The following is a 115,343-nucleotide window of genomic DNA, read 5'->3' on the forward strand; positions in this document are numbered from 1 at the left end:
AAACAAGAACAATTAAGACTAATTAGAGAAATATCTCTAAACAAAGACACAATAAAAAATACAGCTTTTTTTTAGGGTTTAGCATTAGACACACTAGAAGAAAGTTAAATGAATATAAAAACATAGGAGCAAAAGCTTTTATTCATAAAAATTCTTACAAAATACCAGCTAATAAAATTAAGCGAGACTTTAAAGATGAAATTATAGAACTATTTAAAAAGTTTTATTATGACTACAGTATCAAACATTATTGAGAAATAGTTTAAAAAGACAAAATTAGTTATTCTTCAATAAGAAAAATATTGGTGAATCAAAAAATTATGATTAAACATTGCATAGAAAAACAAAAAAAGACATCCGTAGAAGTTTAATAGAACCACAACAATTAAATTTCTTAGAAGATATTCTTTCAAAATCAATTATAACAAGCAATTCCCATCCAAGTCAAAGGCAAATAACAAAGTTTGGTAAAATTTTTGAAACTGATGCTTCAAACCATCAATGAATTAAAGGTTTGAGGTGTCATTTACACATTGTAATAGATAAAGCTAGCAAAAGAATTCTATAAGGTTATTTTAATGAAATATAAACTATTTAGAGTTATTACAATATTTATAAATTAGCATTTAAAAAGTATGGTTTGCCTGAATTAAATGTCAGTGATAATAGAAATGTTTTTAGCAGTAAAAACAACAGAGTTTATAAGGAAACAGTGTTTCAAAAACTCAATTACAGTCTTTTTTTCACTCACTAGGCATTAGAACAAAAACTACTTCTATCCCTCAAGAAAAAACATTAGTGGAAAGAAAATTCAAAACTTTACAAAATAGATGACCACAAATTATAAGAACAATGGGCTTAAAAACAATTGAGCAATTAAATGAATTTTTGCCTAAGTTAATTGACGATTATAATGAGATGTTCTCAATACCAATGACTAGTTTAGTTAATGTAACAAAGGTCTTTGAAAAAGATGAAAACATTGTATTTTCTTACAAACTGAAAGAATCATAGATAATTGTCATAGTATCAATTTTCAAAACAAAAAATGATTTGTTTGCATTGGTTTTGAACCAATCTATTTAAAACCAAAATTAAAAGTAATGGTGATGCAAACTAGTGATGGTAAGCTTTATGCAACTTATGGAAATGATGTATATAACTTTTTTTGAAGTTGAAGATTACAGATTACATGAAAATAAATATACTCTACCAAAAGAAAATCCTTGAAGGTATAATAACTGATTTTTTTTTAAAAAGAAAAGAAAAATACAAGATCTATTTATTAAATCTTGCATTTTGGGACATGATCGCTTATTATTGACATAAATTTTCCATTATATCTAATAAATTTTTATAACATAAGTCAAACTTTTTTAGATTTTCTTTTAATATAATTTCTTCAGGATCATAATAATTTAAACATTCTGTGGTTATTTCAGTTTCCGAAGCTTTATTAGATATAAAATCAATAATCAGTTCAATAAAACTAATTATTTTATTTAAAATATTAAAATATATAAATACTAATTCACAATCTATAATTCAATTCTTTCACAAAGGGTTATTTTTAATTTTCTCTTCTTTATCTTTGTATATATTTAGATAATGTATTAAATAATCGGCTATGTTATTAACAAACTTTTGTTGATCCGCTATTAAATTATCATCAAATAATTTTTGAGAATTTAAAGTATTTTCGTTATGATGTTCAATATTTTTAAATTCCTTTTCTAAAACTTGAGTTGTCGTTCTAATATCATAAATAATCAATGTTATATCATCACATCATTTAAATTCATTAAAATAATATAAAAACTTTATTTTTTTTTATTATTTTCATTTACTATGTCACTTAAACAAAAATTAATTACACATTCTAGGTTGTATCTACAATTAATTATTGTTTCTATAACATGATATTTATATTTATATTTAAATAACTCTTTTTTAATAAAATTATTGTAACTATCATCTTTTATAAAATCTATTAATTTATTAATAATTTCTAGTTTTAACTCAACACACCTAGATTTAACATTTTTCAACAAATAATACATTTTTATAAATTTATCGTATTTAAATAACATATAAATAATTTCCTTTTTTAAAATTATACCAGATTATCAAAAACCTATAGATAACTATATAAATAAATTAAAACTCCCTAATAATATTAATCGTGGTTTAATAATGAAATTTATATTTCTTTTATTTAAAGGGTCATCCCAAACTACAATTATTTTAACAAATTACTCTTGTACATTTCTATAGGAGTAATTTTTAATTTATTTATTATTCTATTGTTTGAATAATTTCAGATACAATTTTTCATTCAAGATAGAAATTCTGTTTTGTTTAAAAATTTGTATCCTTTAAAATAATTTTGTTTAATATTATTAAAAAAAGTTTCTACCATTGCTTTTTGTCATGAAGCATAAGCATCTGTCATACTTTGTTGTATTTTATTTGCTTTACAAAAGCCCATCATATTAATACTTCTAAATTGGGTACCTCTATCTGTACGGATAATTGAATTACTTATATTGTAGTTATTTTTTAATATATATAACGATTTTATTAATTCTTTTGAAGTTTTATTACTTGAAAAATAAGTTTTTAAGGTAATCTAGAATAAACATTAATATATACAAACATTTATAATTTAGAATTTTTAAGCTTAAATTCTGATATATCTAAACATATTTTTTCCAATGGTCTTGAAGAAAAAAATTCTACTTTACCAGTAATTGGATTTTTCAATAAATTTGGAGTATTATTTACATGTTCTTTTTTTGCCACTAACATAATATTTTCACTTTCTTCTTTTTTCACAATTATCGGGAAAAAGTCCTTGACTTTTCATTGAACTTAAAACTGTTTTTCTACCATTACCGAATTTTAAAGCTGTTTTTTTATGACCTCATTTACGGTGTGTACCATATTTGAAGTCATAATCATTAAATACTAGCTTTATGAATAGATCATAAGAATTAATTCTTTTTGTTTTATAATCTTTTGAACCATTATTAACTCAATTTTTATAAGTTTTAAAGTTAATGTTTAATAAATTTAATAGTCATGAAAGTCTTACATTTTTTTGCAAGTATTTACTTATTATTTTATAAAATTCAATGTTTATTTTTTGTATTTTAAATCCTTTACCAAAGATGCTGTTAACTTTTCCATAATTTCGACCTTATTAATTAACTCTCTATTTTCCTTATTTTTATTTTGCATCTCTTTTCTTAAAAAATTTAACTCTTGTTTGATGTTTTCAAAGTTATTTTGTTTATCAATATTGGATTTTCTACCTCTTTTTTGATCAAATAAACCAGAGATCCCGCTTGTTATAAACCTATTCTGTCATTGATAAATAATACATGGTTGTTTAATATTATATTTTTCTGCTATTTTTTTTTGCACTTATGTCGGATGATAAAAATTCATTTACTATTTTCATTTTTTCATCTGCAGTAAATAGTTTTGTTTTAGCCATAAAAAAGACACCCTCCTATAAAATTTAGATACATAATTTTTGTGTAGTTTGGGGTGACCCTTTATAAAAAACAACCTTTCTTTTGAATATATTAGTACTTAAAGTATCACTAATATGGTCTCTTTAAGGTTGTTTATTCTGTTATTTCAATTAAGTTTTTAATAACTTTAACACTTTAATATATTATAACTACTAAAATTGTTACAATGCATTTAAAATAATGTTAAATAATTTAAAATGAAATATTATTGAGATAAATTATAGAATAACTTAAAATTTAATTATTAATTTAACAATAATAAATTAATCATTTAAGTTTTGTTATAATTCTAGTAAATATAAGGAGTGCATTATGAAAAAATTTATAGTTGATAAAAGTGTATTTGAATCTATTGAAAATTTAAGTATTTTCATTTTAGTAGTTAAAAATGTAAAAAATAAATACGATGAAAAAAATAAATATAGGAAACTTATAAACGAATCAATAATAAACGCTAGAAAGTACATAACTAATGAAGTTTTTAGCGAAAATAAAATTATAAAAAAATGAAGAAATATTTTATCTTGCATAAAAACTAAAAAAGGTTCAAGATCATCAATTGAATCATTGCTAAAAAGAGTTAAAAATAATAATGAAATAAATAATATAAATCCACTAGTAGACTTATACAACTCTGTTTCACTATTATATGGTGTTCCATTAGGTGGAGAAGATTTAGATAAGATTAAAGGTGATATATATTTAACAAAAGCACATGGAGGAGAATACTTTATAACTTTAGGGTGTGAAAAAAATGAACCACCATTAGTAGATGAAGTCATTTATAAGGATAAAGAAGGTGCAATTTGTAGATCATTAAATTGAAGAGAAGCAACAAGAACAATGCTATCTGAAGAAACAATTAATGCTATATTTTTTCTAGAAGAAACAACTGATATTGAAAATGCAAAAAAAGCAATCAATCAATTAAATAAGCTAATAAAAATTTATTTGAGTGTAGAAGGTGAAATTTATTGTGTTAATAAAAACAATGTTATTGCAACTATTACTTAATCTTTAAAAAAATATAATCTTTTAAAGGGTCACCCCAAACTACAATTATTTTAACAAATTACTCTTGTACATTTCTATGGGAGTAATTTTTTAATTATTTATTATTCTATTGTTTGAATAATTTCAGATACAATTTTCCATTAAAGATAGAAATTCTGTTATGTTTGAAAATTTATATCCTTTAAAATTTTGTTTAATAATATTAAAAAAGTTTCTACTATTGTGGTTTGTTATGAAGCATAACCATCCATACTTTGTTGTATTTTATTTTGCTTTACAAAAGTCCATCATACTAATACTTCTAAATTTGGCTCCTCTATCTGTATAAAAAATTGAATTACATATATTGTAGTTATTTTTTAATATATATAACGATTTTATTAATTCTTTTGTAGTTTGATTACTTGAAAAATAAGTTTTTAAAGATAATCTAGAATAAACATCAATATATGCAAACATATATAATTTAGAGTTATTAAGCTTAAATTCTGATATATCTAAACATATTTTTTCCAATGGTCTTGAAGCAAAAAATTCTACTTTACCAGTAATTGGATTTTTCAAGAAATTTGGAGCAGTATTTACAGGTTCTTTTTTGCCACTAACATAAGATTTTCACTTTCTTCTTTTTTCACAATTATCAGGAAAAAGTCCTTGACTTTTCATTGAACTTAAAACTGTTTTCCTACAAATGCCAAATTTTAAAGATATTTTTTTATGACCTCATTTACGGTGTGTAACATATTTTAAGTCGCAATCATTAAATACTAACTTTATGAATAGATCATAAGAAGTATTTCTTTTTGTTTTATAATCTTTTGAACCATTATTAACTCAATTTTTATAAGTTTTAAAGTTAATGTTTAATAAATTTAATAGTCATGAAAGTTTTATATTTTTTGCAAGTATTTACTTATTATTTTATAAATTCAATGTTTATTTTTTGTTTTTTTAAATCCTTTACCAGAGATGCTGTAAACTTTTCCATAATTTCGACCTTATTAATTAACTCTCTATTTTCCTTATTTTTATTTTGCATCTCTTTTCTTAAAAAATTTAACTCTTGTTTGATGTTTTCAAAGTTATTTTGTTTATCAATATTGAATTTTCTACCTCTTTTTTGATCAAATAAACCAGAGATCCCGCTAGTTATATACCTATTCTGTCATTGATAAATAGTACATGTTTGTTTAATATTATATTTTTCTGCTAATTTTTTTGCACTTATGTCAGATGATAAAAATTCATTTACTATTTTCATTTTTTCATCTGCAGTAAATAGTTTTGTTTTAGCCATAAAAAAGACACCCTCCTATAAAAATTATATACATAATTTTTGTGTAGTTTGGGTGACCCTTTACATAGATATATATTAATTATAAATATGAAATTAAGAATAAATTTACTATTTTTGTGATATGTAATTCTTAAATCAATAATAACTATCTTTTAAGAATCTTTTATTAGTTCCATTTCCTAAATCATCTAAGTCCACATAAATTAAACCATATCTTTTTGACATTTCATTTGTTACACTTGAAACAGAATCGATTGGAGATCAAAGTAAATATCCAAAAACATTTACTCCATCTTTAATTGATTCTAATAATTGTTCTATATGATCTTTTAAATAAGATATTCTATAATTATCATTTACTTTATGATCTTTAGTTAAGTCATCTTTGAAACCAACACCATTTTCTGCTATTAATAATGGTAAATTATATCTATCTCATAGATCATTTAATATATATCTCAAACCTAATGGATCAATTTGTCAACCTCAATCATTTTCAGTTAAAAATGGGTTTTTGCTTAATGTAATAAGATTTGCTTCAACTTCCTCAGTTTTTTCAACTGAGTTAATACTTGTCATATAGTAACTAAAAGATATGAAATCAACATTGTTATTTGAAATTATTTTTAATTCATCATCTTTAATATCAATACTAATATTATTATCTTTTCAATATTTTAATATATAGTTTGGATAAATACCTTTACACATTACATCTAAATATAAATACATTTTTAATTGTTGATCTTTTTGATTTAATATAACATTATCAGGTTTAGAATTTATTGGATAACTTGGAAATGACGCTATCATGCATCCAATTTTAAAGTTACTATTTATAATTTTTGCAATTTTAATTGCTTTAGAATTTGCAATAAATAAGTTATGAAGAGATATATATGAAGATTGTAAGATATTGTCTTCATTATCAATTATTAAACCTGCACCAACTCATGGTGAAAACAATGCTGCGTTTATTTCATTAAAAGGTATTCAATAAGTTATTTCATTTTTAAATTCTTTAAATACAACTTTAGCATATTCAATAAATAAATCTATAACTTTTTTGTTTTTTCATCCGCCATACTTTTCAACTATTTTAAAAGGCAAATCAAAATGAGATAATGTAATAATAGGTTCTATTTTATATTTTTTAAATTCCATTATTACATTGCGATAAAATTCTAATCCTTTTTGATTTACTACTCCATCATCACAATTTGGTATAATTCTTGCTCATGAAATAGATATTCTAAAAGAGTTTATTCCTAGCTCAGACAAAAGTTTAATATCTTCTTTATAAGTATTATAAAAGTTAATACCCAATCTCTTTGGAAAATATAATTCATTAAAATTTTCTAAAGCGTTTCTAAGCTTAGAGTTTGTCATTTTCTTTATTTCACTAATCGTCTTTTTTTTATCTAAAACTAATTCATAATATTTTAAATCAGCAACTGTTAATGACTTGCCATCAATATTATATGCACCTTCTGTTTGCGGTGCAGATGAGGAACCACCCCACAAAAAATATTTTGTAAATTTCATATTAAACCTGCTTCCTACTTAGATTTAATAATTTATCTTTTTTTTCAGTATATTGAAATATTATGTCTAGCTCATGAATAGAATTAAAATAATTATTTTTTATAAGTTCTATTTTTTCATTTTTTTGTTTATCTTTTAGATCATTAATTAAATCATTTACATTATTCATAAATTTATCTTGAAATTTAATAAAAGACTCTTTAGAGAATTTATAGTCTAAATTAATATTATTTATTTTTTCTTCATAATATTTTTCTTTATTTTTATTTTGAATATTAGTTAACAAATTGGTCAATTTAACAACTTTAATATTTTTCGCTTTTGATTTTAATTGGTCAATTTCTATATTTAACTTTATTATCTTTTCATTATCAATATCATTTTTATGATTCAATTTTGTTTCTAATCTTGACAATTTAGTAAAATAAATTTTACAATTTTTAATAAGCTTTTTATTATCTTTTGTTACTAAGATTTTTTCAGATAAACTTTTTAATAATTTATTTGCATCTTCTTTATTTAAATTATTAAATTTAACTAAGTACTTTACCAATAATTTATTGTTACTTTTTATTAAAGAAATTTCATCTCTTTTTTCTTTAAATAATATAAATGTTAATAAGTATGAACAACAAATTGATATAACTGTTCCTAAGAAAAATAAACTAATTTGATATGCACCACCAGGAATAAATCTTGTAATGCCTAAAAGTCCCATACCACCTGGTACTAAACCTTGGATTTTAAGTAATCCAGTTACTAAACCTGCAATTCCAGCACCAAGACACCCTATTAAAAATGGTACTAAACGTGGTAAAGTAATTCCATAAATGATAGGTTCAGTTATACCGACAACTGCAGCAGGCATAGATGAATAGGCAACTTCTTTAACTTTATAATTATTTGTTGTCATACCTACACATAATGCAGCACCAAGTTGTCCAAATATACCAAATGCTGAAGCAGCATATAATGAATTAGGCAAATTTTGTATAACAGCCATTATAACAGGTACATGCATACCTGTAAGAACTAAAGGTTGTCATAAAATTGCAAATAACATTGTGCCAATTCCAAATGGAGCATCACTAATAAAGATAACGCCTTTACCAATTAAACCTTCAAGAACTCCAAGTATAGGACCCAATATAAACATAACTGAAATCATTGTTATGATAAATGACAATGCTGTTCTAAAACAAATATCTACCGCAGTGGGCATTCAAGATTTTACCCATTTATCTGCATAAACATATATGGCACCAGCAACAACTTGTGGAATTATAGAATTATAATAACCTCCTAATTTTATTTTTATAAAGCCTCAATCAAATAGAGTATAACTAATACCTCAAAATAAATATGGACTTGCTATTGCTATACCAACCATAGCACCAACAACTATATTTCCCTTTAAATACTTAACTGTACTAATGCAAAAAAATATACCCAACATACCTATGCCAAGTTCAGCAGTTATATACATAAATGCAGAAAATACTGATGCTGTTTTCATTTGCTCATAATTTTTTATATCTTGAATTAATTTTGTTTCAATAAATATAGACTTTATAGCCATTAATATACCTGCGGCCAGTATAATTGGAAGAGTTGGTGTAACAACACCGCTTAAGAATGCCAAAATTTTGTCTTTAACTTTTTTATTTTTTGATAATGTTTCAAATTTAACTTTATTATCTATTTTTATTTTTTTGTCAAAAACTTCTTTAACCTTTAGAACGTTGCCACCAATAATAATTTGTAACTCATGTCCACTTCAATTTATTCCTTTAACTATAGGAATTTTTTTTAATTCTTGTTCATTAACTAAACTTTTATCTATAATATCGAATCTTAATCTAGTCATACAATTGTAATAATTAGAATAGTTAAATTCTTTGCCTACTAATTCATTTATTGATAGAGCAGCTTCTTCAAATTTACTTACAAGTTTATCATTTGAAAAGTTTTGCTTCTTAAGCTTTTCAAAATATCCAATTTCTTCACCTATTTTTACTTTACCGGTTTTTGTTAAATTAAACTTATAATTTATATTTTCATTTAAATCAAATACAATTGGTGTTTGTAATGATAAGTTATTGGACTTAATTAATTCTAAATCTACTTCTAATATTAAATCACTTTTATTTACTAACTGGCCTACATTTTTTATGTATTTAAATGGCTTACCTTTAAGTTTTACTGTATCTAACCCTACATGATACATAACTTTTGGACCGTTTAAACTTTCTAGAAAAAAAGCATGTTTTGTCTCAAAAATCATTAATATATTAGCTTTATCAAATATGCTTCCAAAGTTTCCATTATCGGGTATTACATAAAAACCATCACCAAGTAATTTATCTGAAAATGCTTTATCATCACATTTAGTTATTGAGTCAATAACCCCATCAACAGGTGAATATACTTTTATATATTCCATAAATATACCTCCTTAATATGATGATTACAAATTAAGGATCAAATTACTATAAAAATGTTCAACTCAATAATTACTTTCCAAAAAAGAAATTAGGTTATTTTATTTATTAATTGAGAAACTAAGTACCCTACTATAGTACTTCTATGAAATATGTTTGTAGAGTTTTTATCCTTATCAAAAATAATTTTTACATCATATTTATCAATTCTTGATGATAAAGCATATGATGTGAAAAAAACTATTTTATTATTTGATTTAACTTTATTATATAAATTAAAAATACCTTCAACTTCCATTCCGCCTGTAAAAAATAAAAATGTACAATCCTTAGTATTTACATCTACATTATAATTAGGAAATAATTGATCAGAAAGTTCAACCTCATTATTATTATTTCTTAAATAATAATATAATAATTTTGACTTTTCAAACAATTGATTTGAAGAAACAATTATAGTTTTATTATTTAACAAACTTCTAACATTGTCTAAGTCTTTTTCATATCTATCAAAAAAATTTATATAATCTATAAAATAATTTTTTAGTTCAGCAAATGATTTACTTTGTAAATTTTGACTCATAATTTCACTATAATTTTCTCTTTCAAACTTCAATCTATTTATTAACTCTCTATATCCACTAAAACCAAACTTTAAGGAGAATTTAGAAATTGCAGACTTGCTTAAATAACAAGTTTTAGAAAAGTCCTCTATATTTAAAAAAACATTATTATTAAAACTATTAAGTAAATTATCAACTATTATTTTTTTTGTTTCATTTTGGGTTGATATAGAAATATTTACTAATTTTTCTCTTAGATTCATTTTTTTCCTTTATTTACTAACTTTAAATAATACTTATATTAATTTACACTAAGTTAATATCTAGAAATATTATACATAAAATTATATTAGTATAAATTATATAAATATATTAAAAATGATTATAGGAAGTTTAAGATTTTTTACAATGTAAATATAGCTAACCATAATTAACTAATAACTATTTAATTATATAAAGTATTTTTAAAATAGAATAGTTATATATTAGTACATTTTTTTTATATGCTATCCATTGTACTTTTAAAAATTTATCATATAAATATATTATTTGTTAAGTAAGATTCTAAAAAGTATTAAAATAATATAATTTATATATTAAATTTACTTTTTTAAAAAAAAATAATATATTTCTATATTATTTCATTATTACATTTATTTGATTTAATAAAATTATTTAGATTATCAAAACTTATTTTTACCATATCATATACTGCTTGATCTGTGTAACTTCCTAAATGAGGTGTGAATAATACTCTTGGTTTTAATTCATATAGTTTTTGATATATTTCGTTTGGTAAATTTTCATTATGTTTTTTAAAAAATATTTCTGATTCGTTTTCTAATGTATCAAGTGCAACTTGTTTGATTTTTTTATTAATTAAATAATCATATAAATCATTATAATTAATTAATTCCCCTCTTGCTGCATTGACTATTATTGTTTGATTTTTAATTTTTTTAAATAGATCTTTATTTATAAAATAATCATTTTGACCTTTAATATATGGGCAATGGATTGAAATTAAATCACAAGATTCAAATATTTCTTCAATTGTTTTATATTCAAGTAAATCATTTAAATCATCACGTTTATATAAATCATAACCATAAATTTTTGCACCCATACCTTTTCAAGATTTAGCACATTCTATTCCAATTCTTCCAACTCCAACTATTCCAATTGTAGAGTTTCTGACTTCTTTAGAAAACATATGAGAATCCACGGTGAAATCTTTTTTTTGCATTTTATCATACATGTATAATATATTTCTAAACATAGCTAGACCTGTAGAAAAAGCAAGTTCACTTACAGAGTTTGGAGAATAAAATGGAACATAAGCCATTTTGATTCCTAATTGTTTTGCATAATCTAAATCAATATGATTTGTTCCAACTGTTCTTGTTAATAAATATTTAACATTAAAGTTCTTAATGGTATCTAAATTGTTTTTATCTGCTACGCAGTTTGCTCTTAATAAAACTGCATCATGTCCTTTAATTAACTCGACATTATCATGATTTAATAGTTCTTTTGTTAAAGTTAATTCATAATTATAATTCTTGTTAACATTTAAAAATATATTCTCTTCAACTTCTCTTACTCCAAAACATATTACTTTCATTTTCTACTCCTTTTATTGAACAAACATTGGTAAAGCACCAACAACAGTTGAAATAACTACTCATATTGGTAAAGTAATTATTGATAATAAAGTTGATAATGTTGTTAAATTACTTGCCATTTCTGGTGATTTATTATAAGAAATGGCATATGCAACAACTACATTTGCTGGTGGAGCTGCTGTCATAATAACCATAGCAGCTAAACTTTTTGAATTAAATGAAAAACTATTTGTATAGTGACCAAGACTTGCAACAGATATAATTAAAATTAAAATTATTGTTGGAGCAATTATTACTTTTATAAATGAAGCATATCAAAGTAATTTATCCTTCATAGCTAATTTTAAATTACCTTTGTTCATTGTCATACCAATTGCAAGTCAAGCTAGTGGTGTACAAATTGCTTGTAATGTTGTTAATATTTTATTCATTGGTGGGAATAATTTATCAACCCTTAATGGAGAGAAGTAATCTTTACCATCATAAGAAACAGCGTTAATACCTGGTATTAGTTGTGTAACTCAAATTACAAAACCTAAGAATGTTGCAATTAATATTGGATTAACGAAAATATTTTTTAAGGTTTGTTTTTTTACTTTTTTAGATTCAATCAATTCAACTTCAGTCATATCACTTTTTTTCTTTTTAACAGATATGGTCATATTTTTTTTACTCATAATTATAAAAGCTAATGAGTATAAAAATATTCTATACGGGATATTAAAAATATTTGCAGTCATGTTTGTAAACTCATCATTATAAATAGATGTTACAATTGGTATACCAAAAAAAGTTGTTGAAGCTAATGCAATACACATAGCTAAAGTATCTTGAATATCTTTTTCTTTTTTTAAAAAAAAGTATTTAGATATAAACAACATAATTGTATAAAAAGCAAATCCTATTAATAAAACTGATAGTTGCTCTTTTAATGATTCAATACTTGCATTTGTTAAAAAACCTTTTAAAGCAAGTGCGGGCAATCCAACAACCATAACAATTTTAATCATAACTTTTTCTCATTCTTGTTTAAATATTTTTTTATAAGCAAGTAAGTAACCAAGAAGAATTACACTGATTGTTGCAATAATTGCAGATCAGATATTTCATGATGATAATGTATTAACTAATGCATCAGTAACACTTGTAAGCATAAATTTTCCTTTTCTATATGAATATATAAATATAAAAACTAACAAATATATATTTATATATTGCATTCTAAAATTATTTTACCATATTATTTATGTACATTTATATATTTACATAATCTTCATTGTATTAAATTTTATAAAGCATTTAATAAATTTTTATTTATCAATTTTTAAAAAAATTATTTAATTCTTCGATACTTATATTTTCAACAATATTGTCGCTATTAGTTAAAAACATATATATTCTTTGTAATAATTCTTTTTTATTTTCAAATGAGTAATTTTGTTTTAAGTCTTCTTTATTAAATTTATTAACAACTTTCTCATTTAAATTAAACAAATAAGATAATCCAATTTTATTTATATTTAATTTATTTGAACTATTTGGTGAGTTATTTATATAATTTTTGAGTTGAGCGTATAGATGTTTATATTTTTTATCAAAATCTTTTATATTAAGTTCATCAAAAGAAGACCATTGTTTTAATTCTAGAAACAATAAATTGTACTGACTACTTGTTTTAGTCAATAATATTAAATCAGGTCTATATGGTCTTGGTTTAAAAGCACTATTTTTTATTTCTTTCTCAAATATTAATCAGGTATTTTTTAAAAAAGTTTTATTACTTTCATGAAAAAATAAAGTGACTAATGGTCCATAATTTGCAAATCAAGATTTTTTTTCAGCTGAGCTAACATTTTTTAATTTACAACAAGCTATTAAACACATTATTATTATTCAACCAGTGTTAGAGAGAAACTCACTTAAAGTCATTATAAATTTGGAGTTGTTGTTTTCTCCTAACTCAATTTTAGTTGAACACCATTTTATAAGCTTATTAAAGTTTTTATTTTTTCAAAGTGTTTTTCTTAACTCTTCTAAAATATAATTTGTTTGAGTAGATTTATAAATTTCAATATCATATTCAAGTTTGTTTAAGAAAAATTCTTTAAAAGTGCTATCAGACTTATAACTTTCATCTATAAATTTATTATTATTGCTTTTATCAATTTCTTTAAATAGATTTTTTAAATTATTATATTTGTCTCATAATTTTTTATTTTTTAAAAATTGAAATATTAATAATGTTAGTAATATTATAATAAATATGGAAATAAAAATTATTATAATTAAATAAATATTCATATAACTACCTCAATTTACAGTAATATAAATTATATAATTAGACATGCTTAAATTATTTTATACTTATATTTTATACTTTAAATATAAGTATATTATGAATTTTTGTGATGTATTAATAATAATTTAAAATAGAATTTTATGAATATTACAATGTTATATAAAACTAATTTTTTTAATATAACACACTTAACGTTAAAGATTATTAGGAGATTAGCTTTATAATATTAAACTTTTTTATTAATATCTTTGTATTTATTAATAATTTATAAACCTTAATATTAAAAAAAATAGAATTTTAAATATTTATAATGAGAACTTTTAAAAATTTATTCAGTTTAAACTTTTTAAATTTTAAAAATAAATAAAGTCTACAGTAAAATTAAATATTAAAATTTTATTTTGAATAATTAGTTTTATTTAAAATTAAACAACATATTACTATATTGATTTATTATTCTTAACAAATAATTTAATATATGTATAGAGTCCATAAACAAATGCAAATAAATTTAAAGTAAATAGTTCTAAAAAAACTAAAATTAATATTCATTTTATATTTTTGTCATTATTATAATTACCATATATATCTATTTTAACTTTTATATATCAAACATATATTATTGTTAGTGTTAATTGAATAGATATAATAATTGGAAAAATGTATCAAAAACTAAATCTTTTATAAATTCCTATATATATACAACTAATCACAAACAATAATGTAGTTACAATAAAAACTGCACAGCTAGAGTTTATTACAAACTTAGAGTTTTCTCTTTCATTTAATTTCATTTTAAAATCTTTCTAAAACTAACAATTGATAAGGTAATAAATGTTTGAAATTTATATTTTGATAATTATTAATAATTATTTTGTAGTTGTTAATGTTTAAAGTCAAAGGTTTGTTTTTTGATGTTCAATTAGTAATAACTAAAATTTCTCTGTTGTCAATTATTCTTTTATAACAATAGTCTAAATTATCATCAAACTCTACTTTACCCTTTGTAAATATTTCATCAGAAACTCTCAATGTTATAAGTTTTTTATAGAAATTAAATACTGAACTTTCATCATTAATTTGGTTATTTACATTTATTATTTTATAATTTTTATTTATTAATAAATCAATTTTTTCAGCATTTGAAAAACCTGCATTTAACGAATTATCTCATTGCATTACACTACGAGCATTATCACGAGATTTAGAACTTAATATTTTTAATACAGTTTCTTCATTATGGTCTAATAATAATTCTTTTGAATTACCTAATGTTTCAATATCTTTAAAATCACTTATGCTATTAAAACTCATATTAGTCATACCTATCTCTTCACCTTGGTATATAAAAGGAACACCTTTTAATAATGATGTAAACCCAAAAATAGAGGTTGCACTTTGGTATCAATAATTTTTATCATCTCCAAATCTTGAAATTGATCTTGGCTGGTCATGATTATTCATAAAGAGAGCTAATGTGGAATCATTATTTTGGAAATATAATTGTCATTCTTTCAATGTATTTCAATAAGAGGTTAAATTGGGTTTCGTATAAGTTCACTTATTATTATTTATGTAATCGACTTTTAAGTGCAAAAATGTAAATACACAATCAAGTTCATTATTATTTACTTTAGCATAATTCACTGACTTCTCTTTTGTAGTTGATGATATTTCTCCTACTGTAAAAAAGTTAGTTTCATTATTAAAAGAGTTTTTATTCATAAATTTCAAATAATTTTCTAAGCGAGCTCCGTCGGTATAAAATCTTCGACCATCACCCTCTAAGTCATCTTCAAATATATGAGGTTTATCATATAAATTACATACATCAAATCTAAAACCTTTTACTCCTTTACTTTTCCAAAAATTAAGTATTTTTAAAATTTCTAATCTTACTTCTTCGTTTTCTCAATTTAGATCTGGTTGTTCTTTTGAAAATAAATGTAAATAATACTTGTTTAATTTTGGAACAAATTCTCAAGATGAACCACCCATTTTACTTTTTCAATTTGTTGGTGGACCATCATTAACAGGATCTTTAAAATGATAATAATTTATATATTTTTTATCACCTTCTAATGCTTTTTTAAATCATATATGTTTATTTGAAGTATGATTTACAACAATATCAATAATTATTTTTAGATTTAAATCATTAGCCTTTTTTATTAATAAATCAAAATCTTTCATATCTCCAAAAACAGGATTTATTTCATAATAATCTTCTACATCATATCCACTATCTTTGAAAGGTGATTTAGTTAAAGGTGATATCCAAATACTTGTTATTCCTAATGATTTAATATAATTCAATTTAGAAATAATTCCTTTAATATTACCTATCCCATTTTTATTATCTTTTTCACAAAATGTTTGAGGAAATATTTGATAAATAAATTCATTTTTCATTTTTTATACCTACTTTATTTTAAAAGTTCAGCTGCTTTTACCTCTATATTAAATTTTTTAAAGTATTTAATTTTTGAAAGAACTATAGTTAGTCCAATAGAAGCACCAGCTGTTACTAGCATTGAAATCATAAATCATAAATAACCAGTTCCTGGTCATGTTGTAACACCATTTATTTTTGATTGCACTTGTACATTTAATATACCTAGTCAAGCACCATTACCTGAATTAGTTGCACTAACTCCAGAAATTACGGCAATTTCTAATCCTATACCAGTTGCTATACATGCTGCTATAAATGGATACATATGTTTTAGATTTATACCATACATTGCAGGTTCTGTAACACCTAAATATGCAGAAACTACTGAAGGGATACCAACATCTTTTGATCTTGGATCTTTTCTATTCATTATAATATAACCTAATACTGCACTACCTTGAGCAATTGCTTGCGCACAAGTTCCAATAAATAAGAAATTACCACCATTTTGAATAGTATCTTGTACAAATACAGCATTAAATAAATGATGAACACCTGTTAAAACAATTGGAGCATAAATAATACCTATTATAAAACCAAATATGTATTTGGCAATTGCGTTAGTAAATGCTCAAGATATACCAAAGCTAATTACTGATGCTACTATGAAACCAAATGGACCAATTACAAACATTGCTAATGTAAATGTTGGTAAAATAGTAACTAAAGGGACTAAAATTTGACTAACAACTGCAGGAGATTTTCTTTTAATTCATTTATTAATATATGCACCAACAATCCCAATTGCAAAAGCTGGAATAACTTGTGCTGTATATTGAATTTTCCATGGATACTTCATAAACCCTCAATCAAATGATCCATTTTCTAATTTACCCATTATATCTCATATTCACTCAAATTTACCTTCTGATCCTGCTGCCCCTGATACTTCATATACATTTAATAATGGAGGCACTAATAAACAAAGACCTACGACTATACCTAAAACTTGATCTGCTTCAAGTTTCTTAAAAATACTTCAACAAATATGTACAGGTAACCACCAAAAACAAACCTGAGCTGGTATTCATAAAAAATCATTTAGTCCTTTCCAAAACTGACCAGATTCAACAATTTTAAATCCATCAAAATCTGCTTCAAGAATATTTCTAAATCCTAAAATTATCCCACCTGCAACTAGTACTGGCACAATTGGAATAAATATCTCACCTAAAAAATTTAAACTTTTTAAAAACCAATTACCATGTTGTTGATTTGCAATTTTTTTATTTTCTTCTTTTGAAACACCTTCTACTCCAGAAACAATTACAAATTCTTTAAAATAAGTTTCTACAGTTGTACCAATTACTATTTGAAATTGACCTGAAGCTCTAAAAGTACCCTTAACACCTTTCATATTTTCTATTTCAGTTTTATTTATAATATTTTCATCTTTTAGAACTAATCTTAATCTTGTTAAACAATGAGATGCTGATAAAATATTGTCTTTACCACCTAAATAATTAACAAGATTTTCTGACCACTCTTTAAGATTAAAATCAATCTTCTCGTCTTTTTTCTTTTTCATAAAAAAATATAACCTTTCTATTGGAAACGTTTCCAATAATTTGATTATATACCTTTTTATAAAATTTTAAATAATTTTTCCATTTTTATAGATTTATTTAGTAATTTATTTCCAAGTCTATATCCTAATGAATAATAATCTATCACGATGTTTATATCAAAATTTTTAATAAATTGTGTTTTATTTAATCTTGTAATATCAGTTAATATAAATTTATTTCTTAAGTTTTTTTCAGTTAAATAATTATGTACAGATAAAGCAATTGTATGTGTTGCACTAACAATAATATCGGGTTTATCTATATTTATTATACTTTTAATAACTTTCATAACATCATCATATGAGTTGCTTTTTAATTGATAAGATACGACTTTGTTATTTACAATATTATTAATAAAGTTAGATTTTCTAATTTTTCCTGTGGTTAAATCATCATCAGTTATACCTATAAATACAATTTTTTTGTTATTGTATGTATGATCTATTTTAAAAGCTAATTCCGTGAAAATTTGGTTATCTTCTATACCTTCTGATAAAACATTATCAATTTGTCTATTATAAACTATTACTTTTGTTGTTCTAATTTTTTTAATTTGATCATATAATTCAGTTGTAGTTTGTTTTGGTAGTAATAATATTAATCCGTAAGAATTTCTATACTCTAAAGTTTTTAAATCTTTTTGATAATTGTTAGAGTCACCTGATGAAATGAATACAAAAAAATTGTAATTCTCTTCTGATAAAGATTTTTTTACACCATTTACTATTTCCATATTCGCTTTTTCTTCACTATTAAATGGTAGTATTAAGTATACATCTTTGTTTGGTTTTTTAATAGATGAAGCTGCATAATTAGGTACATATTCGACTTCATCTAATATATTTTTAATTTTTTTTCTTGATTCTTCAGATATATTATAATTATTAAAATATCTTGAAACAGTTCCTACACCTACACCAGCTTTTTTTGCAATAGTATGGTATGTAAATTTTTCTTTTTTCATATAGATATTTTACACTTATAAATATTAAATATAAACTAAATTATTAATGCATGCTGTATTAAACTTTTTAAAAATATTGTAAGTTTATACATAGAGCTTAATTTTAATTAAATAAATTTATTGTTTCCTTTCTAACACAAAAAACCAGTATTTTTATACTGGTCTACTAAGCTTACTTTTTGCTTGCTATATTTAATATATTTAACTTATTATTATTTTTTTAATTAAAAATAATATTTAACTTATTTTAATTGTTTTATAAAATAAGTGATCTACACTTAATAAATCCATTTTTTGTTCATCATAATTTATATTAACTTTTATATAAAAACAATTTAATTTAAATTCAGTATCTCCTTTATTACCTTTAATTGTAAAAGTGTTTCAACCATTTAAATGTTCATCATTTCCATCAACTTCTTTTAAGTCCTTTGTTTGTTCGAAAAATGGTGCTTGATTATCAAATTTAGACATTGCAGTACCTTCTAAACTAAATAAATCTCCAAGCTTAAATTCAAATAAATTATTTTTTGTATCGCCATAATCATCACCTAAACCTTTATTATCTTCACTCAACTTGAAATTTCTATATGTATTTGTATCACCACCATTTGATAATTGTAAATTATTATCGTTTTTTAATAAATTAACAAATTCTGAATCAGTTTTTCCATCAACATAGGTTAATTCTGTTGCTTGTTTTTTTTCTTCTCCATTTGTAGAGCAAGATGTTACTGTAAATGTTGTTGATATTGAATAAACTGATATCCCTAATAACGAAGTTATGCTCATTAATTTTTTCATTTTATAATCCTCTTTTCATTAAAATTATACAATATTAATATATTTTTTAAAAATTAATTGTAATAAGCTTAAATATTCAAGAATAAAAAACTATTAAAAACCAGAATAAACAACCTTAAAGAGACCTAAAAATTTTATATTATTTGGCTTCTTTTTTTATTGTATATGTAAGTTTGTAAAGAGTTTCTTTTAATAATAAATTCATCAAATTTATTTAAAAATTCTTGGATAATAAGAAATATATTTCCATATTCTGCAAAAAAACATTCCTTAAATCAACCATTTAATGCTTCTGTCGGAGCATTATGTTTAAAACCAGCTTCTGACATTGATAAAACAAAATTTGGGTAACGTTCAATTATGTTTTTAACCATATTAGAAGTGTTTGCTGTACCTCTATCCATTTGGATAATTGAATAATCAACTTTATAATTACTTACTACTTGCGAATTCTCACTGAAATCAAAATTGTAAGCAATCATATCTCGATTGTATCAATTGTATGCAAATTCTCATAATATTTTTGTTTTGTTCCCATTTATTATAAGATCTAGATAAGAACCATCCAAACCAATTTTATGAAAATTATATTGTGATTTAAAATCTTTTTTTAATTAAGTCTGGCACATTGCCCCTTTCACTAGTATATTTTTTTGCAACTCTATTAATTTTTGGTAATTTTGCAAGCGATGTTTATTTCTTAGTTCGTTTACTATTTTATAACTAATGTTAACTGCATGATTGTCCGTAATTCAAGAACTTACATTGCGAGCGCCTGAAGCACCATTTAATTTAGTGAACTTATTAATTAATTCAATTGCACGTTTATTATACTTTCGTTTTAACTTAGTTGTCTTACCTCTTGATAAAATATCATGATATTTTATTTAACACTTAGCATAATTTGAGTAATATACAAAAAAGTGCTTTACATTTATCCTTTAAACTAAGCTCAACTGAGTTATCATAAAAAATAATATTATAGGCATCATTTTTTCAAACCTTCTTACTTGTCTGTATCTTCATCTGTTCTTTTGATAAATTCATGCAAGAAGGCATGCACTTTTCGAAGAATTCTATTTTAGTCCTGTCATTCAATTTTTCTTTTTTTTTAAGTTTTTAATCTCTTTTTCAAGTTTTTGATTTTTTTTTAATTAATTTATTTTCTATATCTTTCTGCATATAAATATTAACCTCACAAGGCGAATAATCTAATTCACTTTCTAATTCATTAATATTATATCTTTTTACTCATTGATATATTTGAGCAACTCCACTTTTTAAATTTAAATCTTTTTTTATTAACTTTGGTTTTTCACCATTTAAAAATTTTTTTATAGCTATTAATTTTATCTTTTTATCTATTATTTTTGGCATAAAAAACAACCTTTCTTTTGAATATAATAGTATTTAAAGTATCACTAATATGGTCTCTTTAAGGTTGTTTATTCTATATATCATTATATTTTGAATAAAGATAATCCATCTTTTTATTTATTTCTTTACTTTATTAGAATCTTTATTATATTGTTCACCATTTTTTTCCTGGTTACTTATATTTAGAGAAGTATCACTTATTATTTTCCCATTAGTATTAAATGTATCATTAATTGAAGAAGTTATCTTTTTTCAATATTACTTTGATTAAAACTAGAATAAATTGTAACAGAATGAATTATTGGTTCATCTTTTACATCAATACCATTAGTTCCAGGAGTGTGTTTTACATAACCCCAAGCATGTCCTTCTACATACCCTTGTATAGAATTACCCGATATTCTTAACTTATATTTACTTCTACTATTTGTTGAATGATAATTTTCTTTATATACTTGATCTCTTTCATACATTATTCCACCAGAACCTGCATCACGTAAAGTTTTTAAGTTGTAATTTTTATTATATTTATCTCTAAATCAACCTCAACTACTATATCCATAAGCGTCATGATAATAACTTGCATCAAATTGATAACTAATACTACTATAATTATTTAAAAACTCTCCAACACTTCTTGCATAATCCAACATATTTATTATGCTAATTCAACCTGATTCTTTAACGTCTCCATGATCACCACCAGAAGTTGAAAATATATGAGCATTTGCAGTTATATTCAAGTTACTTTTACTTATAGTTGGGAATGTGGGATTATAACTATCACCTCTTGTACTAATCTCATTTATATCATTTTTAATACTTTCAAAATTTCCAACTTTATTAACATAATATTTAGGATTTAAAATTAAAAACCCATTTAAATTAAATAAAGCTATTAAACTTAATACTAATTTTTTCATCTATGTACCTCAATTCTATAACAAATAAAAAACTAGTGGAAGCTAGTATATGTTATTAAAGGGAATAAAAAAATAGAGTACTAGTTCCACTAGTGCTCTATTTGCTACTTATATAATAACATAAAGTTACATTTCAAAATCAATATTATTCTTTTTTAGAACATTAACTATTTTTTGCATTTCTTCATCACGTTTTTGCATTTCTCTTTCATTATTTTCCTTAAGTTCCTTAATTTCTTGATCACGTTTTTGCATTTCTCTTTCATTATTTTCCTTAAGTTCCTTAATTTCTTGATCACGTTTTTGCATTTCTTGATCAAATTTTTCTTGTCATTCATTATTTAAGGCTTCAATTTGTTTCGCACATTTAGTCATATTAATTTTATACTCCTTTATAGCTTTATTTATAGACTCATTATATTGGTTTTTTTGACTAAAATTAAGTTCGTCTATATTAATTTTATTAAAAAATTCAATTGGTTTATTACTTTGATTTGATAAAACTATTATAGGATTATTATTTTCATCATTTGATAATTCTAAAATTATTTTTAAGTTATTTGATTCCATCATTAATATCCTCCAATTCAGCAAGAGCTTCATATATTAATTTAAAATACTCATTTACCACTTCTTTTGATAAAGTACCATTATTTGAACATTCTATAAAATAATTTCTGTCTTCTTCGTTGCCTAAATTAATTGTTTTTTCACCTATTTTTAAATAAATATTTATTTTAAAATCGCCTTTTATTAATTCTTCTTTTTCCATCTAATTCCTCTTTTCATTTATTTCCCCGGGGAAAATCACAAATAAAAAACTAGCAGAAGCTAGTATGTGTATTAAATGAAAATAAAAAAAATAGAGTACTAGTTCCACTAGTGCTCTATTTGCTACTTATATAATAACATAATTATTCAATTTTAAAATTTTCATTTTCAAAATCATATAATTTATTTATCTCTTTTATTCTTATTTCTATTTCTTTATTTTTATAGTTATTTTCAATTTCATAAATGATCATATTTTCATTTTTCATTTTATCACCTGTTAATATTATATAACAATTTCCTTATCTATATAAAAATTATTTGGAACTTGTAAAAAACACTTGCAGAAAACTTTTGGTAAATTTGCATTTTTGAAATATATAATAAAGTTTTTATTTATTTTTTTAGCTAATGCCACGTCTCTTGTAAATAAGTATTTAACTTTATATTCGTATGCCACAAATATAATATGTGGATCACCTTTTAGCCTTTTTGTATAAACCTGATCTTTTCTTACTTTTCAATTATTTACAATAAAACTCTCGATTTTATTATTTAAGTTATCATTGTTGATATCAATAACCAAATTAATTGAATCACTACTATAAGTTTTATATTTTAATAAATTAATAAAATTAATTTTTGATGCATCATTATACAACTCATTATCAAAACCAGTCATTTCATTAAACATCTTTTTACCTGCTATAATTAAGTTGAAATTTTTACCTTTATTAATTAACTTTAATAAACTTTCTTTTGTAATTTCAGATATACATTTTCTCTTATTTTTTAAATCGAATATATCTAGAATTATATTCAGATCTATTATTATATTTTCCATAATTATATTTCTAAATTATTTATACTTTCATCTATAAAAAATTTAAAAAAGTTTTCCATATTACCATTAAATTTACCAGAAGAATTAATTGAAATTGTATTTACAATCACTTCATTTACTTTATTTTCTAAATAAAATATTGAAACTCCTACATCTTCTTTATGTTCTTTTTCATTTAATTTTTTTTTAATTAAGAATCTTAAACGATCTAATATATGCAAAGAATGTGTTTCTATAAATAGTTGATCTCTCAATAAGTATTTTTTTAAATTATTTTTAAATAAGTAATTTGCAAAAATTTCACCAAGCTCAGCCTGAGCTTTTGGGTGAAGATGTACTTCAGGTTGTTCTATAAATATTTTATCATTATGAGCATTATACAATTCATATAAAATAGGTATAATTTGAGACACCCCTGTACCCGATATAGAGATTTTCAAACCTTTTTTCAAAATATTTTCATACTGTAAAGATATTAGTTCAGAAATTAATCTACTACTTTCATGTTCAAGTTTAATTTCCTTAAGCATACCTGTTTTACTAAAAAAACTATTAATCTCATTTAAAATATTTTTTTTCTTTCTTAACTGTAGCAAAAATAATAGGTCTTTATTGTTTTGCAATTCCTTTAATGAATAATAATCTTTAAATATAGGTCTTAAAGGGGCAAGATATTTAGTATGAATATTTCTTGGAAAACTTCTCTGAGTATGTAATCTTTCTACTAAATCTCCAACTTTTTCATCCTTTTTATTTATATTTAAACTATATAAATTTATTAATATATCAAAACTTAAAGAAAGATTTGAAAAATTTAGAAAAAATAAGGTAATGTCTTCATAATTTTTTCTAATAGTTTTATCATTATGATCATGTTTATAATTAACTTCTTTATCAAATAAAATAATATGGTCTTCACTATTTAGTATTTTAGTTAATGATGCAATATCATTATAAATGTTTTTATTACTTAAAAAGTTTGGTTTTATAAATTCTTTAATTTTTATGTATTTAATTTTTAAACTGTCTTCATAGTAAATGTAGTCTATTTCAAATAATACAATATTTTCATGATCTAATGACACTGTTGCAAATTTAGTAATTAAAGGATATATATATTTATCTATATTTTTTAACTCAATATACTCAAAAAAATTTTTTTCCTTTCCTTTATCAATAGGTCTTGTAAAGTAATAAAGAAATTCTACCGGTTTACTTATATCGTATTGTAAATCTTCTAAAGAATAATCAGATAAATAAGTATCTTTAAAATTTAAATACTTATTTTTGTATAAAGAATCTAATAATTTTAGTAAAGAGCTTTTACCTGTATTGTTTTCCCCTATAAAAAAATTTTCCACACCAAAATCAAGAGTAACACTTTTAAAACATCTATAATTTTTAATCTCAATTCTTTTCAAATTTATCATTCCTATCTTTGTCTTTTAATATAATTTTCTTTAATTCTAATGCATTTTGTAATTTTAAAGTCTCAATTCTATAAAATTTATACCTTAAAATTACCATATGAATATAATAAACATTATTTTTTATATAATTTTGCAATTTTTGTTAATGTTCTGAATTATTTTCTATACCTTTTTTAAACTATTAAATTATTTGCCTAATAATATAAGATGTTTTATTCTATTGTTCAATTTAAGTTTTTAGCGTCTTTATACAATTGTGTGTAATCCTTATTGCCTTTTTTTCAATTACATTCATAATGAACTGCACATAAATTTTTCGAAATATCATTACTTTCATTAACGTCAATATGATCTATGTTTCAACCATTATGTTGATTTAAATCACTATTTCACTTGGTGCCATGATTCATCTCAGTTTTACATATATAACACAATCTAAATTGATTCTTATTTTTATTATTTATTATAATTGCATTTTCTCATGCAACAATTTCTTTACTCATTCTTTTACCCCTATTTTTCCCTGTCTATATCTTTTTCTCCAAGTTTTGCTTTTAATTCTAATATCTCTTTCTGCAGTTTTAATATCTCAATTTCTTTATCAAGATTATTATTATTTTGATTTACCATTTGAGTTTTAATAGCTTTTTGTTTATCAAATTCTTCTTCCCTTTCAATTGTTTCGATTAATTTTTCTAAATCTTCAATTGATTTTTTTTGTTTTCAAATTCCTCTTAAATGTTTTTTATCAATTTCATCTTTTGAATCTTCATCTTTAGCAACTTCATATTCTTCAATAAAATCATATAAATAATGATTAATAACTTTATCTAAATAAATACTATTATATTATACAAATTCCTTAGGAAAACTATCAAGCAAAGAAGCTCCTCCACCCAACATTTCGTCTGGAAATATCGATTCTAACATATTATTTATATAATCCACTTTTTTGTTTCATATTTTACTACATTGTTGATTAAAATTTCTTCTAGTTTCTCTATCTTCTGCACTTGGAACTCCTAATAACCAACCTGCTGCTCTAAATATACCCATCTTTTTATCTCCTTTATTTCTTTCTATTATTATAATAAAAAAATGTGATTTTAAACACATTTTCCTTATTTATTCATTTTTTTATTATGTTTTCCTAATCTTTTTTCGTTTTTAATTCGTTTTTTTCTTAGTCTTTCCATTTGTGCTTCTTGGAATTTTAAGTTTTCTTTTGCACTTTCAGCAAACATACTTCCTTTTTGTTTTGCTTTTATAACTTGTTTTTTAGAATTTTTAATTGTATTTTTTAAATCTTTATAATTATCACTATATTTTTTACTATTTCTTTTTAATGTTTCTCCATAAGTCTCATTTGAAGCATCTCTTTTTTGTTTAAATACTCCTGCTGTATTTCCAACAATTGCTGCACCAACTCCTGCTGCTGCACCTCCAAGTGCTGCTCCTAAATTACTTCAACCTTGTCCACTAAACATACTTTTTACATTATGTGCCCCACTCATTGTTGCTCTTGCCATTTTTCCAAAAAACCCTGGTATTCCACTAGCTCTTTGTTTTTGCATCATATCTTGACCTTTTTTTAAATTATCTAATCCACTTTTTGCGGCACTTAATCCTTCTTTACCTTTTTTACCCTTTAATAAACCTAATACAGCACTTCCACCAGCTGCTCACCCTAATGCTTTAGCACCTGTTTTAAAAATATTACCACCATGCATTGCACTTAAAATACTATTTCTACCTTCTTCATGACTTATACCTTCTCCACCTGTAAATGAAGCAACCAACTGTGGTGCTACAAGTGAGAAAGTACATGTACCTAATATTACTACAACATATACAAAACTTCTTTCTATAAAACTAAAATCTTTAAAAGTAGTCCCTTGACTTATATTAGTTATAAATAATGTTAAAAAATTTATCATTATCATATAACTTAATATGTTACCAATACTAATAAGACTTTTAGCCATTGTCATATCTTTTCATTGTTTTAGTCTTGCTCCATGATCATTGACCATTCATGCTGCAACCAATGGACCAATTATAAATAATAAAAATAACTCTATTAATTTTTGCACAACTCCCATACACAGCATAATTAATAATAAAGTAAAAATCATACACCAAGAATTTCAACTATCATATTATAGTCTTTGATATTATCTGGTGAACCATAATCATTTGGAACAACTACATTGCTTCCATCTCAATTTTTATCACCAAGTTTATATAAAATATCAGCTAAATTTCTACTATTTGTACCAAAACTTAATTGAAAAGATTTATTTAAAAACTCAATTAAAAATAATATACCATAGAAACCAATTGGTATAAAAAACACAAATACTATAGCTAATCCTGTAGATTTTAAAGACTTAGCAATTCTTTCTTTTAATTGTAAATCTTCGTTAAATGTATATGTAAAATATTGAATTGTAAATATTAAAACTGATAAAAACAAACCTAGAATACAAAACGCTCAAAAACTAGTTGGAATATTTTTAATGTCAAAGTCTTTTTTTCCATTAAAAATAATGTCATATACTATTCCTGTTGTTAAATATACAAAAACTTTGTGAACTGCAGAAATTAATGATAAGGGACCTTGAATAAAAATTAATCAAATGATATTCAAAATTCCCGTCATAATTAAATCCGGTATTCAATCAAACATTTCTTATCCTCCTTTTTATTATTATGAAAAAAATATAGCTGCAAAAACACCAGCAGTTGATCCAGCAATGAAAACCAATCCTGCACCTATTAAAGCTCATATTATATCTTTTAATGCAGCACTTCTTTCTTCAATTTCTCTATTTGCTGATGCTTTACTCATTCTTAAGCCAATTTTATTAATATAAAAGTTAAATAAATTGTAGCTATAGTACAAATTGCAGTAACAAATGCTAAACCATATCCAGTTATATAATCAACTAAAGGTTTAAAATCTTTTGGCTGATTATCATCTGAATTTTAAAATAATCTATAATTCATAAAATTATCAACTTTATTATAATTTTTCAACATCTCTATAACTCTTTTCATTTATTTTCCATTAGGAAAACACAAATAAAATACTAGCTATAGCTAGTATTTGAATTTAATAAAAAAAAGGAGTACTAGTGCTTTATTTGTTGCTTATAAATTAACATAATTATTAACATAGTTTTATTTTTTACAAATAATTTTAATAAATAATTAAGATATATTATTAATAAAATATTTCAAAAATATAACTAATTAAATAAAGATTCGATATCAACAAAAAATTCCTTACCTTCGATTCAAAATACACCAAATTTAAAACTAGTTTCATTTTTTATATCATTTTGATTATCTTTTGCTTTAATTATTAAATTATATAATCCTTCTGCATTCCCACTAGAGTTTTTGTTAACAGCTGAACCTTTCTTAATCTCTACATTTTTAATGTTCATTGGATTTAAATCTTTATTTAAACTTATAAAATATTGCAAAATGCTATTACTTACTTTGTTCTTATCAGATAGTTCATTTGATTTTAAATCTGTTATATTTGAACCAACAGTTTTTATTTGGTTTTCCTTGTCTGATAAATCTAAAGGGCTGGCTCTAAAAAATACATCTACTAATTTTCCTTTAACTAATTTAGATCCTGATTTTGAAGATAAGTTAAATTTTCTATTTATTTTTTGACCTTGAATTGTGTGAAAGTTATTTAGAATTAAGTCATTTTTATATTTTTTATATTCATTATTTACATAACCATTTAATTTAAAAAGTTCTGAAATCAAAAGTTCTTTGTCTTTATCATTTAAATCTTGATCTTTTGTTTTTTCTTCAAAACCTTGTACGTAATCCATTATTATTTCAAATTTAGATATATCAAATAAATCAACAACTGTTACTTTAAAATATCTATTTGTTGCATTTTTGTATTTCAAAGTAATATTAGTTGACCCAATTTCTAAAGGTTTTATAGTCAAGACACTTTTATTATCATCATAAGTTACTTCCGCTATATTTGATGATTTATTATTGATATCTAATTTTTCTCCTTCGATTTTATTTTTTATCTGTACTGTTTTATTGATTGGATCATCTTTAATTGATAACTCTATATCACTAACTTCATCAATTATTGGGGTATTTATTTCATTAACATTTACTTTTAGAAATTCTGATTCTATAGCATTATCTGCATAAAACTCTAAATTACTGAATCCCTCGCTTAAAGCTTCAACTATAATAATTGATGATTCAATTGTGACTTTTAAGAAATCAGGACTTTGTTTTAATTTTAAATTATTAATTTTACTATTATAAGATATAGTTTCTTTTGGTCTGACTCCATCAATTATATCTAATGTTAATTCTTTCTTATCTAAATTTATTTTTTCTTTTGATTCATCATTATAGACAATTACTATAATGCTTTCTTTTAATGCATTAGTAGCACTAAAAGTTATTGTAGTTTCTCCAATATCTAATCCATTTAAAATCACTTTAAAGTTATTTGTATTTATTGAAGCATTTACAATACCCAGCTTAGAGTAAGATACAATTTGAAGTTCATCTACCTGCTTGTTATAATTTATTTCTAAACTAGTATTTACAGTAACTCTTATTGGAGATATATCTTTATCAAATATATTTACTGGTTCTTTAACATTTATCTTTATCTGTTCTTCTAAATTAAACTCAACTGTTTTAAATTTTAAATTATAATTACCAATTAAAGTTTCTTCTTTAACTTCAATATTAATTAAATTATTTGTTGTATCAAATGTAACAATAAACTCGTCTTCATAATTTTTATCAACAACTTCTAGATCTTTTATTTGTTCATCATATGAGATTGATTTAACATAATCTATTTTTTTTATAAAATCAATTTCATTATTATCAAATATTTTCTCTATTTCATTATTAGGATTATTACCATTATTTGTATTACCATTAGAATTATTATTAAGTAAAAATAAATATAATCCAACCCCTATTAAAGATGATACTAATAAGATAATTATTAGTAAAAATATAACTCAGTAAAGTTTTTTAGAACTTTTTTTCTTTTTGATATTATCATTGATTATATTATTTTCACTTTTTAACTTTTCAAATTGTTTATTTTTTAAATTTTTTATTTTTATAGAATTTAAAACTTCTGGTTGGATTTGTTTTATTAACTCTTCTTTTTTTACTTCTTCATCAAATTTTTCTTCGATTACTTCATTAGATTCATAATTTTGGATGTTATTGTAACCATAAGTGTCATGATAATTATAATTATGTAATAAGTTAGGATATATTCATAAATTACTAAGCTCTACAAACATTAATTCATTATATAAAAAATTATAATTAGGGTTATATTTAATTGTATTTATATATACAGGTACTTTTATAAGTACAATACTTGTTTTTAAAATATAATTATTAGATATATATAGTTCTGCAATGTATGCAAAAGCATCTCTTACAAAGTTAAATCCAAGTAAAATTTTATTATCTCTAACATTTACAACATAATAAAAGTTGTTATTTACAATGATACAAAACAAATGTCTATCTCCTACTTAAATAAATAAATTTAATTTTTTAATATTAATAAAACAATAATTCTGCTATAAAAAATAAAAATAAAACAATTATCCAAGTATTAAAGTATTTTTAAATACATTATTATTATAATATGCATCTGTGAAAAGATTATTTTTTATTAATAATTTACAAATATATAACAAAAAAATAAATGATATATAACAATATTTTTTTATATTATCTTAACTTTTAAATATATTTTATAGATATATTTTTTTGATGTACTTTGATATTCTAAATTGATTTATATTAATTAAATAACTCTACTGATCTTAAAAAAAATACTTTTGTACCTGTCCACTTAGATTTATTTTGTTGATTGATTATTTATTTAATAAATTAAATTTAACTATTCTAATAAAAAGTATTATTAAAAAAACTTATTAAATTTAAAAAATAACTTAGATGTTAATTATGTTGCTTATATAAAAAATTATATTTTTCAAGAAGAAGCTACTTATAATTTAAATAAAAATTATAAATAAATATTTAATTTAATAATATTTGTATTTCACTTTTATATTAGACGTGAAAATATTAACAATAAACTAATAGTGCAACAGAAACAAAAAATTGTGTACAACAAGAAATTCTAACATTAAGAAAAAATAAAATTAACTTTACTTAATTTAAAAAATAAGGTTAAATAACTATTTAATGAAAAGTTATAAATTTAATTAATAAGTTAAATACACTTAAAAAGATAATGACTTTATAATACTCATTGATATTTAAAAAGAACTAAAAATAAATCTTTGTTAATATAATTATGGAATGAAAAATCATAATAATAAAAAAAATCTATATAATGACATAAAAAGAGAGATTATATAATAACGAGTCAAAAACAAGAGAAAAGAACAAGAAAAAACATTTTCTAACAAAATAAGTTATTAAACACAACAATCAAAGTAAGAACTATATAATACATATAACATTTTTTATAATAATTTTTTTATAATGTGTAATTATAGCCATTTAAAAGCATAAATCGAATTTATTTTAATATAGTTATTTTTATTTAATTTAATAAAAAAATATCTCTTTCTTATAAAAGTATTTAATATCAATTACTTAATATTAATACTTCATTTAAAAAATTTAGGTTTTATACTTTAAATAATTTAATAAAAAGTAAACATAAGTCATAGAATACTAAGGTTAAATGTATTTATTGATCTAGTTAAGCAAATTTATAGTTAAGAACAATACAGCCTAATAGAAATTGATGTTTATGATAATGGTGTATTAGCTAAAGGTATTAATTAATATTTATCTGCATCTATTAGTAATAATACTAAAAAATAGAGTCTTGATGCTTATTAAAAAAAGATATTTAATTAGTTGTAGACACATTAAACAAATCTAATATAACTAATTTTATACCAAATTTAAATTATGAATAATAATATATAAACTCTTAGGTAAAAGACAAAATAAAATAACGAAAAGTATAAATTAACGATTAGAATAGATAACTCATTATTTAATATAAAAATAAAATATTTGTTTGGTTGTTTAAAAGGAGAAAATTTAAATTACATTAATACTATATAATGAAGTTTAATGAAAACTATAAACACATAAATTTTTTCATTAATTGGTATAATAATACAAAAATTTATAAATTTAAAAAGAGCAAAATGGAAGTAATTAAAAAAAATAAAATTTAATTTCTAATTTTAGTAGTCAAAAATTTTTTTAAAACTTTTTCACTTGTCTATATCTCCATCTATTTTTTGATTAATTTAGAAAAAAAAGATCTTCTTTAAAAAAATATTTTATACTCCTATCTTTTAATTATAAATTTTTAAATATTAATATTTTTTTTTGCTTCTTTATATTATTTAGATTATTTTTTAAATCTTTTAGCACATAATTAATACCCTTAGAAGTTAGATAATTGAATTTTATTTTTAAATAATTAATAATAAATACTTTTAATTATTGTTATACCAGAGTAAAAATACTTTTAAATTTAATTTTTACGTTTTTTATCTTTTTTATATTAACATTTTTTCTAATAAATTACGTTTTATTGCTATTATTTTGTAGCAATTTATTTTATCAAATAAAAACAACCTTTATATTTAATATATTAGTAATAAAAGTATTACCAATATAATTTCTATAAGGTTGTATAATCTAAATAACTAATTTGTTTTTATTAATGCTTTACTTTAATATGTATCTGTTTATTTTTTTAATAATCTATATATTTAAAAAATAAGTACTATGATCATAATAGTTTTAAGAACTTACAGTTAAAGGCACATAAATATCTTTGATTCAATTTTCAACATTAACTAAATTAGTTGAAAAAATTTCCTTTTCAATTATAGTACCTTTTGTGGAATTATCATTTAAATATTGTATTGCTCTTTGCCTGTGTTCTTCTAAATATCCAGAAGAAGTCATAAATGGTAATATATGTATATTATCTAAATTATAGTAATTTAAAAAACTCCCAATTATCATTGGTGCTAAATGTCATCAAATCGGGAAACCTAAAAATATATATTTATAATTTTTTATAAAGTCTGGTGTTTCTTTTAGTTCAGGTCTTAAGTTATTTATTGCTTCATTCTTAGCTTCTAAAGATAGTTCATTATAATTTTTTGGATAATCTTTTTTTCTTTTTAATTCAAATTTATCCAAATTTAATTTACTTGATATATAGTTAGCTATACTTTTCGTATTATTTGATCATGAGAAATAAATAACTATAGTATCTTTTCTTGTATTATCTGTTAAATTATATTCTTGTTCACTTTTATTGCTACAACTTATTGTATTTATTAAAAATATATTACTACTAAATATTACGCTAAATAATTTTAATAATTTTTTCATAAAAAACTCCTTTTTATAATTAATAGAAATATTTATCTACTAATTATAAAAAAAATTATATTGCATTAGACTAAGTCTAATGCAATAATTTTTAATCATTATTTAAAATTTTTTTAAATATATCAACTTTTTTTACTAAATATTTAATTTGTAACTCTATATCCATTTTTAAATCTTTTGCAATTTTAAGTTGATTTTTTATAATTTCATATCGTTCTTTCATTGTTGAATCACCTTTATTAACTAGTTCTAAATATAAAGTTATTTCTTTTAAACTTAAATTTGTTTTTTTTAAACATATTATTAATTCAATTTTTTTTAAATCATTTTCATCTAAGTATCTATAACCATTTTGATCCCTTTTAAAACAGTTTAATACCATTTTTTTATCATAATATCTTAAAGTATGTTCTGAAATATTATAAATCTTACATATATCATTAATATAATATTTTTTACTCATTTTTTCACCTAATTCAAATATACCATATTTTTTTTTTTTTCTTAAATAACTTGACTTAGAGTAACTCTAATCTAATAATATAAATAATATAAATATAAATTGGAGGTAGATTATGAAAAAAATTAGATTAAATGATGGTAATGAAATGCCAATTATTTCATTTGGTACTTATCAAATGACAAATTTATTAGAATGTGAAGAAGCGGTTTTAAATGCACTAGATGCAGGTTATAGAGCAATTGACACTGCACAAAGTTATTATAATGAAGAAGCTGTTGGTAATGCATTATCCAAAACTAATATTGGACGTGAAAATATATTTATAACTACAAAAATTTGAGTTAGTAATTATAATTATAATAAAACGATTGATTCTTTCATGGTTTCATTAAAAAAATTACAAGTATCGTATGTAGATTTAATTCTTATTCATCAACCATTTGGTTATTATAGAGAATCCTTGGAAGCTTTAAAATTTTTAAGAAGTAAAGGTTATATAAAGTCAATTGGTATTTCAAATTTTTATGATGATAAATTAGCAGACCTTTGTTTATTTAACGATGATAATTTTGCCCCAGCAGTAAATCAAATTGAAATAAACCCGTTTTTTCAAAGAAGTAATAATATTAATAACAACTTAAAATTTAATGTTGTACCTCAAGCATGAGCTCCATTTGCTGAAGGAAGAAATGATATATTTAATAATCAAATATTAACTACTATTGCTAAAAAACATAATAAGTCAGTTGCACAAGTAATACTTAGATGATTAATTGAGAGAAATATACCTTTTGTAACAAAAAGTATAAATAAAAATAGAATACTTGAAAATATTTCAATCTTTGATTTTAAGTTAGACGCATCTGATTTAAGTGAAATATGTAATCTTGATTTAAATGAATCACAATTTTTTAAACATAATGAAATATCAGGGGTTGAATTAATGTACAACTTAGTAAAGAAGAGAGATAATAATAAATAATAGATTGTTTTGATATTTATATATAAAGTTAAAAATAAAATTATATTATAATTTATATTTAAGGATTTTTTTATATACTAAATTTATAAACAAAATAAATATCTTGAATAAAAATTGTATTTTATATTACAAAAAACAATATAATAATAAATAAATTTAATATTAATCCTATACAAGTTTGAAAAGTTACTTTGTTGTATTCTAAATTAGGTGACCCATTATTATAATTTTATTGATTATAAGAAAAGGCACTTTGTTCTATTTCAATTATTACTATAACTACAATTAAGTTAAGATTAATTTAAATGGTTTATTTTAATATAAAAAGCTTTTCTTTATGTTACGCTGAGATGAATATAACTTTTAACATTACTTTTTCTAAAAAATTTTAAAGATTAATTTTTTTTATCTTTTATAATAAACAAACTAAAATTTAACATATTGGTGATAATTATGTAAATAATATAATAAATAGAAAGACTGTTTTTATAAGACAAAAATAATAGATAAAAAATAATAAAATTAATAGCTGTTAAAATTTTTTTAAATGTTGATAAATTAAAGGTAATAATAGAAAAATTAAATTTAAAAAGTGGTGTTATTCAGACATATCATTGAGTGAAAAGAAATAGAAAATACAATAAATAACCAAAAAATGAAAAGTTAAAAGATAAATTAAAAATAAAAATTTTTTAAAAGTGCATGCCTTCTTGCATTAATTTATCGAAAAATAAAAGGATATAAACACATGTAAGAAGATTTGAAAAATGATCCTATAATAGTATTTTCCATCACTTCAAATAAACTTATTTTAAAATTTAACTTGTATCACTTTTTGTAAAATAATTAAATTATGCTGTATGAAAAAAATATGATATTTAATTAAAAGGTGGGAAAAATAAGTCACAGAGAAAGTATAATAAATATAAAATTAATTTATTTAATAATTTCGTTGAGTTTATTTTTCTTTATTCTTGAATTGCAAACAATCATTCAATTAATATTAATTAAAAAAATAATAAAAGAAATAAGAAATATTGATCTTGTAAAACTACCTTAAATTATGAGATTCATAAAAAAAATATAATGCTCTTAGTGTCAATGTTGTACAAGAGATGGTCTTATAAAGATTTAAAAAAAACATTAATATAAATAAAAACTATATGGATATTCATTATTTAGAAACCTTGTTAAAGATGTAACTAATACAAGAGTTTTAATAGAGTTAATACATAACCGATATATAAATATAATATTGCTTATAATCATGATTTCATTAAAAATTAAAGGTTATAAGTAAAAAATAAGAATATCACTAAATTTGTAAATAATTAAAAAATTTATATACTCTTTATTTATTAATCTTTTAATTTGGAACATAATAGATTATTATTTAAATAATATATTTACAATAAATATAAATAAAGATTATTTTAATAAATAATAATATGAATATTTATAAATTAAATTATAATAATTACAACCTTAAATTTTTTAAAATAAAAGAATTTAAAAGTACTAAAAATGAAGATAAAAACATTAATGCCATACCAATCATTGGAGTTAAAACTGAAAATATTGCTAAAGGTATTACAATGCTATTATAGATGAAGGCCCAAAATAAATTTGTAATAATAATTTTTTTAGTAAACTTAGCTAATTTAAATGATTCATAAATCAATCAAATATTTGGATTTAATAAACTTACATCTGATTCTAAGTTTAAAAAAGAGCTATTAGTAATTATAGATATAGATAAATCTGCCTTTTGAATTGCTAATATATCATTCATACCATCACCAACATATAAAACTTTTTTATTCTGTTTTTGAATATTATTTATAACATCTAATTTTTCTTCAATTGTTTTCTCGTAATAAACTTTATCTACTTTTAATTCCAATCCTAATTTTTCTGAAACTTTTTTATTATCACCAGTAATTATAAAAACTTCAAGACCAAGGCTTTTAAACTTTTGAATTGATTCTTCAACATTTTCTCTTAACTTATCTTTAAACTCGATTAAACAAACTATTACATCATTTTCAATTAAAAATGTTGTTGTATTTTCTAATTTATTTATATCAAAATTAATTACTTTATCAAAAGATTCACTATATTTAGAAATTGGCAAAAGTTTATAGTTTTTATTATTTAATATAAATTCAAACCTATTAACTTTTTTAAAGTTATTTTCCTTATTAAATATTAAATTTTTATCTCTTATATAATTAAGTATTCCATCAGCTAAAGGATGAGTTAAATTAGATTCAATTATTCACAATATTTCAAGAAATGACTCATCTCCAATAAAATTAACTACTTTAACTTCACCTTTTGTTAAGGTACCTGTTTTATCAAAAGCTATTACATTAATTTTAATTAATTTTTCAAATGCGTCAGGCTTATTAAATATAATATTTTTCTTAGCAGCTTTCAAAGAGCCTATCATAATAGCTAATGGTATTGCAATACCTAATGAACATGGACAAGCAGTTACTAATATTGTAATTGCAATTTTTATTGCAATATAAATATTTCCATAATTTAAAACAAGATATGATAAAACAAACCCACATATTGCTAAAAGTATTATTAATGGTGTGAATCATATAATAATTTTATCAATTATAGTTTGTAATTTAGTTTTTTCTGATTGAACTAGTGCAACTTTATTAATTATCTTAGTTAAGAACGAGTTTTTAATAGTTGTAGTTGATTTCATTATTAAATCAATATCTTTATTTATCATACCTGCAAATAAAGTATCATGCTTAAAAAATGTTTTATTATTATTTTCACCATCAATTATTTGGGTATTTATTTTTCTATTTTCACTTACTAAAAAACCATCAATTGGAATGACTTGATCTTTTAATACCTTAACTAATTCATTTTCTTTAACTAAACTTAGTTTTTTTAATTTTTCTGTATTATTTACAACTGTAATTACTTCATTCGGAATTAAAGAAATTAAACTTTTTAAATCTTTTGAAACTAATTTTCTAAGTTTATTGTTAATTATATCACCCGTTTTTACAAATAAAACTACAAAAATGTTTACCTCAATTAGTTCTGGAAAGTTATTTATCGCCAATTGATAAGATGAATAAATAAATGCAGTTTGAGTTGATATAAATATTAATAGATTCATACCTATTTTTCTTCAAACAAATAATTCATAGTAGGTTTTTTTAATAAAATTAAAACCATATATATATGTAGAAAATATTGCAATTGAGAATAAAAAATATTTATTATAAAAAATAGTTGAAAATATGTTTTTAGTATAATAATGACTAACTATCATTGCACATATTATTAACAAACCAAATAATCATAGAATTATTAAGGTTATTATATTAACATTATTATTCTTCAATCATTTCACAATCAAAACCTTGTTTTTTTAGGTGTTTTATAATAGTTTCTAAAGAGATATTTGCTTCATTATACTCAAAATGTACTTCTTTTAAAGGTATTAAAACTTTAACATTAATTATATTTATTTTTTTAAGTGATTTTTCAACTGATAATGCACAATTTGGACAGTCAAGATTGTTTATTAATAATTTAATTTCTTTCATATTTTCACCTTATTTAATAATTATAAACCTAATTTAACTAAAAAAATAAAAAAATGAGTATAACTCATTTTAAGTATTAATCAATTACGTTAGCATTATTTACTTCTTGGTTTTGATTAATAGATGTTGTTCCTAATGAAGTATAACTATTTTCATTATTGCATAATAATAATATACCTGCAATTAAACCTAAAATAGGCATAAAGATTATAGCACAAACTCCTAAACCTGTTGCTGGAGTGTAACTTGTGATTCTTTTTTTAGCATTTAATGTCATAGGAATAGTTCATGCTAACGAAATTGGTATTATACAAAATGATATTGTTGCAAGTATCATTAATATGTATGCCCCTTGTGCTAAGCCACTTTCTTTTTGATTGTTGTTCATATATTTTTTCTCCTTATAAGTGTTACTTCTAATAAAAATATTATACATAAAAAAATTTAAAATTACTTTAAAAAAATATTTTAGAAATCATGGTTACATTATTATCTTTTATATATAAACTATTGTGTATCAATTATAAATATAAATTTTAAGATAAATTTATTTTAAAATTTCAACTTTTATTTTGATATAATTTTCCATAAAAAACTGACTTGTATTAGTTTACTTTATTTTTTTAATTTTATTTATTAAGTTAAAAAGACTTTATTTTATTTATAATATTTTTATTCTTATATAAGAATATAATTAAACCTTTTCTAATGCCATAGTTTTTTTTCTCCCTAAAAACTGCATCATTTATTAAACTATCATCTTTAACTATTATTTAATTCAGCAAGTTCATTTAATAACTTTATATTATTTAATCATATTTATAATACAATCTAAACCAATTGATTACTACATTAAAAAAATATATTAATTACTTATTATAAAAAAACTTTTAGCAAAATGATTCGCTAAAATTACTATAAATTTAATGTATGTTTTATTGTATTAATAATTACTGTAAAAAAATTATATTTATTGGATTCATAATGTAGTTCATATTTATTATTTGACTAAATATAATAACTAAAATATTTATACTCATAAGATCAATTATGTGAATCATTTATTAAAACTAGCTTTAATTTTTTATCAATATATTTAAATGATGAATTATTTTTTAAATATTCTGTATAACTATTTGTTGAATTGCTTCCTACAAGTGTTACTACTAATGAAAGTTCCTATTAATTTGTTTCTAAATCAACATAATTATCTACACATAATATTGTAAAATCATTAACATATTTAACATCTGCTGGTTTATTTGAATTATTATATTTAACTTCACTAACATCAATATTAGGTATAATTTTTTTTTTTTTTGTTAGAATAATATCATCTTTATAAAAAAATAAATAACTAACTCCTATAGTAGGTAATACAATAATAATTTGACCCATAATCATTACATATACATGTAATTTATTCATTTTATAAATTTTCTTTCTTTTCTTTATTACTTTACATTTAAAAAGAAATCTGAATTTATATTTTTATTTATAACTTATATTAAATTAAATAGAAGTAAAGTATTTTATTAATAAACAAAGGTTTTTAAGGATTAAAATTATTTTAATTGTGCTAATAACAAGTAATTATAATCAAATAAAATTCAACTATATTTAATGTAATTTTTAATTTATTAAGATAAATATTATTTTATTAGTTAAGTAAAAATATAATTAAAATAATTTAGTTTTTGTATTGTGAAAGTTTAATTACTATATTTATTTTGCAGTTAGATTTGATTTTTTAATTTTAATTATAAAAAAATGTTAAAAGTATCTTTTGAGTTAAACAATAAATGTTACTTAATCATTAAATGGTTAGGAAATAAAATCTTGATTGAACTATATTTATTTTATATTATATAAAACAATGAGAATAAAATATTATGAATAAGTAAATATTTATATTAGCTATATTAGTTTTTTGTTATAGTTTTCATTTTTATATATTAATTATTGATATTTATTATTTTAGCAAATAACCAAAAAAATTCTATATGCTTCTTATAAGAAGGATTAATTTTTTTTCAAATTTCAAATAAATATATATTTTAAAACTATTATTTCTTTCTTTTTTATTATATATAAACTTTATTCTTTATTTATTAACTAAAAAATAATCTAAAATAAATAAATGAAGTTTAGTCACCAATACTCTATTGATTATATATACATTAATAAGATAAATTTAAATTTCAAAATTAATATTGTTCTTTTTTAAAACCTTAATTAATTTTTGAAATTCTTGATCATATTTTTGAAGTTCTTGATCATATTTTTGAAATTCTTGATCAAACTTTTCTTGCCATTTTTTAATTAATGCTTCGATTTGTTTTTCACAGTTTTTATTCATTATTAGATACAACTTATAAACAAAATGATGTGATTGTTTAATTTTTTCCTTTATATTTTTATTATAAATGATTCTTTCTTCATTACAAAATTTTTTCAACATTTATTGCTTCAAAAATTTCTTCAGAAGTATTTGTTTCTTTATTAAATTGAAAATTAATCTCATTGTTAATATCATCTTTAAATAAATCAAATATTACTATTTTATTTAATTTAGTCATTTTTCACCCCAAATATATCTTTTAATACATTATTTATTTATCTTAATTTTGCTTCTTTAGGAGATATTTTACTTGCTTCAATTAAATCAATTATTACCAGAAAATCATTTTTTTGATAAGTACTATAAGACTTTCATCAATCTCAACATATTTAATTCTTTATTTATTTTTACATCTATGCGCCTAAATTCTATAACAATTAAAAAACTAGCATAAGCTAGTATTTATCTTTAATGAAAATAAAAAAATAGAGTACTAGTAGTTCCACTAATGCTCTATTTGCTACTTATATAATAACATATTTTTACATATCAAAATCAATATTGTTCTTTTTTAAAACATTAACTAATTTTTGCATTTCTTGATCACGTTTTTGCATTTCTCTTTCATTATTTTCCTTGAGTTCCTTAAATTTAGCATCACTCTTTTTTAACTCTTTATTTAATTTATCTTGTCATTCTTTATTTAATGCTTCAATTTGTTTTTCACAGTTAGTCATTTTAATTTTTTACTCCTTTAAAGCTTTATTTATAGACTCATTATATAGTTTTTTTCATTAAATTTAAGTTCTTCTACATTAATTTCTTAAAAAATTCAATTGGTTTATTACTTTGGTTTGATAAGACTATTATAAGATTTTTTTAATCAGTTGATAATTCTAAAAATATTTTTAATTTATTTGATTCCATCATTAATATCATCCAATTCAGCAAGAACTTCATATATTAATTTAGACACTCATTTACTACTTCTTTTGATAAAGTATTATTTTTTGAACATTCAAAAAAAATAACTTCTGTCTTCTTCATTACCTAAATTGACTGTTTTTCACCTATTTTTAAATAAATAGTTATTTTAAAACTATTTTTTGTTTGTGAGTTTTTCAAAGTAAAAAAATAATAAAATTTTGTATTAGAATTTAACAAAAATAAAAAAATATAGTACTAGTAACACTAGTACTATATTTACCAAATTAAACAAAACATAAAAAAATAGGGTTTAACCCTATTTTTAGCTTTTGCAAAAAGCTTACCCATAATTCATTATAGTATATTATATTTATACAAATGAATTATTTAGACCAGATATCGCAATCAGTCAATATTATAGAACCAAGATTTAACTTGCATATTTATATTATCAAAATACATTTAAATTTTCAATAATATTTTATTTAATTTTACTTAATTTTATCTAATAATTATTTACTTAAGTTATAATATTTTTTTCCTTTTTTAAAAATAATTTTGTTCATAAATAATCCAGTTGTTGTTTTGCTTTTTTGTTAATTTTTATATTCAACTCATTCATTTAAAAAATGCAAAATATAACTCGTATTCCCCATCCTAGAAGATAATAATTCCATATATCCTGCTATTAATCTAACTAAATCATTATTATTTATATCCATTATACTTTGAATAAATATTCATCACTTTCATATTTTGTTTATATAAATATAAATAAAATATTAATTTATAATAGTATCAAAATTTAAGTATAGTTCAGCAATTGCTTTCATTTGTTCACCTTAATTTTTAGCAATTTTCATCGTCAATGTTAATAATTTTTTGTATATTACTTATACTTTTTTTACATTTTCAATTTCATTATTGTAGGTTTTATTAATTGTTTTTCAATCAGTTTCATTATTTGCAAATACATCTAGATCTTCAAATTCACATTCTAATATTTTCACTGACTTGCTAGATTTAGAGTTTTGTTCAGGATTAGTTTTTTCTACTTCACCACCATTTGGCATTGAATTACACCCACTCATTGCGTTATTATTAAAATCACAACTTATTAAACTTGCAGTTGAACTGACCATTAAACCAAATGAGATTAATATGTATGATAATTTTTTCATATTCATTCCTTCAATAGTATTTCATAATAGTTTTTAAGTTTATTTTCTTTAGTTAAAAAAATCTTTTTAAAACTTTGTGAGTTTAAAATATTGTAAAGGTAATAAATTATTATATTTTTTATAGATAAATAAAGAGTTAATTTTTAAATCCTGTATTATTGAAATAATTAATAATTATTGGTGCGAATTTTATTATGTAAATATTATAATTAAACTATTTTTACACAATTAAATAATTGTAAAAATAAATCAAAATCATCAATTATTTTATTTACTAATTTATTAATAAAAGTATTCATATTTATAACATCTATTGTATTAAATGAACAAATATCTTCTTTATAATCAAAATCGCTTACAAGAAATCAATCAGCATATATTTCGTCATTTATCCCAATTGAATATAAATTTTTCAATTCTATATTAGCAAGATAATCAATTAACTTTGGTGATAAAACTCTAGCAGCTCTAATATCATTATTTTTAAGATTAATATAATACTTTTCATTAAACTTTATGGATTCAGATTGAAAAAGATCTTTTTCCGGATCTTTTCCTTGAACTATTTTAATATTATTAAAAGTTTTATCAAACTTTTTATTATCATAAAATATCAAAGCTCTAGACACATAAGTTTCTTCTTTTCTATTGTTTTTACCTCTAAATGTTATATATCTTTTAGGAGTTAATATATAAAAATAGATTTTTTTACCTTTATAAGTAATATTGAATGAGTTTTGCATGTATTTGTTTAATCGATTGCAATCATCAGTTAAATATCCATAATGGTTATCATATATATCAACCATATCTGGCAAATATTTAACAATATTAACTTTAAAATTATCATTTCTATCATTATTAATATATTTATAATAATATTCTTCATAGATTTTTTGAATTACGTTATTATTATATAAATATTTTGTTACATTTTGATCTATATAAGTATTTTTTAATAAATACTTATATCTTCTATAACCAATAAATCCAATAAATCCCATTATTATTAATATGAAAATAATAAAATATATAATATAAGTTATTACACTTATACCTGTTAAATTTAAACCTAACTTTGTAAACAAAAATAGAAAAATAATACTTAATGATAAGCCAATAATAATAAATCAACAAAACATTTCTTTTAACTTTTTATACTTTTGAATTATGTTTATTAACTTCTTTAATTCTGGGTTTAAATCAATTAAAGACTTTATTTTATTATTTAAAAAGGTTAAATTATCCATTTATTAATTTCTTTCTATTAATTGTGTAATTTGATTATTAATATTTAATAATAAATAATTTTATTGTTTTGAAAATATTTTTAAACTAAAAGATAACTTTTAAATTCTTTATTTTTATTACTTAAACTTAATTATACTTCTAAATTAATTAATTCGTTATATTTTAAAAACATTTGACTTAAGTATTCAAAAATAGATAATAAGTATTTAATTTTAATTAAATAAGCATAAAATAACTTATATATTTGATTTTCATCTAATTCATTTATATCAAAATCATTATTTTCAAGCATAATTAATTCTTCAAAGGTGCAGTTATCAATTAAAAGTGAAGGTTGATAAAATTTTATACTTTTTATTTTTTCATAAATTTTTAAATCATTGAATAAATTATTATACTCTTGATAAATTTCTGAGAATGAATTAATATCAAGTTCTTTATAATATAACAACTTATTTATTATGTGTTTATAATCTTTTTTAATTTTAGAGTTTATTTCTGATAAATTTGCACATACGTAAATTGATTCATTTAATGTATTTTTTAACATTCATATAAAATTATTATAAATAATGTTGTTGTTAAAATCATTTATGTTAATGTCACCTACAATAATATGATACTTCATAATATGTTTTAATCATATATTTGATTTTAGTGTTATTAAGAATTCAAATAAGTCATATTTTAATGTATTGTCTTTATTTTTATATATATTTGAATTATCAGTTTCATCTAGAAATTTATAGATTTCATTATTTTTATCATTAAAATTTAATGTATAAGTATTTATAACCGATCTTAAAAAATAATCGCAATAATTTCTAATTTCAGAATTATAATTATCCAAATTATAATTATTTCAATTTTTTTCTAAATATTTTGTTTGATAATTATCAATTAAATAAACAAAATCAAAGTAATCTTTATTTATTTTATTTACATAAGGTTTAAGTTCTATTGATAAATAAAATATTAATCTATCAACTTCTTCTTTTTCTCAAGGGTCTCTACGAAACATCTTAAAAACTGAGTACTTTAAATTTTCTTTAATTATATTTATAACATTATTATCGTTTTTAAATTCTTCAATTTCATAACCACAAAATAATCATATATCTTGAATATATAAATTAACTACAGAATATTTAAAGTTATTAGTGGGATATTTTGTAATTACATGAATAAAAATATTTGCAAATAAAAGTACATATACTGATGTAAGTGACTCATAAGTTAATTCATTAACTATATCATTATTTTCTTCAAATTGTTTATTAAAATAATAAACAGCTTCATCAAAATTTAATCTTTCTTTGAAAAAGCTTAAAAAATAATTATAAACAGTATATTTTTTTAAATTTTCAGGTTCTATATGCATATAGTTATAAAATAGATTTTTAAATAAATAATCATTAAAGTTATACTCATAATCATGAAGTTTATTATATTCACAAATTTTATTATATGATTTTTTAAATGAGAAATTAACTACTTTAAAACAACTATCAATCAAATCGTTTAAACCATTTTCATTTGTAATATTTTCTACTTTTAAATTATTATTAATAACATTATTATAGAATCTTAAAAATGAATCACATATTATTGAAACTAAATAAATATAATGATTATAATATTCTTTTTTAGTTTTTTTAATTTTATGAGTAGTAAAAAATTTTTTATAAATATCTTGAAACAACTTAAAATCTTCAATGCTACTTATTTTTTTAAGACTTGAAATAAATTGATCAAATTCTGAGTTTTTAATGAATATACTTAAATAATTCTCTTTAAAATCTAAATAAAAACTATTAAAAATCCTGATTAATGCTTTTTTGTATGAAAAATTTAAGTTTTTTGTTTTGAGTAATAACATAAGCATATTATACAATAATTTTGTATGAATACTTTTTTATAATTATTTAATTAAATATTAAAAAAAACCTCTTTATAAAGATAGATTTAGAATATAAGCTTATCTATATATTGAGGATTTTAAAAATATTATAAATGTAAATCTTTTTTAATGAATACAAAATATGATGAAATATAACATGATATTGATATTATAATTAAAAATATTATTTTTGATATGTATTTTGAAACTTCATTTGCATTTGTCATATTAAAGTTTGTAAGTGAATTTATTGATAAATATTTTAAAACTTTTAAAGAGTCCACTGTTTGTCCTAAAACAGCGAAAAAGAAAAATATAACACATAAACCACCACCAACAGCTAATGATATTGCACTTTTATTAAAAATACTACTACATAAGAATACTATTGAAATTAAAGCAATTAATAATAAGTATAATCCTAAGAAATTAATTATTATAATTCCTATATCAACTGAATTTGATTTACTTGATGCTAATATTAATATTATGTTAAATATAAATAAAAGCAATATTGATAAAGTATATCCAAGTATTAATGTAAACATTTTTGTTAAAATTATGCTTTTTCTAGATTGATTTGCAATTAATATATTTACCAAAGTACCCTTCTCAACTTCACTAACCAGAATTGAGTTACCTGAAATTATAATATGCACTAAATATATTAAGAATATAAATGAAGTTGAACTAGTTATACTTCCAGCTACTAAACCTGAAACTGAAGAGTCAGAATCACTACTAATAAAACTATCAGAATATAATGTAAATCCTAATATGCTTGAACTAAATAGAATAGTCATTAAAGTTGTGACTAATCAATATATGTAATGTTTTCTCAAAGTAACTGTAAATAAGTTATGTTTTTTTGATTTAGTTTTGATTAAAGTTTTTTCAGCACTTTGATTTATGCTTTTTTCTTTGGTTTGATCATAGTAACTCATAAAATAATCTTCTAGATCAAATTTTATTTCTTGTATCTTGACAACATTAAACGTTGATAAAACATCAATTAATTTATTGTGATCGTCATTATTAATTTCAACTTTAAAATCGTTTTTACTATAACTGATGACATTTATATTTTTATTAGATAATTGTTCAATATTAATACTATTTTTAACTTTTATTATGTATGAACTTTTATTACTTTGTTGTAATTCATTTATATTAATCAATGAAATTATTTTACCTTGTTTAATAATTGCTACATTATCACATACTTTTTCAATCTCTGAGAATACATGTGAAGAAAGTATAATTGCTTTACCTTCATTCTTAGATTTATTTACTAAATCTATAAATTTTTGTTGCATCAAAGGGTCTAGACCAGTTGTTGGTTCATCTAAAATTATTATATCTGGATTATGCATTCAAGCTGTAATTAAAGCAATTTTTTGTTTATTACCTTTTGATAATTTTTTAATTTTTATCGAAACATCAACATTTCAATATTGTATTAATTCATTTACATAGTCTCAATTATCTAGTTTTCTTAATCCATAAATTTCTTTAATGAATTGTATTCCTGTTAAATTTTCTGGAAATGCAATTTCTCCAGGTACATAACCTACTTTTCTATTTACCTTACTAGAATCAGTCCATGAATCATATGAAGTAAATTTATTTATTTTATCTTCATCAATTAATATATTTGCATTTCCAGATGTTGGTTTAATAAAACCTAATAAAGCTCTAATGCTTGTAGACTTACCAGCACCATTTGGCCCTAAATAGCCAAATACACTACCATAATTAATTATTAAATCTATATCAAATATACCATAACCATTTTTGTATTTTTTTGTTAATTTCTTTGTTTCTATAACATTTTCTTTCATTTTTTACCTCCTTGTCAAAAAAATTAACAAAGAGATTTAAACATATCATAATATTTTAGCTTTAATAGTTTTTTTTGCTTAGTAATAGAATAAAGAATTTTAAATGAAAAGAAATGAAGTTTGTATTTAATCTTTTTAAATAAGTTTATAAATACTAATAATATTTTATAAATTAAGCATATGTAATTTTCTAATCGTTTTTTTAGATTAGTCAAAACTTTTTTATAAACTAATTTTAATTTAGTTATTTCATAATCACATTTATTAAAAAATATTATATATATATTTACACAAAAATAAAGAATAATAATAATATCAATAAATCTAAATACATCAAAAGATTTATATGGGGCTTTAATTCCTAAATAAAAAATATACAAATATAGTATACCTAATAATAAATCTTTTTTATTGAATGTCAAAGTATCAATAATAATTGAGTTTTTATTGATTTTGTAATTAAAAATCTTTTTAGTAATATATTTAAATTGAAATATATAAAGTAATATTATTAAAAATGAAAATGATATAAACATAATTTGTTCCATGTAAGAATCAGATAAATCTAGTTGTACAGGAAACAAAAATATAATTATACATATTATTAGTATTATTAATAATTTTCTTTTGATTATATTATATTTCATAGTATTAATTATACAAAATATTTAACACAAATGAAGTATTAATATTAATTTAAAAGTATTTTACAAAATAATTACATTATTAAATTTCTAACTAAAGTTTTATAGTAATAAAATATTTTTTCTATTTATTTTGTACTATTTTATAAAAAATCTACCTTTTAAAATTAGCATCGTGTAACCTAAGTAAACCAGTTATTTTATAAATGTTGTTTTTTTTGATCAAATATATTATATTTCAAAAATTGTAATTTATTAAAGTTATAAACAAATTTTCTAAAAGTATCATAAAAATTTGTATATTTTTAAATTTACACCCAAAAGTTTTAAAAAACTTTTCTTTTACTCATCTATTTAAACTTTCGGTTGAGGCGTTATTTAAAAACTCTTCTAGACATAGAATGCACTATATTATTATTCTTATTTACATATTCAAATATTTTTTTACATGAAAAAGCTAAACCTTTGCCAGATTGTATTACTTTGTTTGATTTAGTGTTTATTGAATACTCATTTATTCTATTAAAAACCTTTAACGAGCTGTTTGAATTTTCGTTTTTATCAAAGTTATATGCAACAATAGTTTTTAAATCCCAGTCATAAGATATCATGCAATTTAATTTTGTTTTATAAGAAGAATTATTTAATTCTATTTTTAGATTAGTACCATCAACTCCAACTACATTAGGAGTATTGTAATTCATTTAAATCAAATCATCTCTAACATAAGAGTTATGTTTTTTAGATTCATTGAAATAACTTGATTTTTTAAAATTATCCCTACTAAATAAGTTTTTAAATATCTTAGGTTTTTCTCTTTTGATAAGGTTAATCATTTTTTCAGAGACTCTTCTATTCTTATTAACAAAAATTCATCTCCTTATTAATAGATAACCTGTTTGTAAATCATTATTTGCTTCTTTAAAATCTTTTTCTAAATCTACTGCATTTTCAAATCTTTCATTTTCAAAGCTATTAATAGTTGGAATCTTTAGCTTGAATTTGTATAACAAAATAGGGTTTTCTAATTTTAATCTTATTTTAAATTTCGAATATGTATTTTTATGAACTTTAAAATACTTTATTAACCTATTGGTTCCCATAACATAATTAGCAATTAAATAATATATTTGAAATCTTACATAATATTTATAAGCTTTTGTTGCCATTATCATTATCTTTTCCTTCTTGCTCATTTTCAATAAATTCATCAATATTGTTGCCGTGCAAGAAGGAATGGACTTTTCCAATATTTCTTTACTCGCTATTGCTAACATTTTTTCTTCAATCTCAAACTTTAAGTTTTTTTTCTAATTTTTTTATTCGGTCCTTAAGTAATTTATTTTCTTTATTTTTTTCTTTAAGTTCCTTAGAAATAAAATTTTTTTTAACTTTTGACTCATCAATTTAACCTCTTTGCAATCCTTATATATAATATAAGAATAACAAGATTTTGAGGACTTATATCAGATTCTTATTAATTGCTATCCTGCTTTAATATTTAAATCATTAGCTATTTTGTCTATATTTTCGCCGTTTTTGTACCTTTTTACGGCTTCAGTTTTTTTATTCTTTTCATAAATTTTTGGCATTATTTCCTTTCTATCAAAAAAACCAGTAATTTTATACTGGTCTACTTAGCTTCATTTTTACTAGTATTTATCTGTAAATATTTATTTATTAATAATTTCAATATTGTAATATTTTATTAATCTCTTTCTTAAAGACCCGTGTTCTTTTAAAATTTGGCTCATTTTTTTATCTTCAAAAACTACACCATCTTTTAAAATTATAACTCTATCACATAATTCTTCAACTTCTTCAGGTATATGAGAAACAACTAAAAGTGATAAGTTATTTTTATTTTTGTAATTTTTAAAATAATTAACTAATTTTATTTGCATTTCTAAATCTAAACCAGTTATAAGTTCATCAAGTATTAGTACTTCAGGTTTATTTATTATAGATAAAAAACAATTTGCCCTTTGCCTTTCACCACCAGATAAAGAGTCAATTGTTTTATTTATAAACTTTTCAAGACTAAAAGAAGCAACTAAATCATTAAATTCATCTGTTTTTAAAAATGCTTTATTTTTATAAAATTTAACTAAATCCAAGATTTTAGTTCCTGGTGGTCAACTTCCATCTTGAAATTGCATACCAACTCTTTTTTTAATTACATTGTTTGTGGCATCATCAATGTATTTTACTGTTCCAGAAGTCGGTTTTAATAATTCTGCGATAATTTCAACTAAAGTTGTTTTACCACTCCCATTAGAACCAATAAATGCAACAGAAGAATTATCTTTAATAACCAAATCTACATCTTTTAAAACATGCTTCTTACCATAAAATTTATTTACTTTTTCAATTTTAATCATAATACTCCTTTTTATAATTACTTTCTAAGTGATATATTGAAACTATAATAACTTAATAAAGAAATTGTTGATAATAAAATAATCATAGAAAATAATGGAACAAATATATTCTTAAATGCAATAATAATATCAATATTATTCACAATTTTAAATAAGTTCTGCCCACCTAATCATGAGTTAGTATATGCTATATAAAAAATTCAGTTGAAATATTTTTGGGGATTCAAATAACTAATAATTTGATAAAAAGTACTGTTATAAAATTTCAGATCCATTAATGCATCTGAAGTAAATAATGTAAATAATAAAAATAAAATCATCAATGACTGTACAATATAAATATTTCTTAAAAAACCAGAAATTAATATTGACGTTAAATAAACATAAATTATCATTAAAAAAATATTAAATATTACCATAACTACTGATGCGCTACTGAATAGTTTAACAAACATATCTATAACCATACTTGTGCCTCTTATTTTATCTATTGATAAAAATATAGACAAAATTATTATAAGAACTCCAAGTGAGTATATTAAATAAACAACAAATAGTGATAACAAAAATGTTAATTTATTTATTCCAAAATTTTTTAATTGTTTTATAAAGATAGTTTCTCTTCAAGTTATTATTAAATATGAAATAAATAATGAAGAAATATTTAATATGAAAAAAATAAATGGCATTATTAATATTAATCTTTTTGAAGACAAATAATTATAAATATAATAATTATAAATAAGTAATCCAAAAATTAAAGGCAATATTAAACAATATATATAAGTATAAATGTTTAATAAAGTTGTTTTAAAAATATATTTTACACAATTATTAAAATTAGTTATTTTCATATTAAACTAGATTTATAAAGAATTTATAAATCTTACCTTCCTTATCATTTTTATATATTGGTTTTATTGCAATATTTAATTTACCATCAATTAATTCTAAATCTTTTAAATAATACTGTAATTGATTTGTTTCACCAATTTTATAATATTCATTTTCATTTGTGTATATTAATATATCAAAATAACTTAACGAATCTAAATTATCACTATTTCAATTAAATCTTAAACTATATTTATAAGTATTTTCAAAATCACGATATATTATATATTCAGATTTAACTTTTGAAATAATTACTTCTAATTTTTTATCTTTATAGCTTATATCAGAAATACTTAATTCACCAACATTAAGTTTAAAATCTTCTGAATTTGGTTTAATATTTAGTCCAACCATAGCTAATGGGTTGTTCTCTGAAATATTTATGTTATCTAAGTTTAAAGTGATTCTTCTTCAACCATTATCTAACTTTTCAACTTCATCGGGTTGAATACTTTTTATAGTTTCATTATTTAAATTTCCTAAATTATCTGCAAATGATAATCTAAATGAAACTAATGTATTATTATCTTTGCTATTATCTTTATAAACTATATTGATTTTCTTTTTATTATCTTTAATATTTGTACCAATTATATCTCAACCATAGGTTTCATTTAAGTCTCAAGATGATGAGTTTAAAATTTCTCCTGCCTCATTAAAACCATTACCGATTACAATTGAATTACCTTTTTTATAGACTTCATCATAGTCATAACCACCAGAAAATTGATTGATTGGTAAAGCAGTTTTTGGATTTTTTACATTAAAAAATCTTCATTTATAAGTCGGTAGTATGTCAGCTAATCTTCTGTTTGTTCAAGGATATTCATTAAAAACATTTGCATTAACAAATTTTATACCACTACCAGTTGAAAAGTTAGTTTTTAAATTATTATCTTTAATATTTTCATCATTAAATACTGTTTTTTCCTGAATTAAATTACCAATACCATAACTATTAGTATTAATATTTTTTTTATTTGTAGAAAAGTCATAAATGTTTTCAAGTATATTTTTATTGACTTCATATTCTTCGTCAAAATGAATTCTTGGATCTGCTTTAATAAACTCACTTCTATAATCAATACCATTAGTATATTTTTTTAATTTAGATGCATTTACACCGTTGTCATCTTCACTTAAAAATAAATTTGTTCCACTATATTGAATATCATTAAATAAATGACCAACTTGTGCTTCAAATATAAATTTTCTATTATCAGATAAGTCTCTTGTTGTTAATTTTAAAGCAGGCAATGCAAAACTTCCTGAACCTTCATCTAAATAAGTAGAGAAACTGCTGTAAATTGATTTGTCATAAACAGCGCCATTATTTGCAGAATCTGCAGATTTTTTATATGCTAAATTTCTATAGTCATATGATCCTGATATATATCCATTATATCCACCGTCAATCATTGTATATAAATTTTCAGGATTGTAGTCTGGGTTTTGCTCTAAAAAGTGGAGCGCTCTTTCTGGTAATTCACCAAAATTAACTTGTAATTCAGTTAATTTATTTACATTTTCGTCTTTATAACCTGTTGAAGCCATTCTTACTGTTTCATTATCATAATATTTATTACCATTATAAGATACAGTTGAATCATTTCTATAGTATATTAGATTTAAGTTTTTTATATCTTCATTTTTAGAAAGTGCTGTTTTAGCATTAAAATCTGAAATAATTTTTGCCATTACTTCATAATCTAATACAGTGCCATTTGGACTAACTCCATTAGATTCATTATTTATAAACCACCCATTAAAACCAATATAATTAGCAATTTCAATTAGTTTATCTACAATTAAATAGTTACCATTAGAATCTTTTTTAACAAAATCTTTTATCATTTCTTTTGTTAAACCATGATAACCATCTAAAAATATATTTCCAAATATTTTTGAGCCATTTAAGTGTGCTAATTCAATAACATCTGCTGGTGGTGGAATAATTGGTCCTTCAAATCAAGAACCAGATCAATTAATAAATATATTATTGTATTGTCAGTTTAAATTTGTATTTTCAAAAGGGTTTTTTGTTCCAACAATTGTATTGTCAAAAGTTCTATGCTTTCTGGTAGAAAATCCTAAATAATTATATTTAAGTTTTTGGTCTTGAGTACTAACATTTTTAGCTGAAGTAAATTCAGATTTTAATAATTTTTTTTCTGATTTATTGTACTTAGAATCATTATCTACATTTGGATCTCAATCTAATATTGAATTTAATCTTCTAAATGATTGTGCTGGTGAATTAGTTCCAAAATCTTTTGCATAATTACCATTTGGCATAAAACCTTTATTTAATGGAACTCCAGTTACTGCTTGTTTATCAATATTTTGTTTTCATTGAAAACCAGTATTAAAATTATTATAATCAATGTAATTACCAACATTGTCATAAGTTACTTCTCCTAAATTTTTAACATCTGTATTAATTTCATCAACTTTATTTACATCGTCGTAAGGATCGAAATTTGTTCCATCTCCAAGGTTTGGATCTTTTCAATTAAAGTTTTCTAAATCTTTAATGTAATTTGAATCCTTACTAAAATCTAAACTACATGATATAGATTGAGTTACAAAAACTATTGGCAATGAAGTCAATAATAGTACTGATAATAGTTTTTTCATTATTTTTTAACCCCCCATTTAAAGAATTTAATATATAAAAAGATTGATAAAACAATAAATGCAATTGATGGTATTATAGTTGAATAAATATTAGTAAATGGTGAAAAACTACCTTGAAAATATTTTTCAATTATTTGAGTTATTCCATAAAAATCATAAAATGTATATGAAGTAAATAACATTCCAGTTCATATAAAATATTTTGCAGGGTTTAAATAACCAATTATTATATAAAACATATTTTGATTAAATAAATTCGGGTCTAATAAAGTATCGGAGAATAAAACTGTCATTAGAATAAACACTATTAAAAAAATTATATTAAAAGCTGATTTTGTAAAAATAGAACTTATTAATAAAACTATTACTGTTAAAAATATAATAAGTAAGATTAAATTTAAAAAGAAAATTGAAAAAACAAAGCTATTTAAATTGCCCAATATTGAAGAATCGATAATTAAAATATCGTAATTTATCAATATACTAAATATTAATAAATTTAATAAAAAACTAAGAATAAATAGAATAGAATTTAATATTATCAAAACTACACCAAAGTTATAAACATTAATTTCTCCTAATTTAAGCTTTAATAAATACATTCTTTTTTTTCATTCAATTATAACTAAACCGATATAAAAAGATGTGCAAAATATTGAGATACAAAATAAGTTCATTAATAATGGAGGTAATATTAAATTATAATTAATATTATAGTTAAAAAATAAGAATAAAATAAATAAGAATGATGATAGAACAAAGCAATAAATATAAGTTTTTAAACTTAAAAAAATATTTTTGAAAACTAAATTAAACAATATCATAAATGATATAAAATTATTTTTTATCATATTCCTAACTCCTATTTTTTATAAAAACAAAATTATATAAATTGTCAATAAATTCTTTTAATACACCATTAATCCTAGTAACAGGAATTGGTTCATTATTATTAAAAATTGGTGGCAAATCTCATCTTTCTCTTCCCAATTCATCACCTCTAATATAGCTTCCAAAAGTGTAAAAATCTATGCTTAAAGGTTTTTCAACAGTTCTACCCAAATCTTGGACTCAGATTTTTAATCAATTAAAAAAAACTAAAGCATTAAAATATTTGAATGATCATAAAACAATTTCACTTGTAGGATTTATTAGATTATTAAAATTTCCTTTAATATAGTTAATTTGAGCTTCAATAAATAAAGACTTCAATAAATAAGCACTTTGAAATTGAACTTCATCTGAATTATAAATATCTTGAAGTAGATTATCAAGTTCATAGTTTGGTACTCCAAATTCATCTTTATTACCACTATATTTATTATCCTTATAGATTGAAAATAATCTAACATAATTAGAAGAATAATAATTTGTTATCCTACTTGAAGAATTATTCAATTCATCAAGAGTCTTTTCTTGTAAGTCTTCTCAAATATTTAAATAATCATAAGATGTATCAGGTCAAATATCATTTTTTCTAATTATTGTTTCTAAACGACCTTCTAGTGTATAATCTATTTTCTTAAATGAAGATATAAATAATGCAATATTTATGATAAATACAATTATAATTGGAAGTAATAATAATAATAATTTAAGTTTTGCTTTCATAATCATCCCCTATTTATTAATTGATATAAATATTTTTTATAAATCTCAAGTTATATATATATTTATAACAGTTAGAAGTTTCGTTAAAAGTAATTACTTCTTGATTTACAAATAATGTAAAATAGTTATTTCCTTTCTTGCCTTCAATTGAAAAGAAATAGTTTATTCACTCATAATCACTTTCTTTATTTTTATAACTATCAATAACATAAAATATTTCTTTTAATTCATTAGAAAATGATGCATACTCACTTGAGAACTCACCATTAACAAGTAAAAATGTGCCTTTATATGAATCAATGTCATATTTATACTGATCTTTATCAGTATATTCATTAGAAGGTGTATCAATATAATCCTTTGTCAATTTTTTGTCAACAATACTTAATGGTGACTCATCATCTTCATTGTAAATTGTAGTTATTTCATTTTTTAGTAGATTTATTACATTTAAATCGGTCTTTTTTTCTTTATATTCTAATTCTTTTGGATTTGAATTTATTGTATCTTGTGAATAATTTGTTGTTTCACCACAAGAAATAACATTTAAACATAAAAAAATAACAAAAAAATTTATCAAAAAAAATTTTAATTTCATAATATTCCCCATATAAATATATTAACATAATAATGAATTATATTAAACAAAATATATTAATTAAAAATTTACAAATAAAAAGTAAAAACAAAATTTTTTTTACATTACAAAAATGTTTTATTAATAAAATAATTTATACATTATTTAAAAATTACTTTTTATTAATTTTATATGCAGTTACAGTCTTAATGTATAATATATAAAAAATAAGTAATTATAGTTATAAATAAAGGTATTGCTACTCAAATTTATGAATAATTTTTATCATAATATAATAAAAAACCAATGATTTTACATTGGTCAAACAAATTATTTTTATTAATAATTTAATTTTCAAAAATTACTTTATATATGAATACAATAATTTTTTGTAAATATTTTTTGAATTTAATATTTTTTGAATTTAATATTTTTTTAATTAATTTTAAATTGTTGCTAATTTTATTTTTTTATTTGTTTAGTTTTATTTTTCAAATAGTTTAAGTAATCAGTTTTCTTCATTAATCTTAATTCAAATATATCTTCATTAAAATCTTCTAATAATAAGTTTCTGCTTCTATTAGAAAAATATTTTATTTTTCCAAGTAAAATGGTTGTCATAAATGTTACAAGACAACTAACAAGAATTGAAATAGCTCCTCATAAAAAACCACCACCAACTCAAGTATCAACCCCAGTTAAAACAGGTGCTTTGTGTTGAAACATTAAATAACCAAATATAGAACTAGCTCCTTGTAAGGCATAGGTGTTTGATGCAACTAATACAATGCTTCCACAAAAAACTCCTATTGAACAAGAAATTAATGGATAAAGGTGTTTCAAATTTACTGTAAATAAAGATGGTTCAGTTATTCCACCCACTATAGCAGATACTCCATTTGAAATACCTAATTCTCTTAATTGTTTTATTTTCCTATTTAAAACTACAAATGCAATCGTAGCAACACCTTGTGAAACATTTGACAAAGTACATAACCCTTGAATAATTGTTGCTCCATAAGTTGCTTGACCTTGCAAAATTATAGGTGTAAGTGAATGATGCAATCCAGTAATTACAAGAGGTCCATATAATGCTCCTAAAAGTGGTAAAGCAATATATTTTGCAATATAATTAGTACTTAATCAGTTTACTCCTATAGATAAATAATTTGTGAATAACATACCTATTGGTGCTACTATAAATATCGCAAATATGAATGTAACCCCTATTATTAATATTGGACTTAATATATTTTTAGCAGTGGTATTAGATATTTTAGAAGTTCATCTTTCCATATAAGCACCAAATATAGCTACACCAATCATTGGAACCATTAAACCATTAAAGTTTATTTTAAATGGGTATTTTATTTCATCACCAAATAATGTTCAACCTGGGTATTCTCCTAATATTGTTTGACCAGTACTAGGTTTTACATCTCCCATGTTTATTAAACCTGGAGCTGTTAAAACTACGGCTATTAAAATTCCATAAATTGATGTACAGCGCATTGCTTTAAAAACAGTATATCCAACTGCAATAGTTATAAATAATGAAAATGTATTTGTTAGAACATTTAAAATACTTGCAAATTGTCCAAAAAAGTGTACACTTTCACTTACTGAACTACCTTCACCATTTCATTCTACAGTTAATAATGATCAAATTGTTAATAGAAGCCCATAACCAATTAATGGATAAACAATTGGTGAAAACACTTTCGAAATAAATGTAAGACATTTATTAGTTATACCTTTAAATTTAAACCTATTTTTTAAAGATTGTATTTCTTGAGATTGTGTTGTTTTGAATTCATCATTTTTTTCTAATTTATTAATCTCTTGATTAATTATGGTTTTTCCATCAATATCATAATTATTTATTTTACAAAATGTTTGATAAAAATCAGCTACATCCATACCAATAATAACTTGATATTCATTAGAACTTTCATTTTTTTTAATACCAGTTGTAAAAGAATTATTTTTAATTTCATTATCATTAATTATACTTCAGTTTTTCAAATGAAATCTCATTCTTGTCATACAATGTGTAAATGAAATAATATTGTCATACCCGCCTAATTTATTAAATAAATCTTGTACTGCATCTATATACTTTTTTTTAATCATTATATAGAACCTTATTTTCTATTAAACTTTTAAATCAAAATGCAGATTTTTTAAACTTTCTTGATTGATCATTTAGATTGAGTTCAATTAACCCATATCTATTTTTAAAAGCATTTCTAAAACTTCAACAATCAATGGCTGCTCACACATGATAACCAAAACAATTTGATCCATCATCAATGGCTTTTTTGATTTGCATAAGATGATCATTCATAAATGATATTCTGTAATCATCAACTATAATACCATCTTTATCTCTAAACTTGTCCTCTCCTTCAACACCCATACCATTTTCTGCAATATATCATGGAATATTATTATAATTATTTTTAATTTCCATACCTATTTCATATAAAGCTTCCGGGTAAATTTCTCACCCCCTATGAGGATTTATTTTTGCGTTTTTAGGTATTTCAATTATGTAGTTATCCATAATTCATCTATTTTTATTATTTGGTTTAAATCTAACCCTACATGGAAAATAATAATTTATTCCTAAAAAATCTATTTTAGTCATAGTAATAATATTTAACTCTTCCTTAGAATAATTTGGTAACATATTATATCTTTTTAAAGTATCAATTAATATTGGGTCAATTCTGCCATTAAACATTATGTTTAAAGGCCCTCTATTTACATATGCATCATAAACTTTTGCTGCCTCTATATCTTTAATAGAATTTGAAAATGGATATGTATAATTTCAATTAAAAACTAAACCAATTTTAGCTTTTAATGAATGTTTTTTATACTCTAATAAAACCTTAGAATGTGCAAGAAAAATACCAAAAGCTTGTTCTATAGCTTCTTTTGGATCATCAATTGCTGGGTAATGTTTATCATTTAAATAACCTTCATAAACTGGAACTAAAGGTTCATTAAAAGTAACATAATAATCAATCTCATCACCATATTCATTGAATACAAAATTACAATAAATTAAAAACTTGTTTATAACTTCTCTTGAAGACCAACCACCAATTTTATGTGCTCATAATGGCATATCAAAGTGAAACAAGGTCATAATTAATTTAATATTTTTTTTCTTAAATTCTTTTATATATGAATGATAAAAATTTACTGCATCATTATCAACATTTTCTCCATCTGGGAAAAGTCTAGATCATGAAAAACTAGTTCTAAAAGAATCAAAACCAATCTCTTTAAATTTTTTAATGTCTTCTTTATAATTTCTAGTTATGTCACAAGTTATATCGGGCCCAACTTTGTTAAAAAATAACTCTGGATGTTCTTCAAAGTACTTATCAAAAGTTGATTTACCGATATTGGTTATGCCCCTACCTTCAGTTTGTAATGCACTAATTGATGCACCTAACTGAAAGTTTTTGTTAAATTTAATCATATATTTACCTCCTAACTGAATCTTATACTTGGGATAATTTTTTACAATAGTATTATGTAAATAGAGAATTTTTTAAAAAAATAAGAAAAATTTTGCTATTATAAATTTGAGGTATTAAATGTTTAAAAGTATAAAGGAAAAACTAATAACAATAAAAAATAATCCTGAAAATCAGACACATGTAATGATTGCAAACTATTTATTGAAATGTATAGAAGAAAAAACTGTGCCTAAAATAAATGAATGCTCCAAGGTAAGTTATTGCTCAGAATCAGTAATTACTACTTTTGCTAAAAAATATGGTTATGATGGTTTTAAAGAAATCTCAATAAGAATAAAAATAGAAACTGAATATTATGATTATAATAATTCTAAAAAAAATGCAAATAGTGATAACTATAGAAATACAATTAATAAATCATTAAATATGATTGATAATCAAGATGATATGATTAACAAATTTATAAACATAATTAAAAGTGCTAAAAATATTTATGTTATAAGTTGTTATCAGCAACTTTTTAATGCAGAACTATTTGTAAGTGAATTAAGTTTATATGGTTTTAGAGCAAATATCAATATACAAAGAAAATTAAATCAAGCATGAATTAATCGTGCTAATGAAGATGATATTTTTATTTTTTTTGGTTTTGGTTTGGACAATCAATACGTGATTAATTATTATAATTTAGTTATAAAAAAAAATATAAAAGCATTAGTGATTTGTTCTAAATCTCAAAAACATAAATTTAATGAGAGTAATAATATAATTATTGTTGACTATTATGAAAGAAAATTAATTTTAGAATCAATTAGGTGCATTTTAATAATGTATTTATTAAGCAAAATTATTAAAGGTTTGATTTAGTATCTTTATAAACTTATTTTATTTAGTTGATAACTTAATAATTATTTTTTGCTAATGTTTTAATTAAATATAAATTTATTTTTGAAATAACTTCTAATATGTTTGAAATAAAAACATGGTTTATATAAAGGAGTAAAATTAATTTGGAGGTGTTTAAATGAAAGCTGCTTGTTTTGATAAAAATAAACTAACTTATATTATAAAAGATGTTGAAAAACCAAAATTAATAAAAAATACTGATGCAATAGTTAAAATGTTATATACAACTATATGTGGTACAGATATACATATAATTAAAGGAGATGTACCTGAAGTTCCTGATGGTTGTATATTGGGTCATGAAGGTATTGGGATAATTGAAGAGCTAGGAGCAAATGTTAATGGTTTTAAAATTGGTGATAAAGTAATTATTTCTTGTATTACTACTTGTGGTAATTGTGAATATTGCAATAAAAATTTTCAATCACATTGTGTTGATGGAGGTTGAATATTTGGTCACCTAATAGATGGTACTCAAGCTGAATATTTGAGAGTTCCTCATGCAACAAACTCACTGCATAAAATAAATGATGATAATGAAATTGAGAAATTTACATTAATTAGTGATATTTTCCCTACTTCATATGAAATTGGAGTTTTGAATGGTTCAATTAAGGAAGATGACATAGTGACAATAATCGGTGCTGGCCCAATCGGTTTAGCAGGTATGATGACAGCATTATTAAAAAAACCAAAAAAAATTATAATGATAGATTTAGATAAATCAAGACTTGATTTTGCCAAATCACTTGGTGCAACAGATATAATATGTGAAACTGGTAAAGAAGCAATTGATAGTGTTATGAAATTAACTGACAATATTGGTTGTAATGTTGTAATTGAAGCTATTGGATCAAATGCTACTTTTGATATAGCACAAAATATAGTTGCTCCAACAGGGAGAATAGCAATTGTTGGAGTCTTTGGTGAACCAGTAAAATTCAATATGCAAGATTTATGAATAAAAAATATAACTTTGACAACTGGTTTAGTAAATGCTTATTCTTCAAAAAATCTTATTAAAATGATTGATAATGGAGAATTAGTTGTTGATAAATTATTTTCTCACAATTTTAACTTTAATAATTTTTTAGAAGCATTTGATGTATTTAAAAATGCAAAAGATAATAAAGCATTAAAAGTATTAATAAAATTTTAAAATAATTATGAAAAAAATATTCTTTAAAATTAAAGAATATTTTTTTTATAATAAAGTTAATTATTTTTATTTTCAATAAGTTTTTTAAAATATAAACTAGATTTTTTATTGATAGTTTTTTTTGATTTTAAACTATACTCAATTAATCCATACCTATTTTTAAAAGAGTTAGATCAACTCCAACAATCTATAAAAGTTCATAATGAATATCCATTACAATTACAACCTTCTTTTATTGCTTTTTTTAGTCACATTAGATGTTGCTTTATAAATTTTATTCTATAATTATCATTAATAATATTTTTCTTTCTAAATCTATTTTCATTTTCTACTCCCATACCATTTTCGCTAATTATATAAGGAAAATTGTTATATTTATTTTTAATAAGTATAGACAAATCATAAATGCCTTTTGGGTAAATTTCCCAGCCCCTATATGGGTTTATAATTTTTTTGGGTCAATCATAGTAATCATAATAATCGGTAGGCATGTTTAAATTAGTTTCGTTAGTAGTTTTTTCTTTTTCTTTAACGCGAACAGGTTGATAGTAATTTAAAGATAGATAATCAATTTTAGATTTTTTTATAAATGATTTTTCATCTTCACTAATAATTGGATATAAATCTTTTTTTATTAAAAACTCTTTCAAGTTATTATTAATTTTATTTTTTAAAACTAAATCAAGTTGAGAATATGTAATTAACATGTTTTGGAATTCAGTTGCTTTTAAATCGCCAAAACTATTAGATCTTGAATAAGCAGGAGTTATATTTAAAATTATAGAAATTTTTTTATCTTTATAATTATTTTTAAAATAACAAGTTACCATTGAATGTGCAATAATCATGTTTGTATATACCTGTATAGATAATTTAAAGTCTTTTTTCTTAGGAAAATGAAGACCATATAAATATTTCGCATCAACATCTGCCATAGGTTCATTAAAAGTTGTCCATTCATCAACAATATCTCCAAATAAACTAAAGCATTTTTTTGCAAAATTATAAAACAAATTTATTGTTTCTTTGGTTTCTCAACCACCCTTTTTATATATTAAATATGGTATATCAAAATGATGTAGATTAACAATTAAAATAATTTTTCTTTTTTTAATCTCTTTAAAATAATTTAAGTAGAAATTATATCCATCAGTATCAACTTCACAAGTTTTAAAATCTTTTATCAACCGACATCATTGTATTGATGTTCGAAATGATTCTATATTAATTTCATCTAACCACTTTAAATGTTCTTTATAATCACTATACATATCAATCGTATCATTTGGTCCAATATTTGCATCAAAGTCATTTGGAAAGCTATTATATCAAAAATCCATAATGCTATCATTAACCTTATTTTTATTACCTTCTGTTTGAGGGCCAGATAATGAGACACCAAACTTAAAATTTTTATTAAATTTAATCATAATTATCCTCTAATAAATTAGCTCCCAAAAGATTTGAATCATTATAATGCTTGCAAACATTAATAAAAAACTTATTAATCATTCCTGATTTAGATAATAAATTATAAACTTTTTCTTTTAATAAGTTTATGAAATCCTTATTCAAACTAACGGCTCCTCCAATTAAAACTAAATCAAAATCTATTATAAAAGAAATATTTAAAATTAGTTTTGCTAAGTAATATATTTGTTTATTAATTAATTTATATGCATAATTATCAACATTATAATTTAAATAAATTTCATAACCAGATTTATTAAAACCTGTTTCTCTAAAATAATTTTCTTGAAGGCTGTACATTCCACATAAGTTAGAGTAATTTATAAAATTATTATTATCTAAATTATTTAAACAGCACCCTAATTCACCCGCAGTAAAGTTACTACCTTTATAAATTTTTTTGTTAATAATTAATGCTCCTCCAAGACCTGTACCTAATACTAAAACTAAACAATTAGTAGAATTAATTGCATTACCTATTTTAAGCTCTGCAAGAGCAGCACATTTAGAGTCATTTTCAATAAACACTTTTTTCTTATATTTATTTTGTAAATCCATTTTAAAATTAACTTTATCTAAATATTTAATTGCAGATAACCCTTTAGATATTCCAGATTCATTATCTACAACACCAGGTATTGACAAACATATTTTATTAACTATTTTCATATCATAATTTTTATCAATAAAATTAATAAGTTTTTTTATTAGATACTCAGCGGTGATTAGTCTTTTATAATTTATTATCTTTTTACAGCTAATAACATTTTTATTAATATAACAAAGTTTAGTTGACATGCCTCCTATATCAATACATAAGTTCATTACTTAATTTCAACCTCCGAAACAATTTTATATATGGTTTCTTTATCTTTTGCAAGTAACAAATTATTTTTAAAAATTGGATCTACCAATTTTCTTGCAATACTACTTAACATTTTTAAATGTAATTCATCATAATTATTATTCGGTATTGCTAGACTTATAAAAAAGAATGTTTTTTTATCATCCATAGATTCCCATTCTATACCCTCTTTAATTTTCAAAACGAAAATTCCAGGTTTAACAATTGCGTCTACTTTTGAATGTGGTATTCCAATTCCATCAGTGAATGCTGTAGAACCTTCTTCTTCCCTTGCATAGAAACCATCAAGTAAATCTTTTTTATTAATGGAAAAGCCATTTTTAAAAAAATAGTCTGTTATAAAATTAAAAACTTCCTTTTTAGTTTTAAATTCATTATCTAAAGAGATTGAATTTATATTAAATATATTGTTACTAATCATCTAAAATATCTCCTTTTATAGAAATTGTTATTATTTCATTTTTTTTAATCAAAATCTCATTTTTATTTATATGCTTTATGTCCTCATTTAAATCAAGAACATTAAAAAGTATATTATTATTAGTATTATTATTTTTAAGTGAAAGATTAATATCTTTATCAAGTGGATTAAATCCTCTTATTATTAAATCATTAGTTTTTTCAGCTTTTTTAAAAGTTTTAACTATAAAATCTGTATTTGATAAACTTATACCCAGACTTTTAATTTCAATACTTGGAATTTTTAATAAAAATCTATCAAATTTTTTATGTAACGTATTGTAATTTTGGTTTTGATAATATAATGTATTCTTTATATTATGTCTTGATTCTAATAAATTATTAACATTGTTATTAAAGTCAATTGTTAATGAAACATCAAAATTATAATTAATTAACCTTGAATCAAAGGTTTTTAGATTGTATTCAGAGGTACCACTTGATCTACCAGGTCTAAAGAGTAAATCATTTTTTCCGAGAAAGGATACAGATCTATAAAGTGTAATAGCAAATTTATTATTATCAAACATTTCATATTCATTTAAAAATTTAGAATATATGCAAAAAACATTTCTAACTCCACAAATATATTCAAAAGGTTCTATGTTAATTGGAGCTTCTTTTCATTTATCAATTTCTCACGTTTTTAAATATTCATTATGGTTTCTATCAATAATACTATAACATTGGTCATTGAAAGTTGATTTTAATTCTTTTGGAGATAGAATTATAAACCTCCATCTTAATTCTGAACTATTATTAGTTGTGTTAATGTTAAAAGTCAATTTATTATTTTCATATTCATAAATAGTTATAAAAAACTTTTGTAATATTTTTTTTGATTTTTTTTCTGATTCAGGTACCAAGTAATCTATTGTTATTTGTGAAATATTAAGTCTATTATGAATTATATGTTCAATTGAACTATTTAAGAATGTATTTATTTCCTCAGTCTTGAATGATTTTGGTGAATAATCGTATGAATCACCAAAATCATAGGTACATTCAAAAATTATTTTATAACAGTCATCATTATAATTATTTTTAATAACAATCATATTTTTATCGAGAGTTATTTTAAAGTTAGATATATATTTATCTATATAAATTTCATTTTTTTTAACTATATTTAATACGCTAAAGAATAATGAATCAATTTTTAAATCGTTTATTAATATATCATGTTCGTAAAATCCATCCAGTGATTCAACTTTTTCACCATTAATTGAAGGTTTTACTGACATACCACTTTCACAATAGCTACTTTTTATAACCGAATAATTAACTATTTCACCATTTTTTTCTTCTAAATTAAAATATTTATGCTTTGTGAATATTTTTACAAAGTAGTCATGACAAGTATCAAATAATTCAGTATTAAATATTAATAAGCTCTCATTTTCTAAATTAACATTTTTAGAAATTATTTTTAATATTTTTGTTTCAATAGATTGAACTAAATCATAAGATCTTTCAATTCGGTTTTTTATATCACTATTTGTTCGGTCACTATTGCAACCTCCTAAACTATCATGAGCTTGAGATAATAAAATATTTTTAATAATTTCATCAATGAAAGATTTATCATATTTTTTTGCAATTAAAAAATAATATGACATTAATGGTTCTAAATTAAGATATAACTCTGTTTCTAATTTTTTTAAAATATATTTTATATCTTGTCTTTGAGAACCTATTGTTCTGTGAACTCTTGATAAATAAGGAAATCTTAATTCTTCATTTATCATTGGAAGATTATTAGTTGAAATATTTATATTATCAAAAAAGGTGTCGTAATCACTTACTATTCATTGATCATTGCTTAAATTATTTATTTCATTAACAAACTCATTAAAATAATTTAATATTGGCGCTTGATCACCGCCTATAGGTATCAGTATGCTGTTAGTTATCCCCAATGATTTATTCTTAATTTCATCAATCATTAGCTTGGTATTTTCATAAAATTCCTTAGCTTTTAAATTTATATTACTTTTATTTAATTCTAAATAAGGATAATAAGAACCAAATGGTCAATAACCAAATAATAAATTATATGAAAGTATTTTGCTACCATCAATACCTACTCAATCATTAATAATTCCATTATTATCAATAATTTTTTTTGATATACCTCTTCAATATAAAAATCTATTTAATCCAAAGCTATTATAAATTTGAGGCATTTGATTATTATGTCCAAAAGAATCAGGTACATATGCAACTTTTAAATAATCTGAATTTATTGACTGACAGCCTTTGATTCCATATAGTAAATTTCTTATAATTGATTCAGAACCTGAATTAAAAAAGTCAGGTTGAGTATATCACGGACCGATTATAATTTTTTTATCTTTTACATATTTTTCTATTTTTGTTTTATTATCTGGATTATACTTAATATAATCTTCAATAATTGAATATTGACCATCAAATGTAAAATTACTAATTTCATTATTGTCTAACATGTTTAAAAGATTATTCACATTATCATTTAATAGAATATCACTATCTTGTTTAGTAAAGTATCACTCTTTATCTCAATGCGTATGTGCAACAAGATGAATTATTCATTTATTATTTTTTTCGTTCATTTACTTTATTCTCTAATTCTTCTAATGTAATATAATAATTTTTTTTAAAAGTTTCTTTTTGATCTTTCAACTTTTGTTTATTTTCTGCAAGTAATAATTTTCTTTTTGCTTTTTTTAATTTAATTTCTTCTATTTCTTGAATAGTTTTCTTTGTAAATATTTTTTTAAATAAAATAAATAAGGTTTTAAAATTTTTATATATGTTAATGAAAAAGCTTAATAAAATTATTATGGCATTTTTTCAATAAGCACATCAATTTTTTCAAAATCTTTTTCAATATAAACTCTGACTTTTAAGAATTTTTTTTATAATTAACTTTGGTTTTCTAAAAAACATTTTAATGTTTAATCTCAATAACATCCTTTTTTTCTTTGTTTCTGATTTTTCTTTTAAATACAGCTCATATTCTTCTCCTACAATTTTTTTCTTTAAAAATCCTGCGGTTAATGCAGTTACAACAATACCTAAAACTATTGGTAAAATTCAACTTAAAGGTCACATTGGTCCTCTAATATAACCTAGAAATGCACCTATAGGAGATCCCAGTCCAGCAGCAAACTGAACATTTCACAATGTCACGCCAACAGCTGCTACAACACTACCACAAATATTAGCGAAAATAATTCTAATTGGGTCAGAAGCTGCAAACGGTATAGCACCTTCCGTAATTCCTACAATACCGGTTCCAAAAGCTGCTTTCCCCATAACTCTTTCATTTTTAGTATACTTATTTTTAAATAAAATAGTTGATAATCACATACCCAGTGGTGGTACAGAAATTGCTGCTTGAGTGGCAGTTCCTGGAACGAAATTAGCATCTCAATATCCCAAACCTTGTGACATTGCATCTGCTAAGGTTTGATAAAAAACAACTGTACCAAAAACTAAAGCTGTTTTATTAAATGGTCCCCCTAAGTCAAATGCAATCATAATAGAAACTACTATTGCAATTACAATTCCTGTTCCGGTAAATTTTTTTTCTAAATCACTTAATCCATCAAACATACTAAGTACTAATGACGCAATAGGAGGTCCAATTAAAAATTTTACTAACGATGCCATAACTACTGTTGCTATAATAGGAATTATCATTATTGGAACAATTGGATTTAAAAATTTAGGTCAATGAATACTTTTTAATATTTTCACTAAATAACCAGTTAATAAACCTACAACTATTGCTCCAATAAACCCAGCACCCGGTTCAATAACAGATTGTTCAGAAGCTTTTACAGATATTCCTAACATATTATTATCATTAATTATTCATCCAGCAATAAGTGCCGGCGCTAACCCTGGTCTATCAGCAATTGAATATGCAACAAATCCAGCAAAAATAGGAATCATTAGTTTAAAACCTAATCCACCAACTTGCATTAAAAAATTAGGAAATTCTCTTTGGCCTAAAACCCAATTTTCTCCATAATCACCTATATTGTCAACATATTCGGTCTGAAATGCACATAAATTAGCAACAGCCATTAAAAGACCTGATGCAATTGTTAATGGCAACATTCAACTTATGCCGGTCATTAAGTGACTTAAAATTCCTTGTTTTTTAGTTTTACCTAGTGTTACAAAACCTTTTTTAGTCCCTTTTCCACCTTGAATTTCACTGTAGTTAAATGCATCTTTAATTAACTTATCAGGATCTTTTATTGCAGATTTAACATTTGCACTAAAAACTTTTTTTCCATTAAACCTACTTAAATCAATTTTTACATCTGAAGCAATTATAACTACATCTGCTTCAACTATTTTCTCAGTAGGTATTTCATTTTCAATACCTATTGTTCCTTGTGTTTCAACATGTATTGAATAACCCAATTCCTCAGCTTTATTTTTTAAACTATCTGCAGCCATATAAGTATGAGCTATACCTGCTGCACAAGCGGTTATTGCAACAATTTTCTTTTTTTTATCCATTATTTATTCATCTCCACATCTATATAAAACAATGTTGGACTTAAGTTAAATTTTACAGACGGTGAAAAACTAAATAAAAATCTTACAATATAAGAAGTTGATTTCATTTTATCTGAGCCTAATCCTCAAATCATATTAATATCAAGAGCACTATACTTATTTTCACCACTTATAGATGAGTTCTTTGGCTTATTTAATGGATCAATATCGTAATTTTCATTATTTATAACAACAGGTATTTTAATATTTCTTTCTTCATACTCTGATAATCATAAATTTTTATCAACTGATTTAATATCATTTAACCTTATTGAAAAATAATAACTTTTTAATAATTCTAGTTTTTCTAATGATATATCTAAATCATTACTCATATAACTTTGATCAAATTGACCATCTATTAAGTTTAACCCTTTATTAAAGTATCCATCTTTCTCGTTTGAAAGTTTATTACCAAATAAATTTGTTATATTATCAGACCAAATTCTTGCAGTTTCTGAAGATTGATTTTCAGGATCATAATTTCATGGCAATATAAAATTTTCATCCTTATTAAATAATGGTATGTCATCAATATAACCATCAAAAACTTGTGTTTTAGCTATATTAAAAATATGATTAAGCTGTTCAGTGTTCAATGGTGGTTTTTTTCAATCACATGAAGCAGTCAAAAAACTAATTGAAAACAAGTTAACAGATAATACAAAACTTATAATTTTTTTCACATTACACCTCCATATTTATTCTAAATTTTTTTTAAAACTAATAACAAAATTTGGAAATTTTGGAATATTATTCTATTAGAGGTGAACAAAATGTTAAATATCCAAATATTAAATGAAAAACAAATTGATTTTTATAACTTTAGCATAAAAAATATAAAGATATTTGAAAAGTTTTCATTAAAAGAGATAGCTAAAAAATTTGGTTGTGGTATTAGTTTTATATATAAATATTTTGAAATATTGGGTATATCAGGAATAAAAGAGTATATTGTTTGTATAAATTTAATAATATCAAAAAAAGAAAATTTAAAAGAATTATTAGTGAATAATAATGGTGGATTTCTTGATGATGAGTTAAGTTATTATTTTATTGAACAAATGAATCAAGTTGATATAATAAAAAAACAAACAAGAAGTATAAATAATTTTAAAAATTATTTAAGACAATCAAGAAAAGTTTATGGTATAGCTTTTGGGCATTCAAAACTTGCAATACAAGATTTTCTTGGATTTTATAGTTACATAAATAAGAATTGTGAATTTTTAAATTGTGATAGTAAAATTGATTTTAAAAATTATATAGAAAAAAAATCATTAATAATAATATATTCTATTAGATTTGCTAATAAAAAATTATTTAAAATACTAGATATTTTAAATAAACTTCAAGATGTAAAATTATTACTTGTAACAAGTAATAAATTAATTGATTATAAATATGGACTAAATGAAATAATATATATTGATAATGTTATGAAGAATATTGACAACATTAATATTAATTATTATATAGGACCATTAAATTCATTTATATTATTAAATAACTTTTTAAAAGCTGAATTATTTGAAGACAATAAAAGTATTTTAATGAAAAATAAAAGTTTTTTAAAAGAAACAATTGGATGAAAAAACTATAAGGAAATAGAAAATATAAAGTAAGAATTTTTATTTATTTAATTTAATTACAATAGTAGTTTTTATAATTTAAAATTAAATTTAAAAGGCACCCCAAACTAAAACTATTTAAAATGTTATAAAACATCAAAACTTAAAAGTTTTTTATAAAATAAAAAACATATTTTATAAAATAAAGGGTCACCCCAAACTACACAAAAATTATGTATATAATTTTTATAGGAGGGTGTCTTTTTTTATGGCTAAAACAAAACTATTTACTGCAGATGAAAAAATGAAAATAGTAAATGAATTTTTATCATCTGACATAAGTGCAAAAAAAATAGCAGAAAAATATAATATTAAACAACCATGTACTATTTATCAATGACAGAATAGGTATATAACTAGTGGAATCTCTGGTTTATTTGACCAAAAAAGAGGTAGAAAATCCAATATTGATAAACAAAATAACTTTGAAAACATCAAACAAGAGTTAAATTTTTTAAGAAAAGAGATGCAAAATAAAAATAAGGAAAATAGAGAGTTAATTAATAAGGTAGAAATTATGGAAAAGTTCACAGCATCTCTGGTAAAGGATTTAAAAAACAAAAAATAAACATTGAATTTTATAAAATAATAAGTAAATACTTGCAAGAAAATATAAAACTTTCATGACTATTAAATTTATTAAACATTAACTTTAAAACTTATAAAATTGAGTTAATAATGGTTCAAAAGATTATAAAACAAAAAGAAATACTTCTTATGATCTATTCATAAAGCTAGTATTTAATGATTGTGACTTAAAATATGGTACACACCGTAAATGAGGTCATAAAAAAATAGCTTTAAAATTCGGCATTGGTAGAAAAACAGTTTTAAGTTCAATGAAAAGTCAAGGATTTTTTCCTGATAATTGTGAAAAAAGTAGAAAGTGAAAATCTTATGTTAGTGGCAAAAAAAAACCTGTAAATACTGCCCCAAATTTATTGAAAAATCCAATTAGTGGTAAAATAGAATTTTTTGCTTCAAGACCATTGGAAAAAATATGTTTAGATATATCAGAATTTAAGCTTAATAACTATAAATTATATATGTTTGCATATATTGATGTTTATTCTAGATTACCTTTAAAAACTTATTTTTCAAGTAATCAAACTACAAAAGAATTAATAAAATCGCTATATATATTAAAAAATAACTACAATATATGTAATTCAATTATCCATACAGATAGAGGTGCACGATTTAGAAGTATTAGTATGATGGACTTTTGTAAAGCAAATAAAATACAACAAAGTATGACGGATGGTTATACTTCATGATAAAACGCAATAGTAGAAACTTTTTTTAATTTTATTAAACAAAATTATTTTAAAGGATACAAATTTTTAAACAAAAAAGAATTTCTATCTTGAATGGAAAATTGTATCTGAAATTATTCAAACAATAGAATAATAGATAAATTAAAAATTACTCCTATAGAAATGTACAAGAGTAATTTGTTAAAATAATTGTAGTTTGGGGTGACCCTTTAAAAAAGAATATGTTTATAAATCTTAAATTAAGTTATAAAATACTATAAATATTAGATATATTAATTTTTATTAAATGTGAATAATACAATAACATTATTTATTTTCACCATTTGGTAAAATAACACTTGCTTCAATTTCTTCTGATTTTTCAAAATTTTTAGGTGGATTTTTTGAATCATTTTTATCTTTAATCAATTCTATTGCTTTATCAATTGCGGCTTCAACTATTTTTTTAAACTCTTGTTTAACAGTTGCATATATATGGTTTCTAGTGGTTTCAGTTCAAGATGCTACATCAGAAGCAACATCATCTGAACCATCAAAACCAACTATAAATCCTTTTTCTTTTTCATTAAACCATGATTTATATTGTTCATTTGTATCAATTGCTTTTTTCATACCTAAAGCCATTGGGTCATTACCAGCTCAAATTATATTTGCATTTTTTGCTGAGTCAGAAGAACTTCATTCATTAGTAAGAACATCACCAGCTGCATCTCCAGTATTTTCATTCCCTTTTGCAACACTTCCTTGATTGTAGCCTTCTCCTTTATGGTTAACAATTTCAATTCAATCTATGTTGTTTAAAACAAAACCTTTAAATCTTTTTCTTTCAGCATCATTGTCTTGATTAGACCACATTGCATAAACTTTTACTTTTTTATTTTTATTTGAGCTTGTAGGTTCCTCGCCCATAATTTTTTTATAGACTTTTTTAAACATTTCACTGCTTGCATTAGTTTGTTCTGAAACAAAACCAGCAGCACCTCTTTCACCAACGCTCTGTTCATATTCTGTATCAATGTTTAAAACAGGTATATCTTCATTTAAAGCGGGAACAATTGCTTTATTATTTTTAACGTTTGCAGGGTTTATAATTATAGCCTTATCACCTTTTGTCATTGAAGCAGAGACATTTTCTTGATCAGTAGCACCACTCACATCTGCTTTTGAATCATAAGTATTTAAATTGTATCCTTTTTCTTTTGCATATTCTTTACCTGAATTCATCATATTCTGAAAATATGCATTATTAAAATTTGATATTAAAAGACCTATTGATTCACCATTGTTACCACATGATATAATTGTAGAAGTAGAAGAAGCAATTATGCTTGCTCCAGCTAATATAGTTAAAAGTTTTTTCATTATTTTCTCCTTATAAAGTTCTAATATTATTAAAAGTTTTTGAAACTCATTTTTTTATTTTTTGAGTAATTTTGTACTCAGTATTTGAAAATACTGCAACCATTATAATAAGTCCTTTTAATATATTTTGTACATCACTTGATAATCCTATTAAGTTTAAAGCGTTTTTTAAAACACTTAATGTGAACCAACCAAGTATTGTTAGAAACACACCTCCCTTTCCGCCAGTTAATAATGTACCACCTAATACAACACAAGCAATTGCATCAAGTTCTCAAGCATTACCAGCAGATGGACTAGCTGTTTGAATTCTAGCTGCATATATTACAGAACCTATCCCAACACACAAACCACCAAAAACATAAACTGAAGTTAATATTGTTTTTGCTTTAATACCTGACAATTGTGCGCTTTTATAATTTCCACCAACTGCGTAAACATGTCTTCCATAAACTGTGCATCTTAAAATAATAAATGATACTAAAGCTAATAAGAACATTATTCAAACTACAATACTTAATCCTAGAAATTTTGTTTGTATTAAATTAGTTAAACTAATATTATCAAAAGATCTTGAAGTATTTTCTAAAATATATTGTGCTGAACCCCTTCAAACCATCATAAGAATAAGTGTAATTATAAATGAAGGAAACTTAAGAATACTTACAAATATTCCTGAAATAAAACCAGATAATCCACAAAATAGTATTACTACTAATAAAGATAACCAAACATTTGCACCACTTAGTATTAATTTAGCAGCTAGGGCTGTAGCAAATGCTAATGTTGAACCAATTGATAGGTCAATTCCACCAGTCAAAATTATAACAGTTACACCAATAGCCATGCACCCAATATCTGCATTTAGATACAAAATATTTTTTCAGTTATTTTCACTAAAAAAACCAGGTTCAATAATACCGACAATTATTGCAAAAAACATTATTATAAACACTAATTTAACTGAGCTAATAGAGTTAATCGATTTATTTAAAATTTTTTTTCTATTTGAGAAACTTAAAATAAAATTATTATTAACTTTCATAATATATTTTTTTACATGTAATGTCTCATTGGACATATTTATCTTTTCTATTTCAATATCTTTATCTTCGTTAAATTTATTTTTTTTATTCTCATAATCCAGTGGCCCTATTTTATTGTTTTTTAATTTATTTTCTAGCTTAATTATTTTTTTAGAACATTTTGAATATTTAATCATTCTTATTTTTTTTTCTAAACTTTTTTTATCTAGTTCTATAAGTTCCTTATTATTAGATTCTAATATTTTCAACAATTTATTTACTCTATAATTAAGTTTAATTATTACTTTATCTTGTTTTTCATTAATTCGTTTAATTTTAATTTTATTTTTATCTTTATTTTTATTAATAAGTTTTTCTCATTTTAATAATTTTTTATTTTTTTTATTTTTTAATAAAAGTATTTTTTTTGACTGTTTTTTATAATTACCACTTTTAATTGAAGATGCTAATTTATTATATTCTGTCTCTGTAATTTCTAAATTATCAAATTTATATTTTGCTTCTTCTAAATACTTCTTTTCTAATTCCATTAAAAAATTAATTTTATTATCAATATTTGCAATACACATATCTCTATATGAAGACAGTTGATAAATATAATCTAATTTATTTTCTATTTTATTACTATAATACTTTTGTATGTAAGTAGTTTCTAAATCAGAACGAACATTTATATAATTTAATAAATAACTATAACTATCTTTCTTTATTAATTCTTTCATAATATTATTCTTTCTATATTGAAAACTTCATAATTTCTTCTGGATTTACGCTTTTTTGGGTTAAATTAGAAGTTATTCTGCCTTTTTTCATTACAATGACTCTATTACATAAACCTATAATTTCAGGTAAATCACTTGAAATAATAATTACACCAATTCCACTGTCTTTTGCCTTGTATATTAAATCATAAATCTCGCGTCGACTTCCTACATCTACACCTCTTGAAGGTTCATCAAAAATCATTATTTTAGGTTTTGCTGCAAAAGCTCTTGCTAATAAAACTTTTTGTTGATTTCCACCGCTCATACTTCCAACAATGTTTTCAGAGCTAGTAGTTTTTATAGACATTTTATTAATAAAACTTTTTGCTAGAACTTTCTCTTTTTTATTACTTATGAATCCAAAAGTTGAAATTTTTAATAGCATTGATAATGAGATATTTTTTCTAATTGAATCATATAATAAAAGACCATCATTTTTTCTATCTTCTGTTACATAATAAATTCCTTTTTTTATAGAACTACTTACACTTCTTAATATTATTTCTTTATTTTTTAGAAAAACTTTTCCAGAGTTTTTAGGTATTAAACCTATTATTGATTTGAATAGTTCCGTACGTTGTGAACCAATCAACCCTGAAAATCCCAATATTTCCCCTTCATATAATTCGAAGTTAATATTTTTTACAAAATTATTTGATAGATTTTCAACTTTAAAAATAATTCTTTCGAAGTTTTTATTGCTTTTACTAGGATATTTTTCTATAATTTCCCTACCTACCATTTTACTAATTAATTGATCTTCGTTTAATTCCCCTATTATAAATTCACCTATATAATTTCCATCTCTTATTATGGTTATAAAATCGCAAACTATAGGGATCTCTTCTAATTTATGAGAAATATAACAAATAGCAACACCATCATTTTTTAAATCCTTTATTGTTTTAAAAAGGGCTTCAACCTCAGTTTTGCTCAAAGAAGATGTTGGTTCATCAAAAATAATTAATTTACTTCTTCTTAGTATGGATTTTGCAATTTCAACCATCTGTTGTTCTGCAATTGTTAATTTATTCATTACTTCGTTTAAATCAATATTTAAGTTAAGAGAAGAAAAAACAGACTTAGCAAGTTTTTTTTGTGATTTATAGTCAATCAATCCAAATTTTGATTTTTCATGACCTGCGAAAAGATTATCAATTACACTCATATCATTGAAACAATTAATTTCTTGATGTATTATTGACACACCCATTTGTTCTGCATCTTTCACACTTTTTAAATTATTTCTTAATGAACCATTTCAATATAACTCTCCTGATGTTTTTTGAACTACGCCACTAAGAATATTCATTAAAGTTGATTTCCCTGCACCATTTTCACCCAAAATACCCATTGCCTTACCTTTAAAAGCTCTAAGGTTGACTCCTTTTAATGCATGAATACTTCCAAAACTTTTATTTATATTTTTTAAAACTAATAATGGATTATCAGTAATTTTTTCATTAAAATTATTTTTATTATCTAGAATCATTATTCCCCCTTTCAAGATAATTATACAATAATTTCCATATTTAATATTATAAATAGATTTTTTTCTGTTTTTTAAACTCAATAATATAAAATAGCTATTATAATAAATTATTTTTCTGCAACAAATACTTTAAGGAACCAATCATACCAGAATTGTTTTTTTGTTTTGAGTACTCAATATCTACAGTTTGGTTTAAGTAATTTTTTAATCATTTATTGAAACTTACAATTAATAAATCTAAAACTTTTATATCACAATGACTAAAACCACCACCTAAAAATATTTTTTCAGGTTCATACATTAAATAAAATCATTTTAATACTTCGCATAAGTTATTAATATAACTATCAATTATGTTTTTGCATTCAAGATTATTACAATATATGTAATAAATATCTTTTGAATTAATTTTTTTTGTATTATCATAAATTTTATTTAATTTTTCAACCAAGTTACTAAAAGATAATTTCTTATCTATACATTCACCTTCTAAACTAATATAACCAACTTCACCAACAAAACCTTTAATTCCAGTGTATAAGTTTTTGTTTATAACTACTCCGACTCCGACTCCAGTACCTAAAGTAATACATATAAAATTAGATAATATATTATCAGTTTCTGCGAAAGTGGCAGCATTTGCATCATTTAAAACAACATATTCAATATTTTTCTTATTTTTTTTAAGGATATCTTTTAAAAAATAATTATAATTGAAATCTTTATAATTAGTAAAGTTATTATTTGAAAAAATAATTTTATTATCATTGCTTACAATACCTGCTGTTGAAATTGATAAACCATCAATTATGTTTAAGTATTCTTCTATAATATCTGTTAATTGTATGGATAGCTCCCTAATATTTGTATTAGTTACAACTTTATTTACTGATAATGGCTTTAAATTAATATCAAATAATCCATATTTAATATTTGTACCACCTATGTCAATAGCTAAATATTTTTTAATCATACTTAATTTTAAAAACTACTTTATCTAAATTTTTTGAAGTATTTTTTAATTTTGGAGCATGGGCATCATTTGGAAAAAATAAACCAAAGGTAGTATTGTCTTGATCAATTACTTTAGTTATTTGAAAATTATACAATGAACAATCATCATTATCATTATAGTGAGCTTCTGCAATTTTATGATTTATAAATTTATAACCTATTTTTTCATCACCTTCAATAACTATATGCAAATCTAAATACTTGAAATGTGATTCAAAAATACCTTTATTAATTTCTATAGTGTCAATTATCATTCTATTGTAGTAAAAGTTATCATTTATAATATTTATTCCTTTATTTAAAGTTTTTAAATCATTCTTAATTATAAAATCAATGACTGTATCAATATTTTTATGTATACCTTTATATATTTCAAGGTTTTTGATTTTATCGTGAATCATATTATTCCTCCTTATTTTTATTCTTTTTATTATTTTTATATAACTTATTTATCATTGTTTTTTTAAACTCTTTTTCATTTTGCTTAATCAAATTTCATTCTTCTTCACCTTTTTTTACAACTTCTTCAAACTCTTCTTTAGAAAAAGTATGAATAGTCAATCCATCTAATTTATCAATCTTTTTATTTTTGAAAATAAAACTTGATAAATATCCAGTTATTAATGATCCAAAAAATGCAAGTAAGGTTCCATAAAATTGAGATATTTGTGGAACTGAATCAGGGTTATTATTATGTACAATTGATAAAATAAAGAATATAAATAAAACTATAAATCCAAATAAACCTGCCAAGATAGCGCCAATATTAGAAGTACGCTTTGTAAATATTCCTAATATATATATGACTGATACTGATACTCCAAATAAGGATATGAAATTAGTTGTCAAATCTAGCATATTTTGAGCTTTAGTTGCTATTAATGTTAAAGCAGCTGTTGTACCAATTATTCCTGCTATAACAATGATTATCTTAGCATAAAGTAGCTTTTTCTTTTCTTCTAAATCTGGTTTTCATTTCTTAATGATGTCTTCAACAATACAAGTCGCAGAACAATGTAAAGAAGAAGATATAGTACCCATACTAGCAGCATAAATTCCAGCAATAATTAATCCACTAATACCAATTGGCAAAACAGTAACTATGAAATATGGTAAAATTTGTTCTGATGTAATACCTAAGTCATTTACAATATCACTTGAATTAGATAAACCTGTCTTTTGATTGTAATATGCAAATAATAAAGAACCCATTCCATAAAACAAGAAAATTGTTATTAAAGACAATATTGCATTTGTTCACAACCCTTTTTTAGTTTGTTTAAAACTTTGATTTGATTGATATCTCTGTATCACGTCTTGTGAACCAACATATTGATAAAAAGTATTAATAATTTGTCCAAAAAATAGTATTAAAATTCAATCATTTGCCCAACCATTTGGTAAAGCACTTTTTAAAGATAATATTTTGTCATTATCTTGAATTGAACCATTAATTCCACCTATATCAGGCATCTTGGCAAGTGCGAATATTATAGCTAATGCTATTCCCCCTAATAATACAATTGCTTGAATGAACTCTGTTCATATAACTCCATTCATTCCACCTAATATTGTATATATCATACAAAGAATACCAATAACTGCAGCAATTGCATAAGGATTTATATCTGTAACTGAAGTTAATGCAATTGTTGGTAAATAAATTATTACTCCTATTTTTAAAGTATGAAATAAAATAAACATCACACTTGAAAATAATCTTAAGAAATAACTAAATCTTTTTTCTAAAAAACCATAACCTGTTGTTGCATCTAGTCTTTTAAAAAATGGGATTATAAATTTTATAAGTAATGGTGTAACTATGAAAATAGTTAAATTTCCAAATGCTCATAATCAATCTCCTGAAAATGCTTTAGCTGGAGTTGACATATAAGTTATTGCAGATATTGTTGTTGAGTATATTGAAAATCCAGCTATTCAACCTGGTATTTTTCCACCTGACCTAAAAAACTCTTTTGAGTTATGTTCAGTTTTTTGTATTTTTGATTTGATTTTAAAATAGACACCTATTCCCATCATTATAGCTAAATATAATGCTAATACAATATAGTTTGCTATATGAAAGTTTATTTTTGTATCATTGAACATTTATTTTAAAAACTTATCTTTAATTTCTTTTGCTTTGTCTTTATATTTAATTATCGATTGAGTCATAGGTAGTCTACAATAAACTTCTTCTAAATTATAATGTTGTCTGATTATTTCTTTTAATATTGCATATAATCCATTTTTTAAAACAATATCAATAAAATCATTAATTTCTTTTTGCAAATTCAAAGCTTCTAAGTTTTTACCTTCTTTTACTGCTTTATGTAATTTTTTAGCTTTATTTGCATTTACATTAAAAGTTGATCCGATATAACCATCAATATTATATATTGAGGCAGCTAATTCTTGTTCATCAAAACCATAATAGACTAATTTATCAGGGTGGTTGGCTTTTATTCTTTCTAAAGTATATAAATCGGTTGCTGTAAATTTTACACCTATTAAATCTTTTATTTTAAATAGTTTATCAAATGATTCCATATCAAAGTTTACACCTGATAGTATAGGAATATAATAAGCTATTAAAGGTAGGTTGCATGAATTTTTTATTACAGTATAATAATCTAATATTTGTTCAAATGTAAACTTATAGTAGAATGGTGTTACTGCGCTAATTGCATCATAACCTAGTTCTTCTGCAAGTTTAGCTTGTTCCATTGCTTCATAAACATTTAAACCTCCAACTTGAGCAATTAAAAATACTCTACCTTTGCATTCTTCTGAAACTATTTTTAATATTAACTTTCTTTCTTCATTTGATAATAAAAATGCTTCACCTGTTGAGCCATTAACATACAATCCATCAACTCCTGATACTTCAATATTATAATTTATAAACTTTTTCAAAGCTTCAATATTTAGTTTTCCATTTTTATCAAATGGTATTAAAAGTGCAGCTATAACTCCTTTTAAACTTTTATTCATTTTTTAACTCTCCTTAATTTTTTCTAATCATCATTTTGTAATAAGATGTGGTCTAGTTATTGCACTCCCAACCACAACAGCATAAACTCCACCATTTAATAATTCTCTTACTTTGGTTGGAGTTCATATTCCACCTTCAGCTATAAAAGGTTTATCAATTTTGGTTAATATATTTTTTATATAATTTAGTTCATTCTTTTTATCTTTAAGATGAATAGTATCCATAGTATTTCCACATAAAGTTAAAGAAACTATATCAAAACCTAATTTTGAAGCGTAAATCACTTCTTCAGATGTTGAACAATCAGCCATAAATAATTGATTTGGTCAATTTTTTTTAATTAATTTAAATAAGTCATCTAAATTTGTATTATTAGGTCTTTTTCTAAATGTAGCATCAATAGCAACTATATCTACTTTTGCTACCTCTATTAAATCTTTAACTTCCTGAAAAGTTGGTGTAATATAAACTTCTGAATCTGAATACTTTTTTTTAACAAGACCAATTATTGGAACATTTATAAATTTTTTAGCTTCAATTATATGTTCTATTTGACTCATTCTAAGTATTTCAGCACCACCTAATACACATGCATATGCTAACTTAGATACTATATATGCATCATTCAAAGGTTCTCCTTCTACTGATTGACAAGATATAATTAATTTATTTTTTAAAATTCCAATATTCAAAACTTACCTCCCAAAAGTATTATTAGATATTTAGAAAAAATTATCAATAATTTTAGTTAATATGAAAATTTTTATCAAAAGACATTATAATATTCTTTGGGGATTGTAAAATGCATACAATAAATTTAATTACAAAAAATAAATGTTTTACTAAAACTGAAAAATTCTTAATAAATTGAATTGAGAGAAATGTTGAATACTTTATAAATAATAAAATTGAGGTTGTTGCTCAAAAAGCTAATGTTTCAACTGCAACATTAACTAGACTTTCTAAAAAGCTAAAATTTGATAATTTTAGAGTGATGCAACTTAAAATAAATGAAAATTATGTAGTAAATAAAAATAACTATAAACTTAGCACAGAAAAAAATATTAGTTCAACAATAAATAATATTAAAGTATATAATACATATTCTATAAATCTAAGTACAAAGGATATTGACATTGATCAAGTTGAAAGCTTGATATCAGATATAAAAAACTCAAATAAAATTTTAATTTATGGAGCAGGTTCAAGTAGCTTAGCTGCTAAAGAATTAAAAATAAATTTATTAAAAATTGGATATCATATTATGTCATCAAATGATTTTCATGAAATATTGTTAATTATTGCCAACATTGAAATTAATGACCATATTATTTTAATTTCTAAAAGTTGCAATACAAATGAAATTATATTTATTGTAGAATATTGTATAAAAAATAACTTAAAATTTTCATTAATTACATCAAATTATAATTGTATTTATAAATTATACTCTAGCAATTTTATTTTATTTAGCACACATGAACAAAAATATAGAATATCTGCAATTAGTTCTAAAGTAAATGAATTAGTAGTAGTTGATATAATATATAGTGAATTATTTAAATTAGATAAAAATAAAAATAAGGACATTATTGACAAAGGCACTAAGATTGTAAATGAGTGAAATCATATATGTAAAAATTGAAAAGATGTTTAATGTTAAATAAAAAAACATATTCTATACTTGACAGAATATGTTTACTTAATTAGTATTTGATGTTTTAACATTAAATTATATTTTATAAATTAACTTAATTTTATATTTCTTTCGTATAATTTATCAAAATCATATGAAATGTCTTTTGAATCTTTTGAACCACTCATTTTCACTTTATATATAAAAAGGTTAAAATTGTTTTCGCCCTTATTTCCAAATAGTGATAATGTATGATACTCTCGATAATAATTGATTGGATCATTGATTTTTTTTAAATCTTTTAATTCAACAATTATTTCCTCAAGATCAATGCAAAATGAAGCATTTTCTTTATAATAACCAGCAACAAATAAATTGGTTCCATCATAACCTGATAAATGAATATTATAATCATTTTGAGTATAATCTTTAGCTTGTGAATTTTCATATGATTTTGATAATAAATTATTTTCTATTTGTAAAGGTTTGTTGTCATCACCAGTTCCAGATTGTTTGCTAGTAAATAAATTTACCAAATCTTTATCACCCTTATTTTTATAATATGTAAAACTCTCAACTTTATTTTTATCACCGCAAGACACAACATTATTAACTAATGAAGTAGATCCAGATAATAAAGCAAATGAAGTTACTATTGATAATATTTTTTTCATATTTTCCTCCTAAACTAATGAAATATTTTTATAAAAAATATTATGAACTTTAAAATTATTAACAGAGCTAAAATTTATATAATAAACATTTAAAGTGAAATTGTTTTCCCCTTTTTTACCATATAAAGAAACTGTTATTATTCCTTCGAAATCCATGTTCTCATAACTATAGCCGTTCGGTAAATTTAATGTTTCTTTAAAATATGCTTTTATATAATTAATATTATAAAAGAGTTCTCCTTCTATAAAAAAATCATCACCAATTTCTTTACTATCTCATTGAGAATTTATATATTTTCTTGTTTCAATGTAATCTTTTAATAATAAATTTTTGCTACTATCAATCTGGATAGTCTCTTTATTTTTACCATCCATCAATCTAAAATCATTCACTTTATTATCACTGTTTTTTATGTCATTTAATAATGTAGTGTCTGATTGATTATCTAAGTATGTTAATTCTTTTGGTGAATTTTCATACTCTTCATTAGATGTTTTAATTTCATCAATATTGCCACACGCTAAAACTCCAGTAGGAGTTGAAATTAACAAAATAGATGTCAAAGAGTCAATATTTTTTTCATTTTTTACCCTTTCTCAAATAAAATATTTATTTATAAACATTTTTAACTTTAATTATATTAGTTATTAATAATAATCTTAAATTAATATAACTAAACTAATATAGCAAAAAGGAAGCTAAGTAGACCAGTATAAAATTACTGGTTTTTTTGATAGAAAGGAAATAATGCCAAAAATTTATGATATTAATATAAAAACTGAAGCCGTAAAAAGGTACAAAAACGGTGAAAATATAGACAAAATAGCTAATGATTTAAATATTAAAGCAGGATCACAATTAATAAGAATCTGATATAAGTCCTCAAAATCTTGTTATTCTTATAGTATATATAAGGATTGCAAAGAGGTTAAATTGATGAGTCAAAAGTTAAAAAAAGATTTTATTTCTAAGGAACTTAAAGAAAAAAATAAAGAAAATAAATTACTTAAGGACCGAATAAAAAAATTAGAAAAAAACTTAAAGTTTGAGATAGAAGAAAAAATGTTGGCAATAGCGAGTAAAGAAATATTGGAAAAGTCCATTCCTTCTTGCACGGCAACAATATTAATGAATTTATTGAAAATGAGCAAGAAGGAAAAGATAATGATAATGGCAACAAAAGCTTATAAATATTATGCATGCTCTCAAATATATTATTTAGTTGCTAATTATGGCATGGGAACCAATAGGTTAATAAATTATTTTAAAGTTCATAAAAATACTTATTCGAAATTCAAAATGAAATTAAAATTAGAAAACCCTATTTTGTTATACAAATACAAGCTAAAGATTCCAACTATTAATAGCTTTGAAAATGAAAGATTTGAAAATGCAGTAGACTTAGTAAAAGATTTTAAAGAAGCAAATAATGATTTACAAACAGGTTCTCTTTTAATAAGGAAATGAATTTTTGTTAATAAGAATAAAAGAGTCTCTGAAAAAATGATTAACCTAATCAAAAGAGAAAAACCTGAGGTATTTAAAAACTCATTTAGTAGGGACAATTGCAAAAAATCAAGTTATTTCAATGAATCTAAAAAACATAACTCTTATGTTAGAGATGATTTGATTGAAATGAATTACAATACTCCTAATGTAGTTGGAGTTGATGGTACTAATCTAAAAATAGAATTAAATAATTCTTCTTATAAAACAAAATTAAATTGCATGATATCTTATGACTGGGATTTAAAAACTATTGTTGCATATAACTTTGATAAAAACGAAAATTCAAACAGCTCGTTAAAGGTTTTTAAAAGGATAAATGAATATTCAGTAAACACTAATTCAAACAAAGTAATACAATCTGACAGAGGTTTAGCTTTCTCATGTGAAAAAATATTTGAATATGTAAATAAGAAGAATAATAATATAGTGCATTCTATGTCTAAAAGAGGTTTTAAACATAACGCCTCAACCGAAAGTTTAAATAGATGAGTAAAAGAAAAGTTTTTTAAAACTTATGGGTGTAAATTTAAAAATATACAAAATTTTTATGATACTTTTAGAAAATTTGTTTATAACTTTAATAAACTACAATTTTTGAAATATAATATATTTGATCAAAAAAACCAACATTTATAAAATAATTGGTCTACTTAGGTTACACAATGCTTATATTAATATTTTATATAATAATTATAAATTTTTATAAAATAAAAAAATTATTACATATTTGAAGAGCGTATTTTAAATTAAAAATGTTAAAATTATTTAAATAATTACTTAATAATTAAAATTATCTATTATATGAAAGGATAAATATAATATAAAATTATATAGAATTAAATTATGAAAAATTCAAATATAGAACTTCTTAGATTTTTTATGGCTTTATTAATAGTATTTTTTCATCAATATGTTGTTTTTTATTGAAAAATTTTTTTGTTAATTAAATTAATCATATTACCTTGAATTTTTATACCAACTTTAGTTTTTATTTTAATTACTGGTTTTTATAAGGTTAATTCAAATAAATTAATAAATATAAGGTTCTTATTTGTTGTATTTATTTGTTGATTATTAAATATTATTATTGCATCAATTGTATTTAATTTCACTAAAAATAATATACCTTTTTTAGGTTTGCTTCTTGGAGGCAGGGATTGATGATATTTATGAGCAATATTATTAATTCAATTAATGGCACCAATTATTAATAAAATTTTGCATAGTTTTAACAAATATTATATATTATTTATAATAGTCACTTTATATATTTTATTAGAATTCACAAATAATTACATTTACGGAAAATTATTTGGAATATCTAATATTTTAGCAATGATTTTAATGTATATGATTGGTGGTTTGATTAGACTCGAAGTAAAATTAAATAAAATTTATCATTACATTTTTTGTATATCTTTTTTAATAATCCATTGGATTATTTCGTCTATTTTGTCTTATTATTATGATTTTAAATTTTTATCTAGTCAGTTGAGTATATGATATGCTTTATTTGCAATTGTTTTTTTTACACTAATAGTTTCAATAAAACCTTATAATAATAAATTTATAAATTATATTGGAGGTTGTTCATTATTTGTTTATTTATATCATTATTTACCTCAAATTTTAGAAGAAAAGTACCTTACTCCATCTATATTAAAAGGCATTGATCAAAACTTATCCTATTTAATATTTTCAACAATAACTTATATTTCTACTTTTGTATTTGCAGCAATAATTTACAAACCAATTAATCATGTATCGAATAAATTTGCAAACTTTAAAATATTTAGAAAGTTATCAAAATTTAATTGTTATAAAAAATAATTACAAGCACTATTAATGTAGAACTATCGAAACTATGTTAACTAAAAAAGTGGTTATTATATACATAAACATATATCATAAAATTATAAATCTACTTTATAATTTAATAAAGAGGTAAAAATGAGGCAATCAAAAATTGAATTATTAAGATTTTTATGTGCATTGGGAGTAATTTTTTTTCATGTTGGTGGAATAGAAGAATTATGACCTAGTTGATTATATGTTGTATTTTCACCATTTGCTGAAGTTCCTATTCCAATCTTTATAATAATAACTGGGTATATGTCTTTTAATAATAAAAAAAATAGAGGTGTTTATTATTTAATTACTTGTTTTTATTATTATCTTTTGTTTTTGTTATTAGAAACATTAATTAATATTGAAAATGAAAACTTTGTTTTCACAAACTTATTAACAGGTGGTTCAAGATGATGATATTTATGATCAATGATACCAATATACTTTGTTGGACCATTTTATAATATTATTTCAAAAACATTTTCAAAGTATCAATTATTATTTTTTATTGTAATTCTTTTATCTGTATTTTATCTAACTTCAGAAATCAAATATAGTTTTCCACCTTCATTAGGTAATTTTGTTTACTTAAGTTGTGGTTATTTGATTGGAAACTGGTTGAATAGATATGAAAAAGATATAAAAATTTTTATAAAATTATGATTTTCATATATTTATATAATCTCAATGTTAATTATTGAAATTATAATATTTGCAACAATCAAGTATGTAGATGACTCACCAATTGGTCCTCATGTTTTAATTCTAGCAATTTCTATTTTTACAATATTTAATAATTTTAAAATAAAAAATAATAAGTTTATTAACTTTTTAGGTAGCTTATCTTTGTCATTTTATTTATTTCATTACTCATTATTTGAAGTAATTTTAATCTATTTAGACAATTATATTAATACCTATGACAGAAATTTATTACTAATAATTTACTTTTTTATAACAACTTTATCAACTTTTATTTTTTCTATAATAATAATATTTCCAATTAATTTATTGATAAAGAATACAAATAAACTTTATAATTTTATATATTCATTTATTTATGAAAAAATAAGTAATAAAATGAAAAAAGTTAAAATCGATAATAATAATTAAGTATCATAGTAATTAATAATATTTTTAAAAATTAATATATTATTCAAATCATATTTGAAAATAAAAAACCAATTAGCCTAATTACTAATTGGTTTTTATTTAGTTTAATATATATTGTAAAATTCATCTCCATTTTCATTATAACAATTAATTCCAGTTATTATTCAATATGGACTTTCTGAATTTTCAGAAATATTTTCTCAGGTAATTTTATATTTATTATTAACAGTTTTATAATCTTTAAAATTACCATATCCATCATAATTAATGATTTGTTCATCATTCATTTTTAATTCATCTATACCTAAAACTTTACCAGATAACTTAATTTTTTCTTCATCTAATAAATTTTGTCCTTTAAGTTTACTAATTTCATCATCTTGATAATTCAATATTGTTTGATAAGGGTTAAATTTATTAGGTACATTTAATTTTGTTTTTTGCATACTTGCATTTGAAGTAACATCTCCATTACCTTTATAATTAATTGTAAATGACATTTTTCCTTTAGTTTGAGTGTTATTATTTGTATCCATTGAAATATCATCAATACTTCAATATTTTTTATCTGTTAAATATTGAATAACTCCACCATGAACTACTTCCATATCTCTTGATAAATAATCTCTAAATCCTTCAACCATAATCCTAAATTCTTTTTCTCCTAAAACAGAATCATTTGTAACTCCATTATATAATTTATAAAGAGGAGAATTTTCTTCATAAGCAGAATTTTTATAACCTAATTGACTCATTAACTCGGTTTTTGAACTAGATGATAATTCTGATATTTTTGTATAGTCTTTATAATCTACTTGTATTTGTTTTATTAAATCTTGATAATCTTTGTCAGCTGCCATTCTATAAACTTCTGATCCTAATTTTAATAAATTCATACCACCTATATTATTACTTTTTACAGATTCGTTTCAAACATCATCACTCATATATTCGATAAGTTTTGAGTAAGCTGATTTGAATGGTGATTTATCATCAACAAACATGCTATTAATAAAACTTTCTTTATCATTTTCACTTAGCTTTTCGAAATTAGCATAAATTTTATCAATTATTTGATATATATTTTTAGCATTTGTTCCTGGCAATTTTACATCTTGGTCTTGTTTACTAAATAATTTATCTATTCCTAAATCCTTAACATTTGGAATAATAAAACCAAAAAGATCTGTTAAAGGTTCTAATGCAGGATCTAAAGAATTAATAGATTTTAATATTTCATCAGTAATTACATTTTTATTTAATGAATCAGAACTTATGTTTTTTAAACCTTGTCATAAATTTGTAATAAATGAAAACCCTACAGCTTGAGCAATTTGATTTACATCAAGTCCACTTTCCTTAGAATATATATAAGGAGTTAATATATTAGAAAATTCTGTTAACATAGACGCGCCATTAAAAGTTTCTGAGAAATTATCAAACATTGAAGCAAATAATGATATGTAACCTTTTGCTTTATTATCCCCTGCTTCTTTAACTAAAATATTTCCAGTTGAATTAAATAATTTCATTTCATTAGGTTTACTTGCATTTAATGCTGAACTAAATGAATTTCGTATATTTTCATTTTTTTCTTGTAAATCATTATAAGAACCAAAGTCTAGGTCTGCAATTTTATCAGAAACTTTTTTATTTGGATAAATTGCAGATTTTTTAGCTGAACCATTTAACAATAATGAATTGTAATATAAATAACCACTACCATTAGATCCACCAGTACTATCACTAGGTTTTGATACTTCATTAGACTTTCCATTTGTATCCCCAGGATTAGCTCCATCAAAACCTTTAGATAATAAATAATTACTTAGTGCTCCAGTATCTTGAATTCCTCATGCTAGGTTTCTTCTATTCTCTTCTTCAGATAAATCTATATTTTTACCTAAACCAGCAGCAAAGCCCATAGCATTATTTGATTTTTTGTTAAAACCTTGATTACCATCTTCTGAAAAAGTATCATTAAAATAATAAGCTGGTTTTTCATCAGATACATCACCGTTAATGATTTTTGAATAAAAGTCATTATCATACATACCCATAATATAACTAGCTGCCATTGTTGCATTTGTACCATTGTTAATTTTGTCAATGTTTGGTGCTAAATAATTTTTATATTTGTTTAAATCCTCAGTTAAATTGACATTTTGTCCTTCATAGTTATAAGTTACAGGTAATTTAAGAGACTCAGGCTCTGGAGTTAAAAATAAAGACAAAATTTCATTAATGTTATAATTCAAATTTTCATGTCTACCAGCTACAATTAACTTACTAATAAATGAAGCCCCTTCAATCATCTCATTTTGCAAAGGAGTTAAATTGTTATTAACGTCCCCATTATCATTGTTATTTTTTGTTTTACAAGAAATAACAGTTATCATAGGACTACCAGTTAATAAGATTATTAATAATCCATTTAATAATTTTTTCATTTTATTCCACCTCATTACTATTATATATTATTTAAAAGTGTTAACATTTTAAAGTTTATTAAATAATAAAAAACTAAACTTATTAAGGTTTAGTTTATTTTTTAAGTTTTATAAGATTTTAAACAAAATTTATTAATCTTTTCCAATTAAACTTGCCATCCTTGTTTTTTTAACACCAATTATAATTAATGAATAAGAAGATAAGAATATTGCTAAAGATAATATGAATATAAATGGTAATATTCAATAATTAAACATCATCGGTACCGCTAAATTAACACTTAATAAAATATTTGGAACAATTGCATAGATTAATAGAATTACAGAACTCATTGCTAAAATTGATGAAATTATAGTAATTGGTAAGAAAATTCACATCATAATTGAATTAATTTCTTTCATTGAATAACCAAATATCCTCATATTCACCATAAATATTTTATATCTACCAATAAATATATCTGTAATTAAGAAAATAACAATAATAGCTGCAATCATTGATATTGATATAAATATTATTGAAATAGAGACAACTGAAGAAAGTAAATTTTTTACTGCATTTTTTTTAGTTAAAACAGAATCACTATGATTTATTGATTGTTTCATATAATCCATAAATCCATCCATAGTATTATTACCAGATTTAGGAGTTAACATAATCTTTTCAAGTTGATCTGAATTATAATCATTTGAAGTAATTTTAGAATCTGATCAACTATTTAGATTAACATTATCATTAATATTTAAAACTGAATCAAAACTCTCATAACCTTTTAATATATTTGCATAATATTGGTCTAAATAAAACTTATATCCGTCATATAAATCTTCTACTCCAACAACTTCTAAATTTTCAACATTATCATAGAAAACCTCATCAGAAAATAAAGAGTTTTTTAAAGCTATATTTAATCAACTATTTGTAATCCCTGCTTGCATTATTTGATCAATCAAAGGCTTTGTACTTCCATCATTTTCATAAACATAAATATCATATGGATGAACATAATAATACTGACTATCTTCTTTTATTTTATTATTCGAATATTTATAATACTCTTCATTCACTTGTTTAATCAAATCATTATTTATTAAGTTTTTTGGTAGTTTTAAAAGAATATCTTTAGGGTTGAAATATTCTTTGATTTCTCCATTTTCTGTATAGTAAAAATTAGATGCAGAAGAGCTATTTTTTCAATAACTTAATTTATTTACATTTATGTTCCAAATATCTTCTTTAGAGTTTTCTAAGGACCATCATGTTTTATCTAATGGTACAATTTCTTTTGATTTATCAAGATATGTTAAATAATTTTTTTCCATCTTAATGTTTAATTTTTTACCAACACTATACCCCTTTAATGCCATTTTTTTATTAACAAGAATTGGAATTGTTTTATTTGAATTGTTTTCATTATATTTAATTAAACTTTTATTTTTAATATTTATTTTAATCTCATTATTAAAATCAAGCCCGTATCCTACAACATCAGCTTTATTAGATTCATTTAATTGTCCATCAATTCTTGTGTATAAGCTATCAGTATTAACGTTATAAGGAACCTTAGAGAAGTTAAAACTAAAGTTTTTGTAACTATTTTCATCTTTATCTCAATTTTCTTTAATTGAAGAAGGAATAATATTACCAGATATCAATTTAATACAATCATTATAATCTTTTGCATCATTTATTTGTTGTTGATTAAATAATTGTGGTAATAATTTACAAGCAAAAGTATTTGTAAATTGTTTTACAACATTATTAATAGCAGGGTTAACTTCCTGAGATAATTCAATAATATAATCTAATACGCTTGGTGATAAAAGTATACCTTTAAAAGTAGCTAAATTATATAGGAATGAGTCTTGCATTACTTGAGCAAACAATTTAGGATTAGCTCTTCAATAGCTTAATTCAGATTTATCTAACAATGAGTGGTATGTATTAGTTTTTTCATCTTTAATTTTTACATTAAAAATTGATGAATCATTATTTACATCACTTATATTATAACTATTATCATAATAAGTATATTTTGATAAAGGATTATTTGCAGTTACACTTGAATATGAGTATTCATTATTATATGTCATATTTTTATAAAACTCATTTGACATTTCACTAAGAATATTTGGTGTAATTGAAGATATTAATAATACAATTGTTGAAACAAATACAACAAAGAAAAAGGAAACTAAATCTCTAATTGAAGATGCAAATATAATGTTTCTTAATTTTGATGTAAATTTAAATGTCTTAAACTTAGAAAATATTTTTGTTATATATAATCGTGGTTTAGCATTATTGGGTGGTTCTAATAATTTTAAAGGCGATTTATTAACTTTTATATAACTAATTGTAAATACTATAATACCAATTAATAGTACAAAAAATAACAATTCAGATAATAACATTATTCAATTAACTGTTAAATCATTTGGTATATCGAAATATTTTGCAAAGATATCAGTTAAAATTTTCTGTATTCCAATACTAAATGACCAACCAATTGGAATTATTAATAATAATGGTAAACACATATAAGAAATATAATTTAAAATAATTTTAAAATTCGAATATCCTAATGATTTTAAATTACCAATTTGAGATCTTTGAGAATCTAATATTCTTTTAAACAATCTATTTATTACAAAACATAGAGCTAATATAAATAATATGCTGAAGGCAATTGCAATATAATAAAAGACTTTTACTATTTTATCAAATAAAGTAGATCTTAAACCTAAAGTTGATAATTCATCAAAACCTTGAACATTTGCTCTCGATAAGCTTGTTGGTAATTCTTTATCTGGATTATTAATTTTATCAACAATTTTTCCTAAATTTAATATATTATCTGCTAAATATAATTTATATAAATCTATATCATCATTCATATTAGCTTCATTTTGACCAATATATTTTAAATACACTCTTGAAACATCTTGATATTTAGAAGGGTCTACATAATTAACATCATCTTTATTAGTTCTAAATTTTAAACCATATAAATTAGTTGAGATATAAAAAATAGCATTAGTATTTTGGTCTACCATTAAGTCTTCTTCATAAATTGTTGGATATAAATTTAAAGCATTCGACATACTTCCATCTAACCTATATTTTTGAGAATCTTTAAACTCACCAGGAAATATATTATAACTTTCTCCAATTCTCATATTATTAGTTCTAAAATGACCAATAGAAGTTAAGAAAGAGTTTTCAGTAAATACATCATTACTATCTAATTTTTCATAAACAGTATTCAAATCATTATTATAAAATTCAGTAACATACTTGCCATCTATTTTTTTATTATAAAAACTTGATATATAACGATACTTTTCACCATTATTCCCTCACATTACAACTTCATTAGTTACAGTTGATGTAAAATTTGTCAAATTTGAAAGCATCTTATTAAATGAATCAAATCAATTTCTTGAAGTTAAATGCTTATTATCAACTAAATAACCTTCTTGATGTTCTAATGTTTTAAATATATTTTCAGACTCATAATTTCTTATAAAAATTGATGAGTATTTAGAAAACAAATTATATTCATCAGTTGAAAATTTTTGAAGATTATTATTTATATAGTATAAATCTTTATTTCCAACTTTATTAAAACCATTATTTACTAATTCATTGATTTTTGCAATTCTATTATCAAGTGAATCATCTTCATTATATATTTCTAAAATTTCATATTTAATTGAATATGTAATAAATGAGTTATTTAAATAAAACATATAATTAAATATATTTATTGCTGCATCCTTTTTTAATAAGCTAAATTCATCAATACTTCCATTGAAAAAATCAAACTTTTTGTATAAATTACCAATTAATGAATTTAAAAAATAATTTGAATCAAAATTAAATTTAAAAAGGTCACCAAATTCTCCTTTTTTAACAACATTAATTTTTTGTTCTTCATTATAATTTAAAATAGATTGACTTTCATTAGGATAATAATGACTATTTTTTGGAGGTGTTGTACCTTCTACATCTCCAAAATGAAAGTTTATTTGTTTTTTGTTGTCTTTAGAATAAACAGATGATAAGTAGCAATCTTCATTAAGTTTATTATCACAATAAGGAGAAAAGATATATTTTTTTAACGCATTTTCATCACCAAAATTAAGTGATTGAAAATACTCTTTTTCATCACCTTTTTGAGTTTCATTTATTTTAGTATTAAAGGCAAATCATGGACTAAAAGTTTGTGTGTCGTTAGATTTATAACCACTAGAATTAAATCGATAAGAATAATCAAATCCCTTAAAGTTTTTAGTTATAGTATCGTTAGATTTTATTAAATTACTTGAAACAATACCAAAAGTTGATGTAAATACAACTGACACCAAAACTAAAATAATATATATGCTAAATTGAACATATTCCCTAAGAAGTTTTCTTAGTCCATTTTTAAAAAGTAACACATTAATCTCCCAACTTTAATATATTTTAAATTATAACATTTTTAACATAAAATAAAATTATGAATATTTTATGTAAATAAATGTAATTATAATTATTAATAATGAGACTTAAATTGTTTTTAAGATATTAAAAATTAAACATTATTTGAAAGTTTGAAGGTTAATAGTATATAAAAAAAAGCAGTAATTAATACTGCTTTTATAAAAATTATAATTTTGTTAATTTTGCAATAGATTTAGCATATATTTCAATCATTTTTTTCAATTCATCGATTTTTACATATTCATTATAAGCGTGCATTGTAGATTCTTCAATATTAAACTCAGCACCAAAAGCGATCATGTTTGGCATTGATTTTGCAAATGTACCCCCACCAATTGCGATTGGTTCTGATTTATAATCTCCAGTAACTTCTTGATAAACTGACATTATTTTCTTAACAACATCACTATCTTTTGCAAAATATACACTATTTTCAATAGAACTTACTATAAGTTCCATATCAAAATCTTTAATAAAACTGATTAACTTATCATTTATATCTTTTCTTGGATCAAATGTACAAGGAACTCTAAAATTAATTGTAAATCTAAAATCTTTATTTGTAATTTTTAAAATTCCATTACAAGCAGTTAAATCTCCAGTTTCATCATTTATTTTACCAAATACTTTTTCCATATTATGGTCTAAATGAAAGTAATTTGCAACAAATTGAACTAATGGGTGTTTTATTCCTATATAATCCATAGCTTTTAATAATCAACTTGAAGCAGCAACACCCTTTTCAGGTAAACTACCATGACTTGCAACTCCTTTAACATATAATTTATCATTTTCAAGGTAATTTGAAATATTATTATCATTTAAATAATTTTGAATTTCATTGATTTTATCACCTTTATAATAAACCAAGTCATTTACAGCGTTATAAACTTCTCCACCCATGACTTCAAAATCACAATCATATTCACCTATTAAGTCTATATCATCAATTCATTTTTCTGCATAAACAACAGGAAAATGTCCGTCTGGAACATAACCTAAATCACAAATTCTTTCATTAGCAACATATGATTCCATACATTCTCAAGTAGTTTCTTCAGTAGTTCCAAATATAAATCTAATTGTATAGTCTGGTTCAAAACCATTATCAATTAAATATTTAAATGCAAATAAATTCATCATTGTTGGTCCCTTGTCATCAAATGAGCCACGACCAAATAATTTTCCATCTTTTTCAATTGGTTCAAAAGGAGGATTGTTTCATTCTGTTATATTTCCAGGAGGAACAACATCTAGATGGCAAATAATACCAAATAGTTTTTCACCATTACCATAATCAGCATAACCATATTTATAATCATCAGCTATAAATGTTTTCATACCAAAACTTTTACATAAATTTATACAATGATCAAGTACATTTCTAATATCTTGATCAATTGGTGTACCTTTTTCAGCAATTTTTCTATAAGAAGGCATTGATACTACTTTTTTTGTTTCTTCCAATGCATCTTGAAAGTATTCATTTAATAATATGTCTTTATTAATTTCCATTTTTCTACCTCCTCAAGTATTATACAATAAATAAAAAAATGTATTTGTTATTTAAAGATTTAAAAATAAAATTAATTTTTATCTTAATCAGGATAATATTTTTGCTTTATAAAGTCAAGTGTAGTACATACCAATGGAACTGTTGATAATAATATTATTAAATCAAATAATGTATTTATACCATTGTAAATAAAAGAGTAAGCAACTCGATTATCTCAATTAAATTCAAAATATACATCACCATTAACATTAGGATTTAATCAATAAACAACACCACTTATTGATCTACATATAAACATAATTATAAAAGGTATTATAATAAAGTTTAAAAAAGAAATTGCTCTTAACATTTTATTATTAGTTGATTTTTTAGGTTTAAAAAAACAACTAATTGACATTAATACTGTTGGTATTCAATAGTCAAATAAAAATTGTAAAACAGATAATTTATAAGTTGCTGGATTAATTAATGTTATAAAAGCACATAATAAACATAGTAATAATGATTTTGAAAAACTCAATAAATAGCAACCAAAAAAAATGATCATATATTTAAATGGTAAAGTGATACCGAATGGGATTGGTGGTACTAAACCAGTAACAAAATCAAAAATTTCAAATAATGCAAGCAGTAATGAAATTATTGTAATGTCAATTATTTTTAATCTATCTTTACTTATAATCATTTTATTAAATCTTAAGTTAATTAAATAAATAACTAGTATTTCAATGTTAAGTGCAATTATTGAACTAAAAATATTTGATTTAAAATCATAAGTGTTATAAAAATAATTTATTATTGAATTTATTGATAATATTACATATATAAATAAAGCAAATATAAACATAAAAATAAAAGTAAATTTCATAGTGGTGTTAATTGGAACTTCATAAACAGAATTATCTTCATAAACTTCTGTTGTTGTATTTACTAATTTATTTAACAAAAAATAAGTCAGAACAATAAATAATGAAAGTCTTAAAATAGAAAATGTAATTGATACATATAATATTTTTAGATTTTTAGTTATTTTTGAATTATTGTATATATCATTAAATTCATTTTTTTCCATACTTTAATAATACATTTAAAAAATTAAAAATAATAAACTATTATTAAATAGTCGCAATAATTAGATCTAATGATTTTTTAATACTATCGAAATCAGATACTATCTTTATAAATAGTTGTTTTTTAAACTTTTTATAACTATTAATTGTTGAATAATTTAGTATTCCTATTTGTTCAATTATATTATTTTTTAAAACTGACATTCTTTTATAATAAACTTTTTCATTAAATCCTATTTCCAAAAAATCTTTATGATTTGATGATAATATTTTATCAATAAGTTTAGGAGATAAAAATAAAGGTCCCTTAATATCATTGGCATCAACATTAATTCTATAGTTTTTGTTAAAAACAATAGACTCTGATTTAAAAGACCTCCTATTTAATTTAACTTTTTCAACTTTTATATCATTAAATGAACTGTCATATTTATTTGTTGTAATATACATTGTACTTACACAATTATACCTAGACTTAATAAATAAAATTAATAGAAATAATACTATCGTATTTTCAATATCAATACTCATTAAAAAATCAACCTTTGGTAATTTCACAGGTTTTTCAATATAAAATGTTATTTCGTTGTTTTTATAAATAAATGTAATAGTGTTTTCAATACCTTTTCTAGTTTCTTTATTATTATTATAAAAAAAGTTAAAATTACTAATATTAATATCTTTTAGATAAACTGATGCAAAATAATTATAAATTTTAAACATTTTTTTATTATCAAATTGTCTTTTTATAATTAAATTCTCTCGTCTTTTAGCTTTATCACTTAAAAAATAAATTAAAATAAGAAAAAATAAAGAAAAAATTCCTATTATTACAATTGTTATACCAATAATAAAAATAATTGATTTAATCTTAATATCAAATTTTAAAACATATATCATTAAAAACCCTAAAAATGTAATAATTAAACCTAATGTTGAGATTATTTTATAAGTAAGTGAAACTTTATATAAATAATTCAAATTTTTTATTAGTACCATATCAGTTTTAAAATATTCATCAATTTTATTATATAAATCTTCTTTCATATTTACTCCATTTAAAACTTTATACTTATAATATTATAATCAAAAAGTCTTATAAAAAAATATTATTTGATTCATTTAAATATTAATGTATTAAGTAAGACTAATATTGATGAAAAAAACATTATAAACATTCCTATTATTGGAGTTAATAAACCAGTAATTGACAATGGTATAACAACAATGTTATAAATAAATGCTCAAAATAAGTTAGTGTAAATTAGTTTTTTTTGTATATTTTGCAAGCTTTATTGATTCTGATATTAGATTTATATCAGGATTTAAAGGATTAATGTCTGACTCTAAATTTAAAAATGCTTTTTTAGATATAACCGAAATAGACAAATCGGCTTTTTTGAATTGCAAGTATGTCGTTAATTCCATCACCAACATATAATACTTTTTTACTATTAGTTTGATTTTTTTTTAATTATATCAAGCTTTTCATTTATACTTTTTTGAGCATATACTTTATCTATATTCAATTAATTAGCAACAGTATGAGCCACTTTTATATTATCAACAGTAATCATAACAACTTCCAAGCCCATTTTTTTGTTTTAATTGAATTATATGAACTATTTCTAAATTGATCTTCAAACTCTATCATTGCAACAATAATATTATTTTCAATAATTAAAGATGTAGTATTTTCTATTTTATTAAAATCAATATTTATATTAGATTTTAAAGTTTAAATTATAATCAGATATTGGTAAAATTTTATATTCATTTTTATTAATAAAAATGTCTGATTATCTATTTTTTCAACTAATATATCATTATTTAATTTAATATTGCTTGTTCAAAGATAGTTAATTACACCAGTATCTATAAGGTGTATTAGTTGTTTTTCAATTAATACTATGATTTCGAGAAACTTTATATTTCGTGTAAATTTTTTAACTTTTATTTCACCATCTGTTAATGTTCCAATTTTATCAAATGCAACTACATATACTGAAGAGAACTTTTGGAATGATTCTGTCTATTAAAAGTAATACCTTTTTTAGCAGCTTTTGTTGAGCCAATCATAATTGCAATGGTATTGCTATTCCTAAAGAACATGGGCCATGCAGAAACTAATATAGTAACTAATATTTTTAATGAAACATAAAGATTATGTTTATTAATTAAAAAATAAGATATTAAAAATCCAAATAAAGATAAAAATACAATTAATGGGGTAAAATAAATTTTAATTTTATCAATTATAGTTTGAAGTTGAGAATTCTAAGATTGAATTGTCAAAATTTTTGTAATAACTTTATTAATAAAAGAATCAGTATTTTTGTTTTTAACTAATAAAAGTAAGCTATCTGATTTGCATTTCATTCCTGAAAATATAAAATCATTTTTAAAAAATGTTTTAGAAATATTTTCTCCATCAATAATTTGAGTATTAACATTTGCTTTATAATTTAATAAAATTCCATCCAATGGTATTATTTCATTAGATTTTATTTTAATAACATTATTAACATTAACGATATTTATATTTACATAATCTTCAAGATTATTCGAAATTTTTATTACTCTTGTTGGTATTAATGATGTTATTCTTTTTAAATCTTTAGAAACAAAACCTTTTATTTTATTAGTTATATAATCTCCAGATTTGACAAATAAAATTACAAAAATTCCAAAGTCTACTAAGTCTGGATATAAATTATTTGCCAATTGATAAACTGATAAATATTATAGATGTTTGCGTTGATAAAAATATTAGTTTATCATACCTATATTTTTTTAAACAAATATTTCGTAATAAGTCTTTTTAATAAAATTAAAACCATGATACCTACAACTCAAAAAAATAATAAAAAATAAATGGATGCTTTTTTAACTTTCAATTATATACCTTCAAAACCTAATTTTAATTTGTAAATTTTTGTCAAAAGAATTTAATGTTGCATCAACATCAGTTACAATAAACTTAATTTATCATTATTTATTTTAATCATTTATTTTTGGCATTATTTAATTTCTTTCAAAAAAAACCAGTAATTTTATACTGGTTTGCTTATCTTCCTTTTTGCTTTGTTAAAAAGTTAAAATATATTTTAATTTATTTATTAAAAACTTCTACTTATTATTTCAAAACCTATACTTTATCTAATTTTATTATGAAAATAATCAAATAAAAATTCTTTATAATTTTTAAATAAAACTATAAAGAATTAAATTGTTTTTTTCATATATTATTAATTCGTTTCAAAACTATAAATGCAATGGTGATTAATATTTTTTAATTAAAATCTATTTTGTTGAATTTTTTAATTGTTGAAAGAAATAGTAGCTTGCTTATAAGAAATAAAGTAATAAATAAATAAGATGGATCAATAAAATTATTAAAGGAGTTTTGATCAAATTTATTATTTATATTTTTTAAATCGAATATAATATATGGTAAAAATAAATTTTGTTGTTTATTTAATTCTATTAAAGAGGTACTGTTTGGATTAAATCATATGTCATCATAATATAAACCTGATTTATTAGTATAAAAAACTCAGGTCAAATAAAAAGGGTTTATAAAATTCATAATGTTCAATTTTTTTTTGATATCTAAATAACTTCTAAGAGTATCATTCTGAACCAATGAATAGTTTGTCGAATAATAATAATGAGTTGTATAATAAATTAAATAATTTTCAAGTATTCTTGTTAAAAACATTTCATCATTAATTATATTATCATAAAAATAGTTTTTAAGTTCTTCTGAATATCTAATTGTAAAGTCTTTGTCATCAATAGGGTTCACCCCTGCAATTATAAAATTGAAAATAGATTTTATATCATTTACATCTAAATCGATTTTTTCATTTTTACTTAAATTAATTATTTGATTGCTGTTAATATTGTTTGACAGAAATAAATAATCACCAAAAAGATTATATTTTTGTTGAGGGATATTTATAATAGTTTTTTTTAAATCGCTTTTAAAGGATAAAAAGTCAGCAATATTACTTTTTATGCCTTCACTACTAGTACAATTTAATAACTTTCTTATTTGGTGTTCATTTTTAAAATAGGAGTTTAGAGATAAATTAATTTTAATTTTATCACCTAATGATCATTTTTTTAGACTTGTTTTTTTAGAATTAGTTAATAATATTCCATCAAAACTTATTTCTTTTTTGGAAGGTACGACTATACCCATTTCATTTTTTCAAAATTCATTATATCTAATTAAATTATTGTTGTTTAAATTATTAATTGTAAATATTATATTATCATTTCTACTGTAGTTAGTTAGATAATGGTTTAAGGAGTGAATAAGATTTTTATATTTTATTTTTTTATTTATAATTAGACCTTCTAAAGCGATGGAATTATAAACATCTGTTTGATAAATATCATAAGATTCATTATTATTAAAATCTTTAAAAGTAAAAATTTTGTCTTTTTCGCTCTCTCAAATTAGTTTGGCTGGAATGTTGGCTACAAAGGAAAATGATAATAGTAGTGTAGAGATAACTAATGTTGGTTGATTACCAATGAATAAAATAAGAAAAACTAAAAAATTAAATAGGCTTATTTCTAATATTATTGAAAATAACATAAAAACAAGTGTTTTTTTTATTACAAAATTATTAGTAGTAAAGTCATTAGACAATATATAAACAATATTAAACATGATGTATGAAAAGAAAACTGGCGAAGTAATAATAATCAATAAAGTAAAATATTGTGTTATAAAGAATCTAATTCTTGAAAATGAATTTGCAATAACAACAAATATTGTTTTATCTTCAATTTTTCTAACAAAAAAGAAATTGATAATCTTAATAATGAATATAAATAAAAATATATTTATAAAAATGATAACATAAAAATCAAAGAGTAAATTTTTTGTTTCACCAGATTTAATTAAAGAAAAAAGAACAGATACTAATAAAGAAAAAGAGTTTATTATTATAAAATAAATAACGAAAACTTTTTCATGAATAAGAATTCTATAAAAAAAATTGATTAAATCCTTAATTTTAATCTTGATTGTACTGGCCTCTTTTGACATAACCACCTCCTATAAAGTAATGACTTAAGAATTAAATTATTCACCTAATTCAATTAAACTTTGAAATCTTTTACCATTTTTTGAATTAAACATTTCTTTAATTCTGAAAACTACATTAATAAAATCCAATTTGAATTCAACATCTGCAAAAGAATTTACAGGTATATAATAACCATCAACAGTAATGCCTTTTGTATCTCTTTTTTCACTATCTAATTTTTTTACATCAACATCACCAATATTTTTAAGCAGCCTAACATAAGGTTTATATTTTTTACTAAACTTTCATTCAAAAATGTTTTGGTTTCCTTGTTTATTTATAATATGTTTAGCCTCTTTTTGTATTAAAGTAGTATTTGGATCTTGACTATCTGTTAATTCAAGTGATAAAAATTTATTAAATTTATCTAAAATATTAGTATAGACTATTTTTAATCAATTTTCATGTTTTTCATTACTTTCACCATTACCATCTGGATCAATATATTTTTCGTTTAAAGAGTCTCATATATTTAAGTTATTACCTGTGGAATCTTTAAATACTCCTTTAAATTTTATTAACTTATAATCATTAGAGGTTTCTTGCACACCAAAAGTTTCTTTAAATGTTTTGATACCTTTTAAAAGATTTTCTGTTGTACCATAAATCAGTTTTGTATTATTTTTATCTATTAAGTTATCATCTATTTGATATCCAACTGCCAATATGAAATTAGGAACATCAAATTTAAATTTACCATTATCAATTAAAATTTCTAAGTTTTTAATAGGGGCATTTTTATATTTAACAGTTTTACTTAAAACTTTTATGAAATCTTCTTTATTGTATGTCTCGCTATCTTCATAATTAACTTTTTCAATATAGGTATCCAATCATTTTGAATAGTTTTCTTTTATATAATCATATACAGATAAAATATACTTATCATTTTTAAATATATAATCATAAAGTTTTTCATTAGAATCAAGGTCATCATTACCTATATTTTTAAAATCATTCTTCCAATTAAAATAATTTGGAGGTGAATTTTTTGAAGTATACTCATTATCTCAAGAATCTAAGTTATCTACAATTCCATCATTAACAGCATCATCTTTTATTTTAACTTCTAAACCATTGTTTATTGGAGGTTTTATGATTTCTTCTAATTTTTTATATAAATTGTTATCTTTTTTAAATAAATCTAAATATTTAGAATTAATTACATCTTTATCTTCAAATAAATCTCCAGTTTTTTTTGATGTTTTAATTATAGAATCTCTTTCTATAAAAAACTTGTATTTAATATCTTTTAATTGATTATTTATATAATCTAATAATGCTTCATAAGTGGTAACTGTAAAATTAAATTTTCCAAATGTTGGTTCAATTTCTAATGTTGAATTATTTAATTTAGATTTATAAAATATTTGAAATTTTATTTCAAAGTTTTCAAGAACTGATATATATTTTATATCTTTATTAACTTTATCTGATGGTTCATAGTATTTTAATATTGATTTTTTATCTTTTGATTCATAATAATTTTGATCAATAGATAATAGTTTATTTTTTTCTAAACCACCTACCAAAATAGAGTACTTTGGATCTTTTGCAACTTTACTAACTTCATCAATAATTAAATTAAAGTTTATTTTTTGTTTTAAATCATAATAAAAATTTTCTTTAGCTTCTAAATTGTTTTTCAAGACTTCACTTATTGATTTTTCAATTGTTCTACCCACATTTTTATAATCTAAAATTTTTTTTAAATAATTATTATTAAAGAATTTATTTTTTATAGTTCCACCTTGTTCAGTTCAATTAACAATACTTTTTTTTACTTCTATATTAATTAACTTTTTAATTTTTTCTAAATATTCTTGTTTAATCGTTTCATAAGAATCTCCTAAATCATTGTTAGGATTTTCTTCACAGTTCTCATCAGAGTTATCATTTACTTTTGTGTTACAACTTACAACATAACTGATCGGTGAAGATATTAAACCTGTGCTCATTATTGATAATAAATATTTTTTCATAAAATAAACTCCTATCTATTTAATAATGTGTTTATCTTAACAAAAAAAAAAAAAAAAACAAGAGGTTTCATAAAAAATCTAATAATAATTAATTAATAAAACTTGTTGTGAATGTTTATAAACTATTAGTTAAAAACTTTTCTATTTAATTAATATATATTTAAACTACTAAAAAAGGAAACTATATAAACTAGAGGTTTTACACCGCTATTATTAGTTTCCTTTTTTTTATGCTGAATATTTTATATAAATTATATGTTTTTTAAATCATATAAATCATAACTTATATTTGTACTATTTTTAATGTCAAAATTTAATAATTCAATATCATTATTTTCTAAAAACTTAAGTAAAGTAAATGTTGAACCATCAATCATTTTCATTTCAATTACAGTTTTATCAAGTAAAATTTCCATTTTTCCATTACTTAGGTCTTTTAGATTTGAATTATATTCTCTTATATTTATAAATTCTTTTTTAATTGAAAGCGTTTTATAAATAGTTACTCTTTTTACTGAGATCTTGTTTAAATTAAAATCATAAATTATAATTACATCATAAAGATTAGCATTAATTGTCAATTCAATTTTTCATCACTTGCATTGAAATTATTTAAATTTATTTCTAGTCTATAAATTCCTTCAACTTCAGTGAAAATATTAATAAAAAATTGAACTGACTTAGTTTTTTTACATTTTTAAAACCTAAAAAATCTGATTTTATTATATATTTTGAATTCTTCATACTAGTATTTTTTCTAAATTTACTTTACGAACCAACAGGAAAATTAAACATTGAAATAGTTGAACCATCAGGTAATATTGCTTCTATTGAAGTAGTGTCTACATACAAAGTTATTTTTGAAGTGTTTTAATTATTGATAATTGTCTTATAAGTTATTTTTTGTATAAGACCATTATTATCTTCTAAAGTTTTGTCTAAAGAAGATCTATAAGAAGAAGTTGAATTATCATCAAAATTTAATTGTATTTTATTTGTATATGTTTCATTATTAAATATTAAATCAGTAATTCCTTTTTTATTATTCATATTTTTTAGTGTTAATTCTAATTTATATTTTCCACCTTTTAAAGTTCTGTCTTCAAATTAATTTTCATTACCATATGAAGTAATATCTTTATCATCATAATCAAAAAAACTTTTTTTAAATGAGTATTGATTGTTATCATTCTTAATAAGAGATATTTTCTTGCAAGTGACATATTACCCCAATAGCCTGCATTAGGGACAACTCTGTTATAATCTAAACTACTCATTAAACCTATACCAATTAAATGATAACCTAAATTATCTTTGCTATCTTTAGTATCTTCAAAAAAGCTGGCTTCATAAAATCTACTCCAAAGTCAAGTCTTTTAGGTTCTTATTCTTAATAAAAATAAAATCTTTATTTAAATGACCAACATAATAATATATACCAGTACCAATATTATCTACATATGATAGTTGACCATTATCATTACCATTACCACCATATATCACAACAAATTTTTTTCATCTTTATTTCCGTTTACATTTAATTCAGATACATTAGCAAATCCTACCATCGGATGTTTTGCTTCATAACTACCTTTATAATGATACTCACCTAATGGTTTATCTGACTCATAAACACCAAACTTATCAAGTTGTGAAACATACATAATAAATTTATTATCTTTTTAAAAAAAATGTGGGTCTCTGAAATCTGGATATATTACTTCTAGTTTATTATTTTTTAATATTGGTTCTGCACCATTTAATACAATGAAATTATAACAAAGTAGTTTCCCTTACCATCATTATCACCTGGTGATTAATAATAAGCTAAAACATTTTGACCTTTTGGCCCAATATATGCAGTTGAAATTGCAACTCTTCCGTTTTTTGTTTTATTATCATTAAAATCGCTTTCTTTATTTATATATATAGTACCACCAGCTGCATCTACTCAGCTATTTGGGTTTCATTTTTTTACAGCTAAACCTTTATATTCTCAATTGATAAAGTTTTTTGTTAGCATATGATACCACTCAGTATTATTCTCACCTATTTGATCACCATTTTCATTATATTTTGCACCTTTGTTATATAAAAAATATACATGTCAATATTTCCCGTCAAAAAAAGCACCTTGCATATCATTTAACACATCTTTTGATTCTGGTGCATCAACATGAAATTTGTTTAAATACTTGGTCTCTTGATTTGGTTTTATGGTTTTTGAACCATCAATTAAAGTAGTATTTGTTTTTTTATAAAATATGATTTCATCATCTTTTTTTTATTATTAGCATTACAAGACAAAATAGATAAACACAAAGGTCCATTTAAACATTATACCCCTAATGCACTTAATTTTTTTTAATACACCCAAATTATTATTAAAATGTAAAATTAATTAAACATAAAATTATTATATATTATTTAAATTTATAGAATGAGCATAAATTTATAAAATACTGATAAAAATGTATATAAATACACTAATTTATTAATTTATAATTAAAATGTTAATTTTTAATGAATTAAGAGTTAAAAAAAATCTCTAAGTATATTAAATAAAATATAAGAAGAGATTTTAATAAATCAAATTGTATTCTTATTGTGTTACTGCTTGATTTTGTTGCTCATTTTGATTTAAATTATTAGCATTATTTGTATTTACATTACCATAACTATTTTCATTTGTAACTAATACTAAAATTCCATTTATTAAGAAAAAAATACCTGTAAAGAATAAGCAACAAACACCTAATCCCACACTAGGTTTATATTGATTAATTCTTGATTTAACAGCTAGTGTCATCGGTATCATTCAAGCAAGTGTTATAACAAATATAGATAATGATATTGTTGATAAAATCATAAAGATATAAGCGGCTAGCATAGTTCCACTTTGTTTTGTGTTATCATTCATAAATTATATTCCTTCTATTTTATTTAGGTATTAACCTAAACTTATAATATTATAACTTATAATTATAAAAGTTGATTAAATTATTTTAAAATAAAAGTTAAATTTTATATTTATATTAACTATGAAACTCTACCTATGATGTTTAATCTTCATCATCACATACCTCAGTATGCAACAGTTCCATTTGGATATATATTTTCGTCGATATCAAACTTTATATTTATAAAATTCAATTTTAAATTTCCATAATAATGAGTTACACCATCCATGTGAAAGAAATTAGGAACAAGAGATAAACCTTTTGAAGAAGAATATTCAAGATACATATTACTAAAATCAAAATTTCATTCAAAAACATCTTGATTACCAATATATTTCATATACTCTGAAAACTGGATTTGACTATCATATTTAAGTGATAAACTATTTGATAAATTTTTTGATACTAAATCTGGATTGTATAATGAAGTAGGAAGAACCATTGTATCTCATATATTTACTCTTATACTTGGTATTTCTTTACTTGCATTACCAGAAAATGTAGTCAATGATAAACCTTTACCATCAAGTCTTGAACCATTAGTTCTATGACCATAAGTTTCGTTAACAGTATCTTCATGAAAATCAAAAATTCTTTTCATAGCTTTTATACCATTTCTTGTATTATAATAAACAGAAGCAAAAAGTACACTTTGCTTATAAAAATCATCACTTATTTCTGAATTTGCTAAGTTATATGGTATTACATTTTCGCTTTCTTTTGGACTGTATGAACATAGAACATCAAATGAAGGTAATAATTGTTCAAACTCTCCTATTTTTATTTTTAAATTTTTTAATGTTAAGTAACCTAAACGAATACTATTATATAAGTTACTATTAGATTTTAAATCATCTATACTATATTTTGTATTTAAACTTTTAATCTCAGTTAATTCTTTGTTATATAAATTCGAAATATTTACTTTAAAGGAATTTTTAACAACATCTAATAGAATTTTATTTACTTGTTGTTGACCATCATTATTTAAAGTTACAGTATCATTCTCTTTTAATATATTTTCTCTAAAAAACAAATCATAAACATTTTGTGATGAATAGTCTTTATTCTCATAATTTTCTTTACTTTTTCAAACTAAAGGGTAATTACTTTTATTTTCTGAATCAGACATATATTCTTTTTCAGAGTCTAACTTTTGTAAATTTCTATAAGATCCAAAGAAGTCGTTTTTATCAATTACAAAACTAAATTTATTTTTGCTTTCTGATAAATATGTATTATTCAATACGCTTGATATATTTTTTTTGTAATCATCAGTATTTACATATTTTTCTAAATCAACTAAGTATTTAGTATCATCACTATATGTTACCCTATTATTTTGTGGAATGTTAAATTTTTGATAATCAAACGCAAAAGAGTCTTTGAATGTTTGATTATTTAATAAACCCTCAGATTTTAATTCGTTTAAAACTTTACTTATAGCAACACTAACATCTTTATCAGAAGTAACTCCATAAATCATATTATTATTAAAGTTCATTGTGCTTTTTTGATTTCCAGCATCTTTATAATTTAAGTCAAAACTATAATTAAACAATACATTTGCAGAAATTAAGTTTTCTTGATTAAAAATAATGCGTATTGAACCAAAATCAATTTTTAGATCAAATACTTCATTAATATTATCTAAATAATTTAATACTTTATACTCTTCTTTATAATAAATTTTTTTTATTTCTGAAATTAAAGTACTAAATTCTAATAACTTTTTAGTGTCATTAGTTAAGTCTGATTTTTGATATTCGTCTAATTCAATTGGGTCTGTTATACTTTTACCTTTATATTTTTTTAATACATCAATTTTTAAAAATTTATTATCTAAAGTAGACATTTCAGCACTATTTAATGCATCTAATTGATAAAGATTGCTTGCTGTCTTAGTTAAGTTATTTTGAATTGCATTATTAACTTCTGATTTTAGACTTTTAATTAATGGAGAAATTACATTACTTTCATTGTTTCCATTATTAGATTCATTTCCACTATTTGGGTTTTCCTCTGGAGTAGAACTATTTGGTTTTGAAGGTATAATACTACCACAAGCAACAACTGTTGATGTTGTAAAAGCTGTAATTGAAATTAATGACAATAATTTATATATTTTTTTCATACAAAAACTCCTTGATATTTTATTATTATAAACTTTATTGTTATATTTTTCAAACATATATTTTATATTTTAAACTATTTTTTTCTAAATATTATTAAAAATTAAAACATATTTTCTAAAACCATATAAAAAACCATTTAATGATTATTAAATGATTTTAAGTAGTATATTAAAATTTTACAATAATAAATCTTTTCTTTTAAATATATAATATGATGAAACATAAAGCAACACAAAAATTATTAACAAAATAAATAATCCTGATATAAAGCTTTTAACATCAGATAAAGCAGAAATATTTGTATTATAAAGGGAATTTAAACTGAAATATTTTAATCAACTTAATGATTGAATAGCCTGTGATAGAATGTTTGTTATTCAGAAGAATATACAAATACCTCCATTAACTAAAAATGTATAAATAATTTTATTAAATAAGCAACTGAATAAAAATATAATTGATGATGTTGCTAATAATGCTAAATAAAATCCAATAAAGTGAATAGTAATTAAAACAAAATCCACTCCTTGTGATTGTTTTGAGATTAAAAATAATAAAATTGTTAAAAAATAAATTAATATATTTGAAAAAGTTATACTACTAATAAAATCAAACATTTTAGTAAAAATTACAATTTTTCTAAATTGATTTGTGATTAATATATTTACTAAATTACCCTTTTCAACCTCATTGCATACTAATAAAATTCCAACTACAATTGTAAAAATCAATAATAACATGTAAACAAGTCCACCAGGTCCAGTAATTAAATCAACGATTAAAGACTGAATTTTTGTATTAATACTCAAACTAGAATCATTAATAAGATCACTTTTAGAAAATAATGTATATGCAATAACTGCACCAGATAATACTAATGAAGTAATTGTGATAACTAATAAAAATTTATAAAATTTTTTTTAAGTTAATTTAAATAACTCAATTGATTTTTTTGATTCTTTTTTAGAAATTTTTATATTTAAATGTTTTTCTAAATACTTTTTTTGAAGTTTTCATCTTTATAAAAGTTCATAAAGTACTCTTCTAAACTAAATGGTATTTCTTTAAACCTTTTATATTAAATTTAAATAATAAGTTAAAAACTCATTTAATTGATTTGCTTTCACATCTAAAAGTAAACGATGATCATTAGTTTATAAAATGTCAAACTTTTCAAAATCCTTTAGTTGAACATTCTCTAAAAATTTTAAGTCAAATTTTTTAGGAACTGTTAATTCAATTTGTTTAATATTTATTGGTGATACAATTTTTACTTGTTTAATTATTGATACATAATCACATATTTTTTCAACTTATGAAAAAAATGTGAGATGATAAGACAATTGCTTTTCCATTATTTTTTTCTTTACAAGTTCAATAAATTTATTTTGCATCAAATGATCTAAACCAGAAGTTGGTTAATCTAATATAATTTTATCGGGATTATGCATTCATGCAATTATCAAAGCAAGCTTCTATTTATTTCCTTTTGACAATTTTTTTATTTTAACTGTCGCATATAAGTCACAATATTTTATTAACTCTATAACATAATTTCTATTGTTCAAATTTCTTAAAGAATAAATTTGTCTAATAAGTTCAATACCTGTTATATTTAATGGAAAAGATATTTCTCCTGGAACATAACAAACTTTTCTATTGATTTTATTTGCATCTTTTCAAGAATCATTTCAAATTATATTATTAACTTGATTCTCTGAATTTAAACTTACATCAATTGAACCACTGCTTGATTTTATAAAACCATGAATAGTTCTTATTGTAGTTGATTTTCCATCACCATTTGGACCAAGATATCCAAAAAATTTTGCCATATTCAACATCAAAATCAATTTCAAATATTCCATAATTATTATTAAATTTTTTATTTACTTTTTTTACTTTATTTCCTATATTGTTAATGGAACCTCATCTTCAAAATTTTAAAAAAGAGATTTGTCTATCACATTATAGTTTATTATTGAATTTTTTTGGTCTAAAGTTTTTTTCAAAAAAAATATAAAGCATTTTTGATTCTAATACATCTTTTTTGTGACACGAGAGCTTTTCTATTATAGGAATAATTATGCTGTTTAAAAGCATTTTTATTCACATTAAGTTGAATTTTACATAATTTAAAAAACTTGTATATAGGTTTAATAAATATGCTATAAACTCTTTTTTGAAAATAAATACTATTAATAATAAATAGTCATTAAAGTTATTATCATAAACATTAATACAAAATTAAAGACTACTTGATTTATTATACCAATTACAATATTTATTATTAAAAATAATGTATTAAATAAATCAAAAAAAGATAATTTAATTAAATTATTTGTTTGACCATTTATGAAACTGATTATCATTATTATTAATATTTATTCAAAACTTTATTTGAGCAACTATAAATAAAAAATATAAAATAAATTCTTTTACAATATATTTAATAGAAATATATGATAATGATTTATTATCAATGAAAAAATCAATAGCTGAAACTAAAATAATAATTAAAAGTATAGAAAGTATTAAGTTGTTTTTTAATAATTTTTCATTTTGATTCCTTTATTAATTTTTTACGAAATTAAGCAAAATATATAAATATCTTAAAATACAATATTAGATTGTATCTTTATCTTATAGATCAATTTACAAAATTATACATTAATTATAAACTAATTAATGTAATTGTTTAAATTCAAAAAATATTTATATTTTAATATATAAATATAATAAATTACTTTTATAATTGTTTATTTTTAAAAAATGTATTAGAGTATCATTTTGCAAAACTTCATTTATAAAACATAATATATTGGTTATTAACACTTGGGACTTGTCCTTCATATGCATCGTAATTTATAGCCCAAGTCATAAGACCTCTTATAATTATATTGTTATCTTTAAGTAGATTATAACATTTATTTAAAGCATTTTCATAAGCACCACCTCTTCCAGCAGGTTCATTTGTTGAAGCACCTAGAACAAATTTATTAGGTTTTATAATATAAAAATCATTTAATCTACTATATTTAGTAGTTAAATATTTTGTCATTAAATAATAAAATTCTGCTCTTTTATCAAAATCATCATTTGAAACAATTGAATGTAAACTTAATCCTAATTCTTCAGATTCACTTTGTTCAACATAAGGTCCAAATGCTCATCCATTATAAAATTGAGGTTGTATTCAATCATAATAATTCTCCAGTTGTTTAAAAAATGGAATATAACTACCTCCACTAGACTCCGTTGAATTTTTAAGATATGGAAGTTCAGGAGCCATTGTTATGTAAAAATGTTTGTTTTGTTTTTGTCAATCATTTTTAATATCTATCAATACTTCAGATGTAATTCTTTGACTAGTTCTGTCAGTTAAGCAACTACCTTCTCAATCAATATCCAGACCATCTAAATCATAATAATTTACAACATTTAAAATTGATTTTTTAAGGTCATTCTTATTATTTTCATTAAAACGCATTTCAGAGCCTGTTTGTCCACCCATAGAAATTAATACTTTTTTCCCTTTAGAATGAAGATAGTTTACTCCTTCTTTAACTTCTGAAGGATTATTAGGGTTGAATACAGGCATTTGGTTTGCACTACTAGCATATAAGAAAGATAAATTGATAACATCATATCTTAAATCAATATCCTTAAGTTTAACTGAGTTTTGATAAGAACCTCCTCAATCATATCAATAACCGACAAGTAAGTTCTTATAACTTCATTCGTTTTCTGGTGTTGTTGGGTTTTCTGGTGTTGTTGGGTTTTCTGGTGTTGTTGGGTTTTCTGGTGTTGTTGGGTTTTCTGGTGTTGTTGGGTTTTCTGGTGTTGTTGGGTTTTCTGGTGTTGTTGGGTTTTCTGGTGTTGTTGGGTTCTCTGGTGTTGTTGGGTTTTCTGGTGTTGTTGGGTTTTCTGGTGTTGTTGGGTTCTCATTTGGATTTTTATTTATTGAACCAAAATCACATGAAATAACAAAGTTTAAAGAATAAGATACTAAACTAATTGCTAATATAATTGATAAAATTTTTTTCATAACATATCCTCTTTTGATTAACATATATAACATAATTATTAAAAACAATAAAGTTTTACTTTTTATTATGAGTTTAATAAAATATATTAATATTATTTAAGATTTTAATCTAATTTTTATTAAAAGTATATTATATTATTTATAAAAGAAATAATAATATTTAGAGGTTAATATGATTAATAAAAAAGAAACTAATTATGAACCTTTTGAAAAAATTAAGGTTCCATTTTATAAAATTGAAAACACAAAAGATATATTTAGTATGGCTATACCAATCTTCATTCAACTATTGTTTACAATTTTAATATCTCAAATTAATTTAATTGCTATTAACAATTATAAGGACGGTGCATATGCTGAAGGAACATCAAAAGCAGTATTAGCATACAATACTTTACAATTTGTTCCAAGTTTAATTGCAACAGGTACCATAATTGTTGCTGGTAACTTGATAGGTCAAGGACGAAAAAATGAGGTTTCAAGAGTTATTGTTACTGGTATATTAGTAAATTTAGCCATTATGTTACCAATATTTTTATTAGTAACAATTTTAAGCGATTATATTGTTGGATGAGTAGAAGCTAGTTCAAATGAACCAATAATGGATGCAAGTGGAAAATTTGTCTTAGAACCAAAAGAACTAGATTATGTATCTAATTATTATCGTTTTACAAATATAAATTTATTAATGATGTCTGTTTATCAAGTTTTTGTAGCAGGTCTACAATCAATTAAAAAAAGTAGAGTTGTTACAATTGGCACAATGCTAGCAAATATAATTGACTTATCATTAATTTCTATATTATTGTATGCAACTAATATTCCTCCAGTTTATAGTGCTTTAGTTTTACCTATTACTGGACTATTTCAAATTATTTTTATGTTGTTTATGTGTTTGAAATACATTGATTTTAAAACTAATAAACATAAGCAATTAAGTTGGAACTACGCTAAAGAAACATTAAAAACAGGTCTCCCTATTACAATTGAAATGGGTGTATGAAATATTTGTAATTTTGGAACATCTGTTGCAATTGGCCAACTTCATTTAGGAACTGGAAATCACTGAATAACATTACACAGAAATGCCAATAGTATTGGACAATATTCATCCGCGTTCATCCAAGCTATTGGAACTGTTACTGCAGTATTTGTTTCAAGAAAAATTGGTGAAAAAGATAAA

At 22.0% G+C, this 115,343-nt stretch carries 108 protein-coding genes (1 of these 108 running past the window's edge); 17 read left to right on the top strand and 91 right to left on the bottom strand.

The features are described from left to right. The first annotated feature begins 331 nt into the window (after nucleotides 1-331). Both STURON_RS03290 and STURON_RS03295 read left to right on the top strand, forming a co-directional pair. The gene (locus tag STURON_RS03290; RefSeq protein WP_075048458.1) at nucleotides 332-568 is read left to right on the top strand and encodes a hypothetical protein; all 237 of its coding nucleotides are present in this window, start codon (nucleotides 332-334) and stop codon (nucleotides 566-568) included. 230 nt (nucleotides 569-798) lie between these two features. Then, nucleotides 799-1,014 (top strand): hypothetical protein, encoded by a 216-nt coding sequence (locus STURON_RS03295; RefSeq protein ID WP_075048459.1) that lies wholly within the window; start codon nucleotides 799-801, stop codon nucleotides 1,012-1,014. A 303-nt stretch (nucleotides 1,015-1,317) separates the two neighbouring features. Here STURON_RS03295 and STURON_RS03305 read toward each other — a convergent pair whose 3' ends face one another. From STURON_RS03305 to STURON_RS03325, 6 genes are all read right to left on the bottom strand, one after another. Beyond that, a complete protein-coding gene (locus STURON_RS03305) occupies nucleotides 1,318-1,773 on the bottom strand; it encodes a hypothetical protein (protein ID WP_075048461.1) in 456 nt (151 codons plus the stop codon). 47 nt (nucleotides 1,774-1,820) lie between these two features. Continuing rightward, nucleotides 1,821-2,090 carry a hypothetical protein gene (locus STURON_RS03310; RefSeq protein WP_075048462.1) on the bottom strand — a complete coding sequence of 90 codons (270 nt, stop codon included), beginning with the start codon at nucleotides 2,088-2,090 and terminating at the stop codon, nucleotides 1,821-1,823. A gap of 149 nt (nucleotides 2,091-2,239) precedes the next feature. After that, nucleotides 2,240-2,491: a hypothetical protein gene (locus STURON_RS03315; protein ID WP_075048463.1), complete on the bottom strand. Its 252-nt coding sequence runs from the start codon at nucleotides 2,489-2,491 to the stop codon at nucleotides 2,240-2,242. A 167-nt stretch (nucleotides 2,492-2,658) separates the two neighbouring features. Beyond that, nucleotides 2,659-2,802, bottom strand: coding sequence for a hypothetical protein (locus tag STURON_RS05790; protein ID WP_158500515.1), 144 nt, complete (start codon nucleotides 2,800-2,802; stop codon nucleotides 2,659-2,661). After that, a complete protein-coding gene (locus tag STURON_RS03320; protein WP_075048464.1) occupies nucleotides 2,777-3,106 on the bottom strand; it encodes a hypothetical protein in 330 nt (109 codons plus the stop codon). The genes STURON_RS05790 and STURON_RS03320 overlap by 26 nt, the downstream gene beginning before the upstream one ends. A 32-nt stretch (nucleotides 3,107-3,138) precedes the next feature. Next, nucleotides 3,139-3,426, bottom strand: coding sequence for a helix-turn-helix domain-containing protein (locus tag STURON_RS03325; protein WP_075048465.1), 288 nt, complete (start codon nucleotides 3,424-3,426; stop codon nucleotides 3,139-3,141). A 425-nt stretch (nucleotides 3,427-3,851) separates the two neighbouring features. Between STURON_RS03325 and STURON_RS03330 the strand changes: the two genes are divergently transcribed. Next, a complete protein-coding gene (locus STURON_RS03330; protein ID WP_075048466.1) occupies nucleotides 3,852-4,553 on the top strand; it encodes a B3/B4 domain-containing protein in 702 nt (233 codons plus the stop codon). A 264-nt stretch (nucleotides 4,554-4,817) separates the two neighbouring features. On the opposite strand, the gene STURON_RS03335 is transcribed toward STURON_RS03330, so the two are convergent. The 29 genes from STURON_RS03335 to STURON_RS03465 form a co-directional block, all read right to left on the bottom strand. Next, the gene (locus STURON_RS03335) at nucleotides 4,818-5,219 is read right to left on the bottom strand and encodes a DDE-type integrase/transposase/recombinase (RefSeq protein ID WP_075048467.1); all 402 of its coding nucleotides are present in this window, start codon (nucleotides 5,217-5,219) and stop codon (nucleotides 4,818-4,820) included. Between the two features lie 250 nt (nucleotides 5,220-5,469). After that, nucleotides 5,470-5,850: a helix-turn-helix domain-containing protein gene (locus tag STURON_RS03340; protein WP_075048468.1), complete on the bottom strand. Its 381-nt coding sequence runs from the start codon at nucleotides 5,848-5,850 to the stop codon at nucleotides 5,470-5,472. 108 nt (nucleotides 5,851-5,958) lie between these two features. Beyond that, nucleotides 5,959-7,395, bottom strand: coding sequence for a glycoside hydrolase family 1 protein (locus tag STURON_RS03345; RefSeq protein WP_075048469.1), 1,437 nt, complete (start codon nucleotides 7,393-7,395; stop codon nucleotides 5,959-5,961). A gap of 1 nt (nucleotide 7,396) precedes the next feature. Further along, nucleotides 7,397-9,838, bottom strand: coding sequence for a PTS glucose transporter subunit IIABC (locus STURON_RS03350; protein ID WP_075048470.1), 2,442 nt, complete (start codon nucleotides 9,836-9,838; stop codon nucleotides 7,397-7,399). Between the two features lie 89 nt (nucleotides 9,839-9,927). Further along, a complete protein-coding gene (locus STURON_RS03355) occupies nucleotides 9,928-10,662 on the bottom strand; it encodes a MurR/RpiR family transcriptional regulator (RefSeq protein WP_075048471.1) in 735 nt (244 codons plus the stop codon). A gap of 368 nt (nucleotides 10,663-11,030) precedes the next feature. After that, the gene (locus STURON_RS03360; RefSeq protein WP_075048472.1) at nucleotides 11,031-12,023 is read right to left on the bottom strand and encodes an NAD(P)-dependent oxidoreductase; all 993 of its coding nucleotides are present in this window, start codon (nucleotides 12,021-12,023) and stop codon (nucleotides 11,031-11,033) included. Nucleotides 12,024-12,035: 12 nt separating this feature from the next. Further along, nucleotides 12,036-13,178, bottom strand: coding sequence for an AEC family transporter (locus STURON_RS03365; RefSeq protein ID WP_075048473.1), 1,143 nt, complete (start codon nucleotides 13,176-13,178; stop codon nucleotides 12,036-12,038). A 160-nt stretch (nucleotides 13,179-13,338) separates the two neighbouring features. After that, nucleotides 13,339-14,325 (bottom strand): hypothetical protein, encoded by a 987-nt coding sequence (locus STURON_RS03370; protein ID WP_075048474.1) that lies wholly within the window; start codon nucleotides 14,323-14,325, stop codon nucleotides 13,339-13,341. A gap of 438 nt (nucleotides 14,326-14,763) precedes the next feature. Continuing rightward, entirely contained in the window at nucleotides 14,764-15,117 is a 354-nt protein-coding gene (locus tag STURON_RS03375; RefSeq protein ID WP_075048475.1) for a hypothetical protein, read from the bottom strand. Nucleotide 15,118: 1 nt separating this feature from the next. Then, a complete protein-coding gene (locus STURON_RS03380; protein ID WP_075048476.1) occupies nucleotides 15,119-16,735 on the bottom strand; it encodes an alpha,alpha-phosphotrehalase in 1,617 nt (538 codons plus the stop codon). 14 nt (nucleotides 16,736-16,749) lie between these two features. Next, the gene (locus STURON_RS03385; RefSeq protein ID WP_075048477.1) at nucleotides 16,750-18,306 is read right to left on the bottom strand and encodes a PTS transporter subunit EIIC; all 1,557 of its coding nucleotides are present in this window, start codon (nucleotides 18,304-18,306) and stop codon (nucleotides 16,750-16,752) included. 56 nt (nucleotides 18,307-18,362) lie between these two features. Beyond that, complete coding sequence (locus tag STURON_RS03390; protein ID WP_075048478.1) at nucleotides 18,363-19,310, bottom strand: LacI family DNA-binding transcriptional regulator; 948 nt, start codon at nucleotides 19,308-19,310, stop codon at nucleotides 18,363-18,365. A gap of 237 nt (nucleotides 19,311-19,547) precedes the next feature. Next, nucleotides 19,548-20,114: a hypothetical protein gene (locus STURON_RS03395; protein WP_075048479.1), complete on the bottom strand. Its 567-nt coding sequence runs from the start codon at nucleotides 20,112-20,114 to the stop codon at nucleotides 19,548-19,550. Nucleotides 20,115-20,248: 134 nt separating this feature from the next. Then, on the bottom strand, nucleotides 20,249-20,596 hold the full coding sequence (locus tag STURON_RS03400; RefSeq protein ID WP_075048480.1) for a hypothetical protein: 348 nt from the start codon (nucleotides 20,594-20,596) through the stop codon (nucleotides 20,249-20,251). Nucleotides 20,597-21,233: 637 nt separating this feature from the next. Beyond that, nucleotides 21,234-21,491, bottom strand: coding sequence for a hypothetical protein (locus tag STURON_RS03405; RefSeq protein ID WP_075048481.1), 258 nt, complete (start codon nucleotides 21,489-21,491; stop codon nucleotides 21,234-21,236). Nucleotides 21,492-21,733: 242 nt separating this feature from the next. Next, nucleotides 21,734-22,414: a hypothetical protein gene (locus STURON_RS03410; RefSeq protein ID WP_075048482.1), complete on the bottom strand. Its 681-nt coding sequence runs from the start codon at nucleotides 22,412-22,414 to the stop codon at nucleotides 21,734-21,736. 126 nt (nucleotides 22,415-22,540) lie between these two features. Continuing rightward, nucleotides 22,541-22,987 carry an OmpH family outer membrane protein gene (locus tag STURON_RS03415; protein ID WP_075048483.1) on the bottom strand — a complete coding sequence of 149 codons (447 nt, stop codon included), beginning with the start codon at nucleotides 22,985-22,987 and terminating at the stop codon, nucleotides 22,541-22,543. Next, a complete protein-coding gene (locus tag STURON_RS03420) occupies nucleotides 22,971-23,186 on the bottom strand; it encodes a hypothetical protein (RefSeq protein ID WP_075048484.1) in 216 nt (71 codons plus the stop codon). The genes STURON_RS03415 and STURON_RS03420 overlap by 17 nt, the downstream gene beginning before the upstream one ends. A 142-nt stretch (nucleotides 23,187-23,328) precedes the next feature. Continuing rightward, complete coding sequence (locus tag STURON_RS05955) at nucleotides 23,329-23,454, bottom strand: hypothetical protein (RefSeq protein WP_257719729.1); 126 nt, start codon at nucleotides 23,452-23,454, stop codon at nucleotides 23,329-23,331. A 17-nt stretch (nucleotides 23,455-23,471) separates the two neighbouring features. Further along, the gene (locus tag STURON_RS03425; RefSeq protein ID WP_075048485.1) at nucleotides 23,472-24,029 is read right to left on the bottom strand and encodes a hypothetical protein; all 558 of its coding nucleotides are present in this window, start codon (nucleotides 24,027-24,029) and stop codon (nucleotides 23,472-23,474) included. Nucleotides 24,030-24,031: 2 nt separating this feature from the next. After that, nucleotides 24,032-25,450, bottom strand: a complete 1,419-nt coding sequence (locus STURON_RS03430) for an AAA family ATPase (RefSeq protein ID WP_075048486.1) — start codon at nucleotides 25,448-25,450, stop codon at nucleotides 24,032-24,034. A 221-nt stretch (nucleotides 25,451-25,671) separates the two neighbouring features. After that, complete coding sequence (locus tag STURON_RS03435) at nucleotides 25,672-25,962, bottom strand: hypothetical protein (protein ID WP_075048487.1); 291 nt, start codon at nucleotides 25,960-25,962, stop codon at nucleotides 25,672-25,674. Between the two features lie 346 nt (nucleotides 25,963-26,308). Beyond that, nucleotides 26,309-26,515, bottom strand: a complete 207-nt coding sequence (locus STURON_RS03440; protein WP_144416190.1) for a hypothetical protein — start codon at nucleotides 26,513-26,515, stop codon at nucleotides 26,309-26,311. A gap of 65 nt (nucleotides 26,516-26,580) precedes the next feature. Continuing rightward, nucleotides 26,581-27,594: an Mbov_0396 family ICE element transmembrane protein gene (locus tag STURON_RS03445; RefSeq protein WP_075048489.1), complete on the bottom strand. Its 1,014-nt coding sequence runs from the start codon at nucleotides 27,592-27,594 to the stop codon at nucleotides 26,581-26,583. Further along, nucleotides 27,573-28,148 carry an Mbov_0396 family ICE element transmembrane protein gene (locus STURON_RS03450; RefSeq protein ID WP_075048490.1) on the bottom strand — a complete coding sequence of 192 codons (576 nt, stop codon included), beginning with the start codon at nucleotides 28,146-28,148 and terminating at the stop codon, nucleotides 27,573-27,575. Before STURON_RS03450 ends, STURON_RS03445 begins: the two co-directional genes overlap by 22 nt. Nucleotides 28,149-28,169: 21 nt before the next feature. Continuing rightward, nucleotides 28,170-28,310 (bottom strand): hypothetical protein, encoded by a 141-nt coding sequence (locus STURON_RS05795; protein WP_156412829.1) that lies wholly within the window; start codon nucleotides 28,308-28,310, stop codon nucleotides 28,170-28,172. A gap of 400 nt (nucleotides 28,311-28,710) precedes the next feature. Continuing rightward, nucleotides 28,711-31,017, bottom strand: a complete 2,307-nt coding sequence (locus STURON_RS03455) for a hypothetical protein (RefSeq protein WP_075048491.1) — start codon at nucleotides 31,015-31,017, stop codon at nucleotides 28,711-28,713. Nucleotides 31,018-33,307: 2,290 nt separating this feature from the next. Beyond that, on the bottom strand, nucleotides 33,308-33,910 hold the full coding sequence (locus STURON_RS03460; RefSeq protein WP_075048492.1) for a flavodoxin: 603 nt from the start codon (nucleotides 33,908-33,910) through the stop codon (nucleotides 33,308-33,310). A gap of 91 nt (nucleotides 33,911-34,001) precedes the next feature. After that, nucleotides 34,002-34,373 (bottom strand): MerR family transcriptional regulator, encoded by a 372-nt coding sequence (locus STURON_RS03465; RefSeq protein WP_075048493.1) that lies wholly within the window; start codon nucleotides 34,371-34,373, stop codon nucleotides 34,002-34,004. 112 nt (nucleotides 34,374-34,485) lie between these two features. Between STURON_RS03465 and STURON_RS03470 the strand changes: the two genes are divergently transcribed. Continuing rightward, nucleotides 34,486-35,355, top strand: a complete 870-nt coding sequence (locus STURON_RS03470; protein ID WP_075048494.1) for an aldo/keto reductase — start codon at nucleotides 34,486-34,488, stop codon at nucleotides 35,353-35,355. A gap of 1,477 nt (nucleotides 35,356-36,832) precedes the next feature. Here the strand turns inward: STURON_RS03470 and STURON_RS03475 are convergent. The 21 genes from STURON_RS03475 to STURON_RS03575 form a co-directional block, all read right to left on the bottom strand. Next, the gene (locus tag STURON_RS03475) at nucleotides 36,833-38,665 is read right to left on the bottom strand and encodes a heavy metal translocating P-type ATPase (RefSeq protein WP_158500516.1); all 1,833 of its coding nucleotides are present in this window, start codon (nucleotides 38,663-38,665) and stop codon (nucleotides 36,833-36,835) included. Nucleotides 38,666-38,726: 61 nt separating this feature from the next. Beyond that, complete coding sequence (locus STURON_RS03480) at nucleotides 38,727-38,942, bottom strand: heavy-metal-associated domain-containing protein (RefSeq protein WP_075048496.1); 216 nt, start codon at nucleotides 38,940-38,942, stop codon at nucleotides 38,727-38,729. A gap of 76 nt (nucleotides 38,943-39,018) precedes the next feature. After that, nucleotides 39,019-39,330, bottom strand: coding sequence for a hypothetical protein (locus STURON_RS03485; RefSeq protein WP_075048497.1), 312 nt, complete (start codon nucleotides 39,328-39,330; stop codon nucleotides 39,019-39,021). A gap of 794 nt (nucleotides 39,331-40,124) precedes the next feature. Further along, nucleotides 40,125-40,370 (bottom strand): hypothetical protein, encoded by a 246-nt coding sequence (locus STURON_RS03490; RefSeq protein WP_075048498.1) that lies wholly within the window; start codon nucleotides 40,368-40,370, stop codon nucleotides 40,125-40,127. 766 nt (nucleotides 40,371-41,136) lie between these two features. Next, nucleotides 41,137-41,403: a WXG100 family type VII secretion target gene (locus tag STURON_RS03495; RefSeq protein ID WP_075048499.1), complete on the bottom strand. Its 267-nt coding sequence runs from the start codon at nucleotides 41,401-41,403 to the stop codon at nucleotides 41,137-41,139. Further along, nucleotides 41,384-41,521: a hypothetical protein gene (locus tag STURON_RS05800; protein WP_156412830.1), complete on the bottom strand. Its 138-nt coding sequence runs from the start codon at nucleotides 41,519-41,521 to the stop codon at nucleotides 41,384-41,386. The genes STURON_RS03495 and STURON_RS05800 overlap by 20 nt, the downstream gene beginning before the upstream one ends. A gap of 304 nt (nucleotides 41,522-41,825) precedes the next feature. Continuing rightward, nucleotides 41,826-42,020: a hypothetical protein gene (locus tag STURON_RS03500; RefSeq protein WP_075048500.1), complete on the bottom strand. Its 195-nt coding sequence runs from the start codon at nucleotides 42,018-42,020 to the stop codon at nucleotides 41,826-41,828. A gap of 1,083 nt (nucleotides 42,021-43,103) precedes the next feature. After that, nucleotides 43,104-43,391, bottom strand: a complete 288-nt coding sequence (locus STURON_RS03505) for a hypothetical protein (protein WP_075048501.1) — start codon at nucleotides 43,389-43,391, stop codon at nucleotides 43,104-43,106. Between the two features lie 209 nt (nucleotides 43,392-43,600). Further along, nucleotides 43,601-44,641: a hypothetical protein gene (locus STURON_RS03510; protein ID WP_075048502.1), complete on the bottom strand. Its 1,041-nt coding sequence runs from the start codon at nucleotides 44,639-44,641 to the stop codon at nucleotides 43,601-43,603. A 131-nt stretch (nucleotides 44,642-44,772) separates the two neighbouring features. Further along, complete coding sequence (locus STURON_RS03515; RefSeq protein WP_075048503.1) at nucleotides 44,773-46,521, bottom strand: hypothetical protein; 1,749 nt, start codon at nucleotides 46,519-46,521, stop codon at nucleotides 44,773-44,775. A gap of 128 nt (nucleotides 46,522-46,649) precedes the next feature. Continuing rightward, entirely contained in the window at nucleotides 46,650-48,383 is a 1,734-nt protein-coding gene (locus tag STURON_RS03520; protein ID WP_075048504.1) for an ATP-binding cassette domain-containing protein, read from the bottom strand. 1,018 nt (nucleotides 48,384-49,401) lie between these two features. Beyond that, on the bottom strand, nucleotides 49,402-49,731 hold the full coding sequence (locus STURON_RS03530) for a hypothetical protein (protein ID WP_075048506.1): 330 nt from the start codon (nucleotides 49,729-49,731) through the stop codon (nucleotides 49,402-49,404). Further along, nucleotides 49,732-50,304, bottom strand: a complete 573-nt coding sequence (locus tag STURON_RS03535; RefSeq protein ID WP_144416192.1) for a hypothetical protein — start codon at nucleotides 50,302-50,304, stop codon at nucleotides 49,732-49,734. 396 nt (nucleotides 50,305-50,700) lie between these two features. Beyond that, on the bottom strand, nucleotides 50,701-51,408 hold the full coding sequence (locus STURON_RS03540; RefSeq protein ID WP_075048508.1) for an ATP-binding cassette domain-containing protein: 708 nt from the start codon (nucleotides 51,406-51,408) through the stop codon (nucleotides 50,701-50,703). A gap of 17 nt (nucleotides 51,409-51,425) precedes the next feature. After that, on the bottom strand, nucleotides 51,426-52,097 hold the full coding sequence (locus tag STURON_RS03545; RefSeq protein WP_144416193.1) for a hypothetical protein: 672 nt from the start codon (nucleotides 52,095-52,097) through the stop codon (nucleotides 51,426-51,428). Between the two features lie 166 nt (nucleotides 52,098-52,263). Continuing rightward, complete coding sequence (locus tag STURON_RS03550; RefSeq protein WP_075048510.1) at nucleotides 52,264-54,939, bottom strand: endo-beta-N-acetylglucosaminidase; 2,676 nt, start codon at nucleotides 54,937-54,939, stop codon at nucleotides 52,264-52,266. Then, entirely contained in the window at nucleotides 54,939-55,790 is an 852-nt protein-coding gene (locus tag STURON_RS03555; protein WP_075048511.1) for a hypothetical protein, read from the bottom strand. Before STURON_RS03555 ends, STURON_RS03550 begins: the two co-directional genes overlap by 1 nt. Before the next feature lie 4 nt (nucleotides 55,791-55,794). Beyond that, nucleotides 55,795-56,550, bottom strand: coding sequence for a hypothetical protein (locus STURON_RS03560; RefSeq protein WP_075048512.1), 756 nt, complete (start codon nucleotides 56,548-56,550; stop codon nucleotides 55,795-55,797). A 16-nt stretch (nucleotides 56,551-56,566) separates the two neighbouring features. Continuing rightward, a complete protein-coding gene (locus STURON_RS03565) occupies nucleotides 56,567-57,148 on the bottom strand; it encodes a hypothetical protein (RefSeq protein WP_075048513.1) in 582 nt (193 codons plus the stop codon). 441 nt (nucleotides 57,149-57,589) lie between these two features. Then, complete coding sequence (locus STURON_RS03570) at nucleotides 57,590-59,260, bottom strand: PTS transporter subunit EIIB (RefSeq protein ID WP_075048514.1); 1,671 nt, start codon at nucleotides 59,258-59,260, stop codon at nucleotides 57,590-57,592. After that, on the bottom strand, nucleotides 59,253-60,623 hold the full coding sequence (locus STURON_RS03575) for a glycoside hydrolase family 1 protein (RefSeq protein ID WP_075048515.1): 1,371 nt from the start codon (nucleotides 60,621-60,623) through the stop codon (nucleotides 59,253-59,255). Before STURON_RS03575 ends, STURON_RS03570 begins: the two co-directional genes overlap by 8 nt. A 118-nt stretch (nucleotides 60,624-60,741) precedes the next feature. Here STURON_RS03575 and STURON_RS03580 point away from each other — a divergent pair, with 118 nt between their 5' ends. Further along, nucleotides 60,742-61,491, top strand: coding sequence for a MurR/RpiR family transcriptional regulator (locus STURON_RS03580; RefSeq protein WP_075048516.1), 750 nt, complete (start codon nucleotides 60,742-60,744; stop codon nucleotides 61,489-61,491). A gap of 157 nt (nucleotides 61,492-61,648) precedes the next feature. Further along, on the top strand, nucleotides 61,649-62,689 hold the full coding sequence (locus STURON_RS03585; protein ID WP_075048517.1) for an alcohol dehydrogenase catalytic domain-containing protein: 1,041 nt from the start codon (nucleotides 61,649-61,651) through the stop codon (nucleotides 62,687-62,689). Nucleotides 62,690-62,745: 56 nt separating this feature from the next. Here the strand turns inward: STURON_RS03585 and STURON_RS03590 are convergent, their stop codons facing one another. From STURON_RS03590 to STURON_RS03615, 6 genes are read right to left on the bottom strand one after another with little or no spacing between them, the layout of a single operon-like run. Continuing rightward, nucleotides 62,746-64,119, bottom strand: coding sequence for a glycoside hydrolase family 1 protein (locus STURON_RS03590; RefSeq protein WP_075048518.1), 1,374 nt, complete (start codon nucleotides 64,117-64,119; stop codon nucleotides 62,746-62,748). Beyond that, nucleotides 64,112-64,984, bottom strand: coding sequence for an ROK family protein (locus tag STURON_RS03595; protein ID WP_075048519.1), 873 nt, complete (start codon nucleotides 64,982-64,984; stop codon nucleotides 64,112-64,114). The genes STURON_RS03590 and STURON_RS03595 overlap by 8 nt, the downstream gene beginning before the upstream one ends. Then, nucleotides 64,984-65,445, bottom strand: a complete 462-nt coding sequence (locus STURON_RS03600; protein WP_082236186.1) for a PTS sugar transporter subunit IIA — start codon at nucleotides 65,443-65,445, stop codon at nucleotides 64,984-64,986. Before STURON_RS03600 ends, STURON_RS03595 begins: the two co-directional genes overlap by 1 nt. Next, on the bottom strand, nucleotides 65,438-68,077 hold the full coding sequence (locus STURON_RS03605; RefSeq protein ID WP_075048520.1) for a glycoside hydrolase family 38 N-terminal domain-containing protein: 2,640 nt from the start codon (nucleotides 68,075-68,077) through the stop codon (nucleotides 65,438-65,440). Before STURON_RS03605 ends, STURON_RS03600 begins: the two co-directional genes overlap by 8 nt. Continuing rightward, on the bottom strand, nucleotides 68,061-70,004 hold the full coding sequence (locus tag STURON_RS03610; RefSeq protein WP_075048521.1) for a PTS fructose transporter subunit IIC: 1,944 nt from the start codon (nucleotides 70,002-70,004) through the stop codon (nucleotides 68,061-68,063). The genes STURON_RS03605 and STURON_RS03610 overlap by 17 nt, the downstream gene beginning before the upstream one ends. Continuing rightward, nucleotides 70,004-70,729, bottom strand: coding sequence for a hypothetical protein (locus STURON_RS03615; RefSeq protein WP_075048522.1), 726 nt, complete (start codon nucleotides 70,727-70,729; stop codon nucleotides 70,004-70,006). Before STURON_RS03615 ends, STURON_RS03610 begins: the two co-directional genes overlap by 1 nt. Before the next feature lie 90 nt (nucleotides 70,730-70,819). On the opposite strand from STURON_RS03615, the gene STURON_RS03620 reads away from it, so the two are divergent. The 3 genes from STURON_RS03620 (at nucleotide 70,820) to STURON_RS03630 (ending at nucleotide 72,954) form a co-directional block, all read left to right on the top strand. Further along, nucleotides 70,820-71,668, top strand: coding sequence for a MurR/RpiR family transcriptional regulator (locus tag STURON_RS03620; protein WP_075048523.1), 849 nt, complete (start codon nucleotides 70,820-70,822; stop codon nucleotides 71,666-71,668). A 214-nt stretch (nucleotides 71,669-71,882) separates the two neighbouring features. Next, complete coding sequence (locus STURON_RS03625; RefSeq protein WP_075048524.1) at nucleotides 71,883-72,242, top strand: helix-turn-helix domain-containing protein; 360 nt, start codon at nucleotides 71,883-71,885, stop codon at nucleotides 72,240-72,242. 271 nt (nucleotides 72,243-72,513) lie between these two features. Beyond that, nucleotides 72,514-72,954 carry a DDE-type integrase/transposase/recombinase gene (locus tag STURON_RS03630; protein ID WP_075048525.1) on the top strand — a complete coding sequence of 147 codons (441 nt, stop codon included), beginning with the start codon at nucleotides 72,514-72,516 and terminating at the stop codon, nucleotides 72,952-72,954. A 303-nt stretch (nucleotides 72,955-73,257) separates the two neighbouring features. Here STURON_RS03630 and STURON_RS03635 read toward each other — a convergent pair whose 3' ends face one another. The 8 genes from STURON_RS03635 to STURON_RS03670 form a co-directional block, all read right to left on the bottom strand. Next, entirely contained in the window at nucleotides 73,258-74,313 is a 1,056-nt protein-coding gene (locus tag STURON_RS03635; protein ID WP_075048526.1) for a sugar ABC transporter substrate-binding protein, read from the bottom strand. 10 nt (nucleotides 74,314-74,323) lie between these two features. Continuing rightward, complete coding sequence (locus STURON_RS03640) at nucleotides 74,324-76,081, bottom strand: ABC transporter permease (protein ID WP_075048527.1); 1,758 nt, start codon at nucleotides 76,079-76,081, stop codon at nucleotides 74,324-74,326. Between the two features lie 13 nt (nucleotides 76,082-76,094). Then, on the bottom strand, nucleotides 76,095-77,615 hold the full coding sequence (locus tag STURON_RS03645) for a sugar ABC transporter ATP-binding protein (RefSeq protein WP_075048528.1): 1,521 nt from the start codon (nucleotides 77,613-77,615) through the stop codon (nucleotides 76,095-76,097). A 97-nt stretch (nucleotides 77,616-77,712) separates the two neighbouring features. After that, nucleotides 77,713-78,588: an ROK family protein gene (locus STURON_RS03650; protein ID WP_075048529.1), complete on the bottom strand. Its 876-nt coding sequence runs from the start codon at nucleotides 78,586-78,588 to the stop codon at nucleotides 77,713-77,715. Beyond that, nucleotides 78,581-79,030 carry a NanQ anomerase/TabA/YiaL family protein gene (locus STURON_RS03655; RefSeq protein ID WP_075048530.1) on the bottom strand — a complete coding sequence of 150 codons (450 nt, stop codon included), beginning with the start codon at nucleotides 79,028-79,030 and terminating at the stop codon, nucleotides 78,581-78,583. The genes STURON_RS03650 and STURON_RS03655 overlap by 8 nt, the downstream gene beginning before the upstream one ends. A 1-nt stretch (nucleotide 79,031) precedes the next feature. Continuing rightward, nucleotides 79,032-80,738 carry a sodium:solute symporter family protein gene (locus STURON_RS03660; protein WP_075048531.1) on the bottom strand — a complete coding sequence of 569 codons (1,707 nt, stop codon included), beginning with the start codon at nucleotides 80,736-80,738 and terminating at the stop codon, nucleotides 79,032-79,034. Continuing rightward, the gene (locus STURON_RS03665; RefSeq protein WP_075048532.1) at nucleotides 80,739-81,623 is read right to left on the bottom strand and encodes an N-acetylneuraminate lyase; all 885 of its coding nucleotides are present in this window, start codon (nucleotides 81,621-81,623) and stop codon (nucleotides 80,739-80,741) included. 3 nt (nucleotides 81,624-81,626) lie between these two features. Further along, nucleotides 81,627-82,316 carry an N-acetylmannosamine-6-phosphate 2-epimerase gene (locus tag STURON_RS03670; protein ID WP_075048533.1) on the bottom strand — a complete coding sequence of 230 codons (690 nt, stop codon included), beginning with the start codon at nucleotides 82,314-82,316 and terminating at the stop codon, nucleotides 81,627-81,629. 110 nt (nucleotides 82,317-82,426) lie between these two features. Here STURON_RS03670 and STURON_RS03675 point away from each other — a divergent pair, with 110 nt between their 5' ends. Further along, nucleotides 82,427-83,281 (top strand): MurR/RpiR family transcriptional regulator, encoded by an 855-nt coding sequence (locus STURON_RS03675; protein WP_075048534.1) that lies wholly within the window; start codon nucleotides 82,427-82,429, stop codon nucleotides 83,279-83,281. Nucleotides 83,282-83,370: 89 nt separating this feature from the next. On the opposite strand, the gene STURON_RS03680 is transcribed toward STURON_RS03675, so the two are convergent. Together STURON_RS03680 and STURON_RS03685 are read right to left on the bottom strand one after the other, a co-directional pair. Next, nucleotides 83,371-83,934: a hypothetical protein gene (locus STURON_RS03680; protein WP_075048535.1), complete on the bottom strand. Its 564-nt coding sequence runs from the start codon at nucleotides 83,932-83,934 to the stop codon at nucleotides 83,371-83,373. A gap of 9 nt (nucleotides 83,935-83,943) precedes the next feature. Next, nucleotides 83,944-84,558 (bottom strand): hypothetical protein, encoded by a 615-nt coding sequence (locus tag STURON_RS03685; RefSeq protein WP_075048536.1) that lies wholly within the window; start codon nucleotides 84,556-84,558, stop codon nucleotides 83,944-83,946. Between the two features lie 124 nt (nucleotides 84,559-84,682). Here STURON_RS03685 and STURON_RS03690 point away from each other — a divergent pair, with 124 nt between their 5' ends. From STURON_RS03690 to STURON_RS03700, 3 genes are all read left to right on the top strand, one after another. Further along, complete coding sequence (locus tag STURON_RS03690) at nucleotides 84,683-86,080, top strand: hypothetical protein (protein ID WP_075048537.1); 1,398 nt, start codon at nucleotides 84,683-84,685, stop codon at nucleotides 86,078-86,080. A gap of 207 nt (nucleotides 86,081-86,287) precedes the next feature. After that, the gene (locus STURON_RS03695) at nucleotides 86,288-87,274 is read left to right on the top strand and encodes an acyltransferase family protein (protein WP_075048538.1); all 987 of its coding nucleotides are present in this window, start codon (nucleotides 86,288-86,290) and stop codon (nucleotides 87,272-87,274) included. A gap of 120 nt (nucleotides 87,275-87,394) precedes the next feature. Continuing rightward, on the top strand, nucleotides 87,395-88,405 hold the full coding sequence (locus STURON_RS03700; protein ID WP_075048539.1) for an acyltransferase family protein: 1,011 nt from the start codon (nucleotides 87,395-87,397) through the stop codon (nucleotides 88,403-88,405). Between the two features lie 104 nt (nucleotides 88,406-88,509). Here the strand turns inward: STURON_RS03700 and STURON_RS03705 are convergent, their stop codons facing one another. The 5 genes from STURON_RS03705 to STURON_RS03725 form a co-directional block, all read right to left on the bottom strand. Continuing rightward, nucleotides 88,510-90,855 (bottom strand): hypothetical protein, encoded by a 2,346-nt coding sequence (locus STURON_RS03705; RefSeq protein WP_075048540.1) that lies wholly within the window; start codon nucleotides 90,853-90,855, stop codon nucleotides 88,510-88,512. A gap of 132 nt (nucleotides 90,856-90,987) precedes the next feature. Then, nucleotides 90,988-95,301 carry an ABC transporter permease gene (locus STURON_RS03710; protein WP_075048541.1) on the bottom strand — a complete coding sequence of 1,438 codons (4,314 nt, stop codon included), beginning with the start codon at nucleotides 95,299-95,301 and terminating at the stop codon, nucleotides 90,988-90,990. Between the two features lie 208 nt (nucleotides 95,302-95,509). Then, nucleotides 95,510-96,859 (bottom strand): Sapep family Mn(2+)-dependent dipeptidase, encoded by a 1,350-nt coding sequence (locus tag STURON_RS03715; protein ID WP_075048542.1) that lies wholly within the window; start codon nucleotides 96,857-96,859, stop codon nucleotides 95,510-95,512. 83 nt (nucleotides 96,860-96,942) lie between these two features. Further along, a complete protein-coding gene (locus STURON_RS03720) occupies nucleotides 96,943-97,932 on the bottom strand; it encodes an energy-coupled thiamine transporter ThiT (RefSeq protein WP_075048543.1) in 990 nt (329 codons plus the stop codon). 43 nt (nucleotides 97,933-97,975) lie between these two features. Then, a complete protein-coding gene (locus STURON_RS03725; RefSeq protein ID WP_075048544.1) occupies nucleotides 97,976-98,977 on the bottom strand; it encodes a hypothetical protein in 1,002 nt (333 codons plus the stop codon). Between the two features lie 66 nt (nucleotides 98,978-99,043). Between STURON_RS03725 and STURON_RS05960 the strand changes: the two genes are divergently transcribed. Beyond that, nucleotides 99,044-99,166, top strand: coding sequence for a hypothetical protein (locus STURON_RS05960; RefSeq protein WP_269078823.1), 123 nt, complete (start codon nucleotides 99,044-99,046; stop codon nucleotides 99,164-99,166). Between the two features lie 18 nt (nucleotides 99,167-99,184). On the opposite strand, the gene STURON_RS05700 is transcribed toward STURON_RS05960, so the two are convergent. Further along, on the bottom strand, nucleotides 99,185-99,361 hold the full coding sequence (locus STURON_RS05700; protein WP_158500518.1) for a hypothetical protein: 177 nt from the start codon (nucleotides 99,359-99,361) through the stop codon (nucleotides 99,185-99,187). 586 nt (nucleotides 99,362-99,947) lie between these two features. Between STURON_RS05700 and STURON_RS06030 the strand changes: the two genes are divergently transcribed. Beyond that, complete coding sequence (locus STURON_RS06030; protein ID WP_470406634.1) at nucleotides 99,948-100,091, top strand: hypothetical protein; 144 nt, start codon at nucleotides 99,948-99,950, stop codon at nucleotides 100,089-100,091. A 116-nt stretch (nucleotides 100,092-100,207) separates the two neighbouring features. Here STURON_RS06030 and STURON_RS06035 read toward each other — a convergent pair whose 3' ends face one another. The 4 genes from STURON_RS06035 to STURON_RS03750 form a co-directional block, all read right to left on the bottom strand. Further along, the gene (locus tag STURON_RS06035; RefSeq protein ID WP_075048545.1) at nucleotides 100,208-100,654 is read right to left on the bottom strand and encodes a P-type ATPase actuator domain-containing protein; all 447 of its coding nucleotides are present in this window, start codon (nucleotides 100,652-100,654) and stop codon (nucleotides 100,208-100,210) included. A gap of 568 nt (nucleotides 100,655-101,222) precedes the next feature. Continuing rightward, on the bottom strand, nucleotides 101,223-102,995 hold the full coding sequence (locus tag STURON_RS03740; protein ID WP_075048546.1) for a hypothetical protein: 1,773 nt from the start codon (nucleotides 102,993-102,995) through the stop codon (nucleotides 101,223-101,225). Nucleotides 102,996-103,031: 36 nt separating this feature from the next. Next, nucleotides 103,032-105,017 carry a hypothetical protein gene (locus tag STURON_RS03745; RefSeq protein WP_075048547.1) on the bottom strand — a complete coding sequence of 662 codons (1,986 nt, stop codon included), beginning with the start codon at nucleotides 105,015-105,017 and terminating at the stop codon, nucleotides 103,032-103,034. A 251-nt stretch (nucleotides 105,018-105,268) separates the two neighbouring features. Next, nucleotides 105,269-105,598: a hypothetical protein gene (locus STURON_RS03750; protein WP_075048548.1), complete on the bottom strand. Its 330-nt coding sequence runs from the start codon at nucleotides 105,596-105,598 to the stop codon at nucleotides 105,269-105,271. Nucleotides 105,599-105,687: 89 nt separating this feature from the next. Here STURON_RS03750 and STURON_RS03755 point away from each other — a divergent pair, with 89 nt between their 5' ends. After that, the gene (locus STURON_RS03755; RefSeq protein WP_075048549.1) at nucleotides 105,688-105,891 is read left to right on the top strand and encodes a hypothetical protein; all 204 of its coding nucleotides are present in this window, start codon (nucleotides 105,688-105,690) and stop codon (nucleotides 105,889-105,891) included. On the opposite strand, the gene STURON_RS03760 is transcribed toward STURON_RS03755, so the two are convergent. The 9 genes from STURON_RS03760 to STURON_RS03800 form a co-directional block, all read right to left on the bottom strand. Beyond that, nucleotides 105,888-106,067, bottom strand: a complete 180-nt coding sequence (locus STURON_RS03760; RefSeq protein WP_075048550.1) for a hypothetical protein — start codon at nucleotides 106,065-106,067, stop codon at nucleotides 105,888-105,890. The genes STURON_RS03755 and STURON_RS03760 overlap by 4 nt on opposite strands. Before the next feature lie 404 nt (nucleotides 106,068-106,471). After that, on the bottom strand, nucleotides 106,472-106,681 hold the full coding sequence (locus STURON_RS03765) for a hypothetical protein (RefSeq protein ID WP_075048551.1): 210 nt from the start codon (nucleotides 106,679-106,681) through the stop codon (nucleotides 106,472-106,474). 152 nt (nucleotides 106,682-106,833) lie between these two features. Continuing rightward, entirely contained in the window at nucleotides 106,834-107,169 is a 336-nt protein-coding gene (locus tag STURON_RS03770; protein ID WP_158500519.1) for a glycoside hydrolase family protein, read from the bottom strand. 450 nt (nucleotides 107,170-107,619) lie between these two features. Further along, on the bottom strand, nucleotides 107,620-107,937 hold the full coding sequence (locus STURON_RS03775) for a hypothetical protein (RefSeq protein ID WP_075048553.1): 318 nt from the start codon (nucleotides 107,935-107,937) through the stop codon (nucleotides 107,620-107,622). A 119-nt stretch (nucleotides 107,938-108,056) separates the two neighbouring features. After that, nucleotides 108,057-110,111: a hypothetical protein gene (locus STURON_RS03780; protein WP_075048554.1), complete on the bottom strand. Its 2,055-nt coding sequence runs from the start codon at nucleotides 110,109-110,111 to the stop codon at nucleotides 108,057-108,059. Nucleotides 110,112-110,288: 177 nt separating this feature from the next. Continuing rightward, nucleotides 110,289-110,921, bottom strand: coding sequence for an ABC transporter permease subunit (locus STURON_RS03785; RefSeq protein ID WP_144416195.1), 633 nt, complete (start codon nucleotides 110,919-110,921; stop codon nucleotides 110,289-110,291). 666 nt (nucleotides 110,922-111,587) lie between these two features. After that, nucleotides 111,588-111,947: an ATP-binding cassette domain-containing protein gene (locus STURON_RS05660; protein ID WP_158500520.1), complete on the bottom strand. Its 360-nt coding sequence runs from the start codon at nucleotides 111,945-111,947 to the stop codon at nucleotides 111,588-111,590. Between the two features lie 363 nt (nucleotides 111,948-112,310). Next, on the bottom strand, nucleotides 112,311-112,484 hold the full coding sequence (locus STURON_RS05805) for a hypothetical protein (protein WP_158500521.1): 174 nt from the start codon (nucleotides 112,482-112,484) through the stop codon (nucleotides 112,311-112,313). A 377-nt stretch (nucleotides 112,485-112,861) separates the two neighbouring features. Then, a complete protein-coding gene (locus STURON_RS03800; RefSeq protein ID WP_075048557.1) occupies nucleotides 112,862-114,160 on the bottom strand; it encodes a glycosyl hydrolase family 18 protein in 1,299 nt (432 codons plus the stop codon). A 172-nt stretch (nucleotides 114,161-114,332) separates the two neighbouring features. Here STURON_RS03800 and STURON_RS03805 point away from each other — a divergent pair, with 172 nt between their 5' ends. Further along, nucleotides 114,333-115,343, top strand: the 5' portion of a protein-coding gene (locus STURON_RS03805; protein ID WP_075048558.1) for an MATE family efflux transporter. It continues 438 nt past the right edge of the window; only the first 1,011 of its 1,449 coding nucleotides appear in the window; its start codon is at nucleotides 114,333-114,335; its stop codon lies beyond the right edge, outside the window.

This window comes from Spiroplasma turonicum, assembly GCF_001262715.1.
Taxonomy (GTDB): Bacteria; Bacillota_I; Bacilli_A; order Mycoplasmatales; family Mycoplasmataceae; genus Spiroplasma_A; species Spiroplasma_A turonicum.